We start from the raw sequence: 115,343 nt of genomic DNA, 5'->3' as shown, positions 1-115,343 counted from the left end.
GTACATGCAGTAGCGACAACTGGACGTATGTCATGTGCACGCAGCAGGCATCAATATCAATGCATGTTGCGTGCATCGCTTGCTGATAGTTCGTGCCAGCAGCGAGCAGCGAGTCTGCGGCCGCGATTACCATGCCACCCGCACCACAGGCCGGCTCACTCACCCGGATAAAGCCGCGGCGCGCAACCTCCGCACCGACGTCTCCCATCACCATCATCGACATCATCCGGGACACGCTGTACGGCGTGAAGAACTGCCCCGTCCGATCGTTGCCGAGCCCCAGCATCATGTAGGTTTCGCCGAGGACGTCCGTCAGTCCACCGCTAACAGGCAGGCCGTCGGACGTTTGCTTGCCGAGCACCGCGACGCGTTGTTCAAACGACTCGACAAGCAGACCGAGCATCTGCGGGAACCGGTCAACTTCGTCCCGCTTGTACTTTCCAACGATGTCGAGGTAGCGTTTCTCTCGCGTTTCGAACTGCGCGCGATCGACACTGTTGCTGATCGCGAGCGCGCTCAGTTCCACGAAGTCGGAGAACACCGCGTGAAGACGGTGACCGTGAGAAAACGACTGGATGAGTTTGACGAGTTCCTTTTGCGCGGAATCGGCAGTCAGGTCGTGTTTGCGTTGCGCAGATTTCTTGCTCACAGCGAACACTCCCCCGCGCCGAGTCTCGCGCGCAGAACCGCATACAGCCAGTCGAAGTCGGGGACCTCGCCCAGCGCAAGCGAGCGCTCGATATCGAAGCCGGCTGCCTCGAAGATCGTTGCACGATGGATCACCGGCCGCTTCGCCCCGACCGTAAATTCGTCGCGAGCCTTGAAGATAATGCGCATGGCCAGCGTCTCGTACGTGCGCCGTAGCTCGTCGACCACCTGGGTGGTAGTTGGCACGCGCACGGCGGGGTCGTGACTATCGCTAAAGAGGCGTTTTTCAGTTGCCGCGACTGCACTGTAGTGACGCCATGCAGCAGTCTGGGCGTCGATGAAGGTCTGGATAAAGTGGTTAAACATGCCGGATTCCATAGGTAATCCGGGGCGCATCCCCAACGGGGTGGCCCCGTTGGGTGAGTGAATACTGCTGGCTAGACGCGGTAATGAGCGGCACGCGACGGCGCCGCTCGGCGAAAGGACGGCCCCCGGTGATCGAAACCGGAGCGGCAGCGACCAGATGGCGTAGCGCTGCCGCGCGGAACTGTGGCGAGTAACGCTTTTTCGCGCCAACGATCCGCAGCAGCTGGTCATGAGAAAGACCATGCGTCTGCCAGACCATCAGTCCGAAAGAGAAAAGACGTTGGCGATTCATGCGAGCTCCTACGATTGGACGGGAGCACGCCCGCAACGGGTGTGGAGCCCGTCGGGGTAAATGAAGACCGCCGGCTTGTCGCAGGCGGGTGGTCGATGCGTCAGGGACGCGAGAGATGCAACGATGGTATCGGGTCGAGCCTGTCATGCACGCTCGAATGAGCACGACTTTGGCGTGTCTTTCGCCCGCAATCGCGCACGAATCAGAGCGAAGATATCCACAGATTCGTTTGATAACTCTGTGGATTACCTGGCCCTACGACCCCTTCTAGCCCCGCCCATAGGGCGATGCGAACAGTCCACCTCTAACGCGTGCAGGAGCGACGCCCCCGTGAGCCGGCTCACGGTCTTAACCGCAAAAGCTCCAGAAAACCATATAGCTTTCAGCCCGGGACGGAAACCGGAAAGCGGTGGCGATGCACCGCAAAGACGCGTGGATCTCTGTCCCTATCGGGCGCTTGACTTCCCTGAGATCGATACAGAATCGGTGTGGGCGCGATTGCCCTGATGCTTACTTATAGGAAAACCACAAATGCTCAAGACCCTCCTCGCCTGTTCGATGACTGCTTCTCTCTTTTCTGGCGCGAGCGCCGCCCTCGCTGCCGACGGAGCGCCGACCTCCTACACGCTCGAGTACCGGCTGGCTGGCCCGACCGGCGAGGTGGTGGAAACGGGACGTACAACGCTTTCGCGACGCAATCCCGTCCAGATGATGACAAGCTATGTGCGTGTGAGTTACGTCGCGTCCTGCCGCCCGGACTCGGGCCTCGTCAGTAACGAGCCAAAGTGCGACGTCGACACGGTCGATATCGGCAATACGCTACAGCTTGCTCTCGACGATGCAACTCCCGAGACGGTGTCGCTGACCGCATGGGTGAATCGCGAGACGTTAGACGGCATGCAGACGATCCAGCACGACGGCTTCGCTACACAGCGCCCACTTTCGCACGGCTGGAGCGACAGCAAGACGGTAAAGGTCACGGCCGGCGACTCCATAACCATTGCTCTGCGGGACCAGTACAAGCTGACGCTGCATCCGCTGCGCGCTACGGAATGAGAGTCGGAGTATGCGGCAGGCTTCCGCGACCGGTTCCGGAAAGCGACGGCAAACGTGGAGTCTTTTGCTTTCCGCCGCCTGCGCCTGCGGCAGCAGAATGACTTACACCAGCGCGCGCGGACATGAATCCCGAGCCCAACCCAATGCCGCAAACCTCATCCCAGCCGAAGGTGGTCACGCCACTATGGAGGCGACGCGTGCGCTACCCCGCTGGGAACGCGCGGCTCCGCGAAGGCTTCGTCACTCGCCATGACCGGATCTCCGGGACGGTAATCGTGCTGGACGACTTCAACGGCTCGTTCTGGCGAGGGCCGGACACCGACGTTGAAGTCATCGTGTGAGCGCGCGGTCCTTTCCTCACAGCCAATCAGACACAGACCACTGGATACCCTATGGCAAACGCTAACTACCCTGTGAACTCAGCCGGCAGCGCGGCATTCGTCGCAACCGTTTCAGCATTGGTTTTTGCATTTCTTGTCCCGACCTGCAGCGCTGACGGAGTCATTCAACCCGCGGTTGTTGCCGTCCTGGCCGGCATCTTCGCTGAGATGTCCCGGCGCCACGCGGTTCGCAAGCTCGTCGCGAGCCTGAACGCGACAGACCCCGATGCGCTTCTTGCTGTTTATATCAACGGTGCGCAGGTCGGCTCGATCGCGTCGATCGACGTCATTTCGCTGAAGCTTGACTCACTTCGTGATCCTCGAAACTACGCGGCCCAGTTCGCGAACATCATTGGATTCGCAGGTCGCGGCACGCTTGCCGCACTCATATTGGTGCCGCTGATGCTTTTCTGGATCTGCGTGGTCTCAGCGTGGATTTCCCCTGCTACCTTCCAGACTACGATGTCCATGATCGCCCGTCTGCAGCCGGCAGATCTCGCGCGTGCTGCGACCCAGATTCTGGTTGTAACGCAGATAGTATTCATGTTCGTCATCGCAACCAGCTTCAGCTTCGGCGTTGACCTTGGGCTTGCGAACGTCTTTCGCAGCGCTGTTCACCGTCGCATTCGACTCAAGATCAATTGCGCCAGCGAAGGCAAGCTGTATTTCAGTCCTGCGACCCGCACGGTCGGCCGTGTCCAGCCAGCGTGAGGCGTCCATGTTCGTTGAATTCGTCATCGTGCCGATCGTCGGTTGTCTCCTACTTCTGACGGCCGCGTGGCGCGCTCTGAGCGCTCTGGCATCTGCCCTGCACTGGTCATCGTGGGCGCCCACCGCTGTTATCGCGGTTGTGATCGCGGGTGTCGCAGGAACACTGCTAGGGCTCGGGCGACTGCACTCGCTTCGAGAAGAGATTCGCATGCGTCGTGAACACAGGGAACAAGTCGCAATGGAGCAGCGTTACCCCGGCTGCCACGTGCTCCGACTGTCGAACGGTAACTGGTTTCTGACGGACAGATCTACGGGCCGCGAGTACCAGCCAACCGAGGAAGCGCACCACTCGTTCACATTGGGCAGAACGCGCGACGGCTCGAGCAGATGGCTGCAGCAAATCTCCGAAGATCTGCGCGCCTCCGGGAAAAGCCGTTCGAGCCGGTGACTTAGCCCTGTCCCATATCCCATTCAAAGCCATGGCCGCCGTTGCGGCCATTTTCTATGGCGGTCCATTATGTTCAACGTGAGTTTCGACGGCGGCACATTCCCGCTGACCGACGTCCAGGAAAACCCTGCCCGGTACGTGAGACGCCTTGAGCGCGCAAAGGTCACACCCGGCTATGCCACCTGTGAGTGCGCGACCCAATCCCCGCCTCTCCAGCTCGTGATTCGCCGTTACGGCTCTCTGCTCCATCTGGCCGGGTGGCCGGACGACGGTCACCGGCATAAGCGAGGCTGCGCATTTTTTAAGGACCCCGACGTCACAAAGCCTGTGAGCGGCTCTGACGCGAAGGCAGCAATACTCGCGACGCCCGCCGGGCTGAATGTCAAACTCGACGCCTCGCTTATTCTGCGGGAAGCGACTACCGGGTCACGCGGCTCGCCGGCGACGCCGTCTAACCGCACGACCCGCCGCTCGGCCAGCCTTCTCGCATTCCTGCAGACGCTATGGGCCGAATCTGGCCTCAACCAGTGGACAGGCACGACGACATCCCGTCATTGGGGGCAATGCAATGCGCAGCTCCTCGCCGAGATCGGCACCGCGCTCATCAATGGCGCCAACGCTCAGGACGTTTTGCACATCATGCGCAGGTTTGACGAAGCCGATCGTGCGGCAATCAACGCTGAATTCGACGCCTTTATTAGTCGCCTCGACGTCAACAACGGGAGGACTAAGCGAGGACTGGTCATCGGCGAGATCAACGAAGTTTCGCCCACTCAGTATGGGCATGCATTGAGCCTGAGGCAAAGCGCACGGAAGTACTACGCCAGCACAGCCCTCGTCGATCACGCGGCGCGGACGTATCCGCACGCGTGGCGTGCGCTGGGCGATCGTACCGCGCGCGTCATTGCCCTTCTTCTCGTTGAACGCACCCCGAAGGGACACCTGAAGCTCGTCGACCTCGCGGCCATGCTTTGCTCCCGAGCTTACCTTCCATGCGACTCCATGCCCGAGGTTGCTATGGCCAATCGGCTGGTCGCGGAGGGCCGTGATTTTCAGAAACCGGTTCGTCTGAACGACGGCGACGACATGCTGCCGGACTTCGTGTTGCGTGACACGCCCACCGACACTCATGTCGAGGTCTACGGGATGAACGGTGTCGAGCATTACGAAGCTCGCAAGGAACAGAAGCGTGCTCTGCGATCGGCACGACAGATCCCGGTCGTCGAATGGAATGTTGATCGCGAGGTGCTCGATGCCGTCCGGCTCCCGCCGGCAATCAAACACCGGTAGCGGCTACCGCGTGCCCCGCTCACTTGACTTCCCAATGAAGCGAGCACACTCACTTCATACCCGCCACTGTGCGGGCGACATAACATCGGAGTTCGTATGCAAGGCAAGTCGTTCTTTCTGGACCGCGCGACGTCGCGCTCCCTGGACTGGGTCGGGCGATTTCCGGCGCTCGGCTGCGCATCGCATGATCCGCAATCCATTTCCAGCGGTCGACAGGTGGTCGTGGCCTCTCTGCATGAGGATGGCGTACGCTGCGTCTTCTTCAGCGCCGTCGGATCGGTGCTCGATTTCACAGCCACGTGGGGCGAACTTGAGCGGGCGAAGACGTGGTGGTATTTCGTCCAGCGTTGGTATTTCTGGATTGTTCCTGACGACCGGACGCTTGCCAGGATAAACGTCACCGCGGGCGCGCTGGACCATATGATCGCTCCCTCCCTTCACGACGCTGCGAACGACGAGGCGCATCTAAGATGGCTTGATGGTCTCGAAGCACGCGCCCGGCGCTGCGGCACCCTCGCAGCTTCACGTCTGGAATTCGAAACGGCCTGAGGATAACCGGACATGGGCACAAGCACCGCGATTGAATGGACGGACAGCACGTGGAGTCCGTGGGAGGGCTGCCAGAAGGTAGGCCCGGGCTGCGATCATTGCTACGCGGAGGCGATGAACCGATGGCTGCGTAGCGGAAGCAACTGGGGCCCCGGCGCACCGCGACGGACCTACAGCGAGACGCACTGGAAAGAGCCACTGCGATGGAACGCCGATGCCGCTAGAGCCGGCCGTTGCAGGAAGGTTTTCCCGAGCGTATGCGACCCGTTTGATAATGCCGCACCGGAAGGAGAACGGAAACGTTTCGCCGAACTCATCCGGAGCACCCCCCATCTCATATGGCTACTGCTTACCAAACGTATCGGCAACGCAGGGCCTATGTTGAAAGCGATGTTTCCCGATGGGACGCCTGAGAACGTGTGGCTCGGCGCGACAATTGTCAACCAGGACGAAGCAGATCGCGACATTCCCAAACTCATTGACGCCCCTGCCAGCATCCGGTTTCTCTCGATGGAGCCGTTGCTCGGAGAAGTAAGCCTCTACGACTGGATCGGTCCGTGGGGTAAGCCGGGGCAGTTGCAGGCGCCACCGATGATCGACGGCGTTTTCGTTGGCGGAGAAAGTGGCCGCGGAGCGCGCCCAATGCATCCGTCCTGGGCGCGCTCCCTGCGCGACCAGTGCGACGACGCCGGCGTAGCTTTCCACTTCAAACAGTGGGGCGAGTGGGCACCAGGAAACAGTTGCGCTGGCAACGACCTCATCGATCGAGACCGGCGCAATATCGCCAGCGGATTCTTCGAATACGACGGTCGCTGGCACTTACTGGGGCCGAACACATTTCGTCAGACGATGGACAGGATCGGCAAAAAGGCCGCCGGTCGTCATCTCGATGGCCGTCTGCACGACGATTTCCCTCAAAGTAACCCTATCGCAAGGAAAGGTCCTTTCCAAATGTAAATTCGGCTTCTCGCGCGCGCGGTGTACGACGATAATTCAAACCAAACACCGACGCCCCCAAAATGTACGAACAGCTCTATCCCTGCGACCACTGCGGTGGCCGCGGCACGGTTGGATTCTCCCAACGTGTCGTCGCTGAGATCGGCCAGCCCGGCTTCGACTATGGAAAGTTTGGCCGCGAGGCCGGGCCGCCAAAAATCGGAGACGTCACACCGCGGCCCCCATTCGCCCCCCAAACCGAGAAGCTCGCGTGCGTTCACTGCGCCGATTGCGGTATGTCGACGCCCTGGATACCGATAGGCTCGGACGAAGCAGCTGCTCTAAACGAGGCAGCGCGGATCTGGAACAGGCGCCTCGCGCGACCGAAAGTCACGGAAGGCGACCTGCGCGATCTGATTGAGAAGGAACTGGGTGCGTGCGACATGCAGATGGTCATCGACATGCTTGCCCGCAACGCTGACGACTGGGAAACGCGCGGCCCCATCTTTTCCACGCTCGCGCAACGGCTGGTCGACGCCAGCGTTTCAACGATCGAGAGCTGGCCGATAGACCCGGTCCTGCAGGACGCCGCCCGATACCGAAAGCTTGTCCAGCTTGCGAAATGGGTAGATATCGACGGCCAGCGCTACGTCCAGTTCCCGAAGATCCCAACGCCACCGGAACACGACGATTGCCTGTTTGAAGACCGGATCGCACTTGCGGTTGACGGAATGCCGGACCGCGACCGCTGGTAGCGCATATACCCAGATGCCGCGGCTCTGGTCAAGGGCGATTCTTTGAAGGCGAGCCATAAAAAAAGCCAACGCCAGTAACAGGCGTTGGCCCAAGACCTTTAAACACACACCGGGCAGGGATCAGCTGCCTGGTGCCCCGGATTACGGCAACTCGGCGCCGGTTCTTTAGCATCCTCGGTATCGATGTTGGGCTCGAAGGAACGCGCGACCAAGGTTATCGGCGCGCGGCGCCCATCTTTTATTGGTTAGGACTCTGCGCTGGTGCTGATGCTGGTGCTGTGTCCAGCGTCCGCAGCTCCACGTCTGCAAGCGGGATCTGGATTGTCTTGCCCATGTCGTAAAGCGCAACGCGATCGGGCGATTGTGCGACGACAAATCCCCGCGCAATCTCTTTCCCGTTACTGATCGCTTGATAGCACGTCATCCTGGAGTGCTCACAACCCTTGTCAAATTCCCGGATGTCATTCTTCGCGACGTCCTCACCAACCGCCTGACCTATCGCCGAGGGGATCGATATCAGCGGAGGAACAAACAGGCAAAACCAAAAGGCGCTAACGAGAAAAAATAGGATGACCATCACCATCCCAATGTATTTGCGTAGGCGCGGGCGGCCTGTCAGTAGTGCGCGCGCTCCCTTTACACGGACTTTGCTACTGGCGAGAAACGGCGATATCACCGCGAACGCAACAGGCAATGCCGCAAAGTAGATCAAAAACACGACGGTCATAACGAGTAGCTTCGTCACATGTCCGCCAAGCCAGTTCTGAAAGAGGATAGTCGCGTGCAGCCCACCCCAGACGGCCAGCACGAAATGTGTTGGGTGATCCGCCGGAAAAGCGCCGTTGAAGACTGCGAATTTTCCTAGTCTTACTGTGTCACATAATCAGTTGCGCAGTCCATTGCCGGCCAATGCCATCGTTGCATTAGCCGTAGTCCAAGCAGGATACGCAACGTGGTAATGGAATCAGGAACGTGGCGTTGAGCGCGCTGGACTGCCCCTGGGGAAGTAATCCGAGGGAAGGGCAGGCAGCGCCCGTTCAAGGAAGTTTTTTTTATCGCGTCCATCTGATTGCATTCGGAGTCGCTGAGCCATCAGAAATCCATATGCAGCGATACTCAGTGTGGCGTGGTGGTGAAAGCCACGCCAGCCTCGCCCTTCATAGTGACCGAGCCCGAACTCCTGTTTCAGGTCTTGATAGTCGCGCTCGATGCGCCAGCGCATCTTGGTTACGAACACGAGTTGCTTAAGTGTCGCCTCCTCGGGGGCGGTAGCGAGAAAGTATTTGAGCGGCTCCGTATCGCCATCAGGCCATTCGATGAGCAGCCACTCTTCATCGCGAACGGTACTTCGCCAATAGTCGCGATGTGCAGGACGAACCCGGACGGCGGCAAAGCGGGAGGAAAGTGCCGCGTTGCTGCCTTCCCGCCAGGTGACGGTCTGCCACGCGTTCACGGGTAATTGCATGGCCAGTTCCTTTACCGCGATCGGTTCGTGGCCGGGCCCTCGGCGCAACAATGTCGGTGGCTTGCCACGCCCGCTCCGGGGCTTGGGTGGAAGTGGCGCCGTACCCGGCGCCCACACAGAGGTGCCCGGCCGGACGCCTACCGCGTACAACAAACCCAGTTCGGTCATGCCCTCGCGGAATGCGGTTTCGTCGCCGTACCCAGCATCGGCCAGCACGATGCCCGGGGCAACGCCGGATGCTATAGCCTCGCGAAGTTGGGCCAACGCAATCTGCGGCTTGGTCACGAAGGCCAGATCGTCCGGAATGCCCGCAAGACGGGCGCGTTCCCGGTCTTCAATCCATTCCTTGGGGACATACAGCTGCCAGGCAATCGGCAGGCTGCCGCGTTGCGTCGCAATCGACAGGCTCACGGCGATCTGACAGTTGTCCTGTTTGCCAAGTTGCCCGCAGTACTGACGCGCCACCCCGACCGAATGACGCCCCTTCTTTGGAAAACCGGTGTCGTCAATAATCCAGTAGTAACCAGCTTCTTTAGCAGCGTGCGCGTCCAGCGCGGGCGTCACCCATTCGCGTACCCGCTGCAGGACCGCCCGGTCAGACCATTCTGCCTTGGCCACAAAATGGTGGAGTGACTGGTGCTTCGCACTCGCGTGAAGCGGATCAATGTGCGCGGCCATCGGCTCGACGCTTTTGCGTGACAACGGCATTACCAGGCCCGAACAGTAACCCCTGAGGCCAGCATTGCGATCGGCGTGCCCTAACGCTTGCGCCAGATGATTCAGATACGCGTCAAATTCGTCGACATCTTCTCTCATCGCGATCGCCTGCAGTCTGTATTATTCAATACTACCAGGTATCGCTTCGCTGCAATTAGATTTTATGACACAGTAAGACTAGATAGGCGTTGTAATAGGCGTCGCCGAGTGAATAGGCGATGCCCGCCGCTACCAGCCCGAACACTGACGCGATAACTGCCCAAGGCCAATCGCATACTTTCTCGAAAATCGAATCGCGAGGCGGCTTGCCGTCAGTCGTCGTTATAACGAGGTCATCTTTGGGGGACTTCATCGACACTCCTGAGTGAGAGACGTTCGTTAAAGAGGCGGACAGTGGCTGCCAGCCCCATCCACAGCAGAAAAAAAAGCCGGCTGCAGGAGCCGGCTTTGAAAGTGGTTCTGGCGTTCCCGAGGGCCCGCAACCAGAACCAGAGAGACGTTTTATTGTGCCTCCTCCCCCGTCACGCGCAGGGAGTGTATGAAGCGCTCTTTCTGGTGTCATTCTTCGCGTCGCGCATCGGCCCCTGCGAGGGCATAATGCGCCCCCAGAATCCGGTACAGCGCTTGCCTGGAAATGCCCAAAGCGGCCGCCGCATGGCTCTTGTTTCCATCGGCACTCGCCAGCGCCGAGCGCACCTCGTCCACCGAGGGTAGCTTTCTCTGCAGCCGGTCCTGCCTCGCGAAAGTGGACAGGTATGCGTTTGCTTTGGTCACCCGGCTATGCCCCGCCGCTTCCACGACCCGCCGCATCGCCTCTTGATGCAGCTTCGGATCGGGCCGCCCATCCACTCCCTTGATGGCCGCCGGCACGCCAGTGGTCTCTGTATAGAGCGTCTGCAGATACTCATGCCGAAGGCCGTGACTCGTAATGCCCATCCCACGCCTGGTGATGCCATGCTTCTCGAGAACGTAGTAATACCAGTCACGCCATTGGCGTAGGGTTCGGTCGGCCGGCACTGTCGATCCAGTCAACCCGTTACTGAGCGTCGCCGCCTCTTCCAGTATTCCGATTTTCGTCTCTATCGGGACCTCGCGTGGCCGGCCACCCTTCGTGCCACGCGTCACGGCAAGCAACCGTGGATTGCGCGCGGCCTCAGCTGGACGGAGCATGAAACTCTCCTCGATGCGCAAGCCGAATGCGGCCTGCAACTTGAGCTGGACAGCCGTATGTGGGCACGTTCGCGCAATCTGCTCGATCTTCGCCGCAGCGTCGATGCCATGTGCTATCCATGACTTGTCCTCCGTCGCCACATAACTTCGCTTGAGACCGAGAGCATCGCGGTCCGCATAGTCGTCAAGCGAGCCGACCAGATTCGTCTTGCCCATCCATTGCGCTAGCGCGCGAAGATAGGTCAGCTTGTTTTCAATGGTGCCGCCAGTCTGTCCGGCCGCGACCCACGAACTGACCAGAAACGCCACATGCTTGTGTTTCAGAGACCACGGCGTCCGCAGGAAAAAGCCGCCGTCCAGTAGTTCTCTAAAAGCCTTGCACAGTTTGGCCACCCGATATTCCTGCGTCTTGATCGACAACGCACGGCCGCTTATCCGCGTGGTGCTATGAACGCGCGCCACATTCTCGTCAAAAAGCTTGAGCAACGCATCCCGGAGTTCGGGACCAAAACCATAGCTATTGACGATTGCCCTTACGTTGAGAATTGCCGCCATCCGAAATCCTTTGCAACGCTGCCGCGCTGCTTTCGAGACATTATCCGACCCTACGGTCGCAGCATCCCTACCTGATGCTGTCACCCGACCGCACGGGTTTGCCCTTCGTTGCCCGCCTCTCTCAGCGGCTGCGCCGTATCCCCGGCGCGGGGCCCTGCCTTCCAATCCTTTAGCGATTCCATCCGATCGACCAGACACATGGGAAGAGCATGCGTCCGACCGTCCAACCTGCTGCCTGCCAGCATGAATAGCGCTTCGCGCAATCCACCTCCGACGTTTCGCGCGTCGCCTCGCGGCGCTTGCGCTTTGCGGATCGCTCCGCGGTGTGCAGCTTCGTGGCTACCCTGCCAGCACTACCGTTTTTCGGTTACGTGCTCCTGCCGGGCAAATCCCGTTACGCGTTCTTGTACGGCCGCGGTACGCCGTTTCTTCTTCCGTCAGGGAATCGCGGAGATCCGGTCTTTCCGGTCCGCAAGGCTTCCCCCGCCCCCAAGTCACTCATCTCCACCGCGGTGTATCGGGTTTCGTGAGAGCACCCAGCCGTAGCTGTAAGGGCGTGTTCAGACGCCGCTGAGGCGTGGAAAGTGTCCGGTGTCCGGTCTCTCCACATGTCCTCAACGCGTCACAACGCGGCCAACCGCCGCCAATCGTATGGATATCGCAGTGTCCGGGGGTCCTCAACGTGGACCACTATGGACTTGATCTGACTCAGAAAAAGGCCGCATCAGTGTGCGGCCCGGTCAGCTTGGTGTTCTATGGCCCGTTGCGGGCCTGGGTGTATGGACGAGCGAGTGCCTCGCACTCTTTTTCGATGCGTCAGAGACGCGGTAGGCGTGCCTAGCATAGACCCGGATTGGCGCCACTTTCCCGTCAAAAGCTGGGCGGAACCGGTCGGCTTTCGCCGACTTGACTTCGCCAGCCTCTGGATAGACTGGAAACCAGGCAGAACTGATAGAAAAGTGTCAGTTCTATCGATAGTCCCGGCGCATCGCTACGAACTGACACTTAAGTATCAGTTATCTGATAGATCGCCGGCCCCTCGCGCCGAAGGCGAGTCCACTGGCACTTATCTGTCAGCTAACTATCACTTCGACGCGTGGACCACCTCAGTGAATGGAGTCATCTTGAAAACTTCCGTCTTCGCAATCGACGTTGGCTACGGCAATACCAAATACGCTCACCGTGCTGCAAGCGGCACCATCGCTACGGGTATGTTTCCCTCACTCGCGCCGCTCGCCGCAAGCCACGCGCTTTCGGGTTATGGCGATAGCGTGCTCACGACGCGCAAGGTTGCTACGATCGTGATCGATCAGATCGAATACGAGGTCGGCCCCGACGTATCGCTCACAGCCGCCTATGGCAACACCGGCCGCGCGCTTTCGAACGATTTCGTGGCTTCAAATAACTACGAGGCCCTGCTTTTTGGCGCGATCCATTTCGCGGGCGTAACTCATGTCGAACGGCTGCTGCTCGGGTTGCCTGTTCACACTATGAGTAAATATTCAGGCGCGTTGCGCGACCAGTTCACCGGGACCTTCGATTACGGCCCCGGTCGGGTGACGATCGAAAAGGTCGTGGTAATTCCGCAGCCGCTGGGCTCTCTCGTAGCGGCATCGGCGAACCGTCAAAGCGAGTTCGGCCGCGACAATGCGCACCTGGTCATCGACGTTGGATATTTCACGACGGACTGGGTCTACGCCAACGGCTTCACTATGGATGACAAGCGCAGCAACGGTATGCCAGGCGGCGCATCGCAAGTCTACCAACGCATCGCGGAGCTCATCGGCAAGGATCAGGGCGAAAAGGTGGAGGACGTCGAACTTATCGACAAGGCACTGCGCGAGAAAAAGCCGTTTTTCTTTTACGGCCAGCCCATCAATCTCGACCCATATCTTGAAAAGTCTCAGCCCGTCATCACCGGTGTGGTCGAAGAAATCAAGAACAACGTCGGCCCGTTGACCAGTGCGCGTTCGATCGTGCTGTCAGGCGGGGGCGCCCCGCTGTACGCGTCCGCGATACGAAAGGGTTTCCCGCGTGTGGCAATCGAGGTCATCGAGGCGCCGTGCACCGCCAACGCGAAGGGCTTCCTCATTGTTGGCGAAGCAGGCCTCGCCCGCGAGCGCGCAGCCGCAAAAGCATGAACGGCAAGTTCGACATGAAGCTGGTCATCGACGCGGTAACCACCCCGCTTCTGCATGCCCGGCTGAGCGAGGCATCGTCGTATCGGGAGCGAGCGGCGATCCTGAGGTCTCTGGCGGAAGCCGCCTTGCGGGAAAGCGCCGCTTCGATGGGCAAGTCTACCTATCGGGTAGCTCCGTCAGCCGCGGTGCCGTCCTGGGACGGGACTCCAGCGGAGCCGCAACGTCAACGGGACACGCGGCCCAGCGTTGCGACAGGCACAGCTTTGAGCTCAGAGCCCGTGCCCCCGTTCGTGCCCAACGAAAGTGGCGAAGCTCAGGCTTACGACGTCCAGGGAATCGGCGAGGCGTTCGGTGCATTCGGCTGAGCGCGCCTTGACTTCTCTCCCGGAATGCGAAGATAGGTCATGACATCGGGACACGCGGCGCGCCGCGCCGCGCACCGGTGCAACACAGCGATGAGGAGCAGTTATGCTTGAACTGATGGAAATTCTGCACAACGGTCTGCCACTGAGTGAGCCGCGCTCATGGCTGCTGATCGCCGCGGTTGCTGCAGCGTGTGTCGCGGGCTGGTATAGCGGCGACGTCGCAGCGTGGTATGCAAACCGGAATAACGAGGCTGAGTGATGGATGCTATTGACCTGCTGGTACCGTACTACAGGAAGTTCACCGCTCTACCCTTTCTCGCGCGACGCGCGATCATCTTCGCACTCTCGATCTTCGTCTGGATCGTCGGCGCGGGGCTGGTGAACCTGCATGTGAATGCCGACTTCTGTGCGCTGATTCTTATTGCGGGCGGTGTGGGCGCATTGTGGTCAACCGAGCTCTGGCGGCTCTGGAAACCCTTTTTCTATCTTGTAGTTGTGTGCGTCGCGATCATGAAATGAATGCTTGCGATGAACAAAAAAAAACGGCTCCACCATACCTGGTGGAGCCGTTTTGCTTTACATGATCAGTGCGACCGGGGAGCCGCAGTAACAAGAATGCGATGCGCGCAAAAGTCCCACGCATCAACAAAGGACTGGTCGCGGCACGCATATGCGATATTGCCCTGAGCGGTGCGGTCAATCACGTCGAACGCGACCGCCTCCGACTTTCCCACGCGCTGACGGCCACCTTCTGCGCCGTTCGTTGCGACGATTGCAAACCCACCAACGAGAACCTGGAACGAAGCCATTTTCTACTCCAAAGAAATTGGCCCGACGAGACACTCCCCGATGGGGAGAATATCCCCATCGGGCGGAACTGAAGAAATACGGCCGAAGCCGCGATTGAAGATCGATGCTCGTTAGACGGCAGCGAGGTGTTGCGTATCGGATTTCGGCGCGCGAGATATGTCCGCTAGAACAACATTGGCGAGACGCGCACACCATTGGTCGGTGAAATCGGTTCCTCGCACGCGGGGACGATGCACAAAGACAGTAAAACCCTCTGCCTTGAGGCGCTTCGCGAGTTCGAGCCCACCTGCGACGCCTATCGACTTTCCCGTCTTCGGGTCGATGTCGTCGAAGTCGACGAAAATATGGACAACGCGGATACCCAATCCATCCGGCACCACAAACTGACGTAGCAGTCCGATATTCAGGCAGTACCACATTGGGACACCGGACTCCATATATGCAGCACAGGCCGTTTCCAGACCCTCAGCCACCCCGATTTCGCCGTCTACAGGCTCCATCAATCGCACGGCGCCACCCCGGAGGGGATTGAGCGTCATGTCGTTCAGCTTGTTGTCGAGAATCTCGCCATCGCCCGACACGATCCGCGCTTTAGCTGGCGTAGATCGCTCCAGAAAGGTTCGGTGCAACGTACCGAGCCGGCCATCGGGCAATTCGAACCGGGCGAGGATGCCCGGCCAGCTGCCGATAGGCTTCTTCTCATGCCGGTACTCCAGCATGCCAAGCCGCAATGCCGGCGATGATGCCATCCGTAATCCCGGTACACGTGCGCCGAGGTAACGCATCGCGAGATCGCCGCTCGATACGGGTTTTGCTGAATCCCACATCGAATTGAGGCGGTTTGCGATAAACGTCGCGTCCGGCTTGCGTTTCGGCCGGGGCGCCTTGGCCACGGGAGCGCCATTGAGCGCACGCGGTGCAGGTCCACCGTCCAGTTGACGCATCAGCCGATACAGCCCGATGCTGTTCAGGCGGGTGATCAACTGGAGGCCATCACCTGCCATAGCCTTTCCGTGATCGCATTTACGGCATACCCAATCGCCACGCCCACGCTTGTTGTCGTAGGTGAAGCGATCGTCTCCGCCACATATAGGGCAAGCACATGCTTCGCCGGTGAGACGGTCTGCAGGCACGCCATAGCTCACAAGGAGCGAAATCCATTGCTCCGGGGAACGCGAGAACCCGGCCAACGCGCGCTGAAGCCACGCGTACTGGTCTGGCGTCAGCTCTTTTGCTCGTACAGTCATGAATCACTCTCCTTTAAGTGAGTGGGTTTGGTCGGTGCCTGAGACAGGCGTGAAAACGCGTGCTCAAAAAAGCTGCCCGCGCGCGAGCGGGCAGCTTTTTTCAGCAGACGTGCTATGAGGCAAGAGAATCAGCGAGAACCGCTGGGCAGGAAATGCGTCGCACGACACACCCGAAGGTGTGCCGTTGCGATGGTGAGGAGATACGGGAGTGAAGGGAGAGGCTGGTGAGCCTTTACGGGATCAGATGGCCGACCACGCTGCGCGCGTGTGAAAACCATGGAAGGGGATGTCGTCATCCATGTCATCGAATCCGCCGCCCGCTGGTGCTCGCATACCGCCACCGCCACCATGCGAAGGTTGCGGAGGATGAGCACGAGTTCCAACGTCATCAGCCGCGCGGGATCCAGTTGACCGGGACGCCGGCGCCGGGCGTTGAGCGCGTCCACTGGTTCGCTGCTCAAAGCCACCGTCGCCATCGTCTTGACTGCTACGACCGCCAAGCATCTGCATCTGCTCAGCCACGATCTCAGTCGAGTAACGATCGGTGCCGTCCTGCGCCTGCCATTTGCGCGTGCGAATACGGCCTTCGAGATAGACCGCCGAGCCCTTTTTCAGGTATTCCGAAACGATCTCGGCAAGCCGACCAAAGAAGGAAACACGATGCCATTCCGTTGCTTCCTTCATTTCGGCCGACGCCTTGTCCTTGTAACGGTCCGTTGTGGCGAGTCGAATGTTAGCCACAGCATCGCCGCTAGGGAGATAACGCACTTCCGGGTCAGCGCCGAGATTGCCGACGAGGATCACCTTATTTACAGATGCCATTTGAATTACCTCTATTTAGTGATTGACCAGAGCCATTTGTCCCACATGACCGGCTTGCCATCCTTGACCATTGCCGAGCCATCCGCTCTGATTGCAGGCACCTTGATCTTGCGAAGGCGCCTGACAGACACAACGTCACCGACTACGCACCTGCATTCCGCTATGGCCTCCTTCAGGCCCTCGCCTTGCAGTGTCCGCTCGCCGGACGTGGTGTCGATATGAATGGCAAACGATTTGTAGAGCCGCCCGGGTTTCTTTCGGTCGGGAAACTTCTCTTCGCCCCAGGAAACAATCCGGCCAACCACCGCAGACGCGTCCACCGACTGTTCGCGACGCCGGCGCACCGGGCTCACGTCGCCGGCGTCGAAGCGTTCTTCCTCCGTCTCCGGAAGTAGTGATTGCGAGCCGTTGCCGGAGACTTCCGGCGTCGCCTTCACTGCAGGGCTCACGACAGCGTTGTTTCCCTGACGTATCGCGGTAGCAATAGCGATCTTGAGCGGGCAACGATGGACAGCCACCCTGGACCAGTGAGGCTCGAGGTCAGGCACGATCTTCATGCCAAACTCGGTCTCTTCCGTGTGGTCGTCAAAAGCCGGCGTGAACTGGACGATGTGGTCGCCCTCGTTCACAAACAGATGCAGCGTATCGCCTATCGTTACTACCGTTTCGTTCCCGGCGCCCTGTCCCACGACGCTTGCGGCTGTACCGTTATCAGGAGCGGCAGCCGCGGTCGACGTCATCGGCGACATGGCTGATTCTGGTGACGACTGTTGGTGGGGATGTTGAGTGGCAGATTTGCCTGGGAAGAGATCCGCGAGCACGCGGGTGAAAAGTGTCGCAGTGTTTCGCACATAGCCTCCTACAACAGGGTGCCGAAGCACATGCGGCGCAGCTCGAGAAGATCGCGCTCAAGCAGCGGCGTGGTCAGGATCACGTCCTGCATCGTCTCGGGATCGACACCATTGACTTTGCACACGTAGACATAGGGCAAGGCGCCCTCCCAGTAACCCATGATCCATCCGAGGGTTGCGCGATAGTCATCCAGGTCGATCTTGCGATTGCGAAGGCGTTCGGACAGCAGCGCCGCACAGTCCATCAACGACTCGGGCACGCTGTCGCCGCGACGACTGTCGCTCGCTAGCGAGATCAATGCGTCGACCATCTTTTCGCGCACTGCTGCGCCCCACAGATGCGGGTCAGGCAAAGGCTCGGGCTTTGAAGGGGTGACAACTACCGGCGAGGATTCGCCGAACATGTCCAGCTGCCAGGCAGCCACATGCATTTCCATGAGATTGCTCCGGTGGTGCCGGCAATCTCATGTCCCGTGACCGGGAATGGGATCCCGGCGGGGTTCAGTTGCCGTCACCGAGGCGAAGGCCAAGGTGACGGTAGGTTGTGGCGGTGACCCGACTTACTGGGTACCGGTCTTGAAAGGAATGATGACGGCCGACTTTGCGTATCGCTTCATCGGCACCGGTGCCGCAACGCTGTCGTTCGATGCGGTCGCTACAGGCACGTCTTGCACGCTCCCGTTCGCGGCCATCTGGCGGGATGCTGCGAGCTTCTCCGCTTCGGCACGCGCGGCTTCGGCTTCTGCCTCGGCTGCTTCGATCGCCTTCGCCTTTTTCTTCATCGTCACCATCAACCAGCGCATGCTGAGCAGAAGGAGAAATCCGACAACGGCGAACGAGATCGTCGCGATGTACACGACGAAGCAGAGCGCAAGCAGCTTCGCTGGTGAAGTGATCGCGTTCTTGAACAGGACTTTCAGCATTTTTCTCTCCAGAAAAAGTCACAAGGGAATGTCCGGACAACGTCCGGTGATTTCGATGCTCAACGAGCAAGGAAACTCGGCGCCAGGCGCTTTCGTGCGCACCCGGTTGGGGGCGCGCACGGAAGGGCCAGCGTGTCGCGAATCAGGTGGGAAAGGTAACTGGTAGGCGCGCGAAGACCTGCACGCACGTTCGATGCGTCGAGCCGACGCGGGAGATAGAACGAGATTACCGGTGGCTGGGCACCTGACAGGCCCGAATGCTCGCAAACTTCATGCGGCTTATGTTTTTCGCGCCTGGCGCCCCCGATCCGGCAGGACGAGCCGGCTCACGGGCTTAACCCTAAAAGCTCCAGAAAAACTGGAGCTTTTGAGGCAATAACGAGGATCGGGAGCGCAACCGCAGAGAAAGGTGGTGTCGCCTCGGCAGACGTTGCCATCGTCCGCGTTAAAACCGGGTATCCGAACGCCCCGGCCGCTTGACTTTGTCATTCTCCTGGCAAGCTTGACTCACTGTCTGACATCTGGAGTGAGTCATGAGTACAAGCCTGTTCGTTCTGGCCGCGATAGCCTACTTTGTATGGCGGGCCTTGCGCCCACAGCGTCCGAAGCTTGGCGCCCGCGGAGCGTCGCCGATCCCCGCGCTACGAAGCGACCGCAGCGGCGACGAGGGGGAGGCACGCGTGCAGGCGGAGTTAGTCGAGGTCCTGACCTGGCTTTGCGGTAGCAACTTCTATTTGCATTCCGGCCCCATTCTGCTTAACCATGCGCCCGGCACCGAGTTTCCCACCGCCGAGGTAGATCATCTGGCCATCACACCCTTTGGAATTTTCATTTTCGAAACGAAGAACTGGACGGGTTTGATCAAACCAGGAGCCAGTGCGGATGTGTTGATACGAATTGGCGCCGATGGAGAGCCACAGGCGCGCAAGTCCCCTCTCAGCCAGAACCGCTCGAAACTCGCGTTCCTCCGCGGGACGTTGCCACCGGTGTGGCCAATAGAAGGCGCGGGCGTATTCGCCAACGACGGGTGCGTTCTATCGCCGGACCTACCCGTCAGCATATTGCGTCGGACCGACCTCGCCCAGTGGCTAAGGGACAGACGCGCTCGGCATGCTGCGGGCACGGCCGCCGTCGTAGACGTGGCCAAGGCGTGGGCCGCAGTGCAGCGAATCGCGAGTACAGATGAACTGGCCCTCAGAAAGCATCGCGAAAGACCGAGGGTTAACCCTAAAATTTAAGTGATTCTTTCCTAAAGTTTCGGTCGCTACTGCCGATCCAAATGTTGCCGCATGTATTCATCTGATGATTAGACGAATGACGCGTATTTTTGCGCCGCTTTTCGGGGTGACGAACGCGAAACGGAGCGTATTCTGGGCTGGGATTCAGGGGAACTGAAAGACCTCGCGAGTCAAGAGTCAGACGCCCGTCCGGATTCGCGCCAATAGAACGATCAATCAAAAGGCTTCTACTATGAAGAACGAAAAATACCTTGGCCCTCCTCAGACCGGCCGCCTTCTGGCCGAAAGCGCGTCTTCCATCCTGACGTCGTTTGGCGCCCCACACGCACGGCGTCACGCAGCATCGAACCCACACTGCCGGAAATGAACGTGAGCCATCCCAAAGAACTTCAGAATACCAACGAGCCTGATTTCGACCCGACCTTGGCTGAGGGGGCCGACAACAGCGGTGACCTGTCGGCGGTCGGGTCCGCACCACTCGCTTTTGCTCATGTACCGGACGAAACCGAGATCGCGCAGACGGTGCGCCAGTTCTTCGGTAGCGAAGTCCCGGAGTCGCTGCGGGCAATCATCGCGTCTGAAAGCAATGAGATTGCGCACTCTACTCGGAAGATCCTTGAGGAACATATGCGCATCGGGGGCATCCTCTTCAATCTGCGCAGTCGGATCGAGGGCCACTATGTGGCGTCCCTTGGTGACAGCCGGCACGTGCGCAACAAGGCCGCACAGGCCTTCTACAAATACGTCGAGCAGGTGTTCAGGAAAAAACACGACATCGTCAAGGTATATATCCGTTCCTATCTGCGCTTTAGCACCAACGCCGGCGCCGTCGAAATGCTGACAATCACGGACATGCAGTTGCTCGTAAGCCAGGACGATGAGGTCATCGACGCTGTTATCGAGGCAAAGAAGGAGAACCCCGACCTAAGCAAGCGGGAAGTGAAGCAGATCATCGAGAGCTACAAGACCAAACTCGCCGAGAAGGATGCGAGCCTCGATGTGGTGAAAAGCCAATTATCGGAGGTCGTCGGCCAACTCGACGACGCTCGCAACGAAAACCAGTATCTCACCGAAGAAACCAAGCACCTGCGTCTCCAGATCGAGCAGGACAAGGAAAAGAAAAAGAGAACGATGGTGGACCTCGAGGTCGCGAATCGTTCTGTCAGCACGATGCACACCGAGATATCCAAACTCGAACGGGAACGCGACACCTTGCTGCGTCAGCTCGCTGAAGCAGCTAACCGGGTCCAGACGAAAGAGGTCGTCGTCAGCGGACCGCCCGAGAACATCAAGCACCTCCAGGAAGCGGCCGACGGCCTCATGACTCAGGTGAAGGAAGCGACTTCGCAGATGGAGAGCCTGCAGGCAGAGGTCGCATCGCTGGAAGAACGGCGCAAGCAGCAACTGGCCGAGATCGAATCGAAAGAGACTATCGAGCGACACATCCGGGAACTGATGGTCGACTTCGGCTCGTTCATGCAGAAATACAAGACGACACAGCTTCTCGTCACCGCCGGCGGATCGGTCGCACCGTTTGCGAATCTTTTCGCAGCCTTTGCCGATCACGTCGGCAGCTTCCACCAGGAGTTACTGGCTGCAGCCAACGCCACGTGATTCCCACCCGCCGAGCAATGAGAGATACAGGTAGTAGCAATGGAAAATAAAGAAAATTATCGCGCGGTCGACCGTCTTTACGTCCCGGATTGGCTCACCGAACAGATCCAGGTAGCGAACTTCAACATGGTTGACCACATGAAGTGGCTGCTGCAACAGGACAGTCGCTTCAACGAGGTGTTCAACGTCGAGCTAAAGGATCTTGATCAGCTCCAGTTGAATCAATTGTCCCTGCGCAATTTGTTGCGCGCACCGTTCCTGATGGCGGAGCCGACCCTTCAGACTGTCGAGGACTGGCGCTGTTTTGTCGACGATACGGCGACGACGGTGGCGGTAGACATCCTGCGACGGAAGACGCCGGAACTCGACGCTCTGGCATCGTATGCTGTCGGGCACCAGAACGTGGCGTTTCTCTCGCTTGCCACGCAGATTCTCAATATGAGCGTGCTCGCCGCGCCATTGCTCGGCATTACGACCGACGTGGCCAAGTACCTACTCACCGTCCCCTCATATCGGCTCAATCTGGCCTTGCAGCGAATGAATGGCCTTCCGCTGTTCCGCTGGCGTTTCAGCAGCCAGTCGTTCTGGTACGAGTTCGCGGGTAGCACATTGACCGACGAGATGATTGCGCATCAGATAATGTTCACGTCGCCGGCGCGGGTGGGCGACCTCCCCAGTGACGCGCGATGGGGCGAGCTTCGACTCGGCCGCGCAAAGAACGAGGCTTTCGCGGGTGCCCTGCTCGCGTATGGACTGCGTGCATCGACGGCGACCGCCCTGTTCAACCTTACGCAGAATCAGATGCGCGGGCTCTATTTTAAGATTCACGGTAAAAGCTCGCCCTGTGGCAACACCGCCAATTCCCTGCCATGGTTCGTCGAAACTCCGCAGCATCGACTGCATGCGACGGTCTATGCGTGGCTCTATCGTTCAGCGGTTGCAATGGGTGCTTTGCCGCCAGAAGCTTTGATCGCGACCAATGACGTCTACGATCGCCTGTTTGGCGGTAACCGCGTGATTTCTGCGGATCGTGGCTGGAACCTGATCCGGTCAATGGCGGCCGATGCTCGTCTCACGATCGCGCCTTGCCGGACCTGCAGCACACACTATGTCGTCTCGAATAACGACGCCAAGATCGAAATGCATAACCGGTTCAGTTGTCCGGCATGCCAACAGCAGCTCGGCATCAAGCGGCGCGCCGCACGGAGGAAGGCCAATGACGCCTGACACCGCCTTGAAGGAGTTGCCTGCGGGGCTCGTAATTTTCAGTACTGACGGCAAGGCCCAGTTCGGCTGGCGGAATCCCGAAACGGGGGTCTTTCACGCCGAAGACGACGGACATGTGATCGCAAACGCTGTCGGCGCCGTTGCCTGGCACGCCGGGATCATGCATTAGTCAGGGAGGCTGGACTCCGATGAAAATGCAGGACTTCGACTACCTTGCGCGGGAGAGTAACGCGGCGTGGCTCGATGGACGCGGCGACGGTCGGTTCGACCGCTACGAGCAGTTCTATCAGAGTGAGCGGGCTCAAACGGCGGACCAGTTTAATCTCGAGAAGGTCAACGAGGAGTACAGCGATTGGTCGGCAGCGCGGCCTTCGCGCCTCCTCTCCGCTCTGAGCGCGCCCTGGTTCGGTCGCGTCGCTATCGCCCTGTTCAGCTTGTACATGGGCTGCCACCTGGTACCCGGGTTCGCCAAGGCAATGCCCGAAGCTACGGGTGCGGCCCTGGTGGTCGCGTTCATCGGTCTTCGCATATTCCACCGGCGCCGCAAGCGTCACTGAGAACCCGCCGCCGGCGGGTTTTTTATCGTTTGGGCGCATGGAGCTTAACTCCGGCCGGGAATATCCGTTAACCCATAGAATCACGGCCAAAATTCGGGCAGCGGAGCTAACCGGCCACAGTAGGTTCAGCAACCAGCGGCGACTTGACTTTCGTTGCCGATCTATAAGATGAAATCAAGGTCGCGCAAGGGGCACGGCCATATGAAATCGAGGAAGCACAACAATGAAACAGAAAAATATTTCAGCACTGACCGCCGTTTCTTTCGCCGCGGCCATCGCACTGTCAGCTTGCGGCGGCGGTGGTAGTAGCGGTAGTACGACAGGCGCGACTCCGCCGGCAACATCACCGTCTACCGCAGGCAACCTGCAAACGTCGGTGCCCGCAGCAACCTATACTGGCGGAACGGCCCAAGCGACAATCTTCGCGCAACTCAACGCCTATCGGTCGGCGATGGGTGTTGGGCAGCTCAAGCAGGACTCGGTTCTCGACACGTCAGCAAACGCGCACGCGCTTTACTTGGTGAACAACTTCGCGAACGGCAACATCACGAGTGTTACGCACAATGAGATCTCGACGTTTGCGAACTACTACGAAGCCACACCATTAAGCCGAGCCCGCAAAGCTGGCGCCCCGGCAACCGAATGGATTGGTGAAAACGCCGCGGTCGGGCTTAGCCTCGCGACCGGCGACGCAAACGCGGCGAGCTGTCTAGGGCAATACCTCAACACGGTTTACCACCTTCAGGCGGCGACGTCCGTTGAGGAAACGATCGGCGTTGGCTTTCAGACAAACGCTGGTCAGGCAACATACGGTTGCGTGCTCGACTTCGGTCAAACGACAAACGTCAACGGCACCCCTATTGATAACGGGTTCTACGCTGGCGGTGGTCAACAGATGGCGACTGACGTAAGCGCGGTAACGCCTTATCCGAACGAAACCAATGTCGCCCGTGCGATGGTCGCTGAAGCGCCGAATCCCGCTCCGGATCTGCCGTCCCCCGGCCGTCCCGTGCTGTTTCGCGTCACCGCCGCAAGCGCAGGAGACGTATTAACCGTCACGAGTTTCACTCTGAGCGCCAGCGGATCTGCGGTCCCTGCTCGGATCATCGTTCCGTCTGCAGCAATGACGGGATCGACGGGCACTACGGCTGACGTGAACAACGCGCTGTTCGCGGGCGTCGTTGCTCTGCTCCCCCTAACTCCGCTCGCAGCGAACACAACCTACACGGCGACTTTTTCGGGTGAACGTGACGGAAAGCCTGTCAATATGACTTGGACATTTACGACAGGCTCGTAAAGGAGGCAGGCCGCGCGCGGCCGCGTTCGCTTGACACAAGGAAAGCGCCCTTTCGGGCGCTTTTTTTCCAACTTCTCAGTGAGGATGGCACGCGCCCTGCGAAAAAAGTCCAAACACCGCGTCCACGCGACCGGCCGGGTTTATCGCGCAAATAACACTTCCGCGGGTGATTTGCCCCCCCGAGTCGCAGCCGTTTGAACCGGTAGCGTTCCACCCATACAGCGTGTCGCTTGGATACTCCGAGCGCTGCAGAACCAAGGCCGCATTATTTGTGACGTCCCCAACGTAGCTCTGGATCGAATCGAATACTCCGTTCGCCTGAGCGGCAGGAAAATTGGCTTGGCACACTGAAACCGGATCGAACGCCGGTGGCGCGGGCGGCGGTACCGCACAGCCGAGACCGACCCAGCTATCGCCATCCCATGCGGGTGCCGAGGTTTGATTAAAGCCACTCGGACAAGTCGGAGGGGCCTGATAGTTACAATGCGGCGCAGAGTATTGCGACCCGATCCATTGCGCCGCTGCGATAGTCGTCCAGCCTGGCTGGTTGGGACACGTCGGCGCGGTCTGCCACGCGGTCGTGAGGTGGCCAACACAGGTGGAATCCTGATTGTTCACAGAGCACCGGACAGGCCCTGCTACGGCTGCGCTGCCGCCGAGCAATACGCACGCGACGAGGCCGATCCTGACGAACACTCCAATAATGCGCATCTCTAAACCTCTTCAATAAGTACAGAACGTAGTCGCGACGGCCGTCCCGTTTATGATGGTCCCGCTGCCGTCGGTGATGTAGACCGTCCACGGACCACTTCCGGCCGTTGGATAGTTGATGACGGCGGTCGGGTCCGTGTACATGCTCTGGCCCGTCACCACCAGTTGCGGTGTCCCGCCCGCAGGACAATTCGGATTTGGCACGTATGTACCGCCGCCGCCCGGTATGTTCGTGTAGCCGTACCAGAGCTTGGGACCGCCGATCGGCATCCACTGCAGAACACCCGACACGTTCTGACACGACAGCATCAGGCCCGAGTTGTCGCTCGCGCCTGTCATCGCGCTTATCTTCGGGCAGGCTACTCGCGGCCAGCCCACGTTTCCGGTGGAGACGGTCGTACCAGCGCTGACCGTCGTACCGGCGGACACCGCCCCGCTCGCCGCGATGGCAGCAGTCGCGCCGATGTTCGCCGCACTGACAGTGCCTTCCGCGTCGAGGTTATGGACGTTGTGAAGGCTGACGTGATTGACGTTCTGGTCGCCGGTCCACGTCAGCGCGCCGTCGCGCCGGATGTAGACCGAGTTGCCGTCCGACGTCGGTCCGTTCGTCGCGAGGACCACGGCAGCCGGGTTGCCCGACAATGGGTTGGTCGCGTTCCATGCACCATTGATGCCGCTAATGGTCCCAGGGTTCTGCATCTTCGAGAAGCCGAACGCGTTGCCGCCTGCCTGCGCGATGATCGAAGCGCCGATCACATCCGGATTGCCGCCACGCGTCACCGGCTTTGACGGGTACAGCACGTAGGTGACATGGCAGTCCCCTGCACTCACGGAACACGTCGACGGTCCGACGCTCATACTGATGACGTACACCCCGCCCCAGAACGGACCGTTCGCGTGCGGTTGCTGAAGGTTGCCCTGCGTGAACAGATCGTTGAGCGTGGGCAGCTCCGTCGCAGGCACCACCGCAACCGGACCGTTCTGCGTGAGCGTCGCGTAGTTTTTGGTCACCCAGTTACCAAGCGCCGCGTTGATGACCGCCTCGTTCTGACCTTCGGCCGTCAGCACCTGGTTGCGCCGCTTCGCTGCGTCCTCCTTGATACCTACGACCGTCATCAATGCCGCAGCGACCAGCACAACCACCATCTCAACGATGCTGAACATGCCCCGGCTTCCTTAGTTATTGTGCGTGGCGTACATGCCGATGCTGGCGGTCGCACCCGCCGAAGCGCATGCGGTACCTGCAGTCGCACCGCTGAACGGTGTGTTCGGGTCGTACACGGTTGTCCCGTTGACGGTGACTTTCGCATAAGCCCCAGCGACAGCACCGATCGACAGGGAGCACACCGTACTTGGCACCGGATACGTCACGACCATGGCGTCGTCAGTCGACGCGATCGTTCCAGGCACCGCGGTCACCGCACCGCCAAAAATCCCCGTAAGCGCGCCGGTGGACGTGTTCACGCGCGAATTCGCCGAGTCAAATGCATGGTTCTTCGCAAGCGTCTGCTGCGTCTCGCTTGAGAAATCGACGTCGCTCGAGGTGGCGTCCTGGATGCCGCTGCGAAAAAGCTGCGCTTCGCTCTTGAACTGATGGGCGTGGATACGATCCATCACGAATGAACGGCCCTGATAGACGACAAGCGCGAGCAGCGCCGCGCCAGCCATCACGGCCGCTCCCTCGATCAGCGACAGTTCGCCCGACTGCCGGCGGCGGCGGCCCATCCGGGTCAGTGACGATTTACGCTCTGCTGAGGCCGATAAGATCGCCGCGGTAGAAGCGCTTGTCTTTCGCATCGTGTTGTTCACGTTCATTTATTCCTCAGTAATTGGCGCCAGCCGACGATGACGAATCGAAGCTGACAGCACCGGTCGCAACGTACGACCCGATGCCGAAAACGAAAAAGAGTGAGACTGCAAAGCCGAGCAGCACGTAGTGCGTGATGCGGGCGTTACGGCGGACCGTCGCGACCACGCGATCCAGTGAGTTGCGACCGAGCGACTTGATCGCCTGCACGAACTGGTCACGACCGGCCGCGTCCGCAATGGTGTCCATCACCGTTTCGGAAAAGATGCCGGTGTCGAGTGCGCGCATCGTCTGGTCCGGACGCTGGGTGAGCCTGCGGCCCATCCGGTTCAGATGCCATTTGAGCCACGGATCTGCCGTCTTCGTGAGCCGGTCGAGGGACGCGCGCAGCGTGAGGTTCGAGTCGAAGAGGCCCGCAAGCGAGACGATCAGCAAAGCGGCGCGCAGATCGCGCCGGTTGCGCCACATCAGCGGCATCGAATCGACCTTGTTTCGTAGGTGCCCAGTCCAGCGCTTGAGCGAATGAAAATATCCGAAGACAAGTCCGCCGACGATCGAACCGCTGAGCCACCAGTAGTGGTACGCAAAGCTGTCGAACGCATAAAGCACCTGCGCAAACGGGGACCACTCTGAAACCGGCCTCGTATCTTCAACGGCCGGAAAGATCGTGCCGCCGAACAGCATCGCGTACAGGTACATGTAGACGATCAGCAGCGCCGGGTAGGCCATCTGCAGCGATGTCGTCGTGGCCAGTACCGCTTTCGCGTTCGCCGCCATCTCCGCGAGTTCGAGGCCGCGGATCGCCGCATCCTGTTGCGTCGATGCACCGGCGATTTCCAGCAGCGCGTATTCGTCGGTCGGGATGTACGGCCTCATCGCGTTCGCGAAGTTGTCCCCCGCCACCATCCGTTTGGCGATAGCCTGGAAGACCGGCCACGCCAGTCCCTTGCGATTGCGGTGGCGCTTCTCCAGCGTCATCAGCCGCTCGTGCAGCGTCTCCCGATTGCGCAGACCTTTCGCGGCCACATCGAGCCGCGTTTCGCGGTAGAAGCCCTCGCGCAGTTTGCTGAAACGCCAGACCGCCACGCGCATGCGTTCTTTCTGCGGCAGCATCATGAAGACTGTGTAGACGAGTCCCTTGATCACGACGGCATCCTCCCGTCACGGTCTGCGAAAACCTTGTACTCGTCGAACGAGCGCATCGTCGTATCGATGAAGCGCGGGTCGATGATCCCTTGCGACGCCTTGTAAAGCGCGTGCTCATAGATCGTCTTGCCCGTCATGTCTTCATCGCCAAATCCGGACACGCGCGTCGAGCGCCATACCCTCTCCGCGCCGCGCCAGTCGCGTACCGCCACGAGGTCGAGGAATTCCAGCGTCGGCCGGAAGATCTCCATCGCAAGCGTCTGCCCTTTGGTACCGGCGGCGACTTTGCCCGCGCGGGTGAAAAGGCCCTTCAGGCGGCAGTGCTCGCAACCGGCTTCATCGCGACATGCCATCGTCGACGTATCGAGCCCGAACTTCTTCTCGAGCGTGTCAACCTGCGTTGCGCTCAGCACGTCACGCGCGGGAACCTTGCAATGCGGGCACAGCAGCGGAATCAGCTTCTGGTTGGCGACGGCGTTGACGAACTTCTCAGAGGACATTTCGTCCATCGGCAACTGCAGACGGCCACCTGCGAGCCGCATGAATGCGCCGATCGCACTGTCCGCGTGCAGGGTTGTTCGAACCGGGTGACCGGTCAGTGCCAGCTCCGCGACGAGAGACGCCATCACGCGGTCGCGGATCTCATTGACGGTCAGGTCATCCGGGTCCATCCGCATCAGTGTGCGAATGACCTCTGCCCCTTTGCGACTCGCGTCCTCGTCCGACTCGTCCGGCCGGCGCGGTATCGAAATTTCCGACAGCCACGGATGCGGATACTCCGATGGTTCGCTCACGACATACTGCTTGCGCAGGTCGCGCGACGACAGCATGTAGGAAAGTGCGCGCAGCAGTGTCGATTTCGCTGACCCGGTTTCACCGGTGAAAATCGATACCCCGCCACTCACGTTGCATAACGAGTCAAGGATCTTCAACTGGCTGCGTGTGAGACCCATCTGGTCCGGCATCAGCAGCTTGAGATTGCGGAAGTTGCCGTCGAGCAGGCGCAGCGCAACGTCGAAGCCGCCAACGAGCGGCGAGCTCTGCCAGCGGATGTTAAGGATGTCCGTGTGCACAACGAGCGGAATCATGGCCGACTGCGGCGCGCTCGGCTGGAATGTCTCGCCCGAATTCGTGTTGCGTGCAACGAGATCCTGATAGGACGCGGACAGGGCGCGGCGCACCAGCGACTTGGACAGTTTGCGATAGGTGTAAAGGTCACCGTTCACGCGGAAACGCACTTCGACGTCGTCGTTAAAGTCGCGGTACTCGTAGTGGATGTCGCCGGCACCATATTCATGTGCGGCCTCCGCCACATCGCGAAACGTGCCAATTGCGCGCGACGTTTCCGGGACGACGGCCGCGGAGCGATTGCGCTCGCGCCCGTAGATCGCGGAGATGACTGCCTCGCCCGCGATCATCTCTTCATGTACCTTGATGTCGGCGCGTTCGAGATCCTTCAGGTACGTCGGGTACAGCGCCGACTCGTGGAACGCCTGGGTCGTCACGACGATCGCCATACCGGCCTGCACTTCCACTGCGACGAACTCGCGGCGAGCCGCATCGGTGATGCGCAACGTTGCATCGGCGCCGCGCTCGCTCAGAATGCGCTTGAATGCGAGCGCTTCGGCCGACAGCAGTTGCGGCAGGCCAACCGGGATCAATTCCGGTTCCTGCTGCACTACCGGCTCGGCACGCGCATGAACTTCGTGCACCTCGTCTGCCAGCGGTGCGGATGCATTGCCATCATCCAGTTCGGGCTGTTCCGGCTTGGCGCGCAGGTCAGCCTCCGGATAAGCTGGACGACGCGCATCTTCGGCGGCGACTTCAACCGTTGCCTCGATGTCGTTCGTGGACGTTGCGGGCGCGGCGTCAGCAGCAGTGGCAGAGAATCTCGCCTTGCCATCATCTACTGGTCGCTCGTCTGCTCTCGCTGGGGGTTCGTTCCCATGCTGGCCGAACATCTGGGCGTCCGCTGAAGGCAGGGTATCCGGATCGCCGTCCTCGTGCGCGTCGACGTCACTAATGTCGGCCATCCGCAAGCGCATGCCGAGCGTCATCGGTTGCCCCGGCTTCGCTTCCACCGGTTCGGCTTTCAGCTTCGTGGCCTTACTCGCGAAGCGCGGCTCGCGGTCCGCGACTTCTGGTGTCGCGGCCCCCGCCCCGGCGATCGGCATGGACGACGCCGAGTCCTCCGAGAAACCCGCCCGAAACGCGCGCAAGCGCCCGAAGATGCCGCCAGTGGACGGCTCGTTCTTTTCGATTCCAGAAAACATACTCATGAGTCAGCCTCCCTTGTTAGCGAGCAATAGCGGAAAGAGGAATGTTCGGCGGCAGCGGGCCCGACAGATCCGGCAAACCTCTAACCGCCAGCCCGCTCGCCCCCGATTGCTGGGCGTCCTGCGCGGGGGTGCCGCCACTGATCGTTTCGGTCCATGTACGCGCGCCCTTTCCCGCCCCGTCAGCAACGGTCACCACGAAGCCGTCGACGCGCTTCACCATCCAACCGTTAAGAAGCCTGGCGCCGACGTGTGCGGGATACGATGCATTGCGATATTCGTAGAGCACGGACTGTCCGCTCACGTCGCTAAAGGCGCCGACGAACCGCACAGGCTCTGCGCGCGAACGAACGGGCGCCGGTTTGCTATTGACGGAAGGCGCAGGCGCATTGACGGGCGCCGCCGCCGGAGCGGCGCCATTCAGAGCCACACCACCGGGCAGCGCACTCCCGTTGCCCGCCAGTTGCCGCGCGATGGACGAACGCGCGATCCGGTCCACATCCTCGATGGAAAGGCGGGACTCTGCCGGCACCGTTGCCGACGCAGGCCCAGCGGACACAGGCGTGGCGGTCGCGGACTGTGACGCTGCGGACTGAGAGACTCCAGGCTGCGAGGCCACGCCGGTATGAGCAGCTGCATCGGCCACCGGACATTCCGTGCTCAGGTCGAGGTCTGCCGACGGCGCATGTGAACCGACCGCCTGTGAATGCATCGCCTTCGGCTTCGGCTGGGCATGGACGGCGACCGAACCAACCATCAAGGCGCACGCGAGCGCCGACAGGACTTTAGTTGAGAACATAGTATTTGCCCCTGGCTGTGAAATGGATGCCGTTCTGGATGACCGTCCCGCCGTTCTGCGATGTATTCGCGCCAGCCTCTCCGAGCTTCAGCTCAACGGTCATCGTGTCCAGTGTCATGTTCGACGGCAGCCTCGCCAGCAACGGCGATTGCCACCGGTATCCGCTGATGGTCCATTCGCCCACGCGGATCATCTGCGCCGGGCGGGAATCGTTGGCACCCACCGGAACGGCAAGAAGTGGCTTCGGAGGCTCGAGGTGCACGGTGTAGCCATAGCTGTCGAGTTCGAACGGCTTTGCGGAAAGTTTTTGCGGCGGTGTCTGCAAGGCGTCGATCAGTCCCTGCTCTGTAGGCCAGTTGCCTTGGTCTTTTTCGGCCACGAACGCGACTGCGGGAACCTGAGGACCGCGAGCCCCGGCATGCAGACCGTCCGCATCAAAATGCAGCGGGCGCATCGACTCAGGGGCCGCCTGACGAAGATCGTCGAAGCTGCCGCCATACCGGCGCAGCGTCAGTGCGCAAGAGCCCTGTGTGCCGCACACCGCCTTCTCGAACACGAAGCCTGCAACGACCGTTTCGCTGTTGCCGAGCGTCGCAAGCAGCGCGGGCGCAAGCAGATTCGCGCGCGGCATCTTTGCGGCAAACGTCTGACGCACCTGCAGCGCGTATTTCTCTTCGAACGACGGCTCGCGCGGCGCCGGGGGCGTCGGCGGATTAAGGATATCGGCCAGTTGAATACCACCAAATACGAGCGCGGCACCGATCACGACGATGGGCACAATGGATGGCACACCGGCGGGCACCTTGGCCACGCGGGCGCTCTTGCGCGCATCGAGCAGTGCATCGGGGCCAAACCTCTCGTCGACGTCCCTGACGTCCGGCCCGGCGCCAAGCGTCGTTAGCCGCAGGTTCAGCTTCAGACATTCCTGCTCGATCGCGAGCTTCCGTTCGTGGGCCTGCGGTACCGGCAGGACCTCATCGCTGCGCACAACACCGCGCACAACAAAGACCACGTGTACGCGCTGATCGTCCTGAAGGAGAACCACCGCGGCAGCCTTGCCCTTGACCCGGTCGTGCTGGGCGATGCGAGCCGCTCCTGAGTAAAGCTTCGCGCCCTTGAGTTCGGCCATCTCGGGTGCGCAGAAGCCACCGATGACGTCCTTGCCGATCCTGTACTCGACATAGTGCGTCGCGCCGAAATCGTCGGCATAGCGGCGGCGCTCCGCCCGCATCTGCTTTGACGGGTACGCGCGCCACTCGAGCCCGAAGATGAGACGCGCGTTCTTTTCGCGCGGCAGTGGATCCGTGATGTGCATGCGCTCGCTCACATCGACGGGACGACCGAAGCCGTCAGCACGATGACCTGGAAGGTTCTCGCCTTGTTCCACAGGCCCGTGATACCGGCGATGCCGCCGTTGGTCGTGCTGTCAGCGTGATCCGTCATCTCGCCATAGAGCACCACCGTCTGCCCGTCGGACAGCGCGACGATCTGGTCGTCCTTGCTGCCGACCGTGTGCGCCAGCTGGATCGTCTGCTGCGTCTGTCCGGAGCCGACCGACTTCTCCGTGAAGGGGCCGTTCAGCTTCGAACTGTCGCTCCAGTAAGCCAGCACGATCTGGTTGTGATCGTTCACCGACGGCAGGATGTTCACGAAATCGCCTGTCGTCACCGTGCCCGGGTTCAGGCCGGGAACGCCGCCCGACGTCGCCGTCAGGCTGCCTGCGGAGGACGTCGTCGATCTCAGGTAATCGTCGCTCTGGAATGAAGCGATGGACACCGGCAGGCCATTGAGCGTGAGCTTGGTCTGCGTGTTGTCCTGCACCGTGCGCCCGTACTGGTTCAGTGCGTTGATGACCGCATTGGTACCGGAGAACGGTGCATTCGGGCGGAGCACTGACATGCCAAGCGTGCCGCCACCGGACGACAGCGACGTGGGTGACACGAAACTGATTGCGTACTTCGCAAGACCGCCCTGGATCGCGTTGAACACCACATCGGCATTGGCGCCCGCCTGGGTACCGCGATTGAGCGCAATCTGCAGGGTGCGCACGCGGATCGCCACCTGACGCGTCGACACCGCGTTTTCCTGCGCGAGCAGCTTGCCCATCGCATCTGCGGCCTCGCGCGTGTCGTGCACCATGACGAGACGGCTCTGCGGATTGACGTTAACGCGGCCCATCGGCGAGCGCAGCTTGTTCAGCGCGTCAGTGATCGACTGGATCTGGTCGAACTCACCCTGACGGCCCGTCGAGGTCTGCGCCGAGAAAGAACCCGTGTCACCGCTTCCTCCACCGCCGCTGCCATTCGCCTGATTGCCCGTGGAAGTGTCCATGCCCTTGGACATGGTGGACTTGATGGAGACCTTGCCGGGGATCGCGGCGATCTGGTACATGCGGGTCACAAAGCGCGTGATATTGATGGTCGAGCCGTCGAACGACCAGTCGAGCCCCAGGTCCTCCGTCATGCGGGTCAGGTACTCGCCCGCCGGGCCGTCAAACACCTGCGCATAAACCGGCTTCTCATAGTTGGTCGTGCCGTTTCCACCCGATGGTGACGACGATGACTTGCCATCCGACGATCCACCCTCGCGCGGCACGAGCGAGCTCCGCGGCACGAAGACATCGGGACTCAGATGAACGGCATACCCCGTTGCGCTTGAAACCAGGTTAGCGATCTGGTTGATGTCGAGGTTCGCGGGCATCGTGATGCGCTTTTCGCGAAACGTCGCCGGCAGCGTCGCTTCATACGCGACGGGCACGAGGCGATCGCCGAGGAACGCCGTGGGCACATCTTCAACGAGCGCCATCGAGCCGGGCAGATTATTCATGGCAGCACTCGCCGTGCTGTTGGCCGAGTCGTAGGCCGAGTTGACATCGCCTTGCGTGACCGCGCAGCCGGCGATGACCAGCGAGCATGCGGTCGCAATGGCAGACCTCAAAATGAAAGCGTGGCGCATCGGTTACTCCTGACAGTTGGCCGCGCGTGCCACGACGCGGATGACGTTGTTCGAATGACGGCAGATGCGGGTTGGCACGCGCATGTGGTTTGTCGCTTTCATGACCTGTACGAGGACTGACGTAAAGTCGCCTGAGAAGGTCGCGTTGAATTCGAGCGGCAGGTCATCATCGACCTTCCACGCGAGTTGCCAGCCCTGCGTCTGCAACCAGCGGTCGAGGGCGTTGCGCAGATTGCGATCCGATGGCGACACGGAAAATGTCAGCGCACCGCCGGAAGCCGCTGTCGCTGCCGGCAAAACAACCGGTGCCACGGCCAGCGACGCCGGGGCGGCAGTGAGGGGCAAGGTCGAAGCGCCGGTAGCGACAACGGGCGGCTCGCCGGACACATTGGCGGCCGGAACACTGGACAGAACCTGCCAGCCGTCACCAGCGGGCGCGCCGACGCGCGACTGACCCGGGTCGTTCGCCGCGCTCGTCCATGCGGGCGCGGCCAGCAGGAGCATGACTGCGAGAACGCGCGTGATTACGCGCACCGGGTCATTACGTTCGATGGTCACATTCATTGTTGTTGCCCCAGCCGCTGCAGGCGGCGATAAATGGCGTTCGCGTAGATCAGCTGCTTCTGTGTCGAGACCGCGTTATAGGCACCGACGGCCTTCCATGTCGGCCCAAACTGCCGGATGTTCGATGCAAGAATCCACGTGCCGACGTAGCCGTTCACACACGCGTTGAAAAGATCCTGACGGTGGATTCCGTAACGCGCGAGTCGCGGAAGCCACGATGAATTGATCTGCATCAGGCCGATGTCTTCGGTACCGTTGCTGTTCAGGTTCACTGCGTTCGCACGCATCCCCGATTCGTGCTGTGCAATCGCATGGACAAGCTGCGTACTCACATGCCGGTACGCGGCAGCGTCGTCGAGGCAGTCGGCGTGCGCGAGGGGCCCGCACAGTGCAGGAGCAGCAGCAACGAGGACAGGAATCACGCGCATCATGATTTCGCCACCGCAGCCGTGGCGGACGCTGTCGCCGGTGCGCCCGCAGCGGGACGCTCGAAATACTTCACGTCGTGACGGCGCGTGACATTGACGGTGGTGCCACCGGCCGTCACGATGAACTGGTCGGCCGTGCCGTTGAACATGTAGTAGCGGCCCTTCTGCTCACCGGAGCCCAGGTGTTTGACGTCGCTCACATGCACCTGGACGACGGAGTCGGCGAACTTGAAGAACGTCTGGCCGTCGCGGTCGAACACCGCCTCAAGATGCGCTGCGCTCGCCGCATCAAAGTCGTACACCGTACCCGCTGACCGGGCCACCTCGACCGTGCGCGTACCATCGGAAACGAGCATGCGTTCGGCGCGCTCGACCGTCACTACTTGAGCACCATCGTCCCACTTCGGATGCAGCGACCGACCCTCCGGCGTCCTGAACGTCAGTTCGGTTGCAGGCTTTGCCGCGAACCGGATCTGCGTGTGCGTGTCGTCGCCATCGCGGATCGCCTGTGCGCCGAAGTACTGCGCGAGCATTGAGGGTTGCGGCGCAGGTACGACTGAACCGCCTGCCGCGCCTTCCCTGGCTGCAACCATTTGCCCGATCGAATCCGCTAGCGGTTTCTGACCAGCCGCGTAATTGAGCGCACCGGACTTGGGCGCTTCGCGATGCAATCTGACATGACGCGCCGTGAAATCGACGTCGGCGTAGAGGCCGCTTTGCGCCATCAGGCGATCAAGCGCCTGCATCCAGTTCTCGGCGGCCCGGGTAGCGAAACCAGTGCTTTCGGTCAGATCCACATCTTTCTGCGCCGCGCCAGTCCAACCTTGCGGTACCAACGCCTTGACGATCGCCGCGATGGGCATCGAGCCATTCAATACACGCACCGGCTCAAGCGACCCGTGCGAGCCGATCAGCACAAGTCGATTCGTGAAGCCGTCGAACGCAGCCGGCTGGTCGTCACGCAACGTTGCGAGTGGGCCACGCGCGCCAGCGCCGATAAAGGCGTTTGCTTTGGTCCAGCGCGCGCTGGCCGAGCGACCGGCCACCGTGTACGTGATCGTTTCGGGTGTACCGTCGACAACAACATACGGCCCTTCCTGATGACCGCCTGCGGCAGTGATGACCTGGCCGGCGCGCGGCTGGATGTACGTCTTGGATCCGTCGTTGAAGATGAGCGCCGGGCGCTCGGCAATGCCACCGGCGATCTCGTAATCGAAGTCAAACGGGTCGGTGTTCGCAGCGTGCGACGCGATCGCCACCGACAGCGCGGCACACGCGAAGGCTATGCGGGAGACGGTGTGCTTCATAGTCCGGCCTGGATCTGATTGAGGTGTCGAGCGAAGCGCGCGAGATACGCCTGGCCCGGAACCGGATTGGCGCTGTGGTAGTAGGCGATTGCCTTTGCAACCGAATGCGTCTTGCTGTAGTTCTCGTTGAGAATGTCTTCAGCAACGCGAATGCTCGTCGCCGGCGCGAGGGCATCCCAGGGCGAGGCAAATCGCCGAGCGTGGTATCCCCAATTTATTTGCATGATCCCCACGTCGAAGTCGCTGCGGCCGTGCGCGATCAACGACATCACCACGCGATAGGCGTCTTCGCGTGTTTTGAAGAAAAAGCCTCGCCCGGCGATATTCAACGTCCACGGCCAGGCCCGACCATTGAGTCCCGATTCGTTCAGCGCGATACCCGCGAGGACCTTCGGATCGACACGGCTGTGCATGATTTCGAACGGCGCGACCGCGCCCGCGCACGCCCAACCTCCGCGTCTCTCCGTGATAGCTGCCTGTGCTTCTTCATCGAGCGTCGGAGGCTGGAGCCAGCCCTTGCTCACGAGCAACCGGGCCAGCGATACCTCGCGCGCATCCACCGCCACGGTGATTCCGGTCTCCGGATTGCTCCCGACCGGCTGACCAACGAGGTGCGCCGCCCACGATTCGAAGGCCTGGAACCCGCAATAGAACACCGGCTTGCCATCGATCGCCGCGATTGTCCGCGCTGTGCCGTTGGCGAGCACAACACTGGTCGGGCTAATGACCTCTTCAATCGTTGCGGCATGCGCGACCGGAAGGAACACCGCGATCAGCAAGCCAAGAGCAGATCGCTTACTGATCATGGTACGGCTCCATGTAAATGTCGCGATTGACCTTCAACATGAAACGGCGCTTACCCGGCTCGTCGGTGATCGTCGGCGGGATGTTCTTGTAGCGGTCGAGCACGGACTGCGCGGTTGTCGCAGCGACCTGTCCCGCCGTGCTGCCGACCTGCGTGACGCCAAGCGGCCCCGTCGTTGTGGAGGTGTCACCGCCGTCGAACTTGCGCAGCAGGACCGCGACGAGGAACGATGTCCCAAAGATCTTCAGGAAGTGATTGTTGACGTCGCCGGAAAAGCCCGCTTTCCCATCGGCATCGGCGCCTTGCGCGCCGAACAGCGGCACGTGCTTGCCGTTCGGCAGACGCATCTCGGTAGCTGCGACGAGAATGCTTTCCTGCCCAGGCTGAATGTCGGAACTATAGGGGGCGGTGATCATGCTCCCCTTCGGAATCATCAGGCAGTCGCCACGGATGCTGTCGTAGACGTCCTTTTCGACGACCAGCGCAGCCGTGCCGGGCCGGTCCGAATTCAGCCCTTCGATTGACAGCACCGGGATGTGATGCGGGGGCGACAGGACGCAGCCGTGCGCCTGCCCGACGAAACCGGTACGCGCGAAGTCCTGACCGTCTCCAGACTGAGCCGCGGCATTCCTGATGAAGGCGCCGTCGTGGTCCTGACTCGAGTAGGCGCGCGCCCCCTGTTGTCCACCAACGCCAGCAGCCGACAGGGCAGCTGCCACCCGGTCACCTACCGAGCCCGCTGCCGCCTGCTGCGCCGCGGCCTGTTGTGCGGCGACCTGCGCTGGGGTGAGGATCCCCGGGATCTGCGGTGCCTGCTGGGGGCCGGTGTCCTTGACCTTCAGGCCGGCGCGGAATATCGGCGCGGCGAAGACCGCGTCTGAGTCGGCCTGCGACTTCACCTGCTCCGTGTGCTGATCGCCGAGAAACGTATCGGCGTTTAGCGCCGGTGATGCGCCAGTGCCTCCGGCCGGTTGCGATCGCGGCGCCGCAGCCCGAGCCTCCGACGCTGCCTGGCGGCGAGCCGCGGCCATCTGGTCGTCTATGGTCTTGTTCAGATCCTGGGTGTTGTTCGACTTGTCGACAATCTCGGCCTGCTTGGCCTTCTTCTGGAGTTTCGCTTCCTCCTCGGCCTTGTTGCCTTCCTGCACCTGATAATAAAAGCCGAGCGCGCCGATAACGACGGCCACCACCACGCCTGCGCTGATCAGCACATTGCGCGGCGACTTGCCCTTCACGATCGTCGCCCGGTCGCTATCCGGTTGTCCGTTCTGGTTGGCCATAACTCAGCTCAAAATCCGAACAGGCCCGGACGCCCGCGCTTGATGGTCACTTCCTCGTTCGGCGCGCGCAGCACGATTTCCTTCGCCATTTCCTGAATGACGATGTACTGCCCGCGGCGGATGAAGTTCGGGCTGACGACATCACCGTGATCCTTCACGATCGGAACGCAAAACGGGGCGTCGGCTGGCAGGCGCAGCCAGACAGACTTGCCATCGTCAAACACTGTTTCAGGCCGAAACGACGCAGAGCCAGAAACGGTGTAATCGAAGTTCAGCTTGTCCGGAGACACGCCAATGGGACCGGAATCGCTAGTTGAGCTCTGGCCATCGCGTGACTCATAGCCGGCCTCCTCGCGTGCACGCACCTTTGCCATCAAGGAGCCCGGGTAATTGAAGCGGACGGTCTGATAGAACAGTCCCCCCATCGGCGACGAGACAAGCGTCATATCGTATTCGCGCAGGTTCGTCGTCAGGTGCAACGTGTTGACGAGACCGGGTTTGATCGGCTTCACGAATACATGGTTACCTCCGTCGGTGTCGACGATCCATTGCACCGAGTCGCCCATCGCTGGGTCCGTGGTCAGCCGCTCACCGGGCGCGAGTTCGATGGTTGTGTTCTTCAACGGCGCGGTCATGATCCGGTAGATCTGGTCCCGGCTGTACGGGAACACCGCCATACGCGCATCACCGGGCATCGTGACCGGATCGGTGCCAGCGTTGTAGGGATTAACTGGGCTCATCGGATCGCTCATGGCGTTCGCAATATCGAACGACGCACCCGATGGCGCGCCGCTCTTTCTCGCGGCACTGGCGGACTGACACGTAGCACCAAGGCACAGCGCGGCGGCCACCAGTGAGACAAGCGTTCGGCTGGCATTCATCATTGGGTCTTCTGCATGGAGAACAACGGATAGAAGAGCCCGAACGGATTGCGGCCGAGAGCGTCTTCGGCAGTGGGCGGGACGATCTGGTAGCGGAAAGTCAGCGCGTATTTCTGCACGACCGGCTTGTCCGTTGGTGATTGCGTCGTGCTGGTTGTGAACTCAACGACCGCCGTCGAGTCCTCGAGCAATGCGACGTTGAAGACACGTGGCTCCCGCACGAGCTTGGGGTTGAGCGTGATAGCCTGAAACGGAGCGTCGGCCTTGATCCAGTCAGCGAACTGGTTACGCGCATTGCCGACCATCATGGCCTTGACGGCATTGATGTTTCGCGCCATACGCGAAGCCTGGATATCGTCTGTCAGTACCGGCTCAATCGTGAACCAGCTCTCTACTGTCTCTTTCAGCGCGGTACGGATCGCCTGGTCATCCGGCTTATAGGCCGTCAACTGTCTGACAACCGCATGGCCGTTAGCGTCGGACGACACACCGTAAGCTTTAACCACGGACGGCGGCGGATTCCGGGTGTACACCGCCCCACCGGCAACGAAGAGCAGAAAGAAGGCGAATAGCTTCCAATGATTCGCTTCAGTTCGCAGACGTGCGCCCATATCGAAGATGAGCCCTTCTGGGTCCTCTTCGGAATACCCACCTGGTGCGGTGGAGAGTGCTATCTGTTTTTTACTGCGGAATAAACGCATGACGATCGGTCCATTTGTGCCGACTCAATTGGATCAGCGCGGGCCGGAAGCCAGCCATGCAAAAGAGATGCGATTTGTGTCCGCTTTCGGGATGCCGCGAGCAGTCCCTCGCTGGACGAGCCGGCTCACGGTCTTAACGAGGAATGGAGCTAGAAAATCGCGGGCTTTCCCAGCCTGAGTAAGGTGGCTTTGCCAGTAGACTACGGAAGCAACCGCCCAAGCCCGGTTCAATAAACTCCGATGGTCATGTGCCGGCGGGTCATGCGGGATCGAAGGCGAAACCACTTTAAAATCAACGTTACATTGGTCACTCAGCCTGGGTTGGCCGCGCGATTCCTTCGAATAGGCCCGTGAGCCGGCTCACGGGCCTTTTACGTTCTCCGCAATAAGGTCCGTAGTCAGGCTGCATCTATCTGCCGTTTATATCATTCAGTGAATCTATGTCAGAGGATCACGACGGAGTTTCCAGGTGTAGTGGTCAAGCCTCTTTGGACACCCACAAAGGGGTTTTTCAATAAAAGTCTGCGATGTAGCCCGCGATGTCGCGGCGGGCGACTTCGTGGCTGCCGTATTCCTGTTCGCAATCCATTCACTCTTCAGGCTTCTGAAGAAGCGCTCGACCACCGCGTTGACGCTCCTATGTCAAGTGGCAAGCGTCGAATCGGCCAGATCGGCGAGGATGAGCGGGCTGTTCAAACGATGCCGGACCGTCTTGCCGGACGACACCTGCAACGGACTTGTGCCGCAGAGTGCAGCCAGCGCAGCCTCGCTTTTCAGGCGTCCGGGATTGTCTCCCGCCACAGCAACCAATACCGCAGCGGTCTGAGGGCCGACGCCGAATCTTTCCAAAGGCGTCTGACATGCTGGCTGGTCAGGCTTTCGAGCATGCTATCGAGAGCCTTGAGCTCCTCTGCCAGCGTCAGCCAACGCTTCGCCAGCAACCGCAGCGTGGTCGTGAGCGTTTGCAACATTGGCGTTTTGCCCAACGAGCGAAGACGTGCGCAACCCTCAACGCGTTCTGCAGTCTTCGCTTTCAGAAGACGCTCACGGATTTCCTGAGGAGCGCTCACGAGCAAAGCCCGTAACTGATCGATAGCCTGTGTCTTGGTCTTGACCGCGCTGCGCCTCGCAACAGAGACGGCGCGCATCGCTTCGGCGGCGCCAGACTGTTCCTTTGGAATAGCCGTAGCTCTGCCGGAAAGAACCGCGCGCGCTGCGTTCTCAGCATCAGTGGGATCGGACTTGCCTCTGGACCAGCGCATCGCGCGATCTGGGCGATTGACTTCAAGCACCTAGATCTCATGATCGCGCAGCAGGCGGGCCAATCCCGCTCCATAGGTGCCCGTCCCTTCAATCCCGGCGCGGCGTAAAGGGCCGAACGAATTCGCCCATGACAGCAGATCAAGATTGAAGTTGACCCGCAAAAACGGACGCCTATCCTTTCGAACAGGAGGTGCCGAAAATGGGCAAGCATCGGACCCCGTACCCGGCGGAATTCCGGGCACAAATGGTGGAGCTGGTAAGGGCCGGACGCACGCCGGAGGAGCTGGAGAAGGAGTTCGAGCCGACCGCGCAGACCATCTACAACGGGGTCGCACAGGCCGGTCGCGATGCCGGCGTGCGCCATGACGGATTGACCACCGCCGAGCGGCAGGAGCTTTCACGGCTGCGCCGTGAGAATCGGCAACTGAAGATGGAAAGAGACATTCTCTCTCACGCAGCGGCCTGGTTTGCCCGGGAGACGGGAGCCGTATCGCCGAAGGATACGGATTCATGAGAGCAAACCGGGCCCGCTGGCCGATTTCCATGATGGCGCGGCTGCTCAGGGTCTCCACGAGCGGCTATTACGGCTGGCTGGCAAGAGAGCCATCGGCGCACGCATGCAGTGACGCACAGTTGCTGGCGTGCATCCGCGCCGTACATGCGAGCTCGCGCGGGAATACGGGGCGCCCCGTATTCACGCGCAGCGCACGCGTGAGGGCGTGCACGTTGGGCGCAAACGGGTGGCGCGCCTGATGCGTCTGGCTGACCTGTGCGGCGCCAGCCGCCGTCGCTGGAAACCCACCACCCGTCAGCGCGTGGGTGCGCGGCGCGCGCCCGATCTGGTACGCCGCCACTTCAACTTCGCCGCCGCCAAACGTGTTGTGGGTTGCTGATACCACCTACATTCCGACAGGCGAAGGGTTTCTGTATCTGGCTGTTGTGCTTGATGTATTCAGCAGGCGCATCGTTGGCTGGGCGATGTCGAACCATCTGTACACCGAACTTATGCTGCGTGCACTGAACATGGCGTTGTTGCAGCGGCGTCCCGAGGGGGTGATCCACCATTCGGACCAGGCCGCCCAACATACGTCCATTGCCTTCGGGCGACGTTGCCACGAGGCAGGCGTGCAGCCATCCATGGGTACGGCCGGCGATGCCTACGATAACGCCATGTGCGAATCGTTCTTCGGCACGCTTGAAGCAGAGCTGCTGGTGCGTGAACACTTCGCAACCCACGAGCAGGCGCGCACGTGCATCTTCTGGTTTCTGGAAGGCTCGTATAACGTGCGCCGCCTTGCTCACCACTCGAATTCGAAAACCGGCATTCGCAGGATCAAACCTCATCACCGCGCGGGTTGCGCACCGCCGGGCAGCGTCATTGTCGTAACAGGCGACCCGCCGCCCGGCGGTGGACAACCCGCGATTCAATAAGTCAGGAAGGGACAACGCCACATTAAACCCAACTGCAAATCCGTCCGTTGAACCGGGTCAATCTTAGATATCCCGCCGTGTCTGTCGACACCGATAGCGTTCCGAGAAGCCTGCCTGTGTCGCTAATCACAGCCCCAACATGCGTATTCAGGTGCGCGTCGACACCCAGAATCACTTCGGGCGGATTCAACCGGTCGTCGCAACACCTTTGATCGAGGAGGTGTTGCATGGGAAGATGTGCAAAGCAGGTGTATCGGTTGACAGGGCGAGGAGCGATGTACTCGCCGGGCGCGCCATCACTAGGACATGAGATCGAGCGTCGGTTTTGGCAACAGATTGCGACCGGCATTACAAGCGAGAAAGCAGCGGAGGTGGTAGGCGTCTCTCAAGCGGTGAGCTCGCGCTGCTTCCGCTATCGTGGCGGCACGCCATTGTGCATGTCAAAACCTATCGCTGGTCGATACTTGTCGTTCGCTGAGCGAGAAGAGATAGCATTGCTATCTGTCCAAGGCCTCGGGGTGCGCGAGATCGCCCGGCGTATCGAACGCAGTCCATCAACCATTTCGCGAGAGCTTACGCGTAATGCGGCAACACGTGGTGAGTGCCTCAAGTATCTTGCGTCGGTCGCGCCATGGAAGGCGGAAAGGTTCGCTAAACGGCCAAAGCCGGCGAAGCTGGCGACTAATGCACGGCGACGCCAATATGTACAGGAGCGTCTGGAGGGCAAGGTACATGACGCTCATGGCGGCGCAATTGCCGGGCCCAGGCAGGCACCGTTCAAGGCGCGAAATAAATTGCATCGCGGCGACCGAAAGCGGGTCAACGGCTGTTCGCCTGAACAAATCGCTAATCGGTTGCAGGTAGATTTCCCGGATGATGAATCTATGCGTATCTCTCACGAAGCCATTTATCAAGCGCTTTTTACCCAAGGGCGCGGCGCGCTCAAGCGCGAGCTGGCGGGCTGCCTGCGCACCGGGCGCGCGTTGCGCGTTCCCCGAGCGAGAGCGCGTGCCAAGGCGTGGGCGCACGTCAGCGAGGAGGTGATGATTTCCAGTCGGCCTGCAGAAGCGGAAGATCGTGCGGTGCCGGGCCATTGGGAAGGCGACCTGCTCATTGGCCTGAACCGATCTGCCATCGGGACGCTGGTGGAAAGATCAAGCCGTTTCACGATGCTCGTCCGCTGACCCGCACAGCCCGTGGCAGCGTGGTACGAACGAAAACACGAATGGCCTTCCACGACAATACTTCCCGAAGGGTACAGACCTGTCCCGGTGGAATGCTCGAGAAATTCAAGCCGTTGCCAATACGTTGAACACCAGGCTCCGAAAAACGCTCGGTTGGAAGACGCCTGCTGAAGCGCTGGACGGGTATCTCAAATCTGTTCAACAATCCAGTGTTGCGACAACCGGTTGAATCCGCCCGTCGCGGATCTTTTCGACGCAACGCGCGATCCGATCGGCGCAAGAATCAGCGAACTCGCCGAAAATACGACCACATGGATGGCCGCCGCCGAAGAGCACGAAAGCGTTCTGCATGCGCTGCAGGCAGGCGACCCGCTTGCCGCACAGGCCGCAATGCGCTCGCACCTGAAGTCTTCTGAAGAGCGTTGGGTGGGAAGCGACATGACGAAGGTCGCACCGGGCGATGCGGACGCTAAAACGACTCGCGCGCGGCTGGGGTGAGTGCAAGCGCACGTGACAGCGGAAAGTGGCAGAACAACGGGAAAAAGAGTCGGCCTGGTCAGTCCGCGGCCCTGTCGCGTTATTGGCCGGCGCGCATCTTCTTTTGCTTCGCGAAGACGTGGGTACAGAACGAGTCTGCGATCACCTTGTCTTTGACGAGGACATTTTGAGGGCTCAGTTCTTCGCGTTTAAGGCCCTGCTTTTCGATCAGACGCTGTGGCATCAGGCCTCTGATGTAGGAGTGGAACAGATCGCGTTGAACGGAGGCGTCGGCCGCTTCGAAAAATTCCCTGCCGATCTTCACTTCGACGGCGATCTTCGCCCTGGCGACTTCATTCTGAGCTTCCAGGCTGGCATGCAGCTTTGCCTCGGCCGTACTGCGGGAATTAGCTTCGTTCTTGCCTGTTTCCCGCAGGTTCGCCCGAACCGACACCATCTTCCTGTCCGCTTCACCGATGCGATAGTTTCCAGCGAGAGCCTTCCACAGGTACCCCTTAGGGCTCGACGTGATCTTGCCTTCGTTCAGGCGGTGCCGCGTGTATTCGACCGCCTGCATCAGACGTGCGTCGGTCCATTCGCTCCGGTTGTGAGCAATGCGCTCGAAGTCTTCACTGCTAAATGCAAATTCGTCATGGAGGACGAGGTACATCGAATCGTCGATGCCCGCACGTGCAGCGTCCGCCCCCTGCTTTTTCGTGAAGCGGAAGCGCATTCTCAATTTTTCCGGTGGGAGTCGGTCGCCGTTCGCTTCCCAACTGACGTCGAAATCGGAAACCTCATTGAGCTGGGTGATTGCCGGCTCCAGAAAGCGCTTTTTGAACTCTTTGACTTCTCTTCTGGACTCGCCCACTTTTCCAGGCCACTCCAGAATCTCTTCATAAGCGAACCATTCCGTAACGCCGTGACCTTCACACGGAATCAGGCGGTCGTAAATGGCTCTCGAAAGCGACAGCGAAAAAGCTGTCGACGCCCGCAAACTGAGCCAATGGGCTTTGTAAGGGCTAATCAGGTACTTGATCACTCGTCCCGACAACAAGACGCAGACGAGGCCGCGATCGATGTAGCAATCGCCGAGCAGGCTAATCGTGCCCCACGCGTCTTTGTCTGTAAGTTCCTCGATCGACGGCGCAGTCATGATTTCGACGCGCGCCTTCGCCGCAGCCCTCATCTGCGCGACCAGATGGCTATGGTTCCGACTGTCGTAACGCATCAACCATTTGAAGTAATTGATCTCCGCGGTGAAGGTGTACACCTTGTCGTCGATCAGTTCGTCCGGCGCTTTAGCTGCAACGAGAAAATAGGCCGCATCGAGGACTCGACGCGCGGCGATACCGAGGCCGCCGACTCTCGTGAAGATGTTGTTGCGCAGAAAACCGATGTCTCGCGATGCCTCGCTGATGGACGCGCCTTGACCGGACATGTCTTCATAGATGTCCAGAGCAAGCTGATGCGGCGTGACGGGAAGGCTGTCGTTTTCCATTTAACTCAGTTCCATGCCGGGCACTCTAGCAGGGACGCAAAACGTGTCAACACAAAAACCACCCCGCTAGAAAGCGGGATTTGGAACGCTGCTCGCCGCCCGGAAGCACGCCGCACAAAAACCGCCTCAGCGACCGCCCAATTTCCACCCCTCGTTTCACAAGTTCCACCCACGCGGCCCCAATTTCTGGCCCCAGCAGCACAAAAACCGCCCTCGCGAGCACAAAAACCGTCCCTATTCACAGGTGGTCGTGTTGATTTGTAAGAGATTTTTAGCGCCTGTTTGTTTGTTTGGGGGTTTATGTTTTAAAAAAATACAAACGGACAGGAGACGTGGCTGCAATATCGCAGATGTTTTCTGGCGGCGTACAAAATCGTAACGCCTTGATTTGTATGGGAAATTCGCGTCGGGCCTTACGACGCACAAAAACCACCCGGGGGTGGTTTTTGTGCGCGTCATTTGTTAACCACGTTTGTGCAGAGAATAGACAGCTTCCTTCGCCGTTTCTTATGGCTTTTTGAGCTTTCCCAAGTGCGGTTCGCCGTCCGGAAAGTGACGAAATATCAAAAGCTTAAGGCGGGTTTCTAAAAAAACTTGTCTAATTTAACGGATAGCGGGATTGTTTACGCACTTTCGTGTATTCTGCGGTTCAACGTCAAAACACGGAGAAGTGCAGAATGGCCCATGTAGGCACCTTACCGATGGAAGACCGAAAGGTCACTTTACGCGAAGTCGCAGATTTCGCAGATAACCTTGCACCGTTCTCCGACAATCTCCGGGAACAGATTCTGGCACCACGTCCACGGAAGGAAGCTCCCATCTACACCATTAGCGAGCTTGCGGAAATGTGCAACCTCACGCGCCAGCAGGTGCAATATCTGGCGACCAAAGCTGACTCCGGGCTTCCGGCGGGCACGTTGAATGGTACAGGGCGCAGCCGCACATTCACGCTCGCTGAAGCACGTGTGTGGATCAAGTTAGCGTCGGATATCTACCAGACCCGACTTGAAGAACCGGACGGCAATTTCCGTGGCAAGGTGCTGACGACCGCCCAGTTAAAGGGCGGTTCGGCTAAGACAACGACCACAGTCTGTCTGGCTCAGGCGTTGACGCTCTTTGGTCGAAAAGTCCTGCTGATCGATCTGGACCCGCAAGCGTCGGCGTCCGAACTGTGCGGCCTCTACGCGGAGAAGGAAATCACGGGCGAGGATACAGTTCTTCCTTATATCTACGATCAGAACGTCGAAGGTGGCCTTACCGCACAGGTTCAGTCGACATACTGGAACGGATTGGACATTATCCCCGGGCACACTTTCCTGTACGGCGCAGAGTTCCTCTTGCCCGCTCGGCAAAAGACGATGCAGGGGTACAGGTTCTGGTCGGTGTTGCGTGAAGGCCTGGAGCCGCTGCGGTCGCAATATGACTACATTCTGATCGATACGTCGCCGTCGCTTTCCTATATGAACCTGAATGCGCTTCTCGCCGCGGACGCATTGGTTATGCCGATGATCCCAGAGAATCTGGACTTTATTAGTTCGCTGGCGTTCTGGCGGCTCTTCTCCGACGTGGCGGAGGACTTTCTCCCGTACGAGGGAGATAAGGTCTACGACTTCATTTCGGTGCTGCTTTCAAAAGTGGACTACGGCAAGACATCGTCCGCACCCGTTGTGCGGCAGTGGGCGCAGAGCGCCTACGGCCGGTGGCTGGACCCGTTCGAGATTCCGGCAAGTTCAGTGATGAGCGGCGGCGCACTGTCCTTTTCGACTGCGTTGGACATTGTCAGCACGCACTCGAGTGCGAAGTCATTGCAGCGGGTCAAGCAGCCAATGATGCAGTACGCAAAGTGGCTCGACGATATGTTTGTTAAGAACTGGAAGGAGTCAGCAGCATGACCAATATCCGCGAACAACTCCTTGCAAAGACGGCAAACCTGGCAACCCCAGCTGATTTTAAAGGCGAAGTCAAAAAGGCTTCCCGTGGGCCGCAAACAATGCCTGGGATCACAAGCGCGTTGGCTGTCGCGCAATTGCGAATTCAGGAGCTGGAGAGGCAAGGCACGGCGACAGAGATTGCCGTCGACGATCTCTCACCTAATCCTTGGCAGCCGCGGCGGCAATTCAATGAGGCAAAGCTTGCTGAGTTGGCAAAGTCGATAAGCGAAGTTGGATTGCTGCAGGCCGTTACTGTCCGGCGTGTCGGGGATACATACCAGCTAGTCGCCGGGGAACGGAGGTGGCGCGCGCACAAGCTGGTCAATCGGCCGACTGTGAAAGCTGTGGTGATCGAGTGTACCGACCAGGATATGGCTGCGCTCGCACTGATGGAGAACGTCACGCGCGACGACCTTTCCGACTATGAGATTGCGGTCGCGGTGCGTCGCGCAGAGTCGGAATTCCCCAAGCGGACGCGTCTCGCTGACGTGATGGGCGTGACGCGCAACGATTTGTACCGGTTTCTCGCATTCGACGATTTACCCGACTTCGTCAAGCGCGACCTAGATTTGAATCCGTCGCTGTTGGGGGGAACGGCGGCTCAGGAGATCGTCCTTGCGCTCAAGCGAACTGGCGATGCAGGGATGGCAGCACTATCCGAAATTTGGCCCCTCGTTGTATCGGGGGACTTGGTGCAGAGCAAGGTGGCGTCGGCTATTAGCTCGAATGTGAATCGTGCAACCAATGGAAGTGATTCGGGAGGCAGGAGCATTTTGAAGATATTCGCCGGCAAGACACAAGCCGGAAGTATCACGCGCGATGGGAAAGGTTTGACGTTGAAATTTAAGGCGGGGATGCTGACGGATGAGCAGGAGGCGGAGATCAGAGAACACATCGGCAAGATGTTTTCGCTTCGTCCGGAGTGAGTGAACAGACCCGCCGATCGGCGGGTTTTTTGTGCTGTTGGAAAGTGTTCGGATCCGGACACTTTTTATCGGCAGCGTATCGAGCTGTTCGTATCGCATAGTGTCACGAACCTCCGCGTACCTCCTTACCGCCTGACTTGTTGTTTGTGGCCGGCTGGGGGACCAAATATCTTCCTTTGGTTTGCGTCGGCCCACGCGGTACGCCAGAGAGTCAATCAGAAGTTGCCGGATACTGCGGCGAGCGATCGAGGCGTTACTTGCTATAACGCACGCAGAGTTCGGACCGGCGTTGCCTTGCAGTATCCACGCGATGAGCCCGAGTTGGCGAATCGTCCGGATCCGGACGATTCTCGAGGGAATGCATATCGAGCTGTCTGTGTCGCACATTTTCAGGATCTCTGCGCTATCCCTGACCGCGACAAGCGCTCTTTTGAGGCCGACTAGTAATTGAAACGTCAACCTTTGAATGGCGGCCTCTGGCGCGGCGTGAGCCGGAGGTCAATCTAAAGTGGTCTCAAGAAGACGGCGGTCGATCGCGGCAGCGCTGGCCATTGCACGCCAGGATGAGACACGGCATGGCGCGCAGCCACCGCGCGGCGGCCCGAGCCGGCAAAGTGTCCGGATCCGGACACTTTGCCGGCTCACGATAGGGATCTCTGCGACGACAATTCTCTTGCGGACCATACTTCTGCCCTGCGGCCCCCAACTGAAGCACTCGGCCTCAAGCCATCCTTCCCGCACGCTCAGCCGAACTACGATTCACAGAGAGCGTATTGCCTCGGCACGCTGTTCACCATCTGACCGGCTTCGTTTGCAATGCTTCCCATCGGAGGCAGACCGCGTAGATAAAACGGCCCCGCATTGCGTCGAGTAAGTATCCGACTAACTCGGGACGCTACTGACGTCGTGCTCGTTCCGCGATCTGGACATCCTTCACGAAGCTTCGCTGCGCATGGCGGCTCACCGACATCTTCAGCGACGGTGTGGGTCACAATCGCGAGGGCATCCGAGCGATACGGGGGCCATTTGTCCGTCACGTCTGCGGCGAGCCCTCCGCGACCGCTTCGTGGCGTAGATGCAAATCGGTAAAAAGTGTGCTCTCGCGTTTCTCCCCGCGTGCCAGCTCCCGACCGAGAAATCCACGCGCAAAACCGACTTGAAATTGATCGACAATGTGTCTTACACGGAAGCGCTGTTCGAGCATGCCTGCTTTGCAGAACGACCGGGCGTCTGATCTCACGGCGTAGTTATCCGCATTCGGAATCTCGACTTTATCGTGGGTGTCACGTCCACGTGACCAATCCGGCGGTCGTCACGGCATTCCCGCCACCGCTGCGCCGATGAGCGTTTGCAGATGCACCGGCACTTGGAGTGGCGTAAGAGTCAGGGAGGTGGGAGGCTTGTCCCGAGTTCGATGGCTTGGCCCTTTGGCATGGATGACAGATTGAAAGGTCCTTTATTTTCATCCGTCTCCATTGCTCGTCTGCCGACGCTGTATCGTCAGTCGACCAGTTTCCGCATAATGACGTCCCTCTCGTGCTACCCGGCATAGGCGGAGTTTCCGTGACCAACCTTAGCCAATCGCGCAAAAAAATGGGCCATCGATGGCCTCGGTCTGACTGTGATGGGAGGCATTTGGATTGAGCGGGCAGACCAAGTTGCTGCGAACGAAGCGCCTTCGCCGAAGGCTTGCCTGACTGAATACACAAGGCTTTGTAGCCCCTCAGGAGGGATGCGGAGACCTGTGCCCAGTCCGCGTAGCGAGTCAATTACTTACCCGACGAGATCCAGTGCGGCATCGTGAGCAACTGCGGCTTAGCTTTGGTAGTAGACGCATCGCCGGGCACTGGCAGCGACGATACCCCGAATTCATAGAGGCTCACGTGTATCGCGCCGCGCTACTTTACTGCGAAGAATCAACGCAACTGTGGCCGACAAATTGGTCTGCTAAAAAGCAATATCGAAACGTACAGGACGGCAGGGCAACGCCTATCAGCAGCATGATTCATAAGCAGCGAACCGCGCTTTGGCCGCAGCCTGCACAGAGCCGCATCAAGACACGGCCACGGCGCGCAAAAGCGCGAATCCTCGCATGAGCATGAGATGCGCATCCCGAGCGTGTAGGCCGAAACCCCGTACCTCATTAGCAACGTGTTTGAATCCGATCTGATGGGAGACGTCCGAGAAGCACCAACGACGACCAAATCCCCTTCGGTCTCAGCCGCCGACATCTGCGCATAGGATCGCTTTACCATGACGGCAAACATCCGTGCTGGCCAAGCTCTGAGGTGTCGAAATTGTCCAACATGCGCGATAAAGCGGATCGCGGTGGGCACATTAGGTAATCCTAGCTCGCCATTCCAAAACCTAGGCAACACCATCGTGATGACCTACGCGTTGTAGGGAAAGCGACCGAGCCACACGCCTTGAGCGATGTGAGACTATGCGGTTAACCCAAAGACAGTGATTAACGCGAACTTGCGGATTTGATTGGTACCACTAACTATATCCGTCCTGGACCGTGTTTGTGAATCTGAGGTGGGGTGCACACGTACGAGCGAAGGCGTCTATGATTGTTGCCCCCGTGAAACATTGAGCCCCAAACGGTAGAATAGCTAAAAGCCAGCACTTTCGGGCGTTCTGGGGCTTAATTGCCAGTTTTTCTGCCCACTGTTTCACGGTTTGGGCCAATTTGAGGGGGCGTACGCCTCGCCAATCCTTGCCTCCTCGGTGCCAGTCCCTCCGGACGATGAAACGTATCAAATGCGACGTAATTTGTAATCGAACATACGTCGGTTTAGTTCAGGCGGCTCCTGTCGTGCAGCCACCTAGCCAGTTCCTCGATTGAGCGCAGTAACCGGTTGAAATAGTGCGCCGGCAACGGGCATTATTATTGACCGTGGACATTACCTCCTCCCCTCGCGTTCATGGATTTCTCAGCTCGGGTTGGTGCCGTCGACATCTGCGCGGCTATCCGATCAACGTGGAATGCGTTGCCTCTACGCCTGCAAACTCATTGGCCGGACGAAGGGCGAACGCCAACCGTAGAACGTATTAATTTTGTCTCTGTTGCGTCATTAAATGTGTCATCTCGCGTCGGCGGAGTAGAAATGCAACTAACCGTCGGAGATAGCAGAGACGCCCAGTCGCTTCGCCACAAACCAGGTCGGCATGGGGAAGGGCAGTCCGCTGCCTCCGACTGCGACGATTACCCGTTCGACACACCCGGGGCATCACTACCTAGTCGTAGAAGCACTTGACGCCTGATGGCGAGACGGTCTCGCCTGCACATTGCAGAAATCGGCGAGGTGACGGTCTTCGTTGATCAGCACATAGCCCGGTCGCTCGCAGAAGGTGATCACCTTCGGATTCGCCTCGAGTAGTAACCATTGTTCAAGCAACGCAAGACGGTAGAACTTCGCGCGGCGCGCGAGTTTGGGGCTGAAGGCTTCAAAGCGACGCGCGCCGCGTGGACGGCCAAGCGTCATCGGCCTGGTTACCTGAAGGGTATCGGCCATGAGGTCAACCTCCTAAGGACGGGATTCGAAGTATAGGAGGTGAATTGGCAAATTTAATACGAACATATGCGAGTTGACACTTTTCTGCCGCTTCGAAGGGACATAAAAGTGTCAACTCTCGCGCGTTCTGGCCCGCCGCTATTGGCGAGGGCCGGTGACGGATTCATTACATCCTACGATTACTTCGGCCGCTCGCCATCTGTCCCGGAGGATGGATAGCCGATCGACGCCGCCGTTCTGTCCGGTCGCACAGGCGGTGCTGCGGTGGCGTACGAAATGGGAAGGCTTTGGCGTTCCCGAGGCGCTGCTGCATCCACCGCTGCACGGTCCGCTCGGGATCGTCGTCTGGCTTTCGCGTTATGCGCCGATCGCGCCTCGCGAATGGAGCGAGTCAACGAGCCGATGGCTCACGCTACATCTGTTCGCAATCGCATGTCTCGACAGTTTTCACACTTTCCTCCATGAAGCGCAGCAGACGCGCAGTCACGAGCGCGTTGTGTGGCGGCCGTTTCCCGTCCATGACTTCCCGCAGCGCGAAGTGGTCGCGGGGCGCGTGACCGGCCCGATGATCCCGCACGATTCCGACTGATGTCGCTCCAGCTTGAGCGAGGTATCCGCGTTTTGCCCAGCACCGCACCCGGCGGCCTTGCACATGAAAAACATCATGCACGGCTTTTGTTCGCTATCGGGAAGGCGGGCGACGGACCGGCTTCGTCTCTTTCGCCTCGACCTCCGGAGCACGTCAATCAGCCGACGGCACCGGGATACAGCGTTTCGGCTGTGCTGCCGCGATACGACGCTTGCCCGGTCTTCACCCCCGCGAACACCGTCGAAGGCGATCCGAAATCTGTTGTTGCCGTGTGAGAGTCAACGCAGGCTCTCTCTGGAGAACGGAGTTGCAGTAAATTTTATGACGATCTGAGAAGCCTGTATGTAGCAAGCAAGCGACTGCACTCGGGCAGCCCCTGGACCGATCGCCCAACCCCAACGGCCCATCGCTCGGCGGTGGTTGTTATGGACGACGAATGATATGTGCGGTGCTCGTGCTATCGAACTTGAGGTAGTTACGCTCAAGCATACCGATGCAGCAGCGGCAAACGCGGACTTCGGGGCGGAGCCGCCTCTCTCTGCGCAAAATCGCAGCCGGTAGTGAAATCCATCATCACCAGTCCAGCCGATGTTTTTCTTCCGTCTCCCGGTGACGGGTGTCGTCGTCGCTATGAAGATAGATGCTCGTCGTCGAAATCGATGCGTGGCCGAGGTTGTCTCGCACGAGTCGCAGATCGAGGTTGCCGTCGGCCATGTGGGATCCGGCGCTGTGCCTCAGCCAGTGTGCGGATGCACGCTCCAGATGCGTCGCTCGCGCGGCATAGTCTTCTCCGCGAAGCCTTAATTTGTCCGCTGCGCCGGCAAAGATACTTTTAACGATCGAGTGCAGCGCGGCCCGCGTGAGCGGCTTCATGGATTTGCCAAGCGGCAACACCAGCGGCGTGTCCTCGTGCGCGGATGGCAGCGGTGCGAGCCCGCGCTCGCGCCGGTACCGCGCGAGTTCGACCATCATCTCGGCGGATGCGGGGACGAGTCGTTCCTTGTCGCCTTTGCCCAGCACCTCCAGCCACCACCGTTCGTTCCCCTCGCTGTCGCGCCGGCAGAAAAACTTGCCCATCGTGTTGCCCCCGACCTCCGATATCCGCAGTCCACCGAGGTAGAGCAGGGTAAAGAGCCATCGAGCGCGCCAGTAACGTTCCTGTTCCCGGTCGCTATCCCGCGGCAGGCCGTCGATATAAACCTTCACTTCCTGCCAGAGGTCGCGCTCCAGGTAGCGGGTGATGCGCGGCGCCTGGCGGCGGGACCGCTGGCGCGACAGGGACAGCGGGTTGCCGGCAAGGTAGCCCGCTTCGACAAGCCATGAGAACAGCGCATTGAGGATGACCATCGCCTGACGCTGGCTTGAGACTGCGAGCGGCCCGTAAAACGGTCGCCAGCGCGGATCGTGACGCGGAAACTTGCGCCCCCCACCTGACACCCAGCGCGAACGTGGTTGAGGATCTCCAAGAAATACTCTGTAGGCGAGCAGGTCCTCGTGCGTGAGTGATGACAGAGGCTTGCCCAGTTGCACAATGGACCATAAGAGGAGTCGCTCAGCTTCCTTGCGATAGTTGTCGAACGTAGTCTTTGTGTCGACGACGCGGGCCAGCCATGCGCGTATCGCGCTCAGGTCGTCCGCTGCGGTGATCTGCTGGCGCCCGTTCGCCCGGTTGACGCCGTGGCGACCGTCCAGGTCAGGCGGCAGGTCAAGCGCATCGAGCGGGAGTGGAGCGATAAGCTTGGTCGTCATGGTTTCAGCGGGGAACGGGCAGGAGCATGCGTCCCCGCGATTGTCGCACGCGTGGAAGCTCTTTTGACACTACAGGCATATTGTCTAAATGTCCTAAGGATCGTTTTTGTGTCGGGGAGATATTCTGTGGAGGAGCCGCCGTCTTTCTGCTGCTCCTCTGGATAGGCGCGCACGCGTGCCTAGTAGACCAACCCGTCGAGCGAGACAGTTTTTGTAGGTTTGAAGAACGCAGGCACAGCGTGGTGACGTCCAACGTCCAACGCCCGCAGCCGTCCATGTCGCGTCCGGTAGTGTCGACAATTGCTTTCCGTCAAATTCAAGAATCTCACAGCGCGCGGGCAGTGCATTCTTCACGCCCCAACTGTTCGTCGTCAGGAAGTTGACCGAGCCGGTCGCTAGCGACGCCATGGCCACTCAGACCAAAGGCTGATTTGCGTCGAGTCAAAGCAGGCGACAAGACGGAAGGCGATGGGAATATGCATCGTTCGCCGCCCCATGGCAAAAGGCGCGTGTGCCCGACACAAGGCGATAAAATGATGGCTTTTTCGAAAACCTACACGGGATGCGCCATGAGCCTTGGAAATATCAACGATGTCGCTACATTCGTCGGCGTCGTCAAGGCAGGGAGCTTCACGCTAGCGGCAAAGCAGATGGGCGTCACTCGTTCGGCCGTCGGAAAGGGCATCTTGCGACTCGAAGAACGCCTTGGCGTTCGTCTCTTGAACCGTACGCCGCGAAGTCTGAGCCTTACCGATGACGGGCAAGTCTATTTCGATCGGTGCAGATTGATATTGGACGACTTGGAGGAGACGGAGACCGCAATGGCCTCGCGGCGCGGAACGCCATCCGGTCGGATTCGGCTGAGCTTGCCAATTGCGCTGGGCCAAAAGCACGTGATGCCGGTGCTTGAAACTTTCCTCAAAACCTGGCCGGAAGTTAGCGCTGAGGTTGGATTCACTGACCGATTCGTCGATCTTATCGATGAGGGCATCGATATTGCCATCCGCATTGGCGAACCTCGGCAAGACTCTCGATTGATCAGCAGGACGGTTGCACAGCAGTATGTCCTTACCTGTGCGTCGCCCGAGTACCTACAGACTCGTGGAATTCCTAAAACCCCTACGGACCTGAACAACCATCAATGCCTGTTTTTTCTGAGCTCGGGGCGCCCCCAGCCCTGGATGTTCAAAAGTGACAAGGGGCCAACTGCGTTTTCTTCTGCTACCAGTCGATTGCTAATGGATAGCGGGGAGGCGTTGAAGGCAGCTGTGGCAAACGGCGTCGGCATCGCAAATCTTCCTTCCTACAACATCGAAGATGAGTTGCGAAAGAAGCGGCTGATACCGGTGCTCCAGGATTATCAGGTAGCCCCAGAACCCATTCGCGTCGTCTATCCGACCCGACAGCATCTGTCGCCGAAAGTACGTGCCTTCATCGACGCCTTATTCGAGACGTGGTTCACGCCTCCTTGGGAGTTGGAGCGCTAGCCTACAATTAAAGGTCGAACCGGCAAGCTAGCGCTGACCGTCAGGAAATGTAATCCACCCTGGGTTGTATTCACTCCAAGTCAACTTCCATTGGTCGTCTACTCGGCGAAGTTTCATTACGTAGTGCGCGCCATATAGCGGCTCGCCGTCTACCTTGGCGGCCCGCTGAGGAATTACGCGACCTACTGTCATCGTTGCTGTGCCGTTTTCTTCGTCAGCTTCAATGCGCAATGGCACTCCGAAATGTTGCATCCATGGCCATGGACGACGAAACTCTTTCAGATGCGAGACGATGCTGCGCAATCCTTTGAGGATGCCAATCGGCGCGAAATTCCCCGCCGCGTCATCCATATAACACTGCTTCAGATGCCCAAAATCGGCCAAATCGAGTCCCCACGCATACCGGGCGTAGACCTCTGCGATTTGCTCTTTGACTGTGCCGACGATGGACCGCTGCGGAAATTGTAGCCACGGTGAGTCGAGTTCACTGACGACAACTGGCACTGGATCACCTATTTTCCATTCTCGATTACCGATAGGCTGTCTCCAGCCGGTCACGATCTTTGCATCTCCTTCCAACCAGTTCACATTCAATCGGAGGGTGGAAATACGCCATTCGCCCTCAAGCAATTCCAGTTCGAGAACAACGGTAGCACCGAAAGTGAGGCTGCTGGGTCCGCCGCGTGGAGGTACAAACTGCCCATATATATACGCGCTAGCACAAGCTTTTGCGTCGTGTCCCGTGACATAGTGATTGGTGGAATTCAAACGCAAATTCGCGCGCTGCAGCGTCGCGTCGATCAGCTGCTCGGCAACCCCCGCGCCACCCAGCGCCTCACCATGCGCACTGCTTGTGAACGCAGCGTCAGACGTGAAGAGTTGCCTGAGTTCGTTACTGTTCCGCGTCGACCACGCATTCAGAAGCATGTCTAGCGCCTCAAGGATCCTTTGCCGTTCGGATATGGACCGCGTCATCACACCTCCGGCCTTGCGACTTTCCCGGCCGGAAAATGCGGCAAGACGTATTCCGCTAACTCTTCCATCGCTTCTGCGGCGGGTCGGCGCAGCGGCTTCAAGTTCAGTGCAACGTGAGAGATACCGAGTGCTTCCTGTTGCTTCCACAAATCTATGAGCGCATTGCGGCCGATGCGAACGCCATTGGACCCACGTTGCAGTGGCAGGTTCGGGTTTTCGTCCAAGTCGAAGAATGTGGCATACCCATACGGCTTAAAGGTTTTCCCGTCACCTGCTTCTCGCCATGAACGAATAATCTCAGGCAGACGCGCGAAGTCACTAATATGCCAGATCCAACCGTCGCTGTTCTTTGCGATCCAGGCAATATCTTGCCGGGCGCGGCCAACAACGATAGTTGGGACACGTGAAGCAACCGGCCGGGGGATCAATTCAAGTGATCCCCTCATCTCGCCATAGTGTTCGGACTTGAAGGTCGGAAAATGCTCTTCGCTGACGGTTCGTATGATAGAAAACGCCTCCCGGTACCGTTCGCCGCGATTATCATGGTTCACGCCAAATGCGGGATATTCGACCGCACGGTCGCCACTCGACAGGCCGAGAATGAATCGTCCATTCGTTAGCTGGTCAACTGAGGTAGCCTGCTTTGCGACAATTAGTGGGTCGCGCAGTGGAAGAACGATACCTGTTGTCCCCAGAGCAATGCGCCGGGTATAAGCTGCGAGGAATCCAAGGTAGACCATAGGGTCCAACATCTGGCCCGTGTCCCCAAAGGTGGGGTCGTAAAACGGGACATCTCGCATCCACAAGGTCGCAAACCCGGCCTGGTCGGCTTTGACCGCAAGTTCGACGTGGTTCTCGAGAGTAGGGAACGGAGAGTCCGGATAACCTTCGAGCGGCATAATCAAGCCAAAGGTCAATCGGTCTGGTTGGAATACCTGCGCGAAGCCAGCATGGCGAGCGAGCTCGACGGGGAGGCTCCCCGCCAGCGGGATAGGCGAAGCAGAATTACTCGACATAAAAGCAGAAGACTCGGCACGACTGCGTCACGCCAAGCTGGTCCTCCATTCAAGGGTGGCGGATGTCGCTACAGGAAATTCACCTGGCATCTGCATCGCGCAGGCACTGTTGCATGAACTGAGCCGCGTTCGCCAGTGCCTGCTTGGCTTCGGGCTGCTCTGTCGACATGAAATGCCAAGCGTGGAACATATGCGGCCACACTTCCAACGTCACCCGGACGCGATTTTCGGCAAGATGTGTCGCCAAACGCATTCCGTCAGTCAGCATTTGTTCCGCTTCACCCATTTGAACCATGATCGGGGGAAGACCCGTGACATCCGCAAATACCGGCGACGCCATAGGATGACCCGGCAACGCATATTGCAAGAACTTGCTTGCCAGGAAGACCAGACCTGCCTTTGTATTGAGGGGATCGATTCCTTCGCGATTCGTCATCGAGATGCCGGTATGCTCGAGATTCGCCCATGTGGAGATTGAAACCCCGCCTGCCGGCAACGGGAGCCCCGAATTACGGGCCGCGACCATCGTCGTCACTGTCAGTGCACCGCCGGCGGATTCGCCAGCGAACACGATCTTGTTTGCAGCGTGCCCATCGTCAAGCAAGCCCTTATAGAATTTCAGTGTGTCGTCAATCGCGGCCGGGAATGGATGCTCGGGGGCCAGACGATAGTCAGGCATGAACACCTTAGCGCCCAACAGCTTTGCAAAATTGCCGCTGATACCGTGATAGCCGGCGGGCTCGCCCACGATATAGGCGCCACCGTGGATGTATACCAAGATATCGGTGGTCTTGATGTCGTCGGGAATGGCTACTTGGCCTGGAACGCCGCCGATCACAATATTTTCGAAGGAAACGCCGGCAGGAGCCGGGTTTTGGGCGAGCATCTTGGTGTAGGAGGCCCGAACCTCGGTCATGGTCGCCGACTTATTCTCGCCAGTGAGGACGGGACCCAAGTCCACCAAACTATTTCTCCAGCTCTCTACGAATGCGCGCGATTTGTCCGTCAACATGTCCGTTTCTCCTGTGAGTACTGAACATTGGTTCAGTCAACTGTTTCGATGCGCCAGAATAAACAGTTCGATGGGGAATGTGCTTCCCCATAACAGTGACGATTCTTGGACATTGATACAACGGAGATAAGGTGGAGGAGCTGGCCAGTGGAGTATGGCCGCTCAAAAAACTGGATTGCGCGCTCGCCCTTACTGCCCGGGGACGACCGATGAAAACGGTCTGCGATGTTCTCGCGCTCTGCTTTGGCAGCCAGAAAAACCCGATCCCCGGACTGGCAGGATGGTCGCCGCGCCCAGCATACTGACGACTCGGAGTTGGTCGCTGCAATCCACGAGCAAGTGACTGTCTTGCCGACCTATGGGTATCGAAGAGTCTGGGCACTGCTGCGACCTAGTCACGAGATGAACGGCGCGCCGTGCGTGAACGCCAAGCGGGTCTATCGCGTCATGCGCGACTATCAGTTGCTGTTGCGACGTCCTGGCCAACGTCGCGATATCCGTCGGCATGATGGACGCATAGCCGTTGACCGGAGCGATGTCCGCTGGTGCTCAGACGGCTTCGAGTTCCGTTGTGACGATGGCTCGCCGTTACGCGTGACGTTTGCGTTGGATTGACATGACCGGGAAGCCATCAGTTGGGCAGCCACTACTGGCGGCCATAGCGGCGACGTTGTGCGTGATGTGATGCTCGCAGCAGTCGAGCAACGCTTCGGCACGACTCGGACAGACACGCCCATCGGATGGCTCTCGGACAACGGCTCGGCTTACATCGACCATCGCACGCGCAGCTTTGCTCGCGAGTTGGGTCTGGAGCCGTTGACGACGCCTGTTCGTTCGCCGCAAAGTAACGGCATGGCCGAGTCGTTCGTTAAGACGATCGAGCACGATTACATCGCCTCTATGGACAAGCCAGACGTGCCAACGGCGCTCGCACATCTGGCTGGTGCCTTTGAGCGAAAATAGAGTCGCTAACTCTCGTTTCATCCGCTGGCGCCAAGAACTTCCATGACCGTTGATCTAAAGGCCTACCATTTGGACGGCGTTGTCTTCGATACGATCCCAACTAAGGTCAAGACCCACTCCGGGTTCCTCGCTGACCAGCATATGGCCGCTTTCGATAATCACTGGGCGTAGCAAAAGCGAACTCAGCGGGTCCGCTCCGGATTCGTGCGGAATCCATTCAACGCCTTCCACCTGAGGAAAAGCGCAGGCCAGATGAACATGCAACGGAGCGAAAACATGAGGCAGAACGGTACATCCTCCAAGATGGGCCGCTGCCATCGCTGTTAGCGCTCCCGTGATCCCGCCGCACGTAGTGGCGTCCACACGCAACACGGAAACTCCGCGTGCCAGCCTGCCAAGCGAGCGGGCGTCGACAACGTCCTCCCCTGCAGCTATCGGCGTGCGCAGACGGCTTTGCAATCCAGCCGTAAATTCTACGTCTTGCGGCACAAACGGATCCTCGAGAAACGCCAACTCGGCGTCGTCAATCTGGTTGCAGAACTTGAGCGCTTGAGTCATTGACGACCACGACCAATGTGCGTCTGCCGCGACTTGTCCCGGCGCACGTTCCGCCACCGCACGAACGTATCGAAGATCGTAGGCTGGGTCATCTCCCTTCAGCATCACCTTTACCCGAGAATATCCTTCGTCGATTCGCAGTGACACTTCGTCTGCGATCTCGTCTATCGAGCGAACGTCCATGTAATAGCCAGCGACCGCCGTGACTGGAACGCTTTGCCGAAGACCACCTAGCATCCTGTACAACGGCAGGCCAGCCGCTTTGGCCGCGATGTCCCAGAGGGCGATATCTAGCAGGCTAATGGCACGAGAATAGAATGGCCGGGAGGTGGCGTTGGCCTCCTCAAACGCATGGAGAGGTGCGCGGCGAAGTAGAGGATCGGTGCCAATCAGACCACTCGCGACGCGAGAGATTGATTCTACAAGCGGGGTGCCGCGAGGATAGCCCAACGCATCGCCGCCGATGCCCGAATCGGTCTCGATCCGTACTGCGACGTAGTCGCGAGTTCGAATCTCAACCGGACCCAGGCGCAATGGACGCGGGAGCGGTATCTTCACTTGCGCCAACATTATCCGGGAAATCTTCATGATCGAGAGGCTCTCTATCGAAGGACAGGTCTGGCATAAATCTTCCTCGCGCTCGGGGCCTAAGTGCCTGGGTCCCGAGGGGGCGGGCAACTGAACCGCTCGACTCGTCGCGAGCTGGCGATGGTGTGCGACCGGCGCGCTGGCAGTTCGCTGAGGGCAGCGAACACCACGTTGGCGCACAGCCGCAACATAGATCAGGCAAACTCTTCTGCGATTTTTGTTTCTGCCAGTGCCTCCTTTGGCCATTGCAGAAAGAATACGCAGAGTGCGCCGATGAGGGTGATGCCGCACAAAACGTACAAGCCGGCAGCGGTGTTCCCTGCAACCGTATCAGCGAAATTCTTCACGGTCGGTGCCACAAAGCCGCCGAGCAAGCCGATGCCGTTAATCAAGCCGATACCTCCGGCCGCGGCGACCCCGGAAAGACGGCGAGTTGGGAAAGTCCAAAGAACCGGCTGAACAGCAATGAACCCCGCAGCCCCAAAGCACAGTGCGATGAGAGCTATAACTGGTGTACTTTCGGCCGAGACACCGATACCGATACCACTTAGGGCCAGCGTCACTGCGGCCACTACCCGGTGCGCTTTGAAACGATCAGCGATACGCGGCACGCAAAACGACGCCACAATTGCGCAAAGCCAGGGTATGGCTGTTACCAGCCCGACTTTTAAGCCGACTTTTTCACCGAGAAGGTGAGCCACCTGGGTGGGTAGATAAAAGGTGACTCCGAATACAGCCATCTGGACGACGAAATAGACGAAGGTGTATTGAATGATGCGTGGGTCTTTGAAGATGTGGCCTAGTTTTACTACGCCGTGGGCATGTTTTTCGGTCGTCTCGAGTGCCATTGCGTTCACAAGAGCATCCTTCTCAGCCGGCGTCAGCCACGTTGCATCGGTCGGCTTGTTGTCAAGATACCAGTACGCCCAGACACCCACGGCGGCAGCCATGAGGCCCTCAACCATGAACATCCACTGCCAGCCATGAAGGCCGCCTACGCCGTCGAATTCCAGCAGAAAGCCAGATAGCGGACCACCGAGAATGAATGCCAGCGGCGCACCGAAATAGAATAAACCCATGATCCGTCCGCGCACATGATCCGGGAACCAGTACGTGAGGTACAGAATCACCCCGGGGAAGAATCCGGCCTCCGCAGCCCCCAACAATAGACGCAGAGCATAGAAGGATTTCTCTCCCGAAACGAACATCATCGCGGCCGATATCAGACCCCACGGAACCATGATCCGACACATCCAGATTCTCGCGCCGAACCTGTGCATTGCAAGGTTGCTAGGAAGCTCGAGCGCGGCATAGGTGAGAAAGAAAAGGCCGGCGCCCATGGCAAACGCAGCGTTCGAAATCCCGGTGGCCGCTTGCATGGATTCCTTCGCAAACCCGATGTTCGCTCTGTCAAGGAAGGAAAGGACATACATCAGCAGCAGAAATGGCATCAGGCGCTTGCACGCCCGCCGGATTGCACTATCCAGTATCTGCGGCTCGAGAACGTGCCCGGTCTGTAACGCTTTTCCTTGATTCGTCTGGTTTGACATGTGTCTTCTCCTTGGTAGTCTCGAGGCCGGCCGTGGGCTCTTCGCGTTGCACGGCAGCCGAGATTCAACCGGGTGTACGCGAAGCAGGCGGCTACGTTTTGATTGAAAAAATGTGGAGCGACGTAAGCGTAATAATCGGTTACGAGTCGTGCGGGCCCAGGATTCGCTCCACGAACGTGGACTCCAACTCAACGCCGACGAAGCGGGCAATAGCGACGATCTGGGCGTACAGCATGTATTGCCCATGGTGAACCTCGCAGGAATGCTTCCTGGCTTCTGCAAGAAGAGGGGTGTCTCCGTCGCGGATCACGGCTTCACAAACCAGTGTGCCCGGACGAAGTGTTTCGGCGGGCAGAGGTAGTGGATCGCTATCCCGTAGGCCAAGCGACGTTGCATTGATGACAACGTCGAAATCCGATGCGTCAGCAGGTCCTGCCTGTACGCCTACGCTCGCCGTTCCCCGCTGGACGCAAGCGGCAAGCTCGACGGCTCTGTCTTCAGAGCGGTTATGGATTACAAGTGTTGCAGGTTGTTCACGGGCGATCGCATAGGCGATTGGCTTCGCCGCACCGCCGGCTCCGAGCAAAAGAACCCGCTTGCCCCGCACGGAGTGACCGCGTTCGCGCAGTCCTGCAACGAAGCCCGTCCCGTCAAAATTGCCACCAATCCATAGATGCTTGTCGCGGTCGTAGCGCATCGCGTTTACCGAGCCGGCCTCGCGGGCCGATTCGGTCAGTTCGCCGCAAGCTTCGAGCGCGCGCTCCTTGTAGGGAATCGTGACCGCCATGCCCAGATAATTTTGAATTGCGGCCGCACAGGCCAAAAATGCCTTCATGTCCTCATTGAGAACGTGGCAGGGAATGCACACGGCGTTTAGCCCTTGCTTTGCCGCCGATGCGTTGAACAGCTGCGGTGTGCGCACATGGCTGATCGGATTAGCTAGGATACCTACGATTCGGGTGTTGCCATCGATGATCACGATATTCGTCCTTCGAACATTCTTTTGCGTGCGGTCGCAGGCGCCGGCGTCGGTTGCGTCAGGCAAAGCTGTGCCGCGCACGCCGGTGAGGTTCGCTGCCTGGCGCTACGGTGTGAGCGTCGCGGTGACCATCGCGTTTTCAAGAAAAGCGGCGGCACCCTCGATGGCCGCCCGGCCCTCCGGAAGTATCGCAGCGTACATGTGCCAGACGTGAAACATTTCGGGCCAGACTTCGAGCGTCACCCTCACCCTGTTTTCGCCGAGGTGGGTTGCGAGACGCATAGCGTCACTTAGCATTAGTTCGTTCTCGCCAATTTGAATGAGGATCGGCGGCAGCCCTCGGACGTCCGCAAAGACAGGCGAAGCCTCGGGCGTGTTGGGTAAGGCATTCCCTAGGAACGTTCTCGCGAGGAGATCGAGTCCTGCTTTGGTATTGAGCGGATCCAGGCCCTCGCGATTCATCATCGACATACCTGAGTGTTCGAGATTCGCCCAAGGTGAAATCGCGGCCCCCGCTGCTGGAAGGGGCACTCCCGCGTTGCGCGCCATGACCATCATTGATACCGTCGTGGCGCCGCCCGCAGAGTCACCCGAGATGACGATCGACTTGGGGTCGTTGCCCTGAGCGAGTAGCCAGCGATAGGCCTGCAGACAGTCCTCGATCGGAGTAGGGCAGGGATGTTCCGGAGCGAGGCGATAGTCAGGCAGGTAGACTTTTGCCTTCAGTGCCTTGGCAAAATTTCCGGCCAGGCCGTGATAGCCCGCTGCTGCGCCAATAATGTATGCGCCGCCGTGAATGTAGACCAGGATGCGGCCCGGGACCACATCTTCGGGCGTGACTACCGTACCGGGGATACCCCCCATGTCCACCTGCTCGATAGAGACTCCTTGAGGTGTGGGGTGGGCGGCGAGCATCTTGATGTAGTTCGCTCGGAGTTCGTCGAGCGAGACTGTAGCCTTCTCGCCCCGCAGAATCGGCGCCAGTTCGATCAGGCTATCGGCCCAAGCCTTGAGCCGTTGCGCTACGAGTGGATTCGTAATCATGTTCACTCCTGTAAATAGTATGGCCAGGTAGTAAGCTGTAGCAGATCCCGCGAGCACTGCTCTAGGAGCACAGCGATGCCCCGCTTGCTGGAGCTCGGGCCAAGCCTCGATCTCGCTAACCGCGCCATCGTGAAAAGGGTATTCCTTGCTGCAAGGCCGTCCGTGCCACTACTGCGTCGCTTTGCGTTCTGCCGGTTCGACCTTCGGCCTGTCGGCACGGTCTTCAGCGGCGCATGATCCCGGTACTGGGCTAACGGTGTCGGTGTCACGCACCGCGCGTCACGTCCCAGGTTGGCTTCCCGGCGGACGCCGCCGTGCCCGTGCAGGCTTAAGAGGGGAGCCGGAAATTCTGAACGCGGCGATACGTGTCATCGATTCCGGCACACGCATTCGAAGCGCCGCGAGCGAACTCGCGGCGTCAACGACTGCTTCGCTTATGCAGCTCGAATGCCGACTTCGTGCAGGAAGCCGCGCACCGCTTCATTGAACTCGTACGGATTTTCGATCATCGGGTAGTGGCCTGTCTGCTCGAGAACCGCGATTTTGCTGCCCGGAATGCGAGACGACGTTTCTTCGACCTGTTTCTGGGAGACAAGCCAGTCGGCATCGCCGCGAAGTAGCAGAACAGGAGACTTGATGTTCCCAACCACGTCACGTTTGTCGAAGTTCGCGTAACCGGTCAGATCCCCCCGCATTACTTCCGGACAGGTGCGTCGCAGTTGCCAGACAACCTCGCGCGCGCGGTCAGGCGGGGTGCGTTTGCCCGTCATCGACTTCGACCAGCCCTCCAGGATCTGCGGGCCGTTGAGCATCAACATGTCCAGCAGGAATTGAGACACCGTGGGGGTAAAGTCAGCCCCTTCCGAAGAGATGATTGCACTGTACGCGTCTGGACGGCGGGCACCCAATTCGAGGACCAGATTTCCGGCCATGGAGCAGCCGATAATGACTGGCTTGATCAAGCCAAGCTTTTCCATCACCTTCTCGTTAAATTCAGCGTGACGGGTCAGGCTTTGAAACGGGCCATTCGCGGGCTCAAGCGACTTGCCGTGCGCCGGAGCGTCGATCGCAATCACACGATATTCGTCGGACAGGCCATCGAGCACGTGACGATACATCAGTGTGTCCTGGCAGGCTGCGTGGAAGCAGACGATAGGTTGCCCTTCTCCGGCTTCCTCGTAAAAGATGCGCAGGCCGTCGATATCGATGTAGTGTCCCTTGGTCTGCTTACCAGAGGGCTTGGGATCTGGCGAAAATGACACCGGAGCTGGGGCAGGCGATCCAACGCGCTTCATGGCCTGAAACGCGAGTGCCATGACTTTCACGTTGCGCAAGGCCGCGACTGCATTGCCGCGAAGCGAAAATTGACCCAGGCCTGGTGACGTACCTTCGAACCAGTCCGTCTGGTCGGCTAGCAGACGCTGCCATTCGGCGTCGGGCGCCGCGACCACCACGTCTGCTCCAAGGGGGCTGGCTTCTGGCTGCACGGACACGACCTTCCCGCCAAATACGGCGATCGTCGCCGACCCATTGTCGTGCTGAAATTCGATGCGGCCTTCGAAGTAGCGTGCAGCATCGAGCCATTCTTCATCCGCGTTCAGAACCGTCCGATATTCATCCCACCATGCGCTGTCAGGGAATTTGGCCATCATTGTCTCCTAAATGTGTGCGCTCCGGAGCGCCTTAAAAGCTACACGCCACGGCTCGTGCCGTGCGCGCTGATGAGACGTCGCCTCGCCTCGTTGCAAACCATGATCGAATGGAACGCGGCGCTCGGTGCGGGGCGACTTGGGTCACTGCATTCACCAAAAAAAGCAGATTAACTGTCGAATATTTAAAAGGACTACGAAATACGTCACATGGAAATCGACGAAACTTTTTTATGTTGAATACGGGTGCTGGTTCTTGCGGCGATGCGATTGACTATTCAACCGGCCATGAAGAGGCCGCCGTTGACGTGAATGACCTCCCCGTGGACGTAGCTCGCCATGTCACTGCATAGGAATACAATCACCGAAGCGATCTCGCCGGGCTTGCCGTGCCGCTTCAGCGGAGTGTTGGCCAGCAGTTGATCGCCCTTTTGCTGTAACAATTGGGACGTCATAGGTGTTTCGATGATGCCTGGCGAGACCGCATTCACACGCAAGGTCGGACCGAGTTCGAGTGCGAGACTGCGCGTAAAGGCAATCAACCCGCCTTTCGATGCGGAATAATGCGCGTGACTGTAGCTACCGCGGTGCCCGGCGACCGACGTCAAGTTGACGATCGAGCCGCCTTCACGCATTGCCGGCAGCGCGCGCCGTACCAGGTAAAAGACGCCGTCCAGATTGATGGAGATGACGCGGCGCCACTCTTCGTCACTCATGTCTTTGACAAGCCGCTCGGGGTAAATGCCTGCAGCCGGAACCAGGAAGTCGATGCCGCCGAACCTCGTCTTCGCCGTTGCCACTGCGCGATCGAGGTCTGCCGGGTGCGACGCGTCCATCTTGACCACGGCAATACGTTCACCTTCTGGATCCAGCGCGTCAGCAAATGCCTGGACGCCTCCTTCGTCGAGGTCGCACAGTACAAGACTTGCGCCCGCCGCGTGAAACTGGGAGGCGACTTCTTTCGCGATGCCTCCCGCTGCCCCTGTCAAAAGCAAAACCTTATCCGCAAAGTCCAGCATTTCATCCTCCTTCAAAAAGGTCTTTATGCTTCTCCAACTCTAGCCGCGTCCGCCGAATGTGCCCGTGAAGAACCCGTTCCGCTTCCTCCGCGTCCCGACGTTTAATCGCGTCGACGAGAAGGCGATGTTCGTAGTTGATGATCCAGCGCTTTTCCATCCCTAGCAGCGCGGTGTATGCCCGCCGATACTGCTGGGTGGTGTTCCAGAACCGCTCGACCATCCCGATCAACGACCGCATCTCACACGCCTGGTATGTCAATAGATGAAACTGACGGTCCAGTTTGAGAAACGTGTCGATGTCGCTGTTGTTTTCGATTTCAATGCTGAGCTGCTCGATTCTCTCGATGGTGTCATCACCAAGCCCGGCGATGCTTTCGAGGAGAGCCAACGGCTCAATCCGCTCGCGAATCCTGTAGATCTCCACGCACTCCTTCAGGTCGAGTTTCGAGACCCACGCGCCGCTGTTTGATTTAAGCAAAACGAGACCCTCGGACTCCAGAATCCTGAATGCCTCTCTAACTGGCAGGCGGCTTGCGCCGAACTGGGCCGCTACTTCCTCCTGATAAATTCGGACGCCGGGTGCCAACTTGCCGTCCAGAATCGAATGTCGGAGGCTGTTTGCGATGCGCCGGCTGGCTACAGCTTCATCCGCGCCAGTTATTTCGAACGTCTCGCTCATACAAGGTCCTTCAAATCATGTTCGCTCCCCGATTACTTCGCCGGGTCGCCGGGATGCCAGAGCCGGACATTCGTACCGGCCTCGTAGGCCTTACCGTGCGGGAAGCTCACAAGTTCGAGTTGCATGCCCCACGGCGTAAGAAAGTATACCCAACGCTGCCCGGCGCTCGCGCCCTTGCTGCTCGTCGGCTCGCCCAATACTTGAACGCCTCGTTGCTTCAGGTACTCGACGGCGACGTCGAGATCCTCCACGTAGAAGCCCAAATGATGGCCGCCTACGTCGCTGTTACGTGGCTGCCGGGTATTCTGGTCTGGCGCCGCGTACTGGAAGATCTCGAAATTTGGGCCGTGTTTACATCGGAAAAAGCGAAGCTCCTGCATGACAGTTCGCGGATGGACGTTCAGGTGGGCCTCCATCCAGTCATTGTCTGACTTGAAGGGGCCAAGCGAATAGACCAGTTCGCAGCCGATGACGTCGACAAAAAACCGTGTCGCTTCGTCGAGATTCGGGACAGTAAACCCAATGTGCTCGGTGCCACGTAGACCAGGCAAGCCCGATTCGGCGGTGTTGTCCTTTCCAGTCACTTGTCCGTCTCCTTTTCTCATTTCCATCAGCTGCTCGGGCGTGACTCGGCTGTGTGAAAGTTTGCACAGCGTGTGTCGCACCGTTGAAGTCACTTTAATGGATCCACGGAAGTTTTCAAGCCCGGTGAATACCCTTAAAAAGCCGATTTATCCTTGAACATGGATCCATGATGTGACAAAGTGAAGTTGCGCGCTTCACGAGTCCCGTCTGTTTTTGCACTGCAAAGCGTCAACCAGGGGCGCGCACTGAGAGAAAGTGTCCATATGAAGGGGCACATCAGAACATTCACTGGTTTCGCTACAAGGAGACACTTGATGAGCACTTCGGCAACCGAGAAAGTTGTTCCAGATATGGCCGAACTCCTCGCGGGCTCGCCCAAAAACTGGGGCAAATGGGGTCCGGATGACGAAGTGGGCTGTCTTAACTACCTGACGAATGACGAAGTCCTTCGTGGTGTCTCTGCTGTGAAGCAGGGTAAGACGTTCACGCTGCAGGTCCAGATGGGAAATCCTGCCGGCGACCCAATGTTTCCTGGTCGAAAAGATGTGCAACGTGTGAATGTGGTGGACCGCGGACTGTACATGTGTGGTTGCGGACCGCGCTTTCCGGGAAACCTGGAGTACGCGGACGACATGATGGTGATGTATCTCCAGGGGTCCAGCCAGTACGACGCGCTTGGCCACCTGTGGTACGGCGACCAGATCTACAACGGTTATGATGCGATGACAACGATTGGCGGCATGAGGAAAGCGAGCGTATTGCCAATTGGGGAGCGGGGCGTTGTGGGGCGTGGCGTTCTTATCGACATGGCGCGGCATCGCGGAAAGGATTCATTGGACAGGGGCGAAACGTTTGACCACCAGGATCTGATCAATGCCGCGTCGGCACAGGGCTGCGAAATCCAGAAGCACGACATTCTCCTTATCCGCACGGGCTGGATAGGCAAGTTCTACAAGTCGGACCGGGCTGACTTCTATAAAGACTACATTGAGCCCGGACTGACCTATAGCCCCGAGCTTGTCAAATGGTTCAACGAAACCGAGATCCCGAACCTGGTGACAGATACGTGCGCCAACGAGGTCACCATTGACCCGGAGTCGGGCGTGGCGCTGCCGCTCCATAATGCGCTGATGAGAAATCTCGGGGTGGCGTTTACAGAAATTATCGCGCTCGATGATCTGGCCGCCGACTGCGCCGCTGACGGACAGTGGACGTTTCTTTACACAGCCGCACCGCTCAAGGTTGTGGGCGGATCTGGAGCGCCGGTGAATCCTATTGTTATTAAGTAACTCGCTCTGCCGGGCGGAAGGTTAGGGCGACGCACGACCTTCGCCACGACAAGACGTACGTGTTTATTCAGGAGATTGAGTCAAATGCCGGAAACGATCGCTCTTTCACCCGCGGCACCGTGGGTTGAATTTCGTACTACTGATAAAGACTGGGACAATGCGGATCCCCAGCTTCTGGGTACCATGCTCAGTCAGCTTCATCTGATCCGGGCATTCGAAGAAACCGTTCTCGAACTCGCCGCAGAGGGACTGGTGCATGGTCCAGCCCATTCGAGCATCGGTCAGGAGGGAGGTGCCGTTGGGTCCATTCTTCCGTTGACTGCGCAAGATGGAGTCAACGGTGCGCACCGTGGGCATCATCAATTTCTGGCGAAAGCGCTTAGTTATGTCGCGCCTGATGGGATCGACCCCATGAACGCGGTGACGCCGAAGATCCAGAATCTCCTGCAACGCACATTAGCGGAGATACTGGGCCTCGCCCAGGGCTTTTGTCGAGGGCGAGGGGGCTCCATGCACTTGCAATGGCATGAAGCCGGAGCGCTCGGTACAAACGCGATTGTTGGCGGTGGGGTGCCACTCGCGGCCGGCGCCGCGTGGGCGCACAAGTTTGCCAAGACCGATGCGGTCGCAGTGACTTACTTCGGTGACGGCGCAGTAAATATCGGCTCCGTTCTCGAATCGATGAATCTGACCGGCGCATGGAAAATCCCCCTCTGCTTCTTCATCGAAAATAACCGCTACGCAGTATCGACCACAGTTGAGGAATCGACGGCTGAGAGCCGGCTATCGGCACGTGGTCTGGGTTTCGCAATCCCGAGTTGGCGCGTTGACGGGATGAACCCACTCGCGGTTTATCTTGCCATGCAAGAGGCGCTGAAGCACATGCGAGCCGGTAACGGCCCGACGGTAATCGAAGCCGAGGTCTACCGGTTCTTCCACCAGAATGGGCCCTTCGCAGGAAGCGCTTTTGCGTACCGCACCAAAGAAGAAGAACAGGCATGGCGCGAACGCGATCCGTTGCTGCTTATGGCAGCTGAGATGCAAAAGCGCAAGATGATCCGCGCCGAAGAAGTTGCGGACCTGCGCAAGCAGGCACAGATCGCGATGGCTGCGGCCGCAGCTGAACTCACCGAAGCAGACGGTGCGGGCAAGGTGGGCAAACGGCGAATCCGACCGGACCTCTGGCCGAGGCCTGACTTTCGTGACGTCGGCCTGCGCGGGGATCTGAGCGAATTGAAAGGCGCGCGCACCGAGGAGCAAGGTACGTTCAAGGGCAAGCTGGAAAAGCGCAAGTTTATCGACCTTGTGGCTGATGTAATGGGTCGGCGGATGGAAACCGACCCAGGCATTGTTGTGATGGGTGAAGACGTTCACCGCCTGAAAGGTGGGACGAATGGCGCCACGCGGGGTCTGAAGGACCGCTTCCCGGATCGCGTCCTCGGAACGCCGATCAGCGAAAACGCATTCGTCGGGCTCGGTGGCGGAATTGCGATGGACGGCCGCTTCAAGCCTGTCGTCGAGTTCATGTACCCGGACTTCATGTGGGTGGCTGCGGACCAGGTCTTTAACCAGATCGGCAAGGCGAGGCACATGTTCGGCGGTGACAACAGCGTGCCGCTGGTACTGCGAACCAAAGTGGCGATGGGTACCGGCTATGGGTCGCAGCACTCGATGGACCCGGCAGGTATCTTCGCGACGGCCCCCGGTTGGCGGATCGTTGCCCCCTCGACCCCGTTCGATTACGTCGGGCTCATGAATGCGGCACTCGCTTGCAAGGATCCTGTCCTGGTGATCGAGCATGTTGACCTGTATGCGTCGTCAGGTGACGCTCCGGTTGACGATTTTGACTACCAGCTTCCGTTTGGGAAAGCGGCCATCCGGCGTGCTGGCTCCGAGCTCACTGTCCTTACTTACCTGTCGATGGTCGCTCACTCGCTGGAAGCTGTTGAGCAGACGGGTATAGACGCTGAGGTGGTTGATCTCCGATGGCTGGACAAGGCGAGCATTGACTGGAACGCCATTGAGTCAAGCATTCGCAAGACGAACAACGTCCTGATCGTTGAACAGGGTGCGCGCGGAACGTCATATGGCGCGTGGCTTGCCGATGAGATCCAACGTCGATACTTCGATTGGCTAGACCAGCCTGTACAACGTGTCACCGGAGGCGAAGCGTCACCGAGCATTTCCAAAGTCCTGGAGCGCGCCGCGATCGCCCGGACCGAGGAGGTGGTGGATGGGTTGCGACAGGCTATGCGGGAAAAGGGCTTGACTGCCGCCATTAGCTAGCGGATTGCCGGGCTGGCTCGTTTTGGAAGGTAAGGATGCTGGGTGATGCTGAAAACACCATGCCAGCTTTCGATTGAGACGAAGGAGGTGCGGATGAACACGGCACAGAAGTCGCTGCGTTTGCTGGTCGATAAATGGCTTGCACCGACGCCGACGACGTCGATCCGGATTACCCGCCTCGGCCGGAGGAGTTCGAATAGTCAGCGTTGCATCCGCGTTGAGACGGTGCGGTCACACGGCCCGTGTGCGCTGTTCTTCTTTAGGCACCGAGACGGCACGTGGCGAGTATTCCCGCCCGGAATAGAACGACCGGCGATGAACGCTTACAACCAAGCACCATGAATGACCCATCTGTATCACATCGGTTGGTTGTTACACCTTCGAGGAAACAGCTTAGTGGAGTTCTTGCCGTTGTAGGCGTCTCCATTCTTTCCAGCAAATTTATCGAGTCTTGTTGCATTCAACAGGGAATTTAGAAATGGCGAAGATTTTTCGCATGCCGGAGGTCGCGGCAAACGCGACTCATGCGGTGCTTCAGAGTTGGACCAAGCGCGAAGGCGATTCGGTAACTCAGGGAGACTGCATCGCGGAGATAGAGACTGACAAAGCGATGGTCGAAGTGAACGTCGATATCGATGGCATTCTTGCGCGGGTCCTCGCGAAGGATGGCCAGGAAATTGCCGTCGGAGCCCCGATAGCGGTTGTAGTGGCTGCAGGAGAATCGACTGACATCGACGCGCTGCTCGCCGGATCGGCGGTCCACAACACGGCCGGCGTCGACGCGAGTACGCCGAGTGGCTCACCGGCGGGGGATTCTCCGTCGAACGTAGAGGCAACTCCGCTGCGATTAGCAGATGAAGGTGCGGCTGCTTCCTCCGATCTGCATCCGACCGTCCGGGTATTTGCCAGTCCGCTCGCCAAGCGCATCGCCCGGGAGCGTGGAGTCGATCTGGGATCGGTCAAAGGATCGGGCCCGAATGGTCGAATCGTGAAGCGGGACATCGGAGCCGTGGTTGAGCGCCAGCAGGACGTCTCGCTCACACCAACAGCACCGACCGGCGGTGCACAACCAGAACTGCAAAAGGTCGACTTTACGGAGATTCCTCACACTGGAATGCGTCGGGCCATTGCTCGCCGGCTCAGTGAAAGCAAGTCAAGTGTCCCGCACTTCTATCTGAGTGCGGACTGTCGGGTCGACAAGCTAATCGGGCTGCGTAGCGAGGTCAACGACAGCGCGACTACAAAGGTGTCGATTAATGACTTCGTTGTCAAAGCTGTTGCCGTAGCGCTCAAGCAGATCCCCGAGATGAACGTGACATGGACCGACGCCGCGCTACGTCGCTACAGCCGGGCGGATATCTCGGTCGCAGTCTCGACGGATACTGGCCTCTTCACGCCGGTGGTTCGCGGCGCGGATAGCAAGTCACTTTCGGCCATCAGTTCGGAAATCGCAGAGTTGGCAACACGGGCGCGGGCGGGACGGCTGCGGCAAGAGGAACTCGAAGGCGGTAGCTTCTCCGTGAGCAATCTCGGCATGTTCGGTACCGAGGAATTCGCGGCCATCATCAATCCACCACAGTCGGCCATTCTTGCCGTTGGTGCAGCGATTGCGCGGCCCATCATTGAGGCGGGCAAGGTGGAGGCGGCGACAGTCATGCGGTGCACGCTGTCGGTTGACCACCGTGCGATTGACGGAGCACTCGCGGCACGATGGCTAAAGCTGTTTGTCCAGCTCGTCGAAAATCCGTTGTCGATGTTGATCTAGGTACACAAGATGAGCAATGAACAATTCGATGTTGTAGTGATTGGCGGAGGTCCAGGCGGGTATGTCGCCGCAATCCGTGCCGCCCAGCTTGGCATGAAAGTGGCACTTGTTGAAAAGAGCGAACTCGGCGGGATCTGCCTGAACTGGGGGTGTATCCCCACAAAGGCACTCCTCAGATCCGCTGACATCGTTCGTCTGATCCGTCACGCCGCAGACTTTGGCGTACGCGCGGATGTCCAGGGGATCGATCTGGATAGCGTAATCGGGCGGTCACGGAAAGTTGCCGGGCAACTACAGCGCGGCGTGACACACCTCATGAAAAAGAACGGCGTTTCGGTGCACAAGGGCCACGCCCGCCTGAAGGGGCAGGGCGTCGTGGAAGTGACAGGAAAGGATGGAGTCACATCTTTGATCGCCTCAAACATCATTCTCGCGACGGGAGCTCGTCCTCGCCAACTGCCCGGTCTCCAGCCGGACGGGGACACTGTGTGGACCTATTTTGAAGCACTGAGGCCCTCGCGATTGCCCACGCGGCTTTTGATCGTCGGCGCAGGCGCCATCGGTATTGAATTTGCCAGCTTCTACGAGACCCTCGGTGTCGAGGTGACGGTGGTCGAAATGGCCGAGCGGATCCTGCCAGTTGAAGACGAAGAGGTGTCGGCTTACGTTGCGGATGCTTTGACCCGGCAAGGCATCCGTCTGCGTACGGGATGTCGTGTCCGATCGAAAGCGCGTACCGATGACCTCTGGCACGTGGAGTTCGACGGACCAGATGCAACGGCAATCGACGTCGACGTAATCCTGGTTGCTGCGGGCGTCGTGGGCAATGTGGAAGAGCTAGGGCTGGAGAACACCAAGGTGCGTGTCGACAGGAATCACATTGTAGCGGGTGATTTTGGGGTAACTGATGAACCTGGTGTCTTCGCGATTGGCGACGTTGCTGGCGCTCCATGCCTCGCGCACAAGGCGAGCCATGAAGGTGTCGCGTGCGTTGAGAAGATCGCCGGGCTGGACGCCCACGCGTTGGACGTAAATAGCGTACCAGCGTGCACCTACAGCCATCCTCAGGTTGCGAGCGTTGGGCAGACTGAATCGCAGGCGAAATCGTCGGGGCGGGCCGTGCGAATCGGGAAGTTCCCTTTTTCCGCGAACGGCAAAGCCATCGCGATGGGCTCGACTGACGGGTTCGTGAAGGTGGTATTCGACTCCGAGTCGGGTGAACTTCTCGGCGCCCACATGGTGGGCGACGAGGTAACCGAGATGATTCAGGGTTACGTCGTCGCGCGGCAACTGGAGACGACCGAGGCTGAATTGATGGCATCGATTGTTCCTCATCCGACGCAATCGGAAGCCATGCACGAAGCCGTTCTGGCGGCGTATGACCGTGCCTTGCACATTTAACTGCAACGAAACGAAATGGAAAACAAAGTGCCTTCTCTCAAAGATCCAGAGCTTTTCCGTCAGCGAGCATTCATTGCAGGCGTTTGGTGCGAGGCCGACAGCGGCGAAAGTATCCAGGTGACGAATCCGGCCGACGGAACGACGCTAGGCTCAGTCCCCCGGATGGGGGCGGCCGAGACTGCCCGCGCCATCAGTGCAGCAAATGTTGCCTGGAACGCCTGGCGCAAGACGTCCGTTAAGGAGCGGAGCCGCATTTTGCGCCGGTGGCAGGAGTTGATGCTCGAAAACATCGACGATCTTGCCGTGATCATGACAATGGAGCAGGGTAAGCCGCTCGCGGAAGCGCGCGGAGAGGTGCAGTACGCAGCGGCGTATTTCGAATGGTTCGCCGAGGAAGCAAAGCGTATCTATGGAGATATGATCCCGGCACCCGCGAACGATCGGCGGATCGTGGTTACAAAGGAGCCAATCGGCGTGTGCGCCGCAATCACGCCATGGAATTTCCCGGCGGCGATGATTACCCGGAAAGTGGGCCCAGCTCTGGCTGCGGGTTGCCCGATGGTGGTGAAACCGGCGTCACAGACCCCGTATTCCGCACTGGCGCTGGCGGTGCTAGCAGAGCGCGCAGGTGTACCGGCCGGAGTTTTCTCGGTCGTGACCGGCTCCGCTGCAGCGATCGGCGGAGAGATGACGCAAAACCCGGTCGTCCGCAAATTGACCTTCACTGGCTCCACGGAAATCGGGCGGCTGCTGATGCAGCAGAGTGCGGAAACGATCAAGAAGGTTTCGATGGAACTCGGCGGCAATGCGCCATTCATTGTTTTCGAGGACGCGGATCTTGACGCGGCCGTTGAGGGCGCGTTGGCCAGCAAATATCGCAACACCGGCCAGACGTGCGTGTGCACGAACCGGTTTTATGTTCACGATGCGGTTTACGACGCCTTCGCTCAAAAGCTCGTTTCAGCTGTAGCGAAATTGAAGGTCGGTAACGGTCTGGCGGACGGCGTGGCGCAGGGGCCCCTTATTGACAGTAACGCGGTCATGAAGGTTGAAGAACACATTGCCGACGCGCAGGCACTGGGAGGCGCAGTCCTGTGCGGAGGCAAGCGCCATTCGCTGGGGGGACAGTTCTTCGAGCCGACCGTCATTGCGAATGCCACGTCTGAAATGAAGGTCGCGCGGGAGGAAACGTTCGGACCGCTTGCGCCGCTGTTTCGCTTCGGGACGGAAGCCGAGGTAGTCGCCGCCGCGAACGACACGGAATTTGGCCTGGCGAGCTACTTCTATAGTCGGGATGTAGGGCGCGTGTTTCGGGTGTCGGAAGCACTTGAGTACGGTATGGTAGGAGTCAACACGGGACTCATTTCTAACGAGATGGCACCCTTCGGCGGTGTAAAGCAGTCCGGGGTCGGGCGCGAAGGGTCGAAGTACGGTATCGAAGACTACCTCGCGATCAAGTACACCTGTATTGCGGGGATATAAGGTTTTTGATCGAACTGAAAGCTTGAGGCGAGACGCCAATCTCGCCCCGTTGGAACGTTGATACAGCATTATTCATTAAAAAGATGCGGAGGAGATTGTGAGTAATACTAATGAAGGTGTAATGCCTGGAGTAGGGGCAAGAAGCCCATCCACCAGCATATCCAGATACTCATGGATTTCGCTGCTGATGCTCTGGTTGGTATTTGCGATGAACGCAAACTCACGCCAGATGATCTATCTGGTGCTGCCCTCAGTTATCAAGGAATACAACATCGGTGCCACCACGATCGGTTTCATCACGACGCTGATTACAGTGTCGACCGCGTTCCTCGCGGTTCCTGCAATGGTGTGGGTTGATCGTGGGGGGCATGGGTGGATGCGCAAGTTCCGGCACTTACCGATCGTGGTGGCCTACACGCTCTTCACCTTCCTGACCGGGTTCAATGTGTTGACTATCACGCTCTGGGGGCTGGTCGGATTGCAGGTACTTTCCCACATGTTTGGGGGAATCGGAGAGTCAATCGAGGTGACCGCGGCCGCGGAGTGGTGGCCGGCGGAGCGTCGAGGCCTCGCGCTCGGGATTCATCATACCGCCTTCCCTTGGGGAACGCTGCTGGGCGGTTTCGCGATCAGTTGGCTGCTGTCGACTTACGGCGCCGAAAACTGGAGGTTTGCCTTCCTGCTTTTCCCGATTCCCACAGCTCTGATTTTCATCGGCTATTGGCGGTTCTGCTCCCAGAAGCGGTACGACACTTTCCTGAAACATCTGAAGACTACCGGTGAAACCTCACCCATCGCGGGCGACGCCCACTCGCATGTAGATGTCGCGCCGGGAGCAATTCGTCGGGCGATGGCTAATCCGAATATATCGGTCATTGCCCTCGTGTCCATGATGGCGATCGTTGGCTACTTTGGACTGAGCTTCTGGCTGCCACAATACCTGGCGTTCGTTGCTCATTACAACTTCGCCGAGGCAGCAGCCTACAGCGTAGTGTTCACGATCACCGGTGGACTCGGGCAGATCGCCTGGGGTTGGATCTCAGACCGCGTTGGCCGGAAGATCTGCCTGATCATACTGTTCGTTTGGCTTACGTTTGCGTTTTATCTGTTCCAGTTCGCTTCGTTGAGTCTTGGCTGGCTGATAGGCGTGCAATTGTTCGCGGGTCTTGCCCTGAACGCCCCTTACACGCTGCTATACGCGATGGCCTTCGATTCCGCTGAAAAGAACGCGACCGGTGTGGCGATCTCCATCATCAACACTGGATGCTACGCGGGCGGGATCGGTCCGCTCATCATTGGTGCGCTCATCACGTTCGGCGGTGGCTACTCGAATCACATTGGCTACGACTACGCGCTCTACTTCGTCATGGGCTTGATGGCATTCTCTGCGCTACTGATTGCCCTCTTCACGCGCGAAACCACAGGGTGGTTCCGGAAGCATGACCGAGCCATCGTCGCGCATGAAACCTGCAATCTGAATTACTGACGAATGGATGAAGTCAAGGAGGCAAACAGAAAATGTTTCAAATAAGGACTGCTATTCAATAACGGACTCGTGAGCAGGTGACGTTGTTCAGGATCAGAAGGTCTTGAGAGCGCCGGCTTTCAGTTCCGATCCGGGAGGACCGCAGGTGCACGACGTATGGACGCGATGGGTCGCGTCGTGCACCCTTTGAATGACGCCAAACGCCGCGCTTAAACCACTCGGCAAAGGCCCGGCGGAAGTTGTGTTCGTTCAATGGTTCAGGAAGACGATCAAAGGCTATCGAAAAGCCTACTTAACCGAACAGGAGACAAATCATGTTCAGCTTTAAATCAATGATCTCTGGTGTTGCGTTGGCGGCTAGCGCCATCCTCGGCCTGAGCGGGGCCGCTTTTGCAAAGGATCAAGTTTATTTAAGTATGAGCTACATCGGTAACGATTGGCAAGCGGAAGCCGCAAACATGGCCCGAGCGATGGCTCTACACCCGAGTATGAAAGACAAGATCAACTTCGACGTTCAGGTGGCGGGACCGAACGCACAAAAGCAGATCCAGCAGATCCACGCCATGGTTCAGGCGGGCGCCAAGGCGATCATCGTCTATCCGATCTCGCCGACCGCGCTTAACCAGGTTGTGAAGGAAGCGTGTGACAAAGGTGTAGCGGTATTCGCGTACGACGCGGAAATTACGGAGCCGTGCGCGCATAACGTGCACATCGACCAGTATGCGGCGGGCAAGGAAGCGGCTGAGTGGCTTGTCAAGAAGATGGGCGGTAAGGGGAACGTTGTCTACATTTCTGGCGTGCCAGGGACGTCGACGGATTCAACGCGTACCAAGGCTTCGATGGACGTGTTTGCGAAGTACCCAGGGATCAAGGTGATTGCTCAGGGCGTTGGCATGTGGAGTCAGGCGGTCGCGCGTACGGAAATGTCCAAGATCCTTGCAACGCACCCGTGGGACCAAATTGACGGCCTGCTGGTGCAGGCCGGGTGCTACACCATCTTTTCCATGCAGGATGAAGCAGGCATTCCAGACGCGAAGAAGAAATTTTGCTCCGGCGAAGGTTCAAACGGCCACCGAATTCAAATGCTGAAGGCTGACGCAGGCGTGACTGGTGCCTCGGGTACCTACCGGCCAATGGCTGCCCAGAGCTTCTCGTATGCGTCGCCACCGGTATCGGCCGCGCTTGCACTGAAGCTGGCAGTACAGGTGATGCACGGAGAAAAGATGCCGCACGACATTATCGTTCCGTTGCCGCAGGTCACGAATGAGAACGTCAAGCTTTGCAAGGAAGGGACGTGGGCTGAAATGAAGGCAGGGTGCAATGTCTTCCAGCCGTCCGTCATCTCGAACCCCGGCTGGTTTGCCGAGATCTTCAATCCGAACACCCCGGAAGTCGGACTCGCGGCAGCGCTGCACGGTCAGCCCGAGAAGTAAGCCGGATAACGGCCACAGGTAACCAGGAGGCCATATGTCTTCAATTTCCATCGCAATTCAGGTCGAAAATGTCCGTAAGTCCTATGGACCAACGGTCGCCCTGGCCGGTGCCAGCTACTCAATTGCCGAGGGTAGCGTGCATGCGCTCCTCGGTGAGAACGGAGCTGGCAAATCGACGTCGGTCAAGATGCTGAGCGGACTGTTGCGACCGGATACCGGATCGATCCGCCTGTTCGGCAACGAGGTTTGCATGAAGAGCCCCCGGGACGCGCATCGGCTTGGCATCCAGACGGCTTTTCAGGAGCTGACGCTGATTCCCGAACTGACCGTAGCGGAAAACATGCTGCTGCCATATCAACCGACGGGCTTCGGTGGTCAGCTCCAGAAACGTCACGGCGAAAAGCTTGTCTCGGCGCATCTGGAAAAGCTTTGTTTGGGAGCGGTATCGCCGGGTCAGGAGGTGCGCTCCCTGCCACTTCCATTGCGGCAAAAGATCGAGATAGCCCGTGCCGTATTTCGTCAACCGAAAGTGCTCCTGCTCGACGAGCCGACCTCCGCGCTTTCCGGTGAGGACATTTCCTGGCTCGGGCGAATCATTGCCGAAGAGAAGGCTCGTGGCACGACCATCATCTTCATCACCCATCGAATGCCCGAAGTCCGTATGTTCTGCGATGAGCTCACCATCCTGCGCAGCGGCCGTAGCGTCGCCACCTATGCGATTGGGGACGTCTCTGACGATGACGTGATCGAACAGATCATCGGCCGCACCCTCGAGAAAACGTTTCCGCCAAAGGTCAAAGTCGATCGCGGGGCCACGCCCGTGCTGGAAATAAAGGGACTGACGGCCGGTCGTATGCGCGACGCGTCGTTCGCGCTGCGCCCCGGCGAGGTCCTTGGAGTCGCGGGTTTGCAGGGCATGGGCCAGCTCGACATGTTCCTTTCGCTGTTCGGTGACCTGCCGGCTACCGCCGGCTCGATCGCGGTCGACGGTCGTGCCGTCACCATTCGCTCGCCACGCGACGCGATTAACGCACAGCTTGGCATCAACCTGGTACCGGAAGAAAGGAAGACCGAAGCTCTGTTTCTGCGCCTCGATGGCCGAAGCAACATCAGCCTGCCGATCATCAGCCGGTTTGTCCGGTTTGGACTAGTCGATATCGCGGCTGAGACGCGCGCCGCAGCAGCAGCGCTGGCCAAGGTCAATGTTGCGGAGCGGGCGGTCTACATGCCCGCAAAGGCATTCAGCGGTGGAAATCAACAGAAGATCGTCATGGCGAAATGGCTGCTGGCCGGAAGTCGCGTGCTCCTCCTGTTCGATCCAACGCGCGGGGTGGACGTGGGCACAAAGCACGAGATCTATTTACTGATCAACGAGTACGTCCGCGCGGGCGGCTCCGTGTTGCTCTACTCGACGGAAATTGAGGAAGTGGTGCATTTGAGCCATCGGGTGTGCGTTTTCTACGGCGGCCAGATTGTCGAAGAGATCGATGGAGAATCCGAACCGATCAGTGAAGCTCGCATCATGCGCGCGGCGCTGGGCGGGGCACATGGCGCCGAGGTGGTGGCTGTTGGTGAGAAGGGGACACAATCATGATGCGCGCCTTAACTATGTTGCATGGTGGCTTGCCATCGACTCGAACGCTTCGCATGCAGTTCCGGCGTTCCAGAGGGCTGTGGATGGCGATAGCCGTTTTCGTGGTGCTTTTCGGAATCGTTAACGGCCTCTCGGCGACGCGGTATTCGTTTACCGACCTCAGCTATCTGTCTTCAGGGGGAATGACGTTAGCGCTCGCCGCCGTTGGCGCGACGATTGTCATTCTGACCGGAGGGTTCGACCTTAGCGCAGGAGCCGTTATTTCTCTTGTCAACGTCGTTATAGCGACGCATCTGACAGGGGGCGCCGGTTCGCAGGTGGGTGTCGTGGTGGCCGGTGTAGCAATCGGCGCTGTAATTGGGGCGTTTAACGGGTTCTTCGTTGCCGTGTTGCGCCTCCAGTCAATCGTCGTGACTCTGTCCACCATGTTCATCGTGACCGGCATAACTCTGCTCACGATGGACAAGCCGGGTGGCGTGGTGCCCGATGGATTCGTGCGCTTCTTTACCGGCAATGCAATCGAGGGCGTGTTGCCCGCACCCGTACTGATCCTCGCTGCGGTTGTGTTGCTCTGGGTCGCGATCAAGCACACGCGCTTCGGTACAGCGCTATACGCGGTAGGCGGCGACCAGGATGCCGCCGCGTATGCGGGAATCAACGTCTCGCTGACCAAGTTCAGTGCCTATGTGCTCGCTGGCATCGCGTATGGGATCGCCGGTGTTCTGGTCACGGCCCAAACGTCGACGGGGGATCCCCTCGTTGGTGATCCGCTTCTGCTTCAGATGTTTACCGCCGTGGTACTGGGTGGCACTGCGCTGGGTGGTGGTCGGGGTGGCTGCGTCGGTTCCATCTTCGGCGCCTACAGCCTGATGTTGATCGTCAACATTCTGCTGGTTCTGAACGTGCCTGCTTACTACGCGACGGTTGTGGAAGGCGGGGTGCTGATTCTGGCTGCACTCAGTGCGGCGCCTGCGCCGGCGAAGGGCACGGCGCGCTGGCTGCGACAGTTGTTTGCGCGCCGCGCTGTCGCGCCGTCCACGCAACGCCCGGTGATTCGACTCATCGAGCCGGCAGTCGAGGTGGTGAAGGCAGCGAGCTGGCTACAGAGAAATCGTGACTCGCTCCGGTACGTCATTCCGGCATACGTATGTCTGATCCTGGTAATCGTGGCAAGCGTGTTTGTCGGTCAATCGATCAGCCTGTCGTATTTTAATTCACTGCTGCTCCTCGGATCGTTTCTCATCGTTATAGCCCTTGGGCAAGGCGCGGTCATTCTGACGGGCGGGCTCGACTTGTCAATCCCATGGACGATTGGCCTTTGTGGAATTCTGCTGGGTGGACTTGTCCGGGGCAGCGATGCGGCAGCCGTCTGGGCCGTCCCTCTCGTCCTTGGTGTCGGCGCGCTGATCGGAGTGGTAAACGGTGCAGCTATCGTTGTCTTTCGCTTGCCGCCGATCGTCGTTACGCTCGCGATGAACGGTATTCTCCAGGGCATCGCGCTTCTGTACAGCAACGGAACACCGGACGGATTTGCGTCCCCCTCGCTGCGCTGGCTCATGACCGGGCAACTTGGGGTCTTTTCGCCGATCGTATATCTCGTAATCCTGTTCGTCATATTTGCAACTTTGCTGCTCAGCCGGACCGTGTTTGGAAGGCGTGTCTACGCGGTGGGGAATAGCCAGCGGGTTGCACATCTGTCTGGTGTCAACGTTGGCCGGGTGCTCGTCAGTGTCTATGCGCTAAGCGGTATCTGCTCGGCGGTTGTAGGCGTGCTGTTAACGGGGTTCGGTGGCCAGGCGAGCCTCGGCATGGGGGACGCCTTTCTGCTTCCCTCGATTGCGGTGGTCGTAATCGGTGGGACCCTGATTACCGGGGGACGAGGCCTTTATATTGGCATGGTCGGAGGGGCATTACTTCTGACCGCGCTTCAAACGATGCTCGCTGGTACCACTATCCCGCCGTCGCTTCGGGACGTTATTTACGGGGCGGTCGTGCTGGCCGCCGTAGTTGCCTTGCGTGAGAAGGCGGCAACTTAAAGGGTGGCAGGGAAAGCTCTCGCTATCCCCCTCGCTCGAACCTCGCTTGTTAGTCTCATTTGAAGTGGAGTCCCTGCTATGAAAGCCTTGCAAAATCAACGGGCCGCTGTCACCGGCGGCGGATCTGGAATCGGGCGGGCAACCTGCATCGCGCTTGCGAACGCGGGGGCCAAGGTGGCGGTCATGGATATGAATGAAGAGGGGGCGAAAGAAACGTGCGCGCTCCTGGCTGATTCCGGCGGGGATGGGGTGTCCCTGAAGGGGTCGGTGGCCGAATCCGCAGATGTGACACGCATGTTCGCCGAACTGGATACGCATTGGGGGGGCGTGGACATTCTTGTAAACAACGCGGGCGTCAGCGGCAACCGGCCGACCCTGGAGCTGACTGACGAAGAGTGGCGGCGGACGATGGCCATTAACGTCGATGGCGTCTTCTACTGCGCGCGGGAAGCCGCACGTCGGATGAAGGCGCAGGGAAAGGGCGCAATCGTCAATATCGGTTCCATCTATTCGATCGTCGCTGCGCCGAACCGTATCTCGTACTGCGCGAGCAAAGCGGCCGTGGGCATGATGACAAAGGCTCTTGCTGTGGAATGGGCGGAGTTTGGCATCCGTGTGAACGGAGTCGCACCCGGATATGTCGATACGCCGCTGATTCGCGAGCTCGCGGCGGACGGGCGTCTTGACTATGAAGCGCTCGTCAAGCGCACGCCTCAGAGACGTCTTGCCCTCCCAGAAGAGATCGGTGATGCAGTGGTGTTCCTGTGCGAACCACGCGCGGCGCACATCGCGGGTCAGATGCTCGCCGTGGATGGGGGCTGGACAGCATACGGCTACATATAAGGTTCTATGGCGCAGGTCGGACGCCCGGCAGAAGGGCGTGCCGCAGATGCGGTGTAGTCGCATGAAGAATAGATGCATATCTGGTAAGCAGTGCAGAGTGATGTGAATTCCCCATCGGAATGTCGGGCTGGACGTTCGGAGAACACCTGTTTGGTGCGCCCCGGTTGTGGCTGGGGGTTAGAACAGGCGTGCAACTACCTCGCAAGGAGACTGACATGCGAATTGAAGTGCTGGTGGATGTAAAGACGCATCTTGGTGAAGGACCGCTCTGGGATGTCGAAAGTCAACGCCTGTACTGGATTGACAGTACCGGAGCGAATGTTTTTCGAGCGACGCATCAGGGATGCGAGGTGCGTGCATGGGATATGCCTGAGCCGATAGGGTCGCTGGCGATTCGCAAGAACGGGGACGGTGCGGTGGTGTCTTTGCGGAACGGCTTTCATTTCCTGGACTTCGCGACTGGCGAGGTCGAGCTGATCATCGATCCGGAACCGGACAAGCCCGACAACCGCCTGAACGACGGCAAGGTCGACAAGCGTGGAAGATTCGTCGCCGGATCGATGGACCTGAAGGAGGCGGGGAAGAACGCCAGTCTCTACCGGCTGGACCCGGACCTCACGCTTCATAAGCTTGACGACAACATCATCGTCTCGAACGGACCATGCTGGAGTCCGGACGGGGAGACCTTTTACTTCACCGATTCGTGGTCCCGTGAGATCTGGGCATACGACTACGACCTGGAGACTGGAAGCGTCTCTAACCGTCGGGTCTTTGCGAAGGTTGACACCGTGACCGGCGCATCGGACGGGTCGACTGTCGACGCTGAGGGTTGCCTCTGGAATGCGCAGGTATATGACGGAAAACTCGTTCGTTATCTGCCTGACGGAAGCGTGGATCGTGTGATCGAAATGCCCGTCAAGAAGGTAAGCAGCGTGATGTTCGGGGGGCCAAATCTTGATGTTCTATACGTCACATCGATGGGAAAGCGTCACCTTCCAACTAACCCTCACGATGGCGTACAGCGTGGCAGTCTGTTTGCGATCTATGACCTTGGTATCCAGGGCGTTCCCGAAAACCGCTTCGGTGGGTAATGCAGGTCTTTTGTGCCGACGATCGAGTGAGCGGACTGACCGATTGAGACAGAGGTGAATTATGCTGGTGAACTATGAGGTAACTGAATCGGTCGCCGTCCTGACCATGCAACAGGCGCCCGTCAACGGATTGGGCTTGCCGCTCCGAAAGGCACTTCGCGAGATGTTACACAAGGCCTTTGACGACGCCACGATCAAGGGCGTCGTTCTGACAGGCGGCGAAAAGGTCTTCTCGGCGGGCGCTGACATCGAGGAGTTTGAGGCGGGTCTCGATGGACCTAATTTCGCGGACCCCTATCTGGGAAGCCTGGTTGATCTCGTGGAGGCTGCCGGGAAGCCGGTGGTGGCTGCGATATCTGGTGTATGCCTTGGGGGCGGTCTCGAACTCGTCCTTGGCTGCCACTACCGCGTCGCGGATTCGTCCGCGCGATTTGGATTGCCCGAGGTAAATCTCGGCATTCTTCCTGGCGCGGGTGGCACGCAGCGGCTACCTAGACTCATTGGCGTCGAGGGCGCTCTCGACCTGATCGTTTCGGGCGAAATGGTCGATTGCGAGCGTGCGGTGAGCCTTGGCCTGATTGACCGCGTGCTGGTGGATGAAGCTGAAGGTACCGCTGTCAAGAAGGCAGTGCAGCTTGCGTTGGAGGCGGCGTCTTCGGGACATTGGCCGCGGTTGCGCGACGTGGTCATCCGGATGCAGGCGAACGAGCTGTCGCAACTGATCGAAGCAAAGATAGCAACGTTGCGAAAGCCGTTGCCCGCTGCCCTGCAGTGCATTGACGCGGTAAGCTGGTCCGTTACGTTGCCGTTCGAGGAAGCGCTCGGGAAAGAATACGCGGCCCTTCGAGAACTCATGGCGTCTGCTGAATCGCAGGCGTTACGTCATGCGTTCTTCGCGGAGCGCCGCGCAGGGAAGATACAAGGCATTTCCCGGGAAGTGCCGGTGAGAGCGGTGACAAGCGTCGCCGTCATCGGGGCGGGCACGATGGGCTCGGGGATAGCCATGTGCTGCGCCAATGCCGGCATGCCGGTTATGCTGCTTGACACCAGCGAAGAGGCCGTGCAACGCGGCTTGCAGGGGCTGGCGGCGAACTATGGGGCGGCCATCAAGCGGGGCCGGCTGACTACGGAAGTTGCCGACCGCCGTCTCAGACTGATCAGTGGGTCTACCGACTTTTCAAGGATCGGGTCTGCAGATCTGGTGATCGAAGCGGTCTACGAGGACATGGCGGTCAAGGAAAGTGTGTTTCGTGCGATCGACAGCTTCGCTCAGCCAGACGCGATTCTCGCATCCAACACTTCGACGCTTGATCTGGACGCCATTGCTGGGTTCACGAGTCGACCCCAGGACGTCGTGGGTCTGCATTTCTTCAGCCCCGCCAATCTGATGCGACTACTTGAAGTGGTTCGCGGCGCGAAGACCCGGGATGAGGTGCTTGCGTCTGCCATGCAGTTTGCCCGCAAGATCGGAAAAGTTGGCGTGGTCGCGGGGGTCTGCGATGGCTTTATTGGCAACCGGATGTTCGAGGAGTATTTGCGTCAGGCGTACTTCCTGCTGGACGAAGGGGCAACACCCCTGCAGGTCGATCGCGCGCTTGAGGACTGGGGAATGGCGATGGGGCCGCTGGCGACGATGGATCTCGCAGGAAACGACATCGGGTTGGCCATCCGGAAGCGGCGCAAGATCGAACAACCCGACCGGCCGTATTCGGCGATCCCCGATCTTGTTGCCGAGATGGGCCGCTTCGGACAGAAGACCGGCGCTGGCTGGTACCGCTACGATCCGGTCACGCGGAAACGCCAGGCGGATCCGGAGATCGACTCACTGGTCCTCGAGTATGGAGCAAGAAATCACATCGCGCGTCGCGAAATCAGCGATGAAGAGATAGTCGCCCGATGCCTGTTCGCCCTGGCCAACGAGGGTGCGCTCATCCTGCGGGAAGGAATCGCACAGCGTGCATCAGACATCGACACGGTCTATCTGAACGGATATGGCTTTCCAGCGCATCGCGGCGGCCCGATGTTTTATGCAGACAAGATAGGTCTGCCCAACGTTCTCGCGCGGATTGAGGGCTTTCAGGCGGGCTACATGGGCGAGTTATGGCAGCCGGCATCCCTGCTCACAGAACTCGGGGAAACAGGGCAATCATTCGCCAGTGTTTAGGAACGACAGGATTCTGGAGAATCAATCATGCGAGAAGCAGTCATTGTCTCAACCGCCCGCACGCCAATTGGCAAGGCGTTTCGCGGCGCACTGAACAACACCATGTGCCCGACCCTGGCGGGTCACGCCATCCGCGAGGCAATCCGACGCAGCGGCATAGATGGCGTGGAGGTCGACGATTGCATTGTTGGCTCCTCACTCATGGTCGGCAGCTCGGGCTGGAACATTGGCCGAATGAGTGCCCTGGCCGCAGGGTTGCCGGATACGGTCGCCGGTATGAGCATGGATCGCCAGTGCGCGTCCGGGCTCATGTCGATAGCGACAGCGGCCAAACAGATCATCCACGACGGCATGAATATCGCCGTTGGGGCTGGCCAGGAATCGGTGAGTCTGACGCAGGGCGCCGGGTTTGACCTCGCGTTTGCCGCCAAGGATGAAAACGTCATTCGCCAGGCGCCTGCGGCGTATATGCCAATGCTCGAGACGGCCGAAAATGTGGCCAGGAGATACGGCATCAGTCGCGAAGCGCAAGATATGTATTCGTTGGCGAGCCAGAAGCGTATTGCAGCTGCTCAGGATGCTGGTCGCTTCGATGCCGAGATCGTTCCGATCAGTACCGTGAAGGCCGTGGTCGACAAAGCGACCAAAGCGGTGAGCTACGAGCCTGTCACCCTCAGTCGAGACGAGGGTAACCGCCCCGACACGACTCTAGAGGGTTTGCTTGCGCTAAAAGCCGTAATCCCGGGAGGCTGCATCACCGCGGGCAACGCGAGCCAGTTGTCAGACGGCGCGGCCGCCTGCGTGCTGATGGAGCGAGCGGTGGCCGAACGCAAGGGCCTGCACCCATTAGGCCTTTATCTGGGCATTGCGGTGGCGGGATGCAATCCGGACGAAATGGGAATCGGTCCGGTGTTCGCAGTCCCCAAGCTGCTCTCCCGTCATGGGCTCAAGGTCGATGACATCGGCCTGTGGGAGCTGAATGAGGCATTCGCGGTACAGGTCCTCTACTGTCGTGACCGACTCGGGATTCCCGACGAGCGGCTCAACGTTGACGGCGGTGCAATCGCTATCGGTCACCCCTACGGCATGAGTGGCGCGCGCATGGTCGGCCATGCCTTAATCGAAGGAAAGCGTCGTGGGGTGCGGTATGTGGTCGTGACCATGTGCGTCGGCGGTGGCATGGGGGCCGCAGGACTGTTCGAGGTACTCTAGAAAACAGTTCCGCGCCAACAACGCGGCTGCAAGCAGGTAGGAGGAACACCATGGAATACGCTCATTTTCGCTACTGGCCTGGCCGTTTGCCAAAAACGCTTGCCTACCCGGCGACCGGCATTCACCACAACCTCGCAGTTTCGGCACGGCGCTACCCGGCGCGCCCATTCCTCGAATTCTACGGCGCAACGCTCACCTACAGAGCTGCTCTTGATGAATCCGAGCGCCTCGCGGGCTTCCTGCAACAGGACTGTGGACTGCAAAAAGGAGATCGAGTGCTGCTCGATATGCAGAACAGTCCGCAGTTTGTGCTGGCGTACTACGCCATCCTGCGCGCTGGCGGGATGGTCGTGCCGGCTAATCCGATGTACAAGACCGGCGAGCTCGGGCATCTGATTGACGATTCCGGAGCTGTGATCGCCGTGGTCGGCCAGGAGGTTTTTGCCGAACTCGCTCCCCTCGTCGGCCTTGGGTCGCTGCGCCACGCAGTGGTGGCAACCTACTCGGACTATCTTCCCGAAGCGGTTGATCTTCCAATGCCCGATGTTATTCGTGCACCCCAAACGGTGGTCTCGGGACCGGGCGTGACCTACTGGGGCGACGCGCTTGCGATGAACAGGACGCCTGCAGCCGATACGACGGAGCCCTCCGACTGGTGCGTGTTGCCCTACACGTCGGGATCGACTGGGAAGCCCAAGGGCTGCATTCACACACATGCAACGGTAATGGCAACGACTGTCGGCGGAGCGCTCTGGAAGTCAGCAACCCCGATGTCGGTCATTCTCGGCACCGCGCCAATGTTTCATGTAACGGGCATGCAGCACAGCATGAATCTGGCTGTCTACGCCGGCGCGTCGCTCGTCATACTCCCGCGCTGGGACGCCTCCGTCGCGGCGGCCCTTATCGAGCGCTACAGATGCACGCATTGGGACGCCGTGCCGGCCATGGTCATCGACGTCCTGGTTGATCCGAAGTCCGTCGATCGGGACCTGTCGAGCATGCTGATGATCGGCGGCGGAGGCGTGTCGATGCCAGAGGCGATGGCACAGAAGCTTGTCGAGCGCTGCGGCATTCCGTTTCTGGAGAGCTACGGGATGACGGAAACAATTTCTCAGACCCACTACAACCCTCCGGACCGCGCAAAGAAGCAGTGCATCGGCATCCCGCACTTCGGTGTCGAATCGCTGATAGTCGATCCTGAATCTGGGAAACCCGTACCGACGGGCGAATCCGGTGAGATTGTGATCCGGGGTCCGCAATTGCTGGTTGGCTACTGGAAGAACGATGCTGCGTTCGCGGAGTCGTGGATCGAGATAGATGGCCGGTCATTCTTTCGTACGGGCGATCTCGGGCGGGTGGACGAAGACGGCTACTTCTTTATCACCGACCGGCTCAAGCGGATGATCAACGCGGCCGGATACAAGGTTTGGCCTGCCGAAATCGAAGCCATGATGTACCACCATCCGGCCGTTCGTGAGTGCTGCGTCATCGGGGCACCGGACGAACGGCGAGGCGAAACGGTGAAGGCAGTGGTTGTACTTCGGGAAGGCGTTACCGACGTGACCGCCGAGGCGTTGATCGAATGGGCACGTTCGCAAATGGCGGTCTACAAGGCGCCTCGCATTGTTGAGTTCGTCGATGAGATTCCCCGCGGCGGCACGGGCAAAGTAATGTGGCGCGAACTGCAGGAAAAGGCATTTGGTCGCGGCAAGGCGTAACGGTCCGCTGGCTGCCTCCGCTCGTTGGGAACGGGCGGGATCAATGGGGCGGGGCTCGCCACGAACCGGATGCTGCCGTCGGGTATCGCCGACAATCCATGCGGATGCGGGAGGGGGAGGCGACGGGCATCGCGCGGTGCTGCAGAAACGCATGATCCGCCTTGCGCACAAACGCGCGGCCGCCTTGGGCCATTGCGCCTGGCGAGTCTGCGGTCCTATGTGATAACGGAGGGACCATGAGTAATGATTTTGAGGGCACCGACCCGGTGCAACAGCGGCACGCTTTTGACCACGATCGACTGGCTCAATATCTGTCGCAACATGTCGACGGTTTCGCGGGTGGGCTCACGGTTGAGCAATTCAAGGGTGGCCAGTCGAACCCGACGTACCTGCTCAAGTCTGGCGACGCTCGCTACGTGCTTCGTCGCAAGCCATCAGGCAAGCTGCTTCCCTCGGCGCACGCTGTGGACCGGGAATATCGTGTGATGAGCGCGCTGCGCGAAACCGAAGTTCCAGTCGCCCGGACCTATTGTCTCTGCGAGGACGACTCCGTGATCGGAAGCGCCTTCTACGTGATGGAGTTTGTCGAGGGCCGCATATTGTGGGATCCCGCGCTGCCCGGCATGACCCCGTCAGAGCGGGGTGCCATTTATGCAGAAATGAATCGCGTGATCGCGGCACTTCACAACGTGGCCCCGGATGCCGTTGGCCTCGGCACCTTCGGAAAGGCGGGCAATTACTTTCAGCGCCAAATCGCGCGCTGGACCAAGCAATACCGTGCGTCGGAATCAGAAACCATTGAGGCGATGGACAGGCTCATTGACTGGTTGCCCGAACATATTCCAACGGGAGACGAGGCTTCTATCGTCCATGGCGATTTTCGGCTCGACAACCTGATTTTTCACCCGACCGAACCACGCGTCCTTGCAGTGCTTGACTGGGAATTGTCGACGCTTGGCCATCCGCTGGCGGATTTCGCATACCACATGATGGCCTGGCGACTGCGACCGAGCGAGTTCCGGGCGTTGCTCGGCTACGATCTGGCGGAGTTGGGCATTCCCAGTGAAGACGTGTATCAGAAGGAATATTGCCGACGTACGGGTCGCGGCGCGATTGACCCCGACCACTGGGACTTCTATCTGGCCTACAACATGTTCCGTCTGGCCGGGATTCTTCAGGGAATTATGGGCCGCGTTCTGGACGGAACGGCGACCAGCGACAGTGCCATGGAGAACGGCAAACTGGCGCGGCCGATTGCCGAGGCGGCGTGGCGCCAGGTTGAGCGCCTGCACGGACGTCATTAGACCAGGGCGCTACAAGCACTAACTTATGCGGCGCATACGCTGCTATCACTCAAGATGGGGTTGGCATGGATTTCGATTACACACCGAAGGTCAGGGAACTGCAGGCGCGCCTCAGTTCGTTTATGGACGAGTACGTCTACCCGAATGAAAGGAGGTTTTTCACGGAGGTGGAGGAGGGTGGCCCGTGGAAAGTTCCAGCAGTAATCGAAGAACTCAAGCCGGTTGCAAAGGGACAGGGCTTGTGGAACTTCTTTCTGCCGCACTCTGAACATGGCGCTGGACTGACGAACCTGGAATACGCACCTTTGTGCGAGATCATGGGACGTTCGCTGCTCGCCCCTGAGATCTTCAACTGCAACGCGCCCGACACAGGCAACATGGAGGTTCTTGCCCGGTACGGTTCGGATGAGCACAAGAAGCAGTGGCTTGAGCCATTGCTCGCCGGCGAAATTCGCTCGTGTTTCGCGATGACCGAGCCGGAGGTGGCATCGAGTGATGCAACCAATATCGAGTCGCGGATTTTGCGCGATGGCGACGACTACGTGATCAACGGACGTAAGTGGTACTCAACGGGTGCGATCGACCCCCATTGCAAGATCTTTATCTTTATGGGCAAGTCTGATCCGGAAAATCCGGACCGGCACAAACAGCAGTCAATGATCCTCGTGCCGCGCGACACCCCGGGCGTGAAGGTGATCCGCGCGGTGCCGGTCTTCGGCTTCTATGGCATGCCCGACCGTGCCGGAGAAGTTGTGTTCGAAAATGTCCGAGTACCGGCCGGGAATATTCTGCTTGGCGAGGGCCGCGGATTCGAGATTGCTCAAGGACGCCTGGGGCCCGGGCGAATTCACCACTGCATGAGGTTGATCGGCCTCGCGGAGCGTTCTCTTGAACAGATGTGCAGGCGCAGCCTGACGCGGGTGGCCTTCGGTAAGCCCATCGCCGAGCAGGGCGTTACGTTGGAGCGGATCGCGGAGGCCCGGATTATGATCGATCAGACCAGGTTGTTGACGCTTAAGGCTGCCCACATGATGGATACGGTAGGTAACAAAGGTGCGAAGGCTGAGATCGCAATGATCAAGGTCGCGGCGCCCAACATGGCAGGCAAGATCGTTGATTGGGCCATTCAGGCTTTCGGAGCCGCAGGACTGAGTAACGATTTTGGACTCGGCGCTGCCTATGCACTTGCCCGTCTTCTGCGCATTGCCGATGGGCCCGATGAGGTGCATCGAAATCAGATTGGCAAACTCGAACTCGCCAAGTACAAGTGACGGGCGAGGTTATGGTTGAAGCGTTCGCGATTGCGAACGCTCTTACGCGATTTACAACATGGCGATATGCCAGGCCGACGGGAGAACCCCGAAGGGGCGTTTCGCCATCAAAGGCTTGTCGGCGCATAGACGACCGTAAGCGCGGGCATAAGGCGCATTTTCCTGCATTCTGCAAGGCGTGGACGGCGGGATTCACCAAAGTAGAGGAAGTCATGGTTACAGAAATCGCAGTCCTTACGATCAATGTCGGACAAGAAGAGCTGTTTGAGGCCGCCTTTCCTTCTGCAGCAGCGGTGCTAGGAAGCGCTGACGGATATCTCTCTCATGAACTGCATCGCTCGATTGAAACGCCGAATCGATTCACGTTGTTGGTCCGCTGGGAATCGGTCGAACACCATACTAAGGGATTTCGTGAAACGCCGCGCTTTGCCGAGTGGCGGGGGCATATCGGCGCGTTTTTTGCGTCCGCGCCGCAGATGGAGCATGCAATCCGGGTAGTATGAGAGAGCGATAACAAAACTTGTCGTTGCCCAAGGACGCGGGCTTGCTCGGATAGGGCTAGTTGCATAATATGCGGCCCCGGTCCGGTATAAGGAGGTTCGATCAGTTTGCGTTTTTGCTGCGAGAGCGCGCGGCCCTCTTTTTGGGCGATCGCCTCTGGCACCGCCGAATGACGTTCTGAATTGTTCTGCGTCACATGCGGCGGCTGCAATGCACCGGACGGTCCGATTTTCGGACATCAATGAGGGGAATTTTCGGCGCAATTTGACGCCGGGAGCACTGTGTCTGGAGAAGTTAGCGCGATTCGTTTGACGGCAAGTGAGCGGTAGAGAACGACCCAGATGGAATGGACCCAAACGAGCCAATTGAGAAATGCGTGAGTGTGACTCATTGACCTTTGAAAGCGGTCGTTGCTATCGGTTCGGCGCCCATGTCGCTCGGAACGATTCCGGCGCGATGAGCGCTCGCTTCAGAATTTATGACGGATGCCCACGCGCAACGAAGCCTGCTTATCGTTTGTCGAAGGTGTCAAACCGGTGATCTGTGCCACAGCGCTCTGCCCTAACGAGTCAGTGCCACTCGCCTTCTCATAGACCGCGATGGTGTAGACGTCGGTGCGCTTGGACAGGAAGTAGTCCAGTCCCGCGCTAAACAGGTTGTAGTTCGCCCCACCTTTACCGCTCGCCCCGCCGTTACGCGTGTAATCGTAGGCGATGCCAGCAAGAAGAGACGGCGTGAACTGATACTTCGCGTTCACTTCTACGTTGTTGAATGCCGCAGTACCTTTGTAGTGCAGTGTGTTCGGTCCAGACGCGGAACCCATATCTTCGAACCTTGTGTTCGAATAGGCGAGGTTGACATTGAGCGAACCAAGCGTCAGACCAGCACCGACGCCCGCGATCTCGAGACGATTCGCAGAGGCGTATCCGGCAAAGACCGGGTTACTCTGGGGACTCGTCGCGCTTCCGAAACTACCCAGGTTGTTGGTCGTAGCCGGTCCCGCATTCGGATTAGCCCCGAAAAACGACGTGTTCGGGTTCCGAATGTTGAGGTAGCCCGCGCCGATTGAAAACGGACCATTCGCGTAAGCAGCGCCGCCTCCCCAGATCCAGTTATTCGAAAACGAACCCGGCGTGCCACCCAACGTCATCATGGCTTCGACGGTCAGCCCGCGGTAGCTGTTACTGCGGAACTTGATCGAGTTGTTGATCCGACGTGTGTTGAGCGCGTTATCAAGATCGCTCGGGTGCGAGGACATGTATCCGCCCCATTGCGGCGCCGCGAGAAACGGCCCGTACAGATCCACGACGGGATCGTACTGACGACCCAACGTCAGGGTTCCAACCGGATTGCCCAAACCGACGTAAGCCTGCCGGCCGAACATCGCGCCCCCCTGATTCAGCACGCCGTTGTTGCTATAGAAACCGCTTTCGAGCAGGAAAAGCGCCTTCAGACCGCCGCCCAGGTCTTCGCTGCCCTTCAATCCCCAGCGGCTGCCCTGCAATCCGGCCGAACCGCCTTCGATCATCGCAATCTGGTGTCCGCCTTTGAGACCTGTAGCGGTCTTGGCCGTTTGCACGTTGTTGGTGTAGTTCAAGCCGCTGTCGATGATGCCATACAGCGTGACGTTGCTTTGCGCATAGGTAAATCCGGTTGATAAACTCAGGATAACTAACGTAGCATAATGCGCTTTCATTGAAAATTCTTCTCCGGAATGTAGTTCTTGTTTCGCTAACAGACTTCAGGCGCTTGTCTGACGCCCGGGCGCGCAGTCACTGTCTAGTGCCCTTGACTGGCGACAGCTCCGGCAGCATCAACTGCTTTGCGCTCATTGATCCGGATGAAGAAGGTCATCAGGAACGACAACACGAGCAATGCCGAAAGGAACAAAAGACCCGGTGTCGCACTCTGCCCAGACCCCTTGATATATCCAATCGCAAACGGTCCCACAAAGCCACCGAGATTACCGACTGAGTTAATCACGGCAATCGATACCGCAGCGGTGGAACGCGTGAGGAACAGCGTTGGCAAGGCCCAGAACGGCGACTTGAAAGCGTAAAGGCCAGCAAGACTCAGGCTGATCATCGTGATCGACACATACGGATTGGTCGTGAGCCCGGCGCCAAGCAGCGCCAATGCGGCGACCGCGAGCGGTATCGCTGAATGCAGGCGCCGCTCACTGTGTCGGTCCGAACTGCGCGACCACAACACCATGACGATGGTCGCAAAGATGTAGGGAATCATTGCGATGAGCCCGACCTGGGTGTGACTCAATGCCTTCGAAAATCCCCTGATGATCTGTGGCATCCAGTAACCGACGCCCAGACTGCCGCACTGATACACGAAATAGATGAACGACAGGTACAACACCTTCGGGTTGGTCATCGCCTTGAGCGAGCCGAAGTGTTTCGCGTCCGGGCGCGCTTTGCGGTCATTGGCCAGTTCGTTAAGCAGCCAGTCCCGCTCTTCGGGTTTGAGCCACTTTGCGTCAGCAGGTCGATCGGTTAGATAGAGAAAGCACATGACGCCGCCAATCAAGGCCGGAATGCCTTCAAGAACGAGCATCCACCGCCACCCACTCCAGTTCAGCCAGTGGACGGTATCCATGATCCAGGTGCTTAGCGGCGCACCGATGATGTACGACACGGGGATGGCCGCGGTAAAGAGCGCAACTGTCGTGGCGAGTTCTTTGGCACGGAACCAGTACGTCAGGTAGACGATGATGCCGGGGAAGAAGCCTGCCTCGGCCACCCCCAGCAAAAATCGAAGGACGTAAAGCTGTGTGGCGTTCTGCACGAAAGCGGAGATAACCGAGACGATCCCCCACGTAACAAGGATACGTGCGATCCATACGCGCGCCCCGAACCTGTTGAGCATGACATTGCTGGGCACCTCGAACAGAAAATAGCCGATGAAAAAGATGCCCGATGCGAAGCCGAACGCCTCGCTTGTCAACGCCAGATCGCGGTTCATCTGTAACGCGGCATAGCCAATGTTTGCGCGGTCCAGGTAGGAGATGATGTACAGGATGAAAACGAACGGAATGATGCGCCAGGCGATCTTGCGAACAAGGGCACGCTCGTCGATTGCGGTTGCAGCTTGCATGTGGACCTCCATCTACGGGCGCGCCCGCTGGATTTCTTGAAATCGAAATTGCGGGTTACGCCTGATGTTGCGAGAACACCATGCACACAGGGCTGCCTGATTCGACAGAAAAGCCGGTGGGCTTCAGTTGTCCCATGGACGGATCGACTGCGAACGCAACAATGCTGTCGCTTTCCTCGTTCAGTGCGTACATGAAGCGACCGTCGGGTGTGCAGGTCATGAAGCGCGGCGTGCGTCCCAGGGTCGGCACCGCGTCGACAAAGGTCAGGTGTCCGCTTGTCTGGTCGATTCTGAACAGTGCGATGCTGTCGTAGCCACGATTCGACGCGTACACGAAGCGGCCAGTGCGATCGACTTCAATCTCCGATGCACGGCTATTGCCCGTGAAGGTATCGGGCAACGAAGACACGATCTGCACTGGCGTCAAGGCGCCGTTGGCGGCTGAATAGCGGTAGGTCGTCACCGTCGAGTCAAGCTCGTTCACGACATACGCATAGGCGCCATTGGGGTGAAAAGCCAGGTGGCGCGGACCCGACGTCTCACGTGCAACGACGAAGGCCGGGGATGCGGGCGTCAATTGGCCATCCTTGAAGCGGAACGTGAAGATACGGTCAAGTCCCTTGTCCGGAACGATGACAAACTGGCCGGTCGGATCGAACGGATTGAAGTGGGGTTTGGACTGCTTCTGCTCGATACGATGTGGACCGATCGGGCCTTCGAGATGAACCAGTTGAGTCAGTTCCTGCAGCGAGCCGTCCGCGGCAATCGGCAGGACGGCAACGCTCGAGCCGATGTGATTCGACACCACGATGTAACGTCCCGAAGGATCGATCGCGAGATGTACCGGGTTCTTGCCCTGTGTGCTCTGCCGGTTCATAAACGTGAGCTCGCCCGACGTCTTGTCCACCTTGAATGCACTGATGTGGCTCATGTCACCGTGCACGGTGTAAAGACGCTCGCCGTCGCCGCTCAGAGCGAGGAACGATGGATTGACCAGGTCCTTGACGAGTTGGACGAATGTGAGCGCGCCCGTTTCCGTATTGACCTGATACACACTGATCCCGTCGCCGTGGGCGTTCCGCTCGCGGGTCGTCCGCGATCCGACATAAGCAAACATGGGTTTCTTTCCTTTGAAATCTTTGTGAGGTGCTGCTGTTTCCCCGGCAGAAGCCGACCGGACGATAGGTCCTAATACGGCCAATGCACCCAGCGCCGCAGTTCCTTGAACGAGGCGTCGTCGGGCATGGTTCGGGCCCTTTTTACACAGGTCACGATCGTCTTCTTCCACGGGATGTCTCCGAATTGTTTATTTGGGGTTTGCACTAGATTGCATTTTTACCTGGCAAAGTGCAAAAATACAGTCATGGAAAACACTTACTCCCCCACCGAGGCTCGTCTGAACGTCGATGGCGCGTCATATCGCTACGTCGACCTGCCCAGGATGTTCGGCGACAAGCTGCGCGAATTGCCCGTCGTACTGCGTCTGCTGCTGGAAAACGTCATCAGGAACACCGAGGGCGAAGAACGCCAGCAGGCCGTGGACGGCATCCTCGGGTGGGCGGTGCACGCGACCAGCGAAGCTGAGATCGCGTTCCAGCCCAACCGGGTGTTGATGCATGACACGACGAGCACCCCCGCGCTGGTGGACATTGCCGGCATGAGGGACGCACTGGCGGAGGCGGGAGCAGACCCTGCAGCCCTCAATCCGGTACTGCCTGTCGATTCATCGGTCGATCATTCGCTTGCCGTCGAATACTTTGCGCAGCCCGATGCGGCGCCGCTGAACCTGCAACTCGAACTACGTCGCAATGGAGAGCGCTACCGCTTTTTGCGCTGGGCCTCGAAGGCGTTGAAGGGTGTGCGCATCCATCCGCCGGGCACCGGGATCATGCATACGATCAATCTCGAGCAACTCGCCACCGTTGTGACAACGGTGGCGCGTGACGGAGACCGGTGGGCGGTGCCGGATACGCTGATTGGCACGGACAGTCACACGCCAATGATCAACGGCATTGGCGTTCTTGGCTGGGGCGTGGGTGGACTCGAGGCGCAAACCGTCATGTTCGGCATGCCGGTGATGCAACGCATCCCCGACGTGATCGGCGTGCGGCTAACACAGGCAATGCGGCCCGGCGTGCTGGCCACTGATCTCGCGCTGACCGTCACGCAGCGACTTCGCGCCATTGGTGTGTCCGGCGAGTTCGTCGAATTTTTTGGGCCCGGTGTCGCGACGCTTAGCGCAGGCGACAGGGCTGTCGTTGCCAACATGGCCCCGGAATACGGCGCATCGACTGGCTTCTTCCCGGTCGATCAGCACACGCTCGACTATCTGCGCACGACAAACCGTCGGGAACCGTCAATCAGGCTGGTCGAAGCGTTCACGCAACGAGCCGGTTTGTGGTTCGATCCGCAGGCCGAGCCGCGTTACACGCGCACCATTGACATTGATTTGGCCAGCATCGGCATGCACGTCGCTGGTCCTCGCCGACCGCAGGACCTGCTCGATTACACGCAGACCGCAGAAGCGCTCGCAAGGCTCGACTTCCATCCAGCGGAATCACATCCGTTGATGCCCAAGCATCCAGTTGCGATTGCCGCGATAACAAGTTGCACGAACACGTCCGATCCTGCGCTACTCATCGCCGCCGGTCTGCTTGCTCGCAAGGCGCGGGCATCAGGCCTGAAAGTGCCGTCGTGGATCAAGACCTCTCTTGGTCCCGGGTCGCCCGCTGCCGCCGACTACCTCAAGCGGGCCGATCTGATTGACGATCTGTCAGCTGTCGGATTCGACATCGTCGGCTACGGCTGCACGACCTGCATTGGAAATTCAGGGCCGTTGACTGCCCCGGTCCGTGATGGGATGGCTCAGAGAAGCATCTATCCTGTAGCGATGCTGTCGGGAAACCGGAACTTTCCAGGCCGCATCCATCCGGATCTTGATCTTGGCTTCATCATGTCGCCACCGCTCGTAATTGCCTTTGCGCTTGCGGGTGACGCGCAAATCGACCTGAGCCGTGACCCGATCCAGCGGACTGTCGACGGCAAACCCGTCTATCTAAGCGACCTCTGGCCCAGCCGCGAAGAAGTCGCCGAGCTCGTTGCCTTAGCCGCCGATCCGCGTGATTATCCGCGTGCCTTCGCGCTCGCCAGCGAAAATCCGGCCTGGCACAAGCTCGACGCACCCGATAGCGCGCAGTTTCCCTGGAATCCGGCGTCAACCGCCCTGCGCAGACCGCCTTTCGCCTCCGCGACGCAGGGCAGCCAGCTCGGAGAATTCAGCGCATACCCGCTGCTTGTGCTCGGCGACGACGTGACGACCGATCACATCTCGCCCGCCAGCGCGATCCCGAAGGACAGCTACGTCGCTGATTTTCTCGTCTCGCGCGGTGACGATCGCGACGACCTTAACGTCTTCGCGTCACGTCGCGGCAACTGGGAAGTGATGGTGCGCGCGGCTTTCTACAACAGGACGCTCGTCAACCGCCTGCATGCTGGCATGCCGGTCGCGCATACGCTGCACGTACCGAGCGGCGATGTGCTGCCGATTTTCGAAGTCGCCCAGCGCTACCAGCAGGATGGCGATTCTGTCGTGCTCGTCGCGGGTGAACGTTACGGCACGGGCTCGTCGCGCGACTGGGCAGCCAAGGGACAGAGGTTGCTTGGCATCCGCGCGGTGCTGGCCGTCAGCTTCGAGCGTATTCATCGCTCGAACCTGATTGGCATGGGCATTCTTCCGCTTCGGTTTGCGTCCGGCGCAAGCGCGGATTCCCTTGATATTGGGCCGGGTGATAAGCTCGAAGTCGACGCGCCCGCTGATACGCTGTCACCTCGTTGCAAGATCCCCGTGCGTATCGTGCGAGCAAGCGGAAAGGTGCAAGCCATCGAAGCGACGGCGGCGGTTGAAACCCGGCTCGAATGTACGCTGTTGCGTTCGGGAGGCGTCATCCCGCTGATATTGCAAAGAAGTCTGGCGACGCAGGAGGTTTGAGACATAGCCACTGCTGCGTTTGCGTTTAAAGCAGAAGGCAAAGCTCACATGATTGACAGATCCATTGCGACCCAGATTGTTGAACTGATCAGGACAGAAGAACTTGACGCAGGCGCGCATCTGCCGGCGCAGATGCTCGCGGACCGGTTGCGCGTCTCCCGTTCGCCCGTCAATGAGGCGCTTGCCCTGTTACATGAAAAAGGCATCCTGACGCGCGAGAAGAATCGGGGGTTCTTTGTCGCAAAGCCTGTCATCGAACCGCTATCGGATCTCGTGGGAGAACTGGGGCTGGCCGAAACCGACCTCGTGACAAGTGCGTATTTCCAGATCGCGGATGATCGCCTGAAAGGCGAATTGCCTGACGAGTTCTCCGAACAGCTGATTCGCAACCGGTACGGATTGACCAGCGCACAGTTGACAACGGTGATGGGACGTATCGCACAGGAGGGCTGGGCCGAGCGCAAGCCCGGTTACGGATGGCAGTTCTCATCGATGCTGACAACGCCCGACAGTCTGTTGAAATCATACCGGCTACGTCTTGCGCTCGAACCGGCCGCGTTGCTGGAGCCTGGATACCGGCTCGAGCGCAAGGCGCTCGAACGATGTCGCGACGTGGAAAAGCATCTGCTTGCAGGCGGCATCGAAACGGACACCGCAGACCAACTGCACGAGCGGGGTGTGCGGTTTCACGAGTCACTGGTTGAGGCTTCCGGGAACGGTTTTTTTATTGACACGATCCGGCGGGTCAACCGTGTACGCCGCCTGCTGTCGTATCGCTCCATGCAGCATCGGGAGCGCTATGTCGAACACGCGAAGCAACATCTGCATCTGCTTGATCTGCTTGAACGTGAGCGAAACGAGGAAGCGTCCGAGGCAATGCGGGAGCACCTGCTTCACACGCTCGATGCGTTGTCCCGTATCAGCGAAATTCTTGAACCTTAGACCGCGTGCTCAAAAATGCGGTCACAACGAAAGCATCCATGAACATCGATCAATCCGTTGTCGCCGCGTTTGCGCCAACTGGCAAGCTCCGCGCATCTATCAACCTCGGCAATCCGATTCTTGCGAATAAACATCCGGAAACCGGCGAGCCCTTTGGCGTCTCGGTCGATCTTGCGCGGGCGTTCGCCGGGAGGCTCAACGTCGAACTGGAGCTGGTGGTCTTTGACGCGGCCGGGAAATCAGTTCAGGCAGTGGGTGAGGAGCGCGCTGATTTCGGCTTCTTTGCGGTCGATCCACTGCGTGGCAAGACGATTGCATTCACGGCACCCTACGTATTGATCGAAGGCTTCTATCTCGTTCGGGATGAATCACCCATCAAAACCAATCAGGATGTCGACCACGCGAAGAACCGCGTCGCTGTTGGCCAGGGAAGCGCTTATGACTTGTTCCTGACCCGTGAACTGAAGGCGGCCCAGATCGTTCGCGCGCCGACTTCGCCAAGCGTCGTAGCGACTTTCCTCGAACAGAATCTGGAGGTGGCAGCCGGAGTGAAGCAGCAGCTCGAGGCTGATGCACGAAAGGCCGTTGGGCTGCGATTGCTCGACGAGCGGTTCATGGTGATCCAGCAGGCGATGGGTACGCCGAAGAGTCGAGGCAGTACCGCGGCCGAGGTGCTGGGCACTTTTGTCGAGGACATGAAGGCGTCGGGATTCGTGGGTGATTCCCTGAGGCGCCATGGAATCGTCGGCGCGTCTGTAGCGCCGGAAGCATAGTCGCGGCGGTTGGGATCAATGGCTGCTTTGCGCCTAGATGTGGTCGCACACGGGACCCCAATGAGTGACTCTTCATGGCCCGACATTAGCCCTTCGCCGTCGAACTGTCGTGCCAATTCTCAGCGCCCGGAGCGGACAGGTCACCAACGAGTACAGCGAACTCAAGAAGGTTCACCGTTCGACCGAGACGGTTCTTTATGCCGTCACCCCAAGCCTGCACGTGAACGCCCGGCATGAGATAGGCCGCAAGTTCGGCGGCATCCTCAGCGACGTGCCGTCGTCCAGCAACGCGCCTCGCGCTCTCCTTTAGGTCCGAACAGTGGCAACACAACTTCGCCCTGCACGTCCATCGGTTGCACCAACCACGCAAACATGACATTGAGGATCACCATGGCCTGTCGCCGGCTCGACTCCGACAGGGGACCGTAGAACGGCCGCCAGCGAGGGTCGTTGCGTGGATGTTTGCGTCCGCCGTCAGCGCGCCGCTGGTTGCGGATCGCCGAGAAAGTGCTGATAGACGAGCAGGTCCTCGTGCGTGAGCGAGGAGAGGGGCTTGCCCATCTGCAGGGTGGACGATAGCAGCAGCCGTTCGGCTTCCTTGCGGTAGTTGTCGAACGTCGTCTTCGTCCCGACGAAGCGGGCGAGCCACGCACGGACCGCATCGGGTTCGGTATCAGCGGCGACCTGCATGTGGCCGGTTGCGCGGTTCGTGCCGTGGCGGCCATCGAGAGTGGCGGGCACTTCAAGCGCGTCGATCGGGGCGCGGGGCGGAAACGGCGGTTTTCATGGGCGAAGACGCGGCGAGGGCGGATGCCCGGTGGGACGTAACTCGTTACGGACGGCCTGGCCGTTGGGTCTGACGGCCGGCCGCTCTGGAACTTCCATGTACACAGGCGACGTTGACGATCAATCTCACTGCCCCCGCCGGACGTGAATGCCCTGCTGCCGGGTGCAGGCGGCCATTATGATTTCGGCCCAAAGGTGGGGAACAATATTACTTTAAAAACGGGAACAGATTTACTTAAACCGACGGTCACGCGGCGAGTGTCGCATTGGCGATCGAAGAATTTAACATTATAGGATTAATGTCAAAATTGAAGGAGGAGGGCGTCATAAATTAGTCGGTTTACGTAGTAATATGTAGGGAAATCCACTGGCGAAAATCCTCATGAGTGACGTCCTGTCCCCCGACGCGGTGCTGGTCGCCGAGATCGACCGCCTGAAGGCCGCCTTTCCGAAGACGCGCGAGCTGTACCGCGAGGTCTGCGCGCTGCTGTTTTTCCGTTTCGGCATCACGCCGACCGCGAACCGGCTGTACCAGCTGGTGAAGCGGGGCAGCATGAGCACGCCGACCCAAGTGCTCGGTGAGTTCTGGACCGAGCTGCGCGAAAAAAGCCGGGTGCGCATCGACCATCCCGACCTGCCGGCCGATCTCGGGGCGGCCGCCGGCGAACTGGTCGCCACGCTCTGGCAGCGCGCGAGCGCGTCAGCGGAGGCCGCGCTCGGTGCGTTGCGCGAAGAACTCGAGGCACAACGCGTCGAGGCGCAGCAGGCGGTCACCGCCGCCCGCGACGAACTGGGTCGCGCCGAGACCGCACTCGAGCAGCGCACCGCGGCGCTGCTGGCCGCGCAGGTCGAGGTCCGGGAGCTGGAAAAGGCACACGCTGAAGCTCACGCGCAGCGACAGGCACTCGAAGCGGAGCTCGGGCGGCTCAGGGACGCGCTGGCTGGGCGCGATCGCGAACTCGTGGAAGTGAGGGAAGGCTTTTCGCGGGATCTGGAAAAGCAGCGCGAAGCAGCCGAACGGGCCGGGGATCGGCTCAGGGCGTCTGAGAAACGCGCCCTGCTGGAGATTGATCGCGAGCGAAATATCGCAGCGAAGCTGCAGAAGGAGGTCGACGACGCCGCACGCCGCGCGGAGCGCAAGGATGCGGACCACCGCCGGGCCGTTGACACCCTGCAGGCGCAACTGGGCGACGCGCGTCATCAGACAGGCGTGCTGCAGGGGCGGCTTGATGCGGCTCAGGCGGAGAACACGCGGCTGCAGACGGAGTTCATCGCGACACGGGATGCTCAAGCGGATGCGAGAGACGCGCACCGGTCCGCTGTTCCTTCCAGGGGCGGGAACGCGCGGCGTGCGACCCGGCCGCCGCGCGCGGCGGTCGCGGGCACACAGGCCAAACCGGGAACACGTCGCAAAAAAGCGGTATAAATGGCAGATCGCTGCATTCTGGAAAGTCGCTGTATGGCTGATATCTATCTGCTCACCGGGCTGACGCTTCCCGCCGGCATCGCGCATGAGTCGTTGCCCGGGGCGGTGAAGGCGTTCATCGCTGACTGCTGGCAAGGCATGAGCCGCACGCAGATGATTGCGCGCGCGAAGTCGCGGAAGCTGCGCCTGTCGTTTTGCGCGACCAGGCCGTGCGCGCACGGCGAAACCGGGGTGTTTGCGTTGCGTTTCAGTGATGGGACGTCGGGCTGTCTGATGCTGGCCCACCTGCGGCGGGTGCGGAATAGTCGTGGCCGCAACCGTCGACCTGGCCGTACTGCCGTTTCCCGCCCGCCGGCGCGGGACCCCCGTCAGACCACCCTGTTCTGAATGCCACGGGGCAGTTGCGGTGCCACGCAGCGCTCGATATGCTCGCTGCCATCAACGAACCAGGAGTCCGGAAGTGCGGCGTGTGGCGGTCAGAAAATCTTCAGTTCATGGGCGGGGCGTGTTCGCGCTGCAGGCTATCACCGCTGGCGCGCGGATCCTTGAATATCGCGGTGAAGTCACCTCCTGGCGGCGGGCCGCTGCCAGGCACAAGCGTTCTGGAACGCCCGGTCACACGTTTCTCTTCGGCCTTGCTGACGGACGCGTAATTGACGGCAGCGTGGGTGGCAACAGTGCCCGCTGGCTGAACCATTCGTGCAGGCCGAACTGTGAGGCGATCGAGGATGAGCGGGGGCGCGTTTTTATCGAGACGATCCGGGACGTGCTGCCGGGAGACGAGTTGTTTATCGCCTATGGGCTCACGCTCGATGAAGCGATCACTCCCGAACTGGTCGCCGACTACGCGTGCCACTGTGCGACGAAGCGGTGCAAGGGATCGATGCTGGCTGCGGTGAGCGGCTAGCGAGCGCCGCCCGACCGACAGGTCCAGGAACGGCTCCAAGGCTGATGGACGAGACGCATGGTGACGGGAATCTCCGTGGCAACTCATCGAGGGCGCCGGCCGACGTTCCGCGACCGGCTGACTTCTACAGCTTTCGCTGCCTTCACGGCCGGTGCACCCAAGGCCGCCGCCTGGCGCTGCCGTCTTTGGTTGCCAAATTGGGTGTTGCGACTTTTACTTCCCAAACGCTGCTACTTTTGCTTCACCGCACGGGGGCGCGGTCGTAGTACTGGTGAACCGTGGTGCCCTACGTGGCGTCTGCTATCGAAGGCCAGTTGTCCCTGTCAAAACCCGGGTCGTCCTTGATGCGCTGGGCAGCGACGCTAACCAGCGACGCCAACGCGAAAAAATTCTGCGCCCGTGTCGAGCGTGGGTGCGTTCCACGGTGTCGCATGCAGGTTCGTACCCATCCCGCGAAAACCACCTTCTGACAGCACTGCATATGCGATCCTGCCGCTGCGCATGTCGAGCATGATGTCCCGGATCTTGCCGACGTCCTGCCCGTCTGAGGAAATCACCTGAGAGCCGTCAAGTGTCGCTGCGGTCATCACTTCCGGTCCAGGGCCTTCACTGATGCCGCTGCCGACGATGTTCACAGCGCTGCTGCCGTCAGGGCGGCACCGCGTCGTGAAGCCGGAGGGAATCTCCGGAGGCACGCGACTTGCGGAATTCGAATCGTCCTTCCAACCGCACCGTGCCATGTCTACCGTCCTGCTTGTCGACGATGACTTCGAAAACCAGTGGGCGCTGCAACTGGCGCTGGAAAGTCGCGGACACCGTGTCGTGCTGGCCGGGAATGGATGTGATGCACTGCGAAAGGCCACGGAAAATTTTCCGGATCTGGTTATCACCGATTTCCAGATCCCCAATTGGACGGCGGGGAGCTGTGTCGCCACCTGAGGTGTCGGGCCGTATTTTCCGACCTACCGGTCGTGCTGCTGTCGGCGATGCCAGAGCCTGTCGGTGAGCTCCGCAACTGGACTGTGTTCTTCCGGAAACCTGCGTCGATAGCGGCATTGCTCGACACCGTCGACACATTCACTTTGGGGCGCCTGACATACGTGCGGGCATCACATCGCTCCGGATACCACGCCGCGTCGCGGTGGCGAGCCATCGATTCGCGATGCTGGCCTTGAGCATTAACTGGTGTTGCGACAGACCTGCGTCCCTGGCGCACCCGGGAGTAACCCGGTCACGATGGTGCAATGGGACTACACTTACAGTCATGGAAGCAGGAGAGAGCCATGACGCACGATGACCCGGAAAGCACCTTCCGGGGGTTACCGCTTACCGCAGAGCAGGACGCGGAAGTGAGACACTACATAAAGGTCCGGACCCAGCGTGGCCTGCCATGGAACACGCCGGAACTGGGTGCGATGCTTAAGGACATGCTACAGCCGCCGGATGACGGCGACGACGAACCGGATGCTCCGGCAGATGGGATGAAAGCTGCCGCCGAGCGGGCGATGGCTTCCGTCGACGAAGCGATGGAACCCATTGAAGCAGACGAGGAGCGCAACGCCGCGATCGAGTCGGAAAGCATGAAGGGGCCGAAACGATAGGACCGTGGGCAACGATGAGTGGAGCATGCTCGCGCCGCATGCCGCCGACAAGTACGGCGCAAACTTCATGGATGCGGTGCGCATGCTACCTGCACCGGAACGGCTGCCACCGCTAGCTCCTGGTTCAGGGCGCTGCGGACCCGGTTAAGTCCGTGTTGCGTGAATGCGCTCGCCAAGTGCATCGACGTGTTCCAACGACGTGTTCCGGATACAGGGATCGTCCGCACAGTGGGCAGGCCGGCGTTGTGTCGGCGAACAACGGATCAAGCCCCTCATAATCTCCGCCGTGGCTAAGCTTGCGCAGACAGCTGAGGTATCACCCTTCGGCTGTCGACTCATCGCGAAAACATTCAATATTTGATCCGTGGTGTCCGCATGGACACTGCACGTGAGTGATTGCGTGCGTTTTCATGATCGGCCTCCAACGCCATCTTCAGATACTGGATCACGCAAATCCTGAGCCCGCGCCAGAAGACGATCCATTCTCCCTCCCGCTGACGAATGAGCCCGTGACCGGCTGTCATTGGTGCGGTGCAGCAATTTCTGTTACAATACCGGTGTGATTTCCACGCGCTGTTTTCGCGCGCTATTCCAACCGGTCCGCTTGATACAGGCAGGCCGCGTCCATTACCCGTTGCGACCTGCAACTCATGCCCGCCTGCAGGCGTGAATCTCGTCGCGCGCTCGCCGTGGTTTGCCTAGCCGCTGGTCTGGCTATCGCCGGGCAAATTTGTCCAGGGAGAATGTATGGCACCTTTTGATCGGGAACATTCAAGGTTAGACACAGCTGCAGGCGCGCCGAAGGCTGCGGGACGCCGCACATCGAAGGACAGGGCTACCGCAGCCCTGCTCCCGATGGACGCAGTGTCCACTGCGTTGCAGGACGAAGAGCGGCAGCGCCAGATGCGCGCACTCATCCAACTGGGGAAGACGCGCGGCTACCTGACGCATGCCGAAATCAACGATCATCTGCCGGACAATGTCGCACACACCGCTGCGATGGAAACCATTGTCAGCACGTTCAATGACATGGGCGTCGCGGTCTACGAGCACGCGCCCAGCGCGGAGACGCTGTTATTGAACGACGCCGCGCCGGCAGCCGTGTCGGACGACCAGGCCGACGAGGAAGCGGAGGTCGCGCTTTCGACGGTCGATTCCGAATTTGGACGCACAACCGATCCCGTGCGGATGTACATGCGTGAAATGGGCGCAACGGGATTGCTGACCCGCGCGGGCGAGGTTGAGATTGCGAAGCGCATCGAAGACGGCCTTCATGAAATGATCCAGGCGATTGCAGCCTGCCCGGCGACTGTCTCTACAATTCTTGCGAGCGTGGAGCAGATCGAGGCCGGTGACCTGCGCATCGACGAACTGGTCGACGGTCTCAATGAGGATTCCGCCGCAGCCGGATATCCGGTCCCGGACATGGCTGACGCAGCCGGCACCGACGCGGACCCAGTCGATGAATACGAAGACGGCGGTGATGGCGATGAAGACAGCGAGACTGGAGACGAAGATCGCGTGAAGGCGAACGCAGCGCGTCTGAAACAGCTTACGACCGACTGCCTCGCGATATTCGCGCGGGTGCGTGAACTGTTCGATCAGCTTCCGCGTGGCGATGCCGCGCAAGGCAAGAGTCGCACGGCCCTCGCACAGACATGCGAAGCGATGCAGCACGAACTGGCGCCCATTCGTTTCACAGCGCGAACCATTGACCGGCTGTGTACCGACGTGCAGCAACAGGTCGCGCAGGTGCGCGCGGTAGAACGGCGTATTTTGCAGATTGCCGTCGATCGGTGCGGGATGCCGCGCGAGAGGTTCGTCGAGTCGTTTACGGGGCACGAAACCGATCCGGGATGGACCGAACGCACGGCCGCGGGGTCGCGCGAGTATGGCGCCGCGCTCGAACGCAGTCTGCCCGCGATTCAGGCCGAACAGCAGAAACTGGTCGATATCGAAGCGAACGCCGGCCTGCCGCTGCAACAGTTGAAGAAGATCAACCGGCAGATGATGGCGGCCGAGTCGAAAATGCGGCAGGCCAAGCGCGAGATGATCGAGGCTAACCTGCGCCTTGTGATCTCCATTGCGAAGAAGTACGTCAACCGCGGCATGCATTTTCTGGATCTGATCCAGGAAGGCAATATCGGCCTGATGAAAGCCGTCGACAAATTTGAATATCGACGTGGGTGGAAGTTTTCGACCTATGCTACGTGGTGGGTGCGGCAAGCCGTCACGCGTTCGCTTGCTGATCAGGGACGCACGATTCGCGTGCCAGTGCATATGATCGAGTCGATCAACAAGCTCAACCGGATTTCACGCGAGATTCTTCAGCAGACCGGGCGCGAGGCTCATCCCGCAGCGCATGGAACTGCCGGAAGAGAAGGTTCGGAGCATGCTGAAGGTCACAAGGCAACCGGTATCGCTCGAGACGCCGGTGGGCGAGGACGCCGACGCGACGCTGGGGACATGATCGAAGATCCGACGGCGGCGTCGCCCGCGGACGCGGCCGTGCAGGCGAACCTGCGCGCTGCGATTGATGAGGCGCTCGATGCGCTGTCGCCACGCGAGGCGAAGGTGCTGCGGATGCGGTTCGGGATCGATACCGCATCGGACTATACGCTCGAGGAACTGGGCAAACAGTTCGACCTGACGCGCGAACGGATCCGGCAGATCGAAAGCAAGGCGATGCGAAAACTGATGCACCCGGCGCGGGCCGACAAGCTGCGGCAGTTTCTCGACCGTTGAGCCGCCAACCCGGGCGTCGGCGCGTTGCGTTGTCCAGATGGACGGGATCTCACCGCCGGTCAGAGGGCAGGGCGATGCTTCGCGCGCACCGGGGCCACGCTGTCCCGATGCGCTTCATCCGTCATTGGAGAACAGATCGTAGCACGCTACCACCGACTCACAGGAGGACTGCCTGCTGCAAAAGTTCGAGCGCCTTCAGTTCGTCGAGTCGACCCGTGCGTGCCTTTCCTGCCAGCGTCTTGAGCAGTGCTTCCGCGACGGGCGCGATGCCGTGAAGATCGCCCAGGCTTGTCGCGGTAGGGCGCAGCGACTCGGGCGATTGCTGCGGTGCTGCGGCCTGTGGGAGCGACTGAGGGGTTGCCGGCGTGGCTGCAGTCACTTCACCATCACTTTCGTCTGATACACGACCGGCAGGCTCGTCGGGAGCATCAGCGAGATGATCCTTCTGGCTGACCGCATTCGTCCCTTTCTCTCCGGCGACATCCGCCGCAACTGATAAGGAGCTTTCCGGACCGGTCCGGACGACGGCCGCCCGAGCGCGCCCCGTATCCATCTTTGCCCCGGCGGCCTTTCCTGGGACGCCATCCTTCGTTGCGGCCGCGAGCGGTTCGCTCTGTTCGACGGATGCGCGGCCGCGCGAAGCGGGAATAAGCAAGTGCGACACCGACTCCGGGATCTCGGCTTCCGAGCGCGGCGTATCCAGCCAGCCAGTTGGTAAACCAAGTCGCTCCGTGAAACGGTTGGCTTCGACATCGTCCAGACGTTTCTTCCCATACAGCCGATGGGCCATATTGGATCCGGTCATCGCCATGACGACACCCAGTCTTGCTTTCGATCCCTTGCGACCCGTGAGAACGTGGAGGTTCGCGCGTCGGATTTTCTCCACGTCGCCACTGTCGTTTAGTGCCAGCGCGTGCTGCTGGATGGTTCGAGGCGAGGTCCTGTCTTTCGAGGGCGCACCTTTTCGCGGCCCAGGAGGGGTGGGCTGTTCGGCCATCTGGCTTCGATTGTTCCTGACGGCCTTAGGCGACCCGCCCGCTGTTTTCTTCGGCATCTGCGCTTCCCCAGACAAACTGTCTTCAGGATATGGTGGCTGGCCGCCGTCCAGGACGGAAGGCGGCATGGGTGTTTCCGACACTGCTTCCGGCTCGTCGTCGTTTTGAACGAAATCGAGCGGTGATTTCAGGCGGGTGATGGTTTCGGCCGCGAGCGCAGGATTGGGCTGGTCAAAGAAACCGTGAGGCAATCCAAGCGTGGTCTCCATGTGAAAGGCGGTCTCGGGCGTGAACCTCTCGCCCTTCGTCAGTTCGGCCACCCGCGCCATGTTCGATCCAAGTCCCAGGGCGATATTCTCTGCGCCCACCGTATCGACCAGAAACTGGAACGATCGTGTCTTGAAAATGGAGGCAGTCTGGGCGGAGTCCCGGGCAGGTGCATTGACGTACGATGGTCTCTGCCGGGTGGGCTGAGATTGCTTCACGTGACGAGGTTGGCGCTGGCCGCTGTCCCGAGATCCCGCATATCGTCCGCGGGGTTGACTCATAAAGTGGGCTCCATGCGATTGGTGTGCTGACTTTCCGATTATAGAGGAGGCGATGCTTCGTCTGACGCGTCGACGACTCCATGGGCCGATGACATATGAATGGAGGCAGCCACAGTGCCGTACTGCGTCAGCGTCCGCATTTTTAACCGCGATCTGGTTATTCCACCTGTAAAGCAGCGCTTGGTCTCCCTTCCGCAAACCACGTGAAAAAACCATCAGCTATCAGACCGGCGAATGAAGACCGATTCGCTGGCTCTCTCACGTTCAGCGTCAAAACTCCACCGGCGGTTGATCCGTCATTGGTCAGGAAACGGCGCCGCCTGCGCAGTCAGCCGCGCAAAAGTCTGGCCGGATTTCTCCAGGTTAAAATGATTCGGGTTGCCAGGCATTATACGCGCTCATATCGCCGGCGACGCATAAGCCTGTCGACCTCCGAAGCGCTACGGAAGCGCACGGAACCCGTTTGCTGAATCGCATCGCTGGTATCGATCAGGAAAGCCTGCTCGCCGACTCACGCCGTGATCCCGTCCCCTTGCATTTCGCGAGGACATGCATTCGGACAATGCGCGTTCGCATCACGAGGGACGGAAAGTCTCGCCTGCGCAATGTCGCCAGTATCCATTGACGAAAGCGTCCGTCGAGTGCCCGATGTCGCCAATCCCCGATGCAAGTCCTAAGGGGGCCGCCGATGGTGGCTCGGTTTGTATCTTCATGAATGCGCCCGGCGAAGCCTGAGATTCTGACGACGTACGGATCCGACGGATTCGTTTCGGGCGCGGCAAATGTGGCGTCAGTCTTCCTGCGGGCGCATATCCGTATCTGCGACCCCCACAACGCGTTTCCACCTCTTGACCTCTTGCCCCGGTTCGACTCGCAGGCGGCAGGACTGCTTCACCGCAGCGCTGCCAGACGGCGTTGGCAACGTAGATCATCTCCACCGCGCCGGTAGCTCTGTATGGCCTTCGTGCGGTCCGGAATAACGCTCCTGTTTTCGGCACCCCACGCGCCTTCCCAGAAAAGCCCGAGATTGTGTGCTGATGCCTTGTGCCCCAGTTTGATGGCCTGCTCGTAGAGCGAGAGCGCGCGGCTCACATCTGCCTGCATGCCCCGCCCGAGTCGTGCGCTGTCGGCCAGCGCGGCGGCGGCCATGCCGCGAAGATGGCCGTCTGCGGTCTCATCCTTCATCACATCTTCGAAAATCGCATTACCCTTCTCAAGGTCCGCCTCGCCTCCCGTTGGAGTGACAAGGGAAATGGCCATTGCCATCCGCCAGGCGGGATGCCGGTTCGTGCCGATGCGCTCCAGCAGCCAGCGACCCAGGTCCGGCGCGCGACTGAGCGTGCTGGTGAGAAGCGCATTGGCGATGGCGGCGATCGACTCGACGGACAGGAAGCCAGTCCTGTTTGCTGCAATGACGTGACGGGAAAACTTTTCAACATCGAGGGTAGGGTCGGCACGGCGCAACTGATGCCATTCGCGCTCGATCGTTCCTACCCAGCTTTGCATTTGCATGGTGAGCGATCCGTTGGTGAAGAATGCACCTGATTCTAGCTCACCGTTTGTGAAGTGCAACTTTCAGAGTTCGTGCGTCCCGACGCATGCGTTCGCCAGATGGAGGGCTGCCACCGTCGCGACGTCCCGGTCAGATGACGATTCTGAGTAGAGCTTCGATCTTGTTGCTGTGATCGAGCGCGGGTGGTTTGTCGTTCACAGAGTCACGCGCGTTTGCAGGCATCGCGCCTCCGGTAACATCAAGGCGGTGGCGTGGACCGTAGTGGATGATCAGGCGTAGATGGCGGCGCTATTCAGACCGCGACTTGTGGCAGGATCCGAACCGGATAGCAGATACGGGTTCGCGAACCCGCAGCAGAAATGTTCGCCAGCCTGCTTCGCATGACGTTGGAGAAGGAGAGTGTCCCCGATGGCTGATGCATTTGAACTCGTTGCCCTGGCGTTGCCCGGCGACGTCGCCCCCGAGTCACTGCCCGCCACCGTCCACCAGTTCGTCGTGGATTGCTGGCCCGGCACGAGCCGCAGCCCAGTTGACCGCCCCGCGCCCGGCGCCTTGCACTGCGTCCGTCGCTGCGCGCCTGTCGCCCCGGGAGCGCCGGGAGACATCGGACACTTTGCACTCACGCTTACGGCGGGCATGCAGACCGTGTCCCTGATCGCGCATCTACGCCGTGTCCGCACAGCGGCACGGGTCGGCGCGCAGTCGCAACGCGGCTACCGCTCGCGAACCGCCCGCGCGCGATCCGCGTCAGGCATCCCTGTTCTGAACGGGGCGTCAAACCGGGACGACCCCGCATCGAATTGAGTGTCACGCAGGTGCGCGCCACCATGAGCGTGGGTTGGGACGAGGGCGCAATGACCTATCACCGAATTCTGCACGATAACCGCAGTACGTTTGGCGCCCCCGACGACGAGGCAACGTCGACGATCCAGACTGAGGACGCCGTCGCACCTGTCAAAAGCAATTGATTGCCGGGGTTCGCCGTTCGTCGAGAGGGTCGCCTTGGCTCCGTACTGCCCCATGAGGATGACCCCTGTTTCAAGCTTCGTCCTGTCTTCAGATAGAGGCTGTTTTGCCCATCAGTTTGGGAAACCGTGGGTTTCAAGAATGGGCGTATTCTTTCGCACGTCACGAAAGACAGGCGTGATTGGGGTAGCGAGGAGAAAGAGCGCGACCCCGCGGCTTCGATATGGCCGCGGGGATGCGTCGACTGTTCGCTCAGCCAGAAACTCGACAACAGGCGTTGCGGTGCTGGCGCGGCTCATTGCGAACCGGAAGTCCGGTGTGCGTCCCTTTCTCGCGACCACACTGAGGGATCCTCGACAGGAATCAAACGGTTGGCCGGGGGCGTCGAACGAAAGTTCTTCTCCATTACTGGCGGCGTTGTGACACATTTCAGACGGGCTACCCTAATGCGGCAGCAATGCTCCGGAACCTGACGGACGCGCTACGCGCGCAACTCGGCCATTGCGGACGTTGGAGTGTCGGCCACTGTGAGGCAGCTGATAGGCGCTTTGCCGCCGTTCGCGCCGTCGTAGCCTCGAATGTCAGGTGCGATGCGAGTGAATGAGTACTCGCGACCCCGAGCGGCCTTTCGGCGCGCTCGAAACCGAGCGACCGAAGCCAAGCCTTCAGCGCCCTTCGCGAAAGTCCCGCCTAGACGCGTGCGCTGCCGCTCGACTATCCTTGCAGCACCATCAGGAGCTAACGCGTTCATCACACTACGTTCCTTTCGCTTCCTTTCACGGGTCTGCGATGCGTGAAACCACACCTGTTCCTTGTCGGGAATGTACGCGGAGGGAATACGCGATTGCTCGCCTGCGTGTCGCAATGGCCCGTCTGATCCGCGCCGATTCGGCGGTCGAAATGGCTCGCGCTACGTGCTGGGCCAACGCCTGGGGCGAGCGCGATTGGCGATCTACATTTTCACGGATTCGTCGAGGGGCGGGGCGGACACAAGCCCAGGCGGTGATCGTTCGATTGCCAGTCCAACTGCGGTTCCTTGAGGCAACCGATTTCACTTTGACGAGCAAGCAGCAACGCAGGTCAAGTCGGCATGTAATGGCCGAAGCGCCGCATGAACGACGGCGTTGGATGGAGCATCAGGGCTAGCCAACAGCCCTAGTGAACCATGTCAGATCAACAGCTCGTCAATTCATGTTCGCACATCTCTACGTGAGGCGAATCATTTCAAAATTGTGACGCTTCATGATTTGACGTTTTCACCACGGTCGAGATATTGCGGCGCAGCAAAAAAGCGGTAACCTAAAGGGAGGGCATCGGCAATCGTGCTCCGGCGCGGTCGCGATATGACAGGAGAATGTGCCATGACGACTTCTCAGGCTTACACGTCAACCGCCCCTGCATTGCATGTC

General features: G+C 59.5%; 98 protein-coding genes and 6 pseudogenes (1 of these 104 running past the window's edge). 53 read left to right on the top strand and 51 right to left on the bottom strand.

Going from position 1 to position 115,343, the window contains the following annotated elements; all coding sequences use genetic code 11:
* The 3 genes in view from B0G71_RS37710 to B0G71_RS37700 are tightly spaced (each overlapping or abutting the next) and all read right to left on the bottom strand, a layout consistent with a single transcriptional unit that may run on beyond the window.
* Positions 1 to 649: the 5' portion of an N-6 DNA methylase gene (locus B0G71_RS37710; RefSeq protein ID WP_116149982.1), read on the bottom strand. 377 nt of this gene lie to the left of the window's left edge; 649 of the gene's 1,026 nt are visible here — the first part of the coding sequence; it begins with the start codon at positions 647 to 649; its stop codon lies beyond the left edge, outside the window.
* Positions 646 to 1,014, bottom strand: a complete 369-nt coding sequence (locus B0G71_RS37705; RefSeq protein WP_116149410.1) for a hypothetical protein — start codon at positions 1,012 to 1,014, stop codon at positions 646 to 648. The genes B0G71_RS37710 and B0G71_RS37705 overlap by 4 nt, the downstream gene beginning before the upstream one ends.
* Complete coding sequence (locus tag B0G71_RS37700; RefSeq protein ID WP_181916955.1) at positions 1,007 to 1,306, bottom strand: hypothetical protein; 300 nt, start codon at positions 1,304 to 1,306, stop codon at positions 1,007 to 1,009. Before B0G71_RS37700 ends, B0G71_RS37705 begins: the two co-directional genes overlap by 8 nt.
* Positions 1,307 to 1,837: 531 nt before the next feature.
* Between B0G71_RS37700 and B0G71_RS37695 the strand changes: the two genes are divergently transcribed.
* The 8 genes from B0G71_RS37695 to B0G71_RS37660 all read left to right on the top strand — a co-directional run bounded on the left by B0G71_RS37695 (position 1,838) and on the right by B0G71_RS37660 (position 7,431).
* Complete coding sequence (locus tag B0G71_RS37695) at positions 1,838 to 2,362, top strand: hypothetical protein (protein WP_116149408.1); 525 nt, start codon at positions 1,838 to 1,840, stop codon at positions 2,360 to 2,362.
* Between the two features lie 197 nt (positions 2,363 to 2,559).
* Positions 2,560 to 2,703 carry a hypothetical protein gene (locus B0G71_RS37690; protein ID WP_258875824.1) on the top strand — a complete coding sequence of 48 codons (144 nt, stop codon included), beginning with the start codon at positions 2,560 to 2,562 and terminating at the stop codon, positions 2,701 to 2,703.
* Between the two features lie 51 nt (positions 2,704 to 2,754).
* Positions 2,755 to 3,453: a hypothetical protein gene (locus B0G71_RS37685; protein WP_116149404.1), complete on the top strand. Its 699-nt coding sequence runs from the start codon at positions 2,755 to 2,757 to the stop codon at positions 3,451 to 3,453.
* Between the two features lie 7 nt (positions 3,454 to 3,460).
* Entirely contained in the window at positions 3,461 to 3,901 is a 441-nt protein-coding gene (locus B0G71_RS37680; protein ID WP_116124008.1) for a hypothetical protein, read from the top strand.
* 69 nt (positions 3,902 to 3,970) lie between these two features.
* Positions 3,971 to 5,191, top strand: coding sequence for a DUF1173 family protein (locus B0G71_RS37675; protein ID WP_116149402.1), 1,221 nt, complete (start codon positions 3,971 to 3,973; stop codon positions 5,189 to 5,191).
* 96 nt (positions 5,192 to 5,287) lie between these two features.
* Entirely contained in the window at positions 5,288 to 5,740 is a 453-nt protein-coding gene (locus B0G71_RS37670) for a hypothetical protein (protein ID WP_116149401.1), read from the top strand.
* Between the two features lie 12 nt (positions 5,741 to 5,752).
* Complete coding sequence (locus B0G71_RS37665; RefSeq protein WP_116149399.1) at positions 5,753 to 6,697, top strand: phage Gp37/Gp68 family protein; 945 nt, start codon at positions 5,753 to 5,755, stop codon at positions 6,695 to 6,697.
* A 62-nt stretch (positions 6,698 to 6,759) separates the two neighbouring features.
* Complete coding sequence (locus B0G71_RS37660; protein WP_116149397.1) at positions 6,760 to 7,431, top strand: Lar family restriction alleviation protein; 672 nt, start codon at positions 6,760 to 6,762, stop codon at positions 7,429 to 7,431.
* A gap of 238 nt (positions 7,432 to 7,669) precedes the next feature.
* Here the strand turns inward: B0G71_RS37660 and B0G71_RS37655 are convergent, their stop codons facing one another.
* The 4 genes from B0G71_RS37655 to B0G71_RS37640 form a co-directional block, all read right to left on the bottom strand.
* Positions 7,670 to 8,158, bottom strand: a complete 489-nt coding sequence (locus B0G71_RS37655; RefSeq protein WP_147308749.1) for a hypothetical protein — start codon at positions 8,156 to 8,158, stop codon at positions 7,670 to 7,672.
* Positions 8,159 to 8,395: 237 nt separating this feature from the next.
* Positions 8,396 to 9,712, bottom strand: a complete 1,317-nt coding sequence (locus B0G71_RS37650; RefSeq protein WP_116149393.1) for an IS701 family transposase — start codon at positions 9,710 to 9,712, stop codon at positions 8,396 to 8,398.
* A gap of 55 nt (positions 9,713 to 9,767) precedes the next feature.
* Positions 9,768 to 9,965 carry a hypothetical protein gene (locus B0G71_RS37645; RefSeq protein WP_116149391.1) on the bottom strand — a complete coding sequence of 66 codons (198 nt, stop codon included), beginning with the start codon at positions 9,963 to 9,965 and terminating at the stop codon, positions 9,768 to 9,770.
* A 206-nt stretch (positions 9,966 to 10,171) separates the two neighbouring features.
* The gene (locus B0G71_RS37640; RefSeq protein ID WP_116149389.1) at positions 10,172 to 11,338 is read right to left on the bottom strand and encodes an integrase domain-containing protein; all 1,167 of its coding nucleotides are present in this window, start codon (positions 11,336 to 11,338) and stop codon (positions 10,172 to 10,174) included.
* A gap of 1,124 nt (positions 11,339 to 12,462) precedes the next feature.
* On the opposite strand from B0G71_RS37640, the gene B0G71_RS37635 reads away from it, so the two are divergent.
* From B0G71_RS37635 to B0G71_RS37625, 4 genes are all read left to right on the top strand, one after another.
* Positions 12,463 to 13,479: a PRTRC system protein D gene (locus B0G71_RS37635; protein ID WP_116149387.1), complete on the top strand. Its 1,017-nt coding sequence runs from the start codon at positions 12,463 to 12,465 to the stop codon at positions 13,477 to 13,479.
* Entirely contained in the window at positions 13,476 to 13,844 is a 369-nt protein-coding gene (locus B0G71_RS37630) for a hypothetical protein (protein WP_116149385.1), read from the top strand. The genes B0G71_RS37635 and B0G71_RS37630 overlap by 4 nt, the downstream gene beginning before the upstream one ends.
* Positions 13,845 to 13,947: 103 nt before the next feature.
* Positions 13,948 to 14,103: a hypothetical protein gene (locus B0G71_RS41645; RefSeq protein ID WP_181916954.1), complete on the top strand. Its 156-nt coding sequence runs from the start codon at positions 13,948 to 13,950 to the stop codon at positions 14,101 to 14,103.
* On the top strand, positions 14,103 to 14,363 hold the full coding sequence (locus B0G71_RS37625) for a hypothetical protein (RefSeq protein WP_116123999.1): 261 nt from the start codon (positions 14,103 to 14,105) through the stop codon (positions 14,361 to 14,363). The genes B0G71_RS41645 and B0G71_RS37625 overlap by 1 nt, the downstream gene beginning before the upstream one ends.
* Before the next feature lie 65 nt (positions 14,364 to 14,428).
* Here the strand turns inward: B0G71_RS37625 and B0G71_RS37620 are convergent, their stop codons facing one another.
* The 5 genes from B0G71_RS37620 to B0G71_RS37600 all read right to left on the bottom strand — a co-directional run bounded on the left by B0G71_RS37620 (position 14,429) and on the right by B0G71_RS37600 (position 18,011).
* The gene (locus B0G71_RS37620; protein WP_116149383.1) at positions 14,429 to 14,653 is read right to left on the bottom strand and encodes a hypothetical protein; all 225 of its coding nucleotides are present in this window, start codon (positions 14,651 to 14,653) and stop codon (positions 14,429 to 14,431) included.
* A 111-nt stretch (positions 14,654 to 14,764) separates the two neighbouring features.
* Positions 14,765 to 15,901, bottom strand: coding sequence for a primase-helicase zinc-binding domain-containing protein (locus B0G71_RS37615; protein WP_116149381.1), 1,137 nt, complete (start codon positions 15,899 to 15,901; stop codon positions 14,765 to 14,767).
* Positions 15,902 to 16,141: 240 nt separating this feature from the next.
* Positions 16,142 to 16,723: a single-stranded DNA-binding protein gene (gene ssb / locus B0G71_RS37610; RefSeq protein ID WP_116149379.1), complete on the bottom strand. Its 582-nt coding sequence runs from the start codon at positions 16,721 to 16,723 to the stop codon at positions 16,142 to 16,144.
* Between the two features lie 11 nt (positions 16,724 to 16,734).
* On the bottom strand, positions 16,735 to 17,472 hold the full coding sequence (locus tag B0G71_RS37605) for a hypothetical protein (protein ID WP_258875823.1): 738 nt from the start codon (positions 17,470 to 17,472) through the stop codon (positions 16,735 to 16,737).
* Positions 17,473 to 17,582: 110 nt separating this feature from the next.
* Positions 17,583 to 18,011, bottom strand: a complete 429-nt coding sequence (locus tag B0G71_RS37600) for a hypothetical protein (protein WP_116149375.1) — start codon at positions 18,009 to 18,011, stop codon at positions 17,583 to 17,585.
* 148 nt (positions 18,012 to 18,159) lie between these two features.
* On the opposite strand from B0G71_RS37600, the gene B0G71_RS41640 reads away from it, so the two are divergent.
* The 7 genes from B0G71_RS41640 to B0G71_RS37565 all read left to right on the top strand — a co-directional run bounded on the left by B0G71_RS41640 (position 18,160) and on the right by B0G71_RS37565 (position 24,430).
* On the top strand, positions 18,160 to 18,663 hold the full coding sequence (locus B0G71_RS41640) for a hypothetical protein (RefSeq protein WP_181916953.1): 504 nt from the start codon (positions 18,160 to 18,162) through the stop codon (positions 18,661 to 18,663).
* Between the two features lie 367 nt (positions 18,664 to 19,030).
* Complete coding sequence (locus B0G71_RS37590; protein ID WP_116149371.1) at positions 19,031 to 19,735, top strand: nuclease-related domain-containing protein; 705 nt, start codon at positions 19,031 to 19,033, stop codon at positions 19,733 to 19,735.
* A gap of 369 nt (positions 19,736 to 20,104) precedes the next feature.
* Positions 20,105 to 21,349, top strand: a complete 1,245-nt coding sequence (locus tag B0G71_RS37585; protein WP_147308748.1) for a hypothetical protein — start codon at positions 20,105 to 20,107, stop codon at positions 21,347 to 21,349.
* A 39-nt stretch (positions 21,350 to 21,388) separates the two neighbouring features.
* A complete protein-coding gene (locus B0G71_RS37580) occupies positions 21,389 to 22,576 on the top strand; it encodes a FlhC family transcriptional regulator (RefSeq protein WP_116149367.1) in 1,188 nt (395 codons plus the stop codon).
* Entirely contained in the window at positions 22,566 to 22,745 is a 180-nt protein-coding gene (locus tag B0G71_RS37575) for a hypothetical protein (RefSeq protein ID WP_116149365.1), read from the top strand. Before B0G71_RS37580 ends, B0G71_RS37575 begins: the two co-directional genes overlap by 11 nt.
* A gap of 19 nt (positions 22,746 to 22,764) precedes the next feature.
* Positions 22,765 to 23,133 carry a hypothetical protein gene (locus B0G71_RS37570; protein WP_309546290.1) on the top strand — a complete coding sequence of 123 codons (369 nt, stop codon included), beginning with the start codon at positions 22,765 to 22,767 and terminating at the stop codon, positions 23,131 to 23,133.
* A 223-nt stretch (positions 23,134 to 23,356) separates the two neighbouring features.
* Complete coding sequence (locus B0G71_RS37565) at positions 23,357 to 24,430, top strand: CAP domain-containing protein (RefSeq protein WP_116149363.1); 1,074 nt, start codon at positions 23,357 to 23,359, stop codon at positions 24,428 to 24,430.
* A gap of 723 nt (positions 24,431 to 25,153) precedes the next feature.
* On the opposite strand, the gene B0G71_RS37560 is transcribed toward B0G71_RS37565, so the two are convergent.
* From B0G71_RS37560 to B0G71_RS37490, 16 genes are all read right to left on the bottom strand, one after another.
* On the bottom strand, positions 25,154 to 26,305 hold the full coding sequence (locus tag B0G71_RS37560) for a hypothetical protein (RefSeq protein ID WP_116149361.1): 1,152 nt from the start codon (positions 26,303 to 26,305) through the stop codon (positions 25,154 to 25,156).
* A gap of 12 nt (positions 26,306 to 26,317) precedes the next feature.
* Positions 26,318 to 26,866: a type 4 pilus major pilin gene (locus B0G71_RS37555; RefSeq protein ID WP_258875860.1), complete on the bottom strand. Its 549-nt coding sequence runs from the start codon at positions 26,864 to 26,866 to the stop codon at positions 26,318 to 26,320.
* Between the two features lie 97 nt (positions 26,867 to 26,963).
* Positions 26,964 to 28,094 (bottom strand): type II secretion system protein, encoded by a 1,131-nt coding sequence (locus tag B0G71_RS37550; protein WP_116149359.1) that lies wholly within the window; start codon positions 28,092 to 28,094, stop codon positions 26,964 to 26,966.
* Positions 28,091 to 30,373 carry an ATPase, T2SS/T4P/T4SS family gene (locus B0G71_RS37545; RefSeq protein WP_116149357.1) on the bottom strand — a complete coding sequence of 761 codons (2,283 nt, stop codon included), beginning with the start codon at positions 30,371 to 30,373 and terminating at the stop codon, positions 28,091 to 28,093. Before B0G71_RS37545 ends, B0G71_RS37550 begins: the two co-directional genes overlap by 4 nt.
* A 16-nt stretch (positions 30,374 to 30,389) precedes the next feature.
* On the bottom strand, positions 30,390 to 31,169 hold the full coding sequence (locus B0G71_RS37540; protein ID WP_116149355.1) for a hypothetical protein: 780 nt from the start codon (positions 31,167 to 31,169) through the stop codon (positions 30,390 to 30,392).
* Positions 31,156 to 32,484 (bottom strand): hypothetical protein, encoded by a 1,329-nt coding sequence (locus B0G71_RS37535; RefSeq protein ID WP_116149353.1) that lies wholly within the window; start codon positions 32,482 to 32,484, stop codon positions 31,156 to 31,158. Before B0G71_RS37535 ends, B0G71_RS37540 begins: the two co-directional genes overlap by 14 nt.
* An 8-nt stretch (positions 32,485 to 32,492) precedes the next feature.
* Positions 32,493 to 34,124, bottom strand: a complete 1,632-nt coding sequence (locus B0G71_RS37530; RefSeq protein ID WP_116149351.1) for a type II secretory pathway protein — start codon at positions 34,122 to 34,124, stop codon at positions 32,493 to 32,495.
* A gap of 3 nt (positions 34,125 to 34,127) precedes the next feature.
* Positions 34,128 to 34,688 (bottom strand): toxin co-regulated pilus biosynthesis Q family protein, encoded by a 561-nt coding sequence (locus B0G71_RS37525; protein WP_116149349.1) that lies wholly within the window; start codon positions 34,686 to 34,688, stop codon positions 34,128 to 34,130.
* Complete coding sequence (locus B0G71_RS37520) at positions 34,685 to 35,119, bottom strand: lytic transglycosylase domain-containing protein (RefSeq protein WP_116123980.1); 435 nt, start codon at positions 35,117 to 35,119, stop codon at positions 34,685 to 34,687. Before B0G71_RS37520 ends, B0G71_RS37525 begins: the two co-directional genes overlap by 4 nt.
* Entirely contained in the window at positions 35,116 to 36,423 is a 1,308-nt protein-coding gene (locus tag B0G71_RS37515) for a TrbG/VirB9 family P-type conjugative transfer protein (RefSeq protein WP_116149347.1), read from the bottom strand. Before B0G71_RS37515 ends, B0G71_RS37520 begins: the two co-directional genes overlap by 4 nt.
* A complete protein-coding gene (locus B0G71_RS37510; protein WP_404935499.1) occupies positions 36,420 to 37,226 on the bottom strand; it encodes a transglycosylase SLT domain-containing protein in 807 nt (268 codons plus the stop codon). Before B0G71_RS37510 ends, B0G71_RS37515 begins: the two co-directional genes overlap by 4 nt.
* Complete coding sequence (locus B0G71_RS37505; protein WP_116149343.1) at positions 37,219 to 38,508, bottom strand: TrbI/VirB10 family protein; 1,290 nt, start codon at positions 38,506 to 38,508, stop codon at positions 37,219 to 37,221. Before B0G71_RS37505 ends, B0G71_RS37510 begins: the two co-directional genes overlap by 8 nt.
* 8 nt (positions 38,509 to 38,516) lie before the next feature.
* Positions 38,517 to 39,392 (bottom strand): TrbG/VirB9 family P-type conjugative transfer protein, encoded by an 876-nt coding sequence (locus B0G71_RS37500; RefSeq protein ID WP_116149341.1) that lies wholly within the window; start codon positions 39,390 to 39,392, stop codon positions 38,517 to 38,519.
* Positions 39,389 to 40,090, bottom strand: coding sequence for a type IV secretion system protein (locus B0G71_RS37495; RefSeq protein ID WP_116149339.1), 702 nt, complete (start codon positions 40,088 to 40,090; stop codon positions 39,389 to 39,391). Before B0G71_RS37495 ends, B0G71_RS37500 begins: the two co-directional genes overlap by 4 nt.
* 642 nt (positions 40,091 to 40,732) lie before the next feature.
* Complete coding sequence (locus B0G71_RS42325) at positions 40,733 to 40,891, bottom strand: transposase (protein WP_258875822.1); 159 nt, start codon at positions 40,889 to 40,891, stop codon at positions 40,733 to 40,735.
* A complete protein-coding gene (locus tag B0G71_RS37490; protein WP_258875821.1) occupies positions 40,864 to 41,382 on the bottom strand; it encodes a transposase in 519 nt (172 codons plus the stop codon). Before B0G71_RS37490 ends, B0G71_RS42325 begins: the two co-directional genes overlap by 28 nt.
* Before the next feature lie 170 nt (positions 41,383 to 41,552).
* On the opposite strand from B0G71_RS37490, the pseudogene B0G71_RS42765 reads away from it, so the two are divergent.
* The 3 genes and pseudogenes from B0G71_RS42765 to B0G71_RS37460 form a co-directional block, all read left to right on the top strand.
* Positions 41,553 to 42,709, top strand: a pseudogene (locus B0G71_RS42765) (IS3 family transposase); the annotation flags it as partial.
* 302 nt (positions 42,710 to 43,011) lie between these two features.
* Positions 43,012 to 44,197, top strand: a pseudogene (locus B0G71_RS37465) (IS30 family transposase).
* Positions 44,194 to 44,466, top strand: coding sequence for an FCD domain-containing protein (locus B0G71_RS37460; RefSeq protein ID WP_258875819.1), 273 nt, complete (start codon positions 44,194 to 44,196; stop codon positions 44,464 to 44,466). The pseudogene B0G71_RS37465 and the gene B0G71_RS37460 overlap by 4 nt, the downstream one beginning before the upstream one ends.
* Positions 44,467 to 44,545: 79 nt before the next feature.
* Here the strand turns inward: B0G71_RS37460 and B0G71_RS37455 are convergent, their stop codons facing one another.
* Positions 44,546 to 45,946, bottom strand: coding sequence for a replication initiation protein (locus tag B0G71_RS37455; RefSeq protein ID WP_116149332.1), 1,401 nt, complete (start codon positions 45,944 to 45,946; stop codon positions 44,546 to 44,548).
* A 677-nt stretch (positions 45,947 to 46,623) separates the two neighbouring features.
* Between B0G71_RS37455 and B0G71_RS37450 the strand changes: the two genes are divergently transcribed.
* Entirely contained in the window at positions 46,624 to 47,838 is a 1,215-nt protein-coding gene (locus tag B0G71_RS37450; RefSeq protein ID WP_116149330.1) for a ParA family protein, read from the top strand.
* The gene (locus tag B0G71_RS37445) at positions 47,835 to 48,803 is read left to right on the top strand and encodes a ParB/RepB/Spo0J family partition protein (RefSeq protein WP_116149328.1); all 969 of its coding nucleotides are present in this window, start codon (positions 47,835 to 47,837) and stop codon (positions 48,801 to 48,803) included. Before B0G71_RS37450 ends, B0G71_RS37445 begins: the two co-directional genes overlap by 4 nt.
* Positions 48,804 to 52,039: 3,236 nt before the next feature.
* Here the strand turns inward: B0G71_RS37445 and B0G71_RS37440 are convergent.
* Positions 52,040 to 52,321 (bottom strand): hypothetical protein, encoded by a 282-nt coding sequence (locus B0G71_RS37440; protein WP_309546289.1) that lies wholly within the window; start codon positions 52,319 to 52,321, stop codon positions 52,040 to 52,042.
* 211 nt (positions 52,322 to 52,532) lie between these two features.
* Here B0G71_RS37440 and B0G71_RS37435 point away from each other — a divergent pair, with 211 nt between their 5' ends.
* Positions 52,533 to 52,910 (top strand): hypothetical protein, encoded by a 378-nt coding sequence (locus B0G71_RS37435; RefSeq protein ID WP_116149326.1) that lies wholly within the window; start codon positions 52,533 to 52,535, stop codon positions 52,908 to 52,910.
* A gap of 573 nt (positions 52,911 to 53,483) precedes the next feature.
* On the opposite strand, the gene B0G71_RS37430 is transcribed toward B0G71_RS37435, so the two are convergent.
* Together B0G71_RS37430 and B0G71_RS42320 are read right to left on the bottom strand one after the other, a co-directional pair.
* Entirely contained in the window at positions 53,484 to 54,659 is a 1,176-nt protein-coding gene (locus B0G71_RS37430; RefSeq protein ID WP_116149324.1) for a tyrosine-type recombinase/integrase, read from the bottom strand.
* A 252-nt stretch (positions 54,660 to 54,911) separates the two neighbouring features.
* Positions 54,912 to 55,016: pseudogene (locus B0G71_RS42320) on the bottom strand (3-keto-5-aminohexanoate cleavage protein); the annotation flags it as partial.
* Between the two features lie 176 nt (positions 55,017 to 55,192).
* Here B0G71_RS42320 and B0G71_RS37420 point away from each other — a divergent pair.
* The gene (locus tag B0G71_RS37420) at positions 55,193 to 56,146 is read left to right on the top strand and encodes a LysR family transcriptional regulator (RefSeq protein WP_258875818.1); all 954 of its coding nucleotides are present in this window, start codon (positions 55,193 to 55,195) and stop codon (positions 56,144 to 56,146) included.
* A 27-nt stretch (positions 56,147 to 56,173) separates the two neighbouring features.
* On the opposite strand, the gene B0G71_RS37415 is transcribed toward B0G71_RS37420, so the two are convergent.
* From B0G71_RS37415 to B0G71_RS37405, 3 genes are all read right to left on the bottom strand, one after another.
* A complete protein-coding gene (locus tag B0G71_RS37415) occupies positions 56,174 to 57,121 on the bottom strand; it encodes a nuclear transport factor 2 family protein (protein WP_116149322.1) in 948 nt (315 codons plus the stop codon).
* Entirely contained in the window at positions 57,121 to 58,137 is a 1,017-nt protein-coding gene (locus B0G71_RS37410) for an LLM class oxidoreductase (protein WP_116149320.1), read from the bottom strand. Before B0G71_RS37410 ends, B0G71_RS37415 begins: the two co-directional genes overlap by 1 nt.
* A 79-nt stretch (positions 58,138 to 58,216) precedes the next feature.
* Complete coding sequence (locus B0G71_RS37405) at positions 58,217 to 59,149, bottom strand: alpha/beta hydrolase (protein ID WP_116149318.1); 933 nt, start codon at positions 59,147 to 59,149, stop codon at positions 58,217 to 58,219.
* Positions 59,150 to 59,296: 147 nt separating this feature from the next.
* On the opposite strand from B0G71_RS37405, the pseudogene B0G71_RS37400 reads away from it, so the two are divergent.
* A pseudogene (locus tag B0G71_RS37400) lies at positions 59,297 to 60,103 on the top strand (DDE-type integrase/transposase/recombinase); the annotation flags it as partial.
* A 63-nt stretch (positions 60,104 to 60,166) separates the two neighbouring features.
* Here B0G71_RS37400 and B0G71_RS37395 read toward each other — a convergent pair.
* The 8 genes from B0G71_RS37395 to B0G71_RS37360 form a co-directional block, all read right to left on the bottom strand.
* Positions 60,167 to 61,258 carry a mandelate racemase/muconate lactonizing enzyme family protein gene (locus B0G71_RS37395; RefSeq protein ID WP_181916950.1) on the bottom strand — a complete coding sequence of 364 codons (1,092 nt, stop codon included), beginning with the start codon at positions 61,256 to 61,258 and terminating at the stop codon, positions 60,167 to 60,169.
* Between the two features lie 194 nt (positions 61,259 to 61,452).
* Positions 61,453 to 62,709: an MFS transporter gene (locus tag B0G71_RS37390; protein WP_404935498.1), complete on the bottom strand. Its 1,257-nt coding sequence runs from the start codon at positions 62,707 to 62,709 to the stop codon at positions 61,453 to 61,455.
* Between the two features lie 238 nt (positions 62,710 to 62,947).
* A complete protein-coding gene (locus B0G71_RS37385) occupies positions 62,948 to 63,787 on the bottom strand; it encodes a shikimate dehydrogenase (protein ID WP_116149976.1) in 840 nt (279 codons plus the stop codon).
* A 105-nt stretch (positions 63,788 to 63,892) separates the two neighbouring features.
* Complete coding sequence (locus B0G71_RS37380) at positions 63,893 to 64,831, bottom strand: alpha/beta hydrolase (protein ID WP_116149312.1); 939 nt, start codon at positions 64,829 to 64,831, stop codon at positions 63,893 to 63,895.
* A gap of 434 nt (positions 64,832 to 65,265) precedes the next feature.
* Positions 65,266 to 66,483 (bottom strand): alpha/beta fold hydrolase, encoded by a 1,218-nt coding sequence (locus B0G71_RS37375; RefSeq protein WP_258875817.1) that lies wholly within the window; start codon positions 66,481 to 66,483, stop codon positions 65,266 to 65,268.
* 275 nt (positions 66,484 to 66,758) lie between these two features.
* Positions 66,759 to 67,499: an SDR family NAD(P)-dependent oxidoreductase gene (locus tag B0G71_RS37370; RefSeq protein ID WP_116149309.1), complete on the bottom strand. Its 741-nt coding sequence runs from the start codon at positions 67,497 to 67,499 to the stop codon at positions 66,759 to 66,761.
* 1 nt (position 67,500) lies between these two features.
* Entirely contained in the window at positions 67,501 to 68,178 is a 678-nt protein-coding gene (locus tag B0G71_RS37365) for a GntR family transcriptional regulator (protein WP_116149307.1), read from the bottom strand.
* 32 nt (positions 68,179 to 68,210) lie between these two features.
* Positions 68,211 to 68,789 carry a VOC family protein gene (locus tag B0G71_RS37360; RefSeq protein ID WP_220377353.1) on the bottom strand — a complete coding sequence of 193 codons (579 nt, stop codon included), beginning with the start codon at positions 68,787 to 68,789 and terminating at the stop codon, positions 68,211 to 68,213.
* 288 nt (positions 68,790 to 69,077) lie between these two features.
* Here B0G71_RS37360 and B0G71_RS37355 point away from each other — a divergent pair, with 288 nt between their 5' ends.
* The 17 genes from B0G71_RS37355 (at position 69,078) to B0G71_RS42310 (ending at position 93,641) form a co-directional block, all read left to right on the top strand.
* Positions 69,078 to 70,052 (top strand): cyclase family protein, encoded by a 975-nt coding sequence (locus tag B0G71_RS37355; RefSeq protein WP_116149305.1) that lies wholly within the window; start codon positions 69,078 to 69,080, stop codon positions 70,050 to 70,052.
* 84 nt (positions 70,053 to 70,136) lie between these two features.
* Entirely contained in the window at positions 70,137 to 72,338 is a 2,202-nt protein-coding gene (locus tag B0G71_RS37350) for a thiamine pyrophosphate-dependent enzyme (protein ID WP_116149303.1), read from the top strand.
* 478 nt (positions 72,339 to 72,816) lie between these two features.
* Positions 72,817 to 74,103: a pyruvate dehydrogenase complex dihydrolipoamide acetyltransferase gene (locus tag B0G71_RS37340; protein ID WP_116149301.1), complete on the top strand. Its 1,287-nt coding sequence runs from the start codon at positions 72,817 to 72,819 to the stop codon at positions 74,101 to 74,103.
* A 9-nt stretch (positions 74,104 to 74,112) separates the two neighbouring features.
* Entirely contained in the window at positions 74,113 to 75,504 is a 1,392-nt protein-coding gene (gene lpdA, locus B0G71_RS37335; protein ID WP_116149300.1) for a dihydrolipoyl dehydrogenase, read from the top strand.
* A gap of 15 nt (positions 75,505 to 75,519) precedes the next feature.
* Positions 75,520 to 76,986, top strand: coding sequence for an NADP-dependent succinate-semialdehyde dehydrogenase (gene gabD, locus B0G71_RS37330; RefSeq protein WP_116149298.1), 1,467 nt, complete (start codon positions 75,520 to 75,522; stop codon positions 76,984 to 76,986).
* A gap of 187 nt (positions 76,987 to 77,173) precedes the next feature.
* On the top strand, positions 77,174 to 78,472 hold the full coding sequence (locus B0G71_RS37325; protein ID WP_258875816.1) for a nitrate/nitrite transporter: 1,299 nt from the start codon (positions 77,174 to 77,176) through the stop codon (positions 78,470 to 78,472).
* 314 nt (positions 78,473 to 78,786) lie between these two features.
* Positions 78,787 to 79,905, top strand: a complete 1,119-nt coding sequence (locus B0G71_RS37320; RefSeq protein ID WP_220377352.1) for a sugar ABC transporter substrate-binding protein — start codon at positions 78,787 to 78,789, stop codon at positions 79,903 to 79,905.
* A gap of 34 nt (positions 79,906 to 79,939) precedes the next feature.
* On the top strand, positions 79,940 to 81,499 hold the full coding sequence (locus B0G71_RS37315) for a sugar ABC transporter ATP-binding protein (RefSeq protein WP_116149294.1): 1,560 nt from the start codon (positions 79,940 to 79,942) through the stop codon (positions 81,497 to 81,499).
* Between the two features lie 83 nt (positions 81,500 to 81,582).
* Positions 81,583 to 83,535, top strand: coding sequence for an ABC transporter permease (locus tag B0G71_RS37310; protein ID WP_258875815.1), 1,953 nt, complete (start codon positions 81,583 to 81,585; stop codon positions 83,533 to 83,535).
* 78 nt (positions 83,536 to 83,613) lie between these two features.
* Positions 83,614 to 84,378: an SDR family NAD(P)-dependent oxidoreductase gene (locus tag B0G71_RS37305; RefSeq protein ID WP_116149292.1), complete on the top strand. Its 765-nt coding sequence runs from the start codon at positions 83,614 to 83,616 to the stop codon at positions 84,376 to 84,378.
* A 215-nt stretch (positions 84,379 to 84,593) separates the two neighbouring features.
* Complete coding sequence (locus tag B0G71_RS37300) at positions 84,594 to 85,469, top strand: SMP-30/gluconolactonase/LRE family protein (protein ID WP_116149290.1); 876 nt, start codon at positions 84,594 to 84,596, stop codon at positions 85,467 to 85,469.
* 61 nt (positions 85,470 to 85,530) lie between these two features.
* Complete coding sequence (locus B0G71_RS37295) at positions 85,531 to 87,633, top strand: 3-hydroxyacyl-CoA dehydrogenase NAD-binding domain-containing protein (RefSeq protein ID WP_116149288.1); 2,103 nt, start codon at positions 85,531 to 85,533, stop codon at positions 87,631 to 87,633.
* Positions 87,634 to 87,660: 27 nt separating this feature from the next.
* Entirely contained in the window at positions 87,661 to 88,845 is a 1,185-nt protein-coding gene (locus B0G71_RS37290; RefSeq protein WP_116149286.1) for an acetyl-CoA C-acyltransferase, read from the top strand.
* A gap of 50 nt (positions 88,846 to 88,895) precedes the next feature.
* The gene (locus B0G71_RS37285; protein ID WP_116149284.1) at positions 88,896 to 90,563 is read left to right on the top strand and encodes a long-chain-fatty-acid--CoA ligase; all 1,668 of its coding nucleotides are present in this window, start codon (positions 88,896 to 88,898) and stop codon (positions 90,561 to 90,563) included.
* Between the two features lie 236 nt (positions 90,564 to 90,799).
* The gene (locus B0G71_RS37280; RefSeq protein ID WP_116149282.1) at positions 90,800 to 91,867 is read left to right on the top strand and encodes a phosphotransferase; all 1,068 of its coding nucleotides are present in this window, start codon (positions 90,800 to 90,802) and stop codon (positions 91,865 to 91,867) included.
* A 65-nt stretch (positions 91,868 to 91,932) separates the two neighbouring features.
* Positions 91,933 to 93,138 carry an acyl-CoA dehydrogenase family protein gene (locus tag B0G71_RS37275; protein WP_116149280.1) on the top strand — a complete coding sequence of 402 codons (1,206 nt, stop codon included), beginning with the start codon at positions 91,933 to 91,935 and terminating at the stop codon, positions 93,136 to 93,138.
* Between the two features lie 212 nt (positions 93,139 to 93,350).
* The gene (locus tag B0G71_RS42310) at positions 93,351 to 93,641 is read left to right on the top strand and encodes an antibiotic biosynthesis monooxygenase (RefSeq protein WP_116149278.1); all 291 of its coding nucleotides are present in this window, start codon (positions 93,351 to 93,353) and stop codon (positions 93,639 to 93,641) included.
* Between the two features lie 467 nt (positions 93,642 to 94,108).
* Here B0G71_RS42310 and B0G71_RS37265 read toward each other — a convergent pair whose 3' ends face one another.
* The 3 genes from B0G71_RS37265 to B0G71_RS37255 form a co-directional block, all read right to left on the bottom strand.
* The gene (locus tag B0G71_RS37265) at positions 94,109 to 95,335 is read right to left on the bottom strand and encodes a porin (protein ID WP_116149276.1); all 1,227 of its coding nucleotides are present in this window, start codon (positions 95,333 to 95,335) and stop codon (positions 94,109 to 94,111) included.
* An 83-nt stretch (positions 95,336 to 95,418) separates the two neighbouring features.
* The gene (locus tag B0G71_RS37260) at positions 95,419 to 96,744 is read right to left on the bottom strand and encodes an MFS transporter (protein WP_116149274.1); all 1,326 of its coding nucleotides are present in this window, start codon (positions 96,742 to 96,744) and stop codon (positions 95,419 to 95,421) included.
* 55 nt (positions 96,745 to 96,799) lie between these two features.
* A complete protein-coding gene (locus tag B0G71_RS37255) occupies positions 96,800 to 97,861 on the bottom strand; it encodes a lactonase family protein (RefSeq protein WP_116149272.1) in 1,062 nt (353 codons plus the stop codon).
* Positions 97,862 to 98,107: 246 nt separating this feature from the next.
* Between B0G71_RS37255 and acnA the strand changes: the two genes are divergently transcribed.
* The 3 genes from acnA to B0G71_RS37240 are packed head-to-tail and all read left to right on the top strand — an operon-like array spanning position 98,108 to position 102,447.
* Positions 98,108 to 100,732, top strand: coding sequence for an aconitate hydratase AcnA (acnA, locus tag B0G71_RS37250; protein ID WP_116149270.1), 2,625 nt, complete (start codon positions 98,108 to 98,110; stop codon positions 100,730 to 100,732).
* Positions 100,733 to 100,780: 48 nt separating this feature from the next.
* Positions 100,781 to 101,674, top strand: a complete 894-nt coding sequence (locus B0G71_RS37245; protein WP_116149268.1) for a GntR family transcriptional regulator — start codon at positions 100,781 to 100,783, stop codon at positions 101,672 to 101,674.
* A gap of 38 nt (positions 101,675 to 101,712) precedes the next feature.
* Positions 101,713 to 102,447: an ABC transporter substrate-binding protein gene (locus B0G71_RS37240; protein WP_116149266.1), complete on the top strand. Its 735-nt coding sequence runs from the start codon at positions 101,713 to 101,715 to the stop codon at positions 102,445 to 102,447.
* Positions 102,448 to 102,532: 85 nt separating this feature from the next.
* Here B0G71_RS37240 and B0G71_RS42305 read toward each other — a convergent pair.
* Both B0G71_RS42305 and B0G71_RS37230 read right to left on the bottom strand, forming a co-directional pair.
* Positions 102,533 to 102,803 (bottom strand): annotated as a pseudogene (locus B0G71_RS42305) (hypothetical protein); the annotation flags it as partial.
* A pseudogene (locus B0G71_RS37230) lies at positions 102,801 to 103,203 on the bottom strand (integrase); the annotation flags it as partial. The pseudogenes B0G71_RS37230 and B0G71_RS42305, both read right to left, overlap by 3 nt.
* 412 nt (positions 103,204 to 103,615) lie before the next feature.
* Between B0G71_RS37230 and B0G71_RS37225 the strand changes: the two are divergent.
* From B0G71_RS37225 to B0G71_RS37215, 3 genes are all read left to right on the top strand, one after another.
* Entirely contained in the window at positions 103,616 to 104,659 is a 1,044-nt protein-coding gene (locus tag B0G71_RS37225) for a DNA-binding protein (RefSeq protein ID WP_116149264.1), read from the top strand.
* A gap of 33 nt (positions 104,660 to 104,692) precedes the next feature.
* A complete protein-coding gene (locus tag B0G71_RS37220) occupies positions 104,693 to 105,046 on the top strand; it encodes a hypothetical protein (protein ID WP_116149262.1) in 354 nt (117 codons plus the stop codon).
* Positions 105,047 to 105,119: 73 nt separating this feature from the next.
* Positions 105,120 to 105,566: an SET domain-containing protein gene (locus B0G71_RS37215; protein WP_116149260.1), complete on the top strand. Its 447-nt coding sequence runs from the start codon at positions 105,120 to 105,122 to the stop codon at positions 105,564 to 105,566.
* Positions 105,567 to 105,928: 362 nt separating this feature from the next.
* Here B0G71_RS37215 and B0G71_RS37210 read toward each other — a convergent pair whose 3' ends face one another.
* Positions 105,929 to 106,201, bottom strand: a complete 273-nt coding sequence (locus B0G71_RS37210) for a PRC-barrel domain-containing protein (protein ID WP_404935495.1) — start codon at positions 106,199 to 106,201, stop codon at positions 105,929 to 105,931.
* Between the two features lie 103 nt (positions 106,202 to 106,304).
* On the opposite strand from B0G71_RS37210, the gene B0G71_RS42300 reads away from it, so the two are divergent.
* The 3 genes from B0G71_RS42300 (at position 106,305) to rpoD (ending at position 109,912) form a co-directional block, all read left to right on the top strand.
* A complete protein-coding gene (locus tag B0G71_RS42300) occupies positions 106,305 to 106,505 on the top strand; it encodes a response regulator (protein ID WP_258875806.1) in 201 nt (66 codons plus the stop codon).
* 344 nt (positions 106,506 to 106,849) lie between these two features.
* Positions 106,850 to 107,167: a hypothetical protein gene (locus B0G71_RS37200; RefSeq protein ID WP_116149258.1), complete on the top strand. Its 318-nt coding sequence runs from the start codon at positions 106,850 to 106,852 to the stop codon at positions 107,165 to 107,167.
* Positions 107,168 to 107,914: 747 nt separating this feature from the next.
* Complete coding sequence (rpoD, locus tag B0G71_RS37195; RefSeq protein WP_404935494.1) at positions 107,915 to 109,912, top strand: RNA polymerase sigma factor RpoD; 1,998 nt, start codon at positions 107,915 to 107,917, stop codon at positions 109,910 to 109,912.
* Between the two features lie 157 nt (positions 109,913 to 110,069).
* Here the strand turns inward: rpoD and B0G71_RS37190 are convergent, their stop codons facing one another.
* Together B0G71_RS37190 and B0G71_RS37185 are read right to left on the bottom strand one after the other, a co-directional pair.
* On the bottom strand, positions 110,070 to 111,455 hold the full coding sequence (locus B0G71_RS37190; protein WP_116149256.1) for a hypothetical protein: 1,386 nt from the start codon (positions 111,453 to 111,455) through the stop codon (positions 110,070 to 110,072).
* Between the two features lie 891 nt (positions 111,456 to 112,346).
* Positions 112,347 to 112,967, bottom strand: a complete 621-nt coding sequence (locus B0G71_RS37185; protein ID WP_116149968.1) for a sel1 repeat family protein — start codon at positions 112,965 to 112,967, stop codon at positions 112,347 to 112,349.
* Between the last annotated feature and the right edge of the window lie 2,376 nt (positions 112,968 to 115,343).

This window comes from Paraburkholderia sp. BL27I4N3 (assembly GCF_003386115.1).
In the GTDB taxonomy this organism is placed as follows: domain Bacteria; phylum Pseudomonadota; class Gammaproteobacteria; order Burkholderiales; family Burkholderiaceae; genus Paraburkholderia.
The sequence above is the reverse complement of the archived record's forward strand: the minus strand, read 5'-3'. Positions and strand labels throughout refer to the sequence as shown.

Coding starts and splice junctions, on each gene's coding strand:
- B0G71_RS37305 (WP_116149292.1), top strand. CDS start 83,614: ATGAAAGCCTTGCAAAATCAACGGGCCGCTGTCACCGGCGGCGGATCT.
- B0G71_RS37370 (WP_116149309.1), bottom strand. CDS start 67,499: ATGCTGGACTTTGCGGATAAGGTTTTGCTTTTGACAGGGGCAGCGGGA.
- B0G71_RS37445 (WP_116149328.1), top strand. CDS start 47,835: ATGACCAATATCCGCGAACAACTCCTTGCAAAGACGGCAAACCTGGCA.
- B0G71_RS37640 (WP_116149389.1), bottom strand. CDS start 11,338: ATGGCGGCAATTCTCAACGTAAGGGCAATCGTCAATAGCTATGGTTTT.
- B0G71_RS37390 (WP_404935498.1), bottom strand. CDS start 62,709: ATGCCATTTCTGCTGCTGATGTATGTCCTTTCCTTCCTTGACAGAGCG.
- lpdA (WP_116149300.1), top strand. CDS start 74,113: ATGAGCAATGAACAATTCGATGTTGTAGTGATTGGCGGAGGTCCAGGC.
- B0G71_RS37415 (WP_116149322.1), bottom strand. CDS start 57,121: ATGACGCGGTCCATATCCGAACGGCAAAGGATCCTTGAGGCGCTAGAC.
- B0G71_RS41640 (WP_181916953.1), top strand. CDS start 18,160: ATGATGACGGCCGACTTTGCGTATCGCTTCATCGGCACCGGTGCCGCA.
- B0G71_RS37360 (WP_220377353.1), bottom strand. CDS start 68,789: ATGGAAATGAGAAAAGGAGACGGACAAGTGACTGGAAAGGACAACACC.
- B0G71_RS42300 (WP_258875806.1), top strand. CDS start 106,305: ATGTCTACCGTCCTGCTTGTCGACGATGACTTCGAAAACCAGTGGGCG.
- B0G71_RS37420 (WP_258875818.1), top strand. CDS start 55,193: ATGATGGCTTTTTCGAAAACCTACACGGGATGCGCCATGAGCCTTGGA.
- B0G71_RS37395 (WP_181916950.1), bottom strand. CDS start 61,258: ATGAAGATTTCCCGGATAATGTTGGCGCAAGTGAAGATACCGCTCCCG.
- B0G71_RS37660 (WP_116149397.1), top strand. CDS start 6,760: ATGTACGAACAGCTCTATCCCTGCGACCACTGCGGTGGCCGCGGCACG.
- B0G71_RS37310 (WP_258875815.1), top strand. CDS start 81,583: ATGGCGATAGCCGTTTTCGTGGTGCTTTTCGGAATCGTTAACGGCCTC.
- B0G71_RS37525 (WP_116149349.1), bottom strand. CDS start 34,688: ATGAATGTGACCATCGAACGTAATGACCCGGTGCGCGTAATCACGCGC.
- B0G71_RS37325 (WP_258875816.1), top strand. CDS start 77,174: ATGCTCTGGTTGGTATTTGCGATGAACGCAAACTCACGCCAGATGATC.
- B0G71_RS37540 (WP_116149355.1), bottom strand. CDS start 31,169: ATGTTCTCAACTAAAGTCCTGTCGGCGCTCGCGTGCGCCTTGATGGTT.
- B0G71_RS37260 (WP_116149274.1), bottom strand. CDS start 96,744: ATGCAAGCTGCAACCGCAATCGACGAGCGTGCCCTTGTTCGCAAGATC.
- B0G71_RS37630 (WP_116149385.1), top strand. CDS start 13,476: ATGAACGGCAAGTTCGACATGAAGCTGGTCATCGACGCGGTAACCACC.
- B0G71_RS37300 (WP_116149290.1), top strand. CDS start 84,594: ATGCGAATTGAAGTGCTGGTGGATGTAAAGACGCATCTTGGTGAAGGA.
- B0G71_RS37580 (WP_116149367.1), top strand. CDS start 21,389: ATGGAAAATAAAGAAAATTATCGCGCGGTCGACCGTCTTTACGTCCCG.
- B0G71_RS37435 (WP_116149326.1), top strand. CDS start 52,533: ATGGATAGCCGATCGACGCCGCCGTTCTGTCCGGTCGCACAGGCGGTG.
- B0G71_RS37600 (WP_116149375.1), bottom strand. CDS start 18,011: ATGGAAATGCATGTGGCTGCCTGGCAGCTGGACATGTTCGGCGAATCC.
- B0G71_RS37450 (WP_116149330.1), top strand. CDS start 46,624: ATGGCCCATGTAGGCACCTTACCGATGGAAGACCGAAAGGTCACTTTA.
- B0G71_RS37225 (WP_116149264.1), top strand. CDS start 103,616: ATGAGTGACGTCCTGTCCCCCGACGCGGTGCTGGTCGCCGAGATCGAC.
- B0G71_RS37505 (WP_116149343.1), bottom strand. CDS start 38,508: ATGGCCAACCAGAACGGACAACCGGATAGCGACCGGGCGACGATCGTG.
- B0G71_RS37315 (WP_116149294.1), top strand. CDS start 79,940: ATGTCTTCAATTTCCATCGCAATTCAGGTCGAAAATGTCCGTAAGTCC.
- B0G71_RS37275 (WP_116149280.1), top strand. CDS start 91,933: ATGGATTTCGATTACACACCGAAGGTCAGGGAACTGCAGGCGCGCCTC.
- B0G71_RS37200 (WP_116149258.1), top strand. CDS start 106,850: ATGACGCACGATGACCCGGAAAGCACCTTCCGGGGGTTACCGCTTACC.
- B0G71_RS37695 (WP_116149408.1), top strand. CDS start 1,838: ATGCTCAAGACCCTCCTCGCCTGTTCGATGACTGCTTCTCTCTTTTCT.
- B0G71_RS37700 (WP_181916955.1), bottom strand. CDS start 1,306: ATGAATCGCCAACGTCTTTTCTCTTTCGGACTGATGGTCTGGCAGACG.
- B0G71_RS42310 (WP_116149278.1), top strand. CDS start 93,351: ATGGTTACAGAAATCGCAGTCCTTACGATCAATGTCGGACAAGAAGAG.
- B0G71_RS37380 (WP_116149312.1), bottom strand. CDS start 64,831: ATGATTACGAATCCACTCGTAGCGCAACGGCTCAAGGCTTGGGCCGAT.
- B0G71_RS37560 (WP_116149361.1), bottom strand. CDS start 26,305: ATGTTCAGCATCGTTGAGATGGTGGTTGTGCTGGTCGCTGCGGCATTG.
- B0G71_RS37565 (WP_116149363.1), top strand. CDS start 23,357: ATGAAACAGAAAAATATTTCAGCACTGACCGCCGTTTCTTTCGCCGCG.
- B0G71_RS37650 (WP_116149393.1), bottom strand. CDS start 9,712: ATGAGAGAAGATGTCGACGAATTTGACGCGTATCTGAATCATCTGGCG.
- B0G71_RS37280 (WP_116149282.1), top strand. CDS start 90,800: ATGAGTAATGATTTTGAGGGCACCGACCCGGTGCAACAGCGGCACGCT.
- B0G71_RS37495 (WP_116149339.1), bottom strand. CDS start 40,090: ATGCGTTTATTCCGCAGTAAAAAACAGATAGCACTCTCCACCGCACCA.
- B0G71_RS37430 (WP_116149324.1), bottom strand. CDS start 54,659: ATGACGACCAAGCTTATCGCTCCACTCCCGCTCGATGCGCTTGACCTG.
- B0G71_RS37555 (WP_258875860.1), bottom strand. CDS start 26,866: ATGGGCCGCCGCCGCCGGCAGTCGGGCGAACTGTCGCTGATCGAGGGA.
- B0G71_RS37290 (WP_116149286.1), top strand. CDS start 87,661: ATGCGAGAAGCAGTCATTGTCTCAACCGCCCGCACGCCAATTGGCAAG.
- B0G71_RS37670 (WP_116149401.1), top strand. CDS start 5,288: ATGCAAGGCAAGTCGTTCTTTCTGGACCGCGCGACGTCGCGCTCCCTG.
- B0G71_RS37255 (WP_116149272.1), bottom strand. CDS start 97,861: ATGTTTGCTTATGTCGGATCGCGGACGACCCGCGAGCGGAACGCCCAC.
- B0G71_RS37295 (WP_116149288.1), top strand. CDS start 85,531: ATGCTGGTGAACTATGAGGTAACTGAATCGGTCGCCGTCCTGACCATG.
- rpoD (WP_404935494.1), top strand. CDS start 107,915: ATGGCACCTTTTGATCGGGAACATTCAAGGTTAGACACAGCTGCAGGC.
- B0G71_RS37190 (WP_116149256.1), bottom strand. CDS start 111,455: ATGAGTCAACCCCGCGGACGATATGCGGGATCTCGGGACAGCGGCCAG.
- B0G71_RS37500 (WP_116149341.1), bottom strand. CDS start 39,392: ATGATGAATGCCAGCCGAACGCTTGTCTCACTGGTGGCCGCCGCGCTG.
- B0G71_RS37285 (WP_116149284.1), top strand. CDS start 88,896: ATGGAATACGCTCATTTTCGCTACTGGCCTGGCCGTTTGCCAAAAACG.
- B0G71_RS37340 (WP_116149301.1), top strand. CDS start 72,817: ATGGCGAAGATTTTTCGCATGCCGGAGGTCGCGGCAAACGCGACTCAT.
- B0G71_RS37530 (WP_116149351.1), bottom strand. CDS start 34,124: ATGCGCCACGCTTTCATTTTGAGGTCTGCCATTGCGACCGCATGCTCG.
- B0G71_RS37375 (WP_258875817.1), bottom strand. CDS start 66,483: ATGATGGCCAAATTCCCTGACAGCGCATGGTGGGATGAATATCGGACG.
- B0G71_RS37515 (WP_116149347.1), bottom strand. CDS start 36,423: ATGAAGCACACCGTCTCCCGCATAGCCTTCGCGTGTGCCGCGCTGTCG.
- gabD (WP_116149298.1), top strand. CDS start 75,520: ATGGAAAACAAAGTGCCTTCTCTCAAAGATCCAGAGCTTTTCCGTCAG.
- B0G71_RS37405 (WP_116149318.1), bottom strand. CDS start 59,149: ATGTTGACGGACAAATCGCGCGCATTCGTAGAGAGCTGGAGAAATAGT.
- B0G71_RS37320 (WP_220377352.1), top strand. CDS start 78,787: ATGTTCAGCTTTAAATCAATGATCTCTGGTGTTGCGTTGGCGGCTAGC.
- B0G71_RS37680 (WP_116124008.1), top strand. CDS start 3,461: ATGTTCGTTGAATTCGTCATCGTGCCGATCGTCGGTTGTCTCCTACTT.
- B0G71_RS37645 (WP_116149391.1), bottom strand. CDS start 9,965: ATGAAGTCCCCCAAAGATGACCTCGTTATAACGACGACTGACGGCAAG.
- B0G71_RS37440 (WP_309546289.1), bottom strand. CDS start 52,321: ATGGCCGATACCCTTCAGGTAACCAGGCCGATGACGCTTGGCCGTCCA.
- B0G71_RS37365 (WP_116149307.1), bottom strand. CDS start 68,178: ATGAGCGAGACGTTCGAAATAACTGGCGCGGATGAAGCTGTAGCCAGC.
- B0G71_RS37545 (WP_116149357.1), bottom strand. CDS start 30,373: ATGAGTATGTTTTCTGGAATCGAAAAGAACGAGCCGTCCACTGGCGGC.
- B0G71_RS37520 (WP_116123980.1), bottom strand. CDS start 35,119: ATGATGCGCGTGATTCCTGTCCTCGTTGCTGCTGCTCCTGCACTGTGC.
- B0G71_RS37570 (WP_309546290.1), top strand. CDS start 22,765: ATGAAAATGCAGGACTTCGACTACCTTGCGCGGGAGAGTAACGCGGCG.
- B0G71_RS37220 (WP_116149262.1), top strand. CDS start 104,693: ATGGCTGATATCTATCTGCTCACCGGGCTGACGCTTCCCGCCGGCATC.
- B0G71_RS37590 (WP_116149371.1), top strand. CDS start 19,031: ATGAGTACAAGCCTGTTCGTTCTGGCCGCGATAGCCTACTTTGTATGG.
- ssb (WP_116149379.1), bottom strand. CDS start 16,723: ATGGCATCTGTAAATAAGGTGATCCTCGTCGGCAATCTCGGCGCTGAC.
- B0G71_RS37410 (WP_116149320.1), bottom strand. CDS start 58,137: ATGTCGAGTAATTCTGCTTCGCCTATCCCGCTGGCGGGGAGCCTCCCC.
- B0G71_RS37265 (WP_116149276.1), bottom strand. CDS start 95,335: ATGAAAGCGCATTATGCTACGTTAGTTATCCTGAGTTTATCAACCGGA.
- B0G71_RS37455 (WP_116149332.1), bottom strand. CDS start 45,946: ATGGAAAACGACAGCCTTCCCGTCACGCCGCATCAGCTTGCTCTGGAC.
- B0G71_RS37665 (WP_116149399.1), top strand. CDS start 5,753: ATGGGCACAAGCACCGCGATTGAATGGACGGACAGCACGTGGAGTCCG.
- B0G71_RS41645 (WP_181916954.1), top strand. CDS start 13,948: ATGCTTGAACTGATGGAAATTCTGCACAACGGTCTGCCACTGAGTGAG.
- B0G71_RS37355 (WP_116149305.1), top strand. CDS start 69,078: ATGAGCACTTCGGCAACCGAGAAAGTTGTTCCAGATATGGCCGAACTC.
- B0G71_RS37675 (WP_116149402.1), top strand. CDS start 3,971: ATGTTCAACGTGAGTTTCGACGGCGGCACATTCCCGCTGACCGACGTC.
- B0G71_RS37655 (WP_147308749.1), bottom strand. CDS start 8,158: ATGACCGTCGTGTTTTTGATCTACTTTGCGGCATTGCCTGTTGCGTTC.
- B0G71_RS37615 (WP_116149381.1), bottom strand. CDS start 15,901: ATGACTGTACGAGCAAAAGAGCTGACGCCAGACCAGTACGCGTGGCTT.
- B0G71_RS37350 (WP_116149303.1), top strand. CDS start 70,137: ATGCCGGAAACGATCGCTCTTTCACCCGCGGCACCGTGGGTTGAATTT.
- B0G71_RS37575 (WP_116149365.1), top strand. CDS start 22,566: ATGACGCCTGACACCGCCTTGAAGGAGTTGCCTGCGGGGCTCGTAATT.
- B0G71_RS37535 (WP_116149353.1), bottom strand. CDS start 32,484: ATGCACATCACGGATCCACTGCCGCGCGAAAAGAACGCGCGTCTCATC.
- B0G71_RS37245 (WP_116149268.1), top strand. CDS start 100,781: ATGATTGACAGATCCATTGCGACCCAGATTGTTGAACTGATCAGGACA.
- acnA (WP_116149270.1), top strand. CDS start 98,108: ATGGAAAACACTTACTCCCCCACCGAGGCTCGTCTGAACGTCGATGGC.
- B0G71_RS37620 (WP_116149383.1), bottom strand. CDS start 14,653: ATGGCTTCGTTCCAGGTTCTCGTTGGTGGGTTTGCAATCGTCGCAACG.
- B0G71_RS37240 (WP_116149266.1), top strand. CDS start 101,713: ATGAACATCGATCAATCCGTTGTCGCCGCGTTTGCGCCAACTGGCAAG.
- B0G71_RS37185 (WP_116149968.1), bottom strand. CDS start 112,967: ATGCAAATGCAAAGCTGGGTAGGAACGATCGAGCGCGAATGGCATCAG.
- B0G71_RS37605 (WP_258875823.1), bottom strand. CDS start 17,472: ATGTCGCCGATGACGTCGACCGCGGCTGCCGCTCCTGATAACGGTACA.
- B0G71_RS37685 (WP_116149404.1), top strand. CDS start 2,755: ATGGCAAACGCTAACTACCCTGTGAACTCAGCCGGCAGCGCGGCATTC.
- B0G71_RS37705 (WP_116149410.1), bottom strand. CDS start 1,014: ATGTTTAACCACTTTATCCAGACCTTCATCGACGCCCAGACTGCTGCA.
- B0G71_RS37625 (WP_116123999.1), top strand. CDS start 14,103: ATGGATGCTATTGACCTGCTGGTACCGTACTACAGGAAGTTCACCGCT.